Source organism: Roseiconus nitratireducens, from assembly GCF_008629675.1.
Lineage (GTDB): Bacteria > Planctomycetota > Planctomycetia > Pirellulales > Pirellulaceae > Stieleria > Stieleria nitratireducens.
On sequence record NZ_VWOX01000021.1, the window covers coordinates 1 to 108,622 of the forward strand.

General features: G+C 59.6%; 71 protein-coding genes. 41 read left to right on the forward strand and 30 right to left on the reverse strand.

Going from position 1 to position 108,622, the window contains the following annotated elements:
• The first annotated feature begins 172 nt into the window (after positions 1–172).
• The 4 genes from FYK55_RS24935 to FYK55_RS24950 all read left to right on the forward strand — a co-directional run bounded on the left by FYK55_RS24935 (position 173) and on the right by FYK55_RS24950 (position 5,352).
• On the forward strand, positions 173–505 hold the full coding sequence (locus FYK55_RS24935; RefSeq protein WP_150079355.1) for a hypothetical protein: 333 nt from the start codon (positions 173–175) through the stop codon (positions 503–505).
• Positions 506–1,158: 653 nt separating this feature from the next.
• Positions 1,159–2,241 (forward strand): 2,3-diaminopropionate biosynthesis protein SbnA, encoded by a 1,083-nt coding sequence (gene sbnA, locus FYK55_RS24940; RefSeq protein ID WP_150079356.1) that lies wholly within the window; start codon positions 1,159–1,161, stop codon positions 2,239–2,241.
• On the forward strand, positions 2,238–3,890 hold the full coding sequence (locus tag FYK55_RS24945; protein ID WP_150079357.1) for an FAD/NAD(P)-binding protein: 1,653 nt from the start codon (positions 2,238–2,240) through the stop codon (positions 3,888–3,890). The genes sbnA and FYK55_RS24945 overlap by 4 nt, the downstream gene beginning before the upstream one ends.
• Positions 3,891–3,984: 94 nt before the next feature.
• The gene (locus tag FYK55_RS24950) at positions 3,985–5,352 is read left to right on the forward strand and encodes a Y4yA family PLP-dependent enzyme (RefSeq protein ID WP_150079358.1); all 1,368 of its coding nucleotides are present in this window, start codon (positions 3,985–3,987) and stop codon (positions 5,350–5,352) included.
• A gap of 123 nt (positions 5,353–5,475) precedes the next feature.
• Here the strand turns inward: FYK55_RS24950 and FYK55_RS24955 are convergent, their stop codons facing one another.
• The 3 genes from FYK55_RS24955 to FYK55_RS24965 form a co-directional block, all read right to left on the reverse strand.
• Positions 5,476–5,838: a hypothetical protein gene (locus FYK55_RS24955; RefSeq protein WP_150079359.1), complete on the reverse strand. Its 363-nt coding sequence runs from the start codon at positions 5,836–5,838 to the stop codon at positions 5,476–5,478.
• Positions 5,839–5,960: 122 nt separating this feature from the next.
• On the reverse strand, positions 5,961–6,740 hold the full coding sequence (locus FYK55_RS24960) for a hypothetical protein (RefSeq protein ID WP_150079360.1): 780 nt from the start codon (positions 6,738–6,740) through the stop codon (positions 5,961–5,963).
• A 253-nt stretch (positions 6,741–6,993) separates the two neighbouring features.
• Positions 6,994–7,626 carry a vWA domain-containing protein gene (locus FYK55_RS24965; protein ID WP_150079361.1) on the reverse strand — a complete coding sequence of 211 codons (633 nt, stop codon included), beginning with the start codon at positions 7,624–7,626 and terminating at the stop codon, positions 6,994–6,996.
• Between the two features lie 369 nt (positions 7,627–7,995).
• Here FYK55_RS24965 and FYK55_RS24970 point away from each other — a divergent pair, with 369 nt between their 5' ends.
• Positions 7,996–9,309, forward strand: coding sequence for a Gfo/Idh/MocA family protein (locus FYK55_RS24970; RefSeq protein ID WP_150079362.1), 1,314 nt, complete (start codon positions 7,996–7,998; stop codon positions 9,307–9,309).
• A 6-nt stretch (positions 9,310–9,315) separates the two neighbouring features.
• Here FYK55_RS24970 and FYK55_RS24975 read toward each other — a convergent pair whose 3' ends face one another.
• Positions 9,316–9,768 (reverse strand): hypothetical protein, encoded by a 453-nt coding sequence (locus FYK55_RS24975; RefSeq protein ID WP_150079363.1) that lies wholly within the window; start codon positions 9,766–9,768, stop codon positions 9,316–9,318.
• Between the two features lie 93 nt (positions 9,769–9,861).
• On the opposite strand from FYK55_RS24975, the gene FYK55_RS24980 reads away from it, so the two are divergent.
• Positions 9,862–11,640 carry a CehA/McbA family metallohydrolase gene (locus FYK55_RS24980; RefSeq protein WP_161604735.1) on the forward strand — a complete coding sequence of 593 codons (1,779 nt, stop codon included), beginning with the start codon at positions 9,862–9,864 and terminating at the stop codon, positions 11,638–11,640.
• Positions 11,641–11,929: 289 nt separating this feature from the next.
• Here FYK55_RS24980 and FYK55_RS24985 read toward each other — a convergent pair whose 3' ends face one another.
• On the reverse strand, positions 11,930–14,275 hold the full coding sequence (locus FYK55_RS24985) for a serine/threonine-protein kinase (RefSeq protein ID WP_150079365.1): 2,346 nt from the start codon (positions 14,273–14,275) through the stop codon (positions 11,930–11,932).
• Positions 14,275–14,940, reverse strand: a complete 666-nt coding sequence (locus FYK55_RS24990) for a sigma-70 family RNA polymerase sigma factor (RefSeq protein ID WP_235908962.1) — start codon at positions 14,938–14,940, stop codon at positions 14,275–14,277. The genes FYK55_RS24985 and FYK55_RS24990 overlap by 1 nt, the downstream gene beginning before the upstream one ends.
• Positions 14,941–15,451: 511 nt before the next feature.
• Between FYK55_RS24990 and FYK55_RS24995 the strand changes: the two genes are divergently transcribed.
• From FYK55_RS24995 to FYK55_RS25015, 5 genes are all read left to right on the forward strand, one after another.
• Positions 15,452–17,053, forward strand: coding sequence for an arylsulfatase (locus FYK55_RS24995; protein ID WP_150079366.1), 1,602 nt, complete (start codon positions 15,452–15,454; stop codon positions 17,051–17,053).
• A gap of 219 nt (positions 17,054–17,272) precedes the next feature.
• Entirely contained in the window at positions 17,273–18,661 is a 1,389-nt protein-coding gene (locus FYK55_RS25000) for an HD-GYP domain-containing protein (protein ID WP_161604736.1), read from the forward strand.
• Positions 18,662–18,905: 244 nt separating this feature from the next.
• Positions 18,906–19,661, forward strand: coding sequence for an RNA polymerase sigma factor (locus FYK55_RS25005; RefSeq protein ID WP_150079368.1), 756 nt, complete (start codon positions 18,906–18,908; stop codon positions 19,659–19,661).
• Between the two features lie 166 nt (positions 19,662–19,827).
• Entirely contained in the window at positions 19,828–22,812 is a 2,985-nt protein-coding gene (locus FYK55_RS25010) for a protein kinase domain-containing protein (protein ID WP_150079369.1), read from the forward strand.
• Between the two features lie 41 nt (positions 22,813–22,853).
• Positions 22,854–23,594, forward strand: a complete 741-nt coding sequence (locus tag FYK55_RS25015) for an ankyrin repeat domain-containing protein (protein ID WP_150079370.1) — start codon at positions 22,854–22,856, stop codon at positions 23,592–23,594.
• An 81-nt stretch (positions 23,595–23,675) separates the two neighbouring features.
• On the opposite strand, the gene FYK55_RS25020 is transcribed toward FYK55_RS25015, so the two are convergent.
• Positions 23,676–25,454, reverse strand: coding sequence for a sulfatase-like hydrolase/transferase (locus tag FYK55_RS25020; RefSeq protein ID WP_150079371.1), 1,779 nt, complete (start codon positions 25,452–25,454; stop codon positions 23,676–23,678).
• Positions 25,455–25,709: 255 nt separating this feature from the next.
• Here FYK55_RS25020 and FYK55_RS25025 point away from each other — a divergent pair, with 255 nt between their 5' ends.
• The 4 genes from FYK55_RS25025 to FYK55_RS25040 all read left to right on the forward strand — a co-directional run bounded on the left by FYK55_RS25025 (position 25,710) and on the right by FYK55_RS25040 (position 31,476).
• A complete protein-coding gene (locus tag FYK55_RS25025) occupies positions 25,710–28,331 on the forward strand; it encodes a glycoside hydrolase family 3 C-terminal domain-containing protein (RefSeq protein WP_150079372.1) in 2,622 nt (873 codons plus the stop codon).
• A gap of 163 nt (positions 28,332–28,494) precedes the next feature.
• Complete coding sequence (locus FYK55_RS25030) at positions 28,495–29,508, forward strand: zinc-binding metallopeptidase family protein (protein ID WP_150079373.1); 1,014 nt, start codon at positions 28,495–28,497, stop codon at positions 29,506–29,508.
• A 563-nt stretch (positions 29,509–30,071) separates the two neighbouring features.
• Positions 30,072–31,142: a glycosyltransferase family 4 protein gene (locus FYK55_RS25035; RefSeq protein ID WP_150079374.1), complete on the forward strand. Its 1,071-nt coding sequence runs from the start codon at positions 30,072–30,074 to the stop codon at positions 31,140–31,142.
• Between the two features lie 154 nt (positions 31,143–31,296).
• Positions 31,297–31,476: a hypothetical protein gene (locus tag FYK55_RS25040; RefSeq protein ID WP_150079375.1), complete on the forward strand. Its 180-nt coding sequence runs from the start codon at positions 31,297–31,299 to the stop codon at positions 31,474–31,476.
• A 127-nt stretch (positions 31,477–31,603) separates the two neighbouring features.
• Here FYK55_RS25040 and FYK55_RS25045 read toward each other — a convergent pair whose 3' ends face one another.
• A complete protein-coding gene (locus FYK55_RS25045; RefSeq protein ID WP_150079376.1) occupies positions 31,604–32,623 on the reverse strand; it encodes an SDR family NAD(P)-dependent oxidoreductase in 1,020 nt (339 codons plus the stop codon).
• Between the two features lie 287 nt (positions 32,624–32,910).
• Between FYK55_RS25045 and FYK55_RS25050 the strand changes: the two genes are divergently transcribed.
• Both FYK55_RS25050 and FYK55_RS25055 read left to right on the forward strand, forming a co-directional pair.
• The gene (locus FYK55_RS25050) at positions 32,911–33,582 is read left to right on the forward strand and encodes a DUF1990 family protein (protein WP_150079377.1); all 672 of its coding nucleotides are present in this window, start codon (positions 32,911–32,913) and stop codon (positions 33,580–33,582) included.
• 296 nt (positions 33,583–33,878) lie between these two features.
• Positions 33,879–37,148: a hypothetical protein gene (locus FYK55_RS25055; RefSeq protein ID WP_150079378.1), complete on the forward strand. Its 3,270-nt coding sequence runs from the start codon at positions 33,879–33,881 to the stop codon at positions 37,146–37,148.
• A gap of 10 nt (positions 37,149–37,158) precedes the next feature.
• Here the strand turns inward: FYK55_RS25055 and FYK55_RS25060 are convergent, their stop codons facing one another.
• The 7 genes from FYK55_RS25060 to FYK55_RS25090 form a co-directional block, all read right to left on the reverse strand.
• Positions 37,159–37,443, reverse strand: coding sequence for a hypothetical protein (locus FYK55_RS25060; RefSeq protein WP_150079379.1), 285 nt, complete (start codon positions 37,441–37,443; stop codon positions 37,159–37,161).
• A 135-nt stretch (positions 37,444–37,578) separates the two neighbouring features.
• On the reverse strand, positions 37,579–38,988 hold the full coding sequence (locus tag FYK55_RS25065; RefSeq protein WP_150079380.1) for a sulfatase family protein: 1,410 nt from the start codon (positions 38,986–38,988) through the stop codon (positions 37,579–37,581).
• A 15-nt stretch (positions 38,989–39,003) separates the two neighbouring features.
• Positions 39,004–40,239, reverse strand: a complete 1,236-nt coding sequence (locus tag FYK55_RS25070; RefSeq protein WP_150079381.1) for a sialate O-acetylesterase — start codon at positions 40,237–40,239, stop codon at positions 39,004–39,006.
• On the reverse strand, positions 40,239–41,714 hold the full coding sequence (locus tag FYK55_RS25075; RefSeq protein WP_150079382.1) for a DUF7133 domain-containing protein: 1,476 nt from the start codon (positions 41,712–41,714) through the stop codon (positions 40,239–40,241). The genes FYK55_RS25070 and FYK55_RS25075 overlap by 1 nt, the downstream gene beginning before the upstream one ends.
• Positions 41,715–41,782: 68 nt before the next feature.
• Positions 41,783–44,575, reverse strand: a complete 2,793-nt coding sequence (locus FYK55_RS25080) for a c-type cytochrome (RefSeq protein ID WP_150079383.1) — start codon at positions 44,573–44,575, stop codon at positions 41,783–41,785.
• Between the two features lie 727 nt (positions 44,576–45,302).
• The gene (locus tag FYK55_RS25085; RefSeq protein ID WP_150079384.1) at positions 45,303–46,784 is read right to left on the reverse strand and encodes a DUF1501 domain-containing protein; all 1,482 of its coding nucleotides are present in this window, start codon (positions 46,782–46,784) and stop codon (positions 45,303–45,305) included.
• A 9-nt stretch (positions 46,785–46,793) separates the two neighbouring features.
• Complete coding sequence (locus FYK55_RS25090; protein ID WP_235908963.1) at positions 46,794–49,658, reverse strand: DUF1553 domain-containing protein; 2,865 nt, start codon at positions 49,656–49,658, stop codon at positions 46,794–46,796.
• Positions 49,659–50,235: 577 nt separating this feature from the next.
• Between FYK55_RS25090 and FYK55_RS25095 the strand changes: the two genes are divergently transcribed.
• From FYK55_RS25095 to FYK55_RS25105, 3 genes are all read left to right on the forward strand, one after another.
• A complete protein-coding gene (locus FYK55_RS25095) occupies positions 50,236–51,771 on the forward strand; it encodes a DUF1549 domain-containing protein (protein ID WP_235908964.1) in 1,536 nt (511 codons plus the stop codon).
• A 125-nt stretch (positions 51,772–51,896) separates the two neighbouring features.
• Positions 51,897–53,222 carry a DUF1501 domain-containing protein gene (locus tag FYK55_RS25100; RefSeq protein WP_150079387.1) on the forward strand — a complete coding sequence of 442 codons (1,326 nt, stop codon included), beginning with the start codon at positions 51,897–51,899 and terminating at the stop codon, positions 53,220–53,222.
• Positions 53,219–54,295, forward strand: a complete 1,077-nt coding sequence (locus FYK55_RS25105) for a WD40 repeat domain-containing protein (RefSeq protein ID WP_150079388.1) — start codon at positions 53,219–53,221, stop codon at positions 54,293–54,295. The genes FYK55_RS25100 and FYK55_RS25105 overlap by 4 nt, the downstream gene beginning before the upstream one ends.
• A 41-nt stretch (positions 54,296–54,336) precedes the next feature.
• On the opposite strand, the gene FYK55_RS25110 is transcribed toward FYK55_RS25105, so the two are convergent.
• Positions 54,337–56,019 (reverse strand): Na/Pi cotransporter family protein, encoded by a 1,683-nt coding sequence (locus FYK55_RS25110; protein ID WP_150079389.1) that lies wholly within the window; start codon positions 56,017–56,019, stop codon positions 54,337–54,339.
• Positions 56,020–56,141: 122 nt separating this feature from the next.
• On the opposite strand from FYK55_RS25110, the gene FYK55_RS25115 reads away from it, so the two are divergent.
• On the forward strand, positions 56,142–56,456 hold the full coding sequence (locus tag FYK55_RS25115; RefSeq protein WP_150079390.1) for a hypothetical protein: 315 nt from the start codon (positions 56,142–56,144) through the stop codon (positions 56,454–56,456).
• A 92-nt stretch (positions 56,457–56,548) separates the two neighbouring features.
• Positions 56,549–58,156, forward strand: coding sequence for a glycoside hydrolase family 30 protein (locus FYK55_RS25120; RefSeq protein ID WP_150079391.1), 1,608 nt, complete (start codon positions 56,549–56,551; stop codon positions 58,154–58,156).
• Positions 58,157–58,344: 188 nt separating this feature from the next.
• Here FYK55_RS25120 and FYK55_RS25125 read toward each other — a convergent pair whose 3' ends face one another.
• The 4 genes from FYK55_RS25125 to FYK55_RS25140 form a co-directional block, all read right to left on the reverse strand.
• The gene (locus FYK55_RS25125) at positions 58,345–59,898 is read right to left on the reverse strand and encodes a sulfatase family protein (RefSeq protein ID WP_150079392.1); all 1,554 of its coding nucleotides are present in this window, start codon (positions 59,896–59,898) and stop codon (positions 58,345–58,347) included.
• 195 nt (positions 59,899–60,093) lie between these two features.
• The gene (locus tag FYK55_RS25130; protein WP_150079393.1) at positions 60,094–60,699 is read right to left on the reverse strand and encodes a tetratricopeptide repeat protein; all 606 of its coding nucleotides are present in this window, start codon (positions 60,697–60,699) and stop codon (positions 60,094–60,096) included.
• An 80-nt stretch (positions 60,700–60,779) separates the two neighbouring features.
• On the reverse strand, positions 60,780–61,304 hold the full coding sequence (locus FYK55_RS25135) for a hypothetical protein (protein WP_150079394.1): 525 nt from the start codon (positions 61,302–61,304) through the stop codon (positions 60,780–60,782).
• Positions 61,305–61,988: 684 nt separating this feature from the next.
• Positions 61,989–63,242 (reverse strand): serine hydrolase domain-containing protein, encoded by a 1,254-nt coding sequence (locus FYK55_RS25140; protein WP_161604738.1) that lies wholly within the window; start codon positions 63,240–63,242, stop codon positions 61,989–61,991.
• A gap of 560 nt (positions 63,243–63,802) precedes the next feature.
• On the opposite strand from FYK55_RS25140, the gene FYK55_RS25145 reads away from it, so the two are divergent.
• Positions 63,803–65,386, forward strand: a complete 1,584-nt coding sequence (locus tag FYK55_RS25145) for an autotransporter domain-containing protein (RefSeq protein WP_150079396.1) — start codon at positions 63,803–63,805, stop codon at positions 65,384–65,386.
• A gap of 6 nt (positions 65,387–65,392) precedes the next feature.
• Here the strand turns inward: FYK55_RS25145 and FYK55_RS25150 are convergent, their stop codons facing one another.
• The gene (locus FYK55_RS25150; RefSeq protein WP_150079397.1) at positions 65,393–66,628 is read right to left on the reverse strand and encodes a tetratricopeptide repeat protein; all 1,236 of its coding nucleotides are present in this window, start codon (positions 66,626–66,628) and stop codon (positions 65,393–65,395) included.
• A complete protein-coding gene (locus tag FYK55_RS25155; protein WP_150079398.1) occupies positions 66,625–68,427 on the reverse strand; it encodes a CRTAC1 family protein in 1,803 nt (600 codons plus the stop codon). The genes FYK55_RS25150 and FYK55_RS25155 overlap by 4 nt, the downstream gene beginning before the upstream one ends.
• A gap of 427 nt (positions 68,428–68,854) precedes the next feature.
• On the opposite strand from FYK55_RS25155, the gene FYK55_RS25160 reads away from it, so the two are divergent.
• A complete protein-coding gene (locus FYK55_RS25160) occupies positions 68,855–69,778 on the forward strand; it encodes a fatty acid desaturase family protein (protein WP_150079399.1) in 924 nt (307 codons plus the stop codon).
• 49 nt (positions 69,779–69,827) lie between these two features.
• Here FYK55_RS25160 and FYK55_RS25165 read toward each other — a convergent pair whose 3' ends face one another.
• Complete coding sequence (locus FYK55_RS25165) at positions 69,828–70,337, reverse strand: hypothetical protein (RefSeq protein ID WP_150079400.1); 510 nt, start codon at positions 70,335–70,337, stop codon at positions 69,828–69,830.
• Between the two features lie 153 nt (positions 70,338–70,490).
• The gene (locus FYK55_RS25170; RefSeq protein WP_150079401.1) at positions 70,491–71,990 is read right to left on the reverse strand and encodes a hypothetical protein; all 1,500 of its coding nucleotides are present in this window, start codon (positions 71,988–71,990) and stop codon (positions 70,491–70,493) included.
• Between the two features lie 738 nt (positions 71,991–72,728).
• Between FYK55_RS25170 and FYK55_RS25175 the strand changes: the two genes are divergently transcribed.
• The 4 genes from FYK55_RS25175 (at position 72,729) to FYK55_RS25190 (ending at position 77,947) form a co-directional block, all read left to right on the forward strand.
• The gene (locus FYK55_RS25175) at positions 72,729–73,823 is read left to right on the forward strand and encodes a baeRF10 domain-containing protein (RefSeq protein ID WP_150079402.1); all 1,095 of its coding nucleotides are present in this window, start codon (positions 72,729–72,731) and stop codon (positions 73,821–73,823) included.
• Between the two features lie 77 nt (positions 73,824–73,900).
• Positions 73,901–75,664, forward strand: a complete 1,764-nt coding sequence (locus tag FYK55_RS25180; RefSeq protein ID WP_235908965.1) for a mechanosensitive ion channel domain-containing protein — start codon at positions 73,901–73,903, stop codon at positions 75,662–75,664.
• 134 nt (positions 75,665–75,798) lie between these two features.
• Complete coding sequence (locus tag FYK55_RS25185; protein ID WP_150079403.1) at positions 75,799–76,587, forward strand: hypothetical protein; 789 nt, start codon at positions 75,799–75,801, stop codon at positions 76,585–76,587.
• A gap of 442 nt (positions 76,588–77,029) precedes the next feature.
• A complete protein-coding gene (locus tag FYK55_RS25190) occupies positions 77,030–77,947 on the forward strand; it encodes an SgcJ/EcaC family oxidoreductase (RefSeq protein WP_150079404.1) in 918 nt (305 codons plus the stop codon).
• A gap of 35 nt (positions 77,948–77,982) precedes the next feature.
• Here FYK55_RS25190 and FYK55_RS29845 read toward each other — a convergent pair whose 3' ends face one another.
• Positions 77,983–78,516, reverse strand: coding sequence for a hypothetical protein (locus FYK55_RS29845; protein WP_235908966.1), 534 nt, complete (start codon positions 78,514–78,516; stop codon positions 77,983–77,985).
• A gap of 214 nt (positions 78,517–78,730) precedes the next feature.
• Here FYK55_RS29845 and FYK55_RS29850 point away from each other — a divergent pair, with 214 nt between their 5' ends.
• The 9 genes from FYK55_RS29850 (at position 78,731) to FYK55_RS25245 (ending at position 93,259) form a co-directional block, all read left to right on the forward strand.
• Positions 78,731–79,717 (forward strand): hypothetical protein, encoded by a 987-nt coding sequence (locus tag FYK55_RS29850; RefSeq protein WP_235908967.1) that lies wholly within the window; start codon positions 78,731–78,733, stop codon positions 79,715–79,717.
• 171 nt (positions 79,718–79,888) lie between these two features.
• The gene (locus FYK55_RS25200) at positions 79,889–81,259 is read left to right on the forward strand and encodes a hypothetical protein (RefSeq protein WP_150079406.1); all 1,371 of its coding nucleotides are present in this window, start codon (positions 79,889–79,891) and stop codon (positions 81,257–81,259) included.
• Positions 81,260–81,385: 126 nt separating this feature from the next.
• Positions 81,386–82,963: a hypothetical protein gene (locus FYK55_RS25205; protein WP_150079407.1), complete on the forward strand. Its 1,578-nt coding sequence runs from the start codon at positions 81,386–81,388 to the stop codon at positions 82,961–82,963.
• A 43-nt stretch (positions 82,964–83,006) separates the two neighbouring features.
• Positions 83,007–84,002, forward strand: coding sequence for a hypothetical protein (locus FYK55_RS25210; protein WP_150079408.1), 996 nt, complete (start codon positions 83,007–83,009; stop codon positions 84,000–84,002).
• Positions 84,003–84,082: 80 nt separating this feature from the next.
• Positions 84,083–84,985, forward strand: coding sequence for a hypothetical protein (locus FYK55_RS25215; protein WP_201743803.1), 903 nt, complete (start codon positions 84,083–84,085; stop codon positions 84,983–84,985).
• Positions 84,986–85,016: 31 nt separating this feature from the next.
• Positions 85,017–86,867: a hypothetical protein gene (locus tag FYK55_RS25220; RefSeq protein WP_235908968.1), complete on the forward strand. Its 1,851-nt coding sequence runs from the start codon at positions 85,017–85,019 to the stop codon at positions 86,865–86,867.
• A 448-nt stretch (positions 86,868–87,315) separates the two neighbouring features.
• The gene (locus tag FYK55_RS25225; RefSeq protein ID WP_161604739.1) at positions 87,316–88,266 is read left to right on the forward strand and encodes a YybH family protein; all 951 of its coding nucleotides are present in this window, start codon (positions 87,316–87,318) and stop codon (positions 88,264–88,266) included.
• Positions 88,267–88,372: 106 nt separating this feature from the next.
• On the forward strand, positions 88,373–90,286 hold the full coding sequence (locus FYK55_RS25240; protein WP_201743804.1) for a protocadherin: 1,914 nt from the start codon (positions 88,373–88,375) through the stop codon (positions 90,284–90,286).
• Between the two features lie 450 nt (positions 90,287–90,736).
• A complete protein-coding gene (locus FYK55_RS25245) occupies positions 90,737–93,259 on the forward strand; it encodes an arylsulfatase (protein ID WP_150079411.1) in 2,523 nt (840 codons plus the stop codon).
• 144 nt (positions 93,260–93,403) lie between these two features.
• Here FYK55_RS25245 and FYK55_RS25250 read toward each other — a convergent pair whose 3' ends face one another.
• Positions 93,404–94,030, reverse strand: a complete 627-nt coding sequence (locus FYK55_RS25250; RefSeq protein WP_150079412.1) for an SOUL family heme-binding protein — start codon at positions 94,028–94,030, stop codon at positions 93,404–93,406.
• Between the two features lie 190 nt (positions 94,031–94,220).
• Between FYK55_RS25250 and FYK55_RS25255 the strand changes: the two genes are divergently transcribed.
• Positions 94,221–95,045: a hypothetical protein gene (locus FYK55_RS25255; RefSeq protein ID WP_150079413.1), complete on the forward strand. Its 825-nt coding sequence runs from the start codon at positions 94,221–94,223 to the stop codon at positions 95,043–95,045.
• A 143-nt stretch (positions 95,046–95,188) separates the two neighbouring features.
• Here FYK55_RS25255 and FYK55_RS25260 read toward each other — a convergent pair whose 3' ends face one another.
• Positions 95,189–97,156 carry a sulfatase gene (locus FYK55_RS25260; protein ID WP_235908969.1) on the reverse strand — a complete coding sequence of 656 codons (1,968 nt, stop codon included), beginning with the start codon at positions 97,154–97,156 and terminating at the stop codon, positions 95,189–95,191.
• A gap of 105 nt (positions 97,157–97,261) precedes the next feature.
• Positions 97,262–97,768 (reverse strand): hypothetical protein, encoded by a 507-nt coding sequence (locus FYK55_RS25265; RefSeq protein WP_150079415.1) that lies wholly within the window; start codon positions 97,766–97,768, stop codon positions 97,262–97,264.
• 574 nt (positions 97,769–98,342) lie between these two features.
• Between FYK55_RS25265 and FYK55_RS25270 the strand changes: the two genes are divergently transcribed.
• Complete coding sequence (locus FYK55_RS25270) at positions 98,343–101,117, forward strand: DUF1592 domain-containing protein (RefSeq protein ID WP_235908970.1); 2,775 nt, start codon at positions 98,343–98,345, stop codon at positions 101,115–101,117.
• Positions 101,118–101,180: 63 nt separating this feature from the next.
• Entirely contained in the window at positions 101,181–102,584 is a 1,404-nt protein-coding gene (locus FYK55_RS25275; RefSeq protein ID WP_150079416.1) for a DUF1552 domain-containing protein, read from the forward strand.
• Positions 102,585–102,900: 316 nt separating this feature from the next.
• Here FYK55_RS25275 and FYK55_RS25280 read toward each other — a convergent pair whose 3' ends face one another.
• The gene (locus FYK55_RS25280) at positions 102,901–103,707 is read right to left on the reverse strand and encodes an SDR family NAD(P)-dependent oxidoreductase (protein ID WP_150079417.1); all 807 of its coding nucleotides are present in this window, start codon (positions 103,705–103,707) and stop codon (positions 102,901–102,903) included.
• 307 nt (positions 103,708–104,014) lie between these two features.
• Positions 104,015–106,390: a family 16 glycoside hydrolase gene (locus FYK55_RS25285; protein WP_161604741.1), complete on the reverse strand. Its 2,376-nt coding sequence runs from the start codon at positions 106,388–106,390 to the stop codon at positions 104,015–104,017.
• Positions 106,391–106,791: 401 nt separating this feature from the next.
• Here FYK55_RS25285 and FYK55_RS25290 point away from each other — a divergent pair, with 401 nt between their 5' ends.
• The gene (locus FYK55_RS25290) at positions 106,792–108,429 is read left to right on the forward strand and encodes a hypothetical protein (protein ID WP_150079419.1); all 1,638 of its coding nucleotides are present in this window, start codon (positions 106,792–106,794) and stop codon (positions 108,427–108,429) included.
• The last annotated feature ends 193 nt before the right edge of the window (positions 108,430–108,622 follow it).

Here is a 108,622-nt window from a genome sequence, read left to right on the forward strand (position 1 = left end):
TTAGGCGTTGTGTCGAATGAGACCGAAACAACGAGTGACGCGATGATTCCGACAGAGCACAAGGTCAAGATTCCCGCATCGCTTTCCAGCGTGCCCAAGAACCTGTCGTTTGAATCGTAGATGCAGCGAACCATGTGGTTCGTGACACCGCTTTCTAAGGAATGCTTCCGCCATGTCCGATGCTTCTGTTTCCAAGTCAACGGATTCCGTTTCACGTGTGGAGTCAAATGAGCGGGGCGTAGGTGCCGCGAAGTATCTTGTCGCGTTTATTTTCGCGATCAACGTTTGCTTTGGCGTCTACATGGCCACGCAGTTTTTTGCTCCGAAAGCCTACGGCAATGGACTTCACGCCATTTATTCGGCGGTCGTTCTTGCGACAAACATACTGCTTGGTCTCTCGACACACCGACTTTGGACCGGATTGACGAGGCAGGGTGTTGGGTGGTTCTTCGCCGCTCTTGCGGTTTCGTTTATCGGCAACACCGTCACCCAATTACTTTTCTAAACGAAGCAGCTAGCAACGGGCGCAAGCCGATTCGAGGACTTTGAAGGGATTGATCCCTCGTAGTCCCGGCAATGCCTTCCTACGCGTGCGTCTTGCCCCTCATCGTGCTGCAAGTCACGTCATTCTGATTGAAGGTCGCGCTGACCAGCCGATCCGCCTGACAGTCCATCATTCTTCACTGTCGCCTTGTGCTCCGCAATCGCAGCGAAATTGATCGCAGCTTTCACGGAGTGAAAGGCGACTATCTTTTCGGGCCCCCAGTCCGGGAGTCCCTCCGCGCTCTTTGGCTGGACGCTTCTTTCCGGTTTCCTGGTCCGTCGTTTGCATCTCGGCCAGAATCCGCTTTGGCCGGAAGTTGGCCATCCCAGCGAACGCGCAGCGGCCATGATCTGGTCGTCGCATGCGTTGGACGAAATGGATTGAACGCCGGGATGCTGTCTGAAGAGCGGTCTTTTCGGTGAGTTTCCGATCCGTTGCTCAGTTCCACGCCCATCGCCCGTCTGTTTGGGCACGCGGGTTGCCTGACAACGCGACACTGCCGCCGGTGATGCATGTGGCCCACCTTGCAGAGAGCAGTGCCGACCACGTCGGGTTCATTTGCGACGTCGTTCCGACTTCTTCGGAGCGGCATCCCTGTTGCGAACTTCAACCGAATGTTACTGAATACGACAGCCTTGGATTGTCATGCTGCGGTCGGTGCGACCGCTTTGCCCGCCGGCCGCGATCGAGTCTGTGATGGCATTCTGGACGCGGTGGGCTCCACGCCGCTGGTTCGACTGAGCCGGTTTTTGGACCGCGCAGATATCGAGTTGAACGTCAAGGTTGAAGCGTTGAATCCCGGCGGGAGCGCGAAAGACCGTCCCGCAAAGTTGATGCTGCAGCAAGCGATCACCGATGGTATTATCGACGCACGCACGACGGTGGTTGAATCGTCGTCCGGCAACATGGGGATCGGGCTTGCCCAAGCCTGCGCCTACCACGGTTTGCGTTTCATCTGTGTCGTCGACCCCCGCGCCCAACCGGAGAACCTCGCGATTATCCGGGCGCTCGGTGGCGAGATCGATGTCGTCCGACGGCCGAGCGGAGGGACCTTTCTGACGGCAAGGCTCCAGAGAGTTCGGCACCTCAGTCGCACGCTTCCCAACGCATTCTGGCCGAATCAGTACGCAAGCGGCAGCAATCCGTTGGCGCATTACCGGGGAACGATCGCGGAAATCGATGGGGCGCTCGACGGGCAATTTGACGTGCTGTTCGTCGCCACCAGCAGTACCGGAACCGCACGAGGCTGTCGTGATTACCTGCGTGATCGCGGCAGAGATGTCGAGGTGGTGGCCGTTGATTCGGTAAACAGCATTCTCTTTGACGGATCGCCGGGCCCGCGAATGATCCCCGGACTGGGCGCGGGTGAGGAGCCGCCACTCGCGTGTGGACAGTCTTTCGATCGGGTCATGAAGGTGACCGATTTGCAATGCGTCATCGGGTGCCGACTGGCGGCCCGTCGAGAAGCAATGTTGGTCGGCGGGTCCGCGGGCGGAGTCTTGGCGTCAATCCTGAAACTGCGGAAAGAACTTGCGGGAAAACGATGCGTGGCAATCCTGCACGATTCGGGGACTCGATACTTGCAGACAATCTTCGATGATGCCTGGGTGGAATTGACACTCGGTGTTTCCAGAAAGCAACTGCACGGGCTGGTTGAGGACGCAGAATCTTTCTGCATTGATGAGGTCCTGCCATGAGTGTGGCACCCAATCTCGGCGCGAACTTCTTGGACGCTCCGGCAGTGTTACCTCGTCGATCGTTGCGGCTTGCGATCATCGGATGTGGCCCCCGCGGACTTCACTGTCTTGAATCACTCTCTCGGCGATTGAGTCCAGGCGATCTGGCAAGGCTGCAGATCACCATCTTCGAACCGACGGCTTTTCCGGGTGCCGGTGCGGTCTACGCCCCGGATCAACCCGAGGCGTTGAAGATGAACTTTTCCGCGGGGAACATTGATGCTTGGGGGCGAACTCGCGGTACCGGGCTTCCTGACTCTGAAAGGCCTTCATTGATTGAGTGGTTGAAAGTTCATTTTCCGCGTCATTCCGATCCCGACGCCTACGTTCCTCGGGCAATTGTCGGGCAATACCTCCACGACGCCTATCAGCGTGTCCGCCGACAACTTCAATCGATGGCGATCGTGCGGCACCACCGGGAGAAAGTTGATCAGATCCGAAACGTCGGCGGGGTTTGGGAAGTCAAGACGGCCGCTTCCTGGCGTGCTTTCGACGAGGTCGTCGTCGCCACCGGACACGAAGGCTTGCGGCCAAGTTGCCGGCTGTCGCCCACCCAAGGCGACGGCAAAACCAATCGCCGTGGACGATTCGTTTATCCGGTCGAAAGCAATTTGTGTCGCGATCAGATCGTCCCCGGCGGCACGGTGGTCATTCGCGGATTCGGACTGACCGCGATCGATGCGATCCTGAGTCTGACCGAAGGCCGCGGCGGACGGTTCGCAGGCCAAGGCTTGCTGCCGAATTATTTTCCAAGCCAGCTGGAGCCTCGATGCATCCGAGTGCACAGCCGATCGGGACGTCCGATGCTGGCGAAGCCCACACGCAAGGTCGCCGCGGTTGATGAGACCTTTTATCGACGTTATCAAGCAGAATTCTCAAATCTGCTTGATCAGCGAGGCAGGATCCACTTTCACCGGCAGATTTGGCCAATCATTGTGAATGCCGCCGCCGGGATGCTGGTGCACCGCGGGATCCCTCGAACGGTCAGAGAGGTCGATCAATGGTACCGGGGCTGGTCACGCTACCGAATGGATTCCGCCACAGCCCGACGGCACCTGTTTCAATCGGTGTGCGTTGCACACGGAACGCGACCGATTGATGAAGCGTACGCGTTGGGTGAGGCATGGCGACGCCTGTACCCGCAGATGGTGGAGGTCGTCAGTTTTGGCGGCCTCGGTGTCGGGCAGTTCCGGTCCTTTCAGCGTGTTTCGATGGAAATGGAGAAGATTGCATTCGGCCCACCCGCTGAGAGCGTCGCCAAGTTGGTCCGGCTGATGAAACTGCGAATTGTTCAACGCGCAGAAGAAGCCCAACTCGATGATGCAGGCGAGTACGTCGACGCAGTCCTGGCGGGGCCAACGGAAGCCGGCATCTCCGGTCCGATCCGATCGCTGATGGATCAGGGCTATGTGTGTCAGGATGCGGAAACCGGCGGCGTGCGGGTCGAACGCGACGGTTCACCGCTCGATGCCCCCCGGGGCCTCGCCGTCTTCGGACGCGCGACCGAGGGGTGGATCGTGGGTAACGACACGCTGTCGCGTACACTGCACGACCAAATCGAAAACTGGGCCCAAACCGTTTTATCCAGATTGCATGCCGACATCGTTTAGACCCGCCACGCAGCCACGGAAATCGTTTCCATCCCCAACGTTCGAGCATTTTTGCCAGGGCACACCGCCGTTGCGCGGCCGAATGGCTGGATGGATGAAATCCGCCCTCGCGGATCTCGATCTGACCGCCACCTTCGACGAATATGGTTCCCCGGTGAATCTGATTTCGCCGGACGCCATGAACCCGAACGTTGAAGAGCTTCGCGCGATCGCCCGGACGCGTGAGGTCGACCTTCAGATTTTTTTCGCTCGGAAAGCCAACAAATGCTTGGCTTTTGTCGATGCCGCCAACCGGCTCGGAATCGGTGTCGATACGGCGAGCGAAATCGAAGTTCAACAAACGCTGGACCGTGGAACCCCGGCGACCCATTGCATCTGTACGGCGGCCGTGAAGTCTAAGTCTTTGGTCGGTCGCTGCGTCGACGAATCGATCTGCCTTGCGATCGATAATCATGACGAATTGGAGCGAGTTCGGTCGGTCGCGGCGGAAATGGGGAAGCAGGCAATCGTTGCCTTGAGGCTGAGCGGCTTCAAACATGCAGATCAAACGCTGTATTCACGTTTTGGCTTTGATTGCGAACGAGATGTCGCCGTCATCCAGGCGTTGGATCCGAGTTGGGCGCACGTCGCGGGCATCCACTTTCATTTGGACGGGTACGATCCCCATCAGCGGGTCAGCGCCATCGACTCGAGTCTGGATTGGATCGAAAAACTGCGTCAGGCGGGACATTTGCCGGCATTTATCGACATGGGCGGCGGATTGCCGGTCTGCTATCTGGAAAGTGAGAATCAATGGACGGAGTTTTGGAAGGCTCATGCGGAGAGCCTCCTTCATCATCGAGGCGAAATCACCTTTCAGCGGCACAAGCTTGGTCGGCAAGTCGTCGACGGCCGGGTGGTTGGCTCGCCAGCTTCTTACCCCTATTTTCAGTCCCAGACACGGTCGTCTTGGCTGGCCACGGTACTTGACGCACCCATCGGCGGTTCAACGGTCGCCCAGCGATTGAATCGGGAACGTCTTCAACTGCGTTGCGAGCCGGGTCGGAGCTTGCTGGACGGTTGTGGGATGACGATCGCTCGCGTCGAGTATCGGAAACGTGATACACAGGGCCGCTGGTTGATCGGGCTTTCAATGAACCGGACCCAATGCCGGACGACCAGCGATGACTTCTTGGTCGACCCGATTCTGGTTCCGGCATCAGCTGAGCAATTCGAGTCGATCGAAGGCTATTTGGTGGGTGCTTACTGCATGGAGTCCGAGTTGTTGTCCTGGCGGAGGTTTCGGTTCCCTTGTGGCGTTCGGGTCGGCGATGCGGTGGTGTTTCCCAACACCGCCGGATATTTGATGCACTTTCTGGAAAGCCGCTCCCACCAGTTTCCGCTGGCATCGAATCTGGTCATGCCGACTGACCCTGCGGACTGCTTGCGTCGGGACGACATTGATCAGGCAATCGTTATCTAATTCACATGAAAGCGAGATTTAAGTTAGCGGGGGCAGGCGGCGTGTCCGTTTAACGCCGTCCTGTCTTTTGATTCAATCAGGTTTAGGCGTGGCGACGGGCAACCGAGGTGCGGTCAAGCAGCTTCAACCGGTGCGGGTGATGTCTGCGATGTATTGGTCGATGACATCCTGCGCTTCTTCCAAAGAGACCGAGTGGGCTTCGCTGTACTCTTTGGCAGCGTTCGCTTTGTCGTTCGATTCCGCAAGACGTTGCCATCGTTCCTTTTGTCGCGGGACGTAGGTGATCCCGCTGTGGTCGAGGAGCAGATTGAGCTTGTCTTCGATTCGACGCAAGCGTTCGCCGGCGGCCGCGTTCGATGCGGAACGTCGGGACGCGATGGTCGTTCCGCTCGCCAGAACGACGATCAAAACCCCGATGACCAAATAATCCATGAATTCGAGCACCGCAAGCAGCATTGCCAACTCCAGGCGTCGATCGAGACGCATCGAACAGGGAGGAAGAACGTCACAAACTGGACGAAGCGGGTTGATGGTAGCGACGCGGATCGGAGCGTGGCAATGGTGCCGCAAGCCCGGGTTGGCGAGAATCTGGATTGGACGCTTCGCGGCTAGGACTGTTCCGTTTTGGCGACGGACCAGATGCCGCGTTTGAGCTGCTCGATCAGAGGCTTCTCGTCGATCACGGTGTGATCACCAAGAGCAAAGTCGTAGACGGCGAGCGAGGCCTTTTGCAGCTTTTCGATTCGGACGACGCGGTCACCGTCGACGCCAATCAGCAGGTAGAAACTGCCCGGTTGGAACGGCGGTGTGACGCGAATCTTCTTGTCTTCGCCGCGTTGCAATCGAAGTTGCGGCCCGACCTGGTAGTTGTCCGAAAATGGTTCGGGCAGATCTGGCACAGCATGGTCGCTGGCGGTGGCCGCCGTTTCCGGTGACGATTCTTCGCCGGCGTCCAGGCGTCGGCGACCTTCCATCGTGATTTCATGTTCCAGCGCGGTAAGCAGATCGCGGAAGGCTTTGGTCGCCGGACCGACCAGTGTCTGCATCCGGGTCTGGGCGTTACGCACTTCATTGAGTTTCGCAGCGGGAACCGCTTGGCGGCCCTGCTTGGCTCCCGAAATGATTGACGAAACGGTCGAATTCCAGCGGCTGACGATGGAGCTGAAACTGGTTTCCAATTGCCGAATCCGTTCCAACGCTGCTCCCGGCCGCCCCAGTTCAAACTCCTTCTGAGCATCTGCGATTGACGACGGAAAAGATTGCACGCCCGGAAGGCCGTCGACGACGACATCGTTGGGAAGTCCCCGCACGGCGCCGCCGGTCAAGCTGGCGGTCCGCTGCACGGCGCCGATCAGGTTGGAGAAATGAGCAGTTTCCAGTTGGATCATTCTTTTCTCACCGGGGAATGGTGATGGCGTCCGTGCCGGTTTGATGCAGCGCACGAGCTGAAGCCATATCGTAAACGGAAACCATCTCCATGTCCGGTGTCGGGCCTTCACCCTCCCGCTTGGAGTTCGTGCAGCTGTATTTCACCCTTCTTTCCAAGCGAGGGAGAATCTTCTCACCTATCGCTGAAGCGGATTGCTGTCGCCGCTTCGCGACAGGAGTCAAGCAAGGCCATCCGCTTTTGGCCGTTGGTGATCATTTCATCTGGCGTCGTTCTTCGTCCGTGAAGGCGTTGTCGACGTTGAGCCCTTCAAGAGCCTGGCCTCGCATCCGTTTGACCTTGGCGCCGGTCGCCACCATCGCATGCAGGACTCGTTGGCCATCGAAGTTCGCCGTCCCGGAGGCGTGGATGCCGACTCCACCCGCCTCGGCGAAGGCGTCTTGATTCGCTCCCAGGAAGGTGAAGTGCCAACTGTAGATGTCCTGCTGGTGCTCAATCATCTTTTTGATTTGCTGCTTGCTGAATTCGTGGCTTGAATTTTCAAGTCCGTCGGTCATGACGACGAAGATGACCAGGCCGGGACGATCGGCCTCCTGCATCTTGGCGAGCCTTTCACCGGTTTCATTGATAGCCCGACCGACGGCGTCCAGCAGCGCGGTGCAGCCTCGCGGATGCAATTCGTAAGGGGGGACGTCCCCGATGGGAACGCCGCTGTGAACGAATTCGTAGTCCGTGTCGAACTGAACCAGCGTCAACACCGCCCTTCCTGGTTCCGCGGCTTGGCTGGCGATGAAGGAGTTGATCCCGCCTTCGGCATCCTTTTTCATGGATGCCATCGAACCGCTGCGGTCAATGACCAGGGTAATGTCCGTAAAGTCAGTTTGCATGACAGAGCTCCCGTGGAGAACCTTCGGCAAGACGAAGGCACCGACCTCGTCGGACAGGCTCTTCGGACAGCGGCGCCGGTTATCGAAGGTTCCGATACATTGGTGACTGAGAAAAGGAGAGAAAAAGCAACAGCCAGAATACCGCTGCTCCCCTCTCAGAGGCAAATCAGGATCGACGGGTTCGCAACGTTGCTTCACGGATGCGGCTCCGGGGATCAGCACCGCCCGGCCCGGGTGTGAGCCGGCGAATCGGAGCGGTGCGGGATTCGCCGAACGGCTGACGGAGAGGAAGCGACACCTTGGGAGACCAGTTAGGATGGTTGCAGCATTTCGGGGTCGTTTCATGCTCGTTTCTTGCAGGTGAAAACCGTGAAGCCAATTGAAGAGAACGCCCGTTCCGATGATTCGCGACGAGAGTTTTTGAAGACATCGGGAGCGATCATTGGAGCCGGATCGGCGGCGTCGACCGTCACCTTTGCACCACCCGTGCACGCGGCGGGCGACGAGACGATTCGGCTGGGGCTGGTCGGTTGCGGTGGTCGCGGTACCGGCGCCGTACGTCAGGCGTTGACCGCTGATGCTAACACCCGATTGACGGCGGTTGCCGACGCGTTTGCCGATCCCATGTCGGTTTGCCTGCAATCGCTGGCGCGGCAAGAGGACGTCTCAAAGCAGTTGTCGGTTGACGTCGATCATCGCTTCGAGGGTTTTGAGGGTTACCGACGGCTGTTGGATTCGGACGTCGATGTCGTACTTCTGTGCACGCCACCGCATTTCCGGCCGATGCACCTGCGCGCCGCCCTGGAGGCCGGCAAACATGTCTTTGCCGAGAAACCGGTTGCGGTCGACGTGCCCGGAATTCGATCGGTGCTGGAGTCGACTGAGATCGCGAAGGAAAAGGGGCTCGCCATCGTCTCCGGACTCAATTCACGTTACTCGTTTCGGATGCAGGAGCTGATGGACCGAATCCATAACGGAGCGATCGGAAAGATCCAGACGTTGCACGCGGTGCGCTATGCCGGCGGAGTCTGGGTGCGACCGCGCGAGCCGAAGATGACGGAGATGCAATACCAGATGCGGAACTGGTATTACTTCACATGGCTTTCCGGCGATTTCAATGTCGAGCAGTTCGTTCATCAATATGACCAGGTTTCCTGGGCCTTGCAGGGACAGACGCCCCAGCGTTGCTATTCAACCGGTGGCCGCCAGGCCCGGACCGGCGAACAGTACGGTCACATCTACGATCATTTCAGCAGCGTGTTTGAGTTCGGTGACGACGTCCGGGCGTTCATGACGACCCGTCACCAGCGGGGCTGCAGCAACGAAAGCCACCTGGCGGTGGTCGGCACCAAGGGATCGGCCACGCTGTCGCGCAAAGGCTTCGGAATCACCGGCGAGAATCCTTGGTCGCCGGAGGCTGATGATGAAACCGACAGCCATCAGTTGGAGCATGACGCCTTCTTTGCGGCGCTTCGCCAGGGACGCATCATCAACAACGGCGGCTACATGGCGTCGAGCACGATGTTGGGCTTGCTGGCACGGATGACCGCCTACACGGGACAGACGCTCACTTGGGATCAAGCCATGGGATCGGTGCTGGATTTGTCGCCCGAATCATACGACTGGGATGCGGCACCGCCTCCGGCGGAGGTCGCGGTCCCCGGTGTCACTCCATTTGTTTGATAAGCGTCAGAGGCGTTCCGGCCCGGACGCCGCCATGGCTCCTGTCCCGAACGCCACCGACGTCGCCGGACGTGCTTGCCAAGCGGAAGCCGCATCAACCACAAGGTCGACGTTCGCTGCGTTCTCCGGATAGCGCGTAACGATGCAATTCCACGCTCTGGTGAGCGTTTCTTGGGGACGCAAGCCTGCCGCGGACGAAGCTCTCATCCCCTGTTTCTTGCCATTCATTCCCGCCTTTTTTGTATCTGAACCATGTTGCGCTTCTTGTTGTTGACTGCCGTGTTCTTCACGCTTCTCGTCCCAAATTTGGCTCGCGCTGACAGCAGTGAAACGGTCGTTGACTCGAGACAGCACCACCTTCGCAGCGGCGCGTCCAGGGAGTGGAGCCGGTTTCCGGTGCAGAATGAAGGCTCGCAACAAAAGTGGACCTTTCCAGCCAGAAAGAATCAGAGCGCTCACACCCTGGTGATCCGCCAGGCGGATGTGCGTTTGGATTGGAGGGTGATCTTGAATGGAAATGAGATCGGAAGCTTACAGCGTGATGAAAATGACATGCTGTCCCACTGGGAGATTCCCCAAGGAACACTGATCGACGGTGACAACGAGCTGAGCATTGAAAGTCGCGAAAACGGATCGGATGACATCACGGTCGGCCCGGTCCGAATCATTCACGCCGCACCGGATGAGTGGCTGAATCAAGGGACAATCGAAATTGATGTGACGGATTCCGAAGAAGGCGGGCCGTTGCCATGCCGTTTGACCATCGTTGACTCCGACGGCTGCCTGGTCCCCGTGGGCACGGAACGCCGCCCCCAGATCGCGGTTCGCACCGGTGTCGTGTATACGTCCGACGGAAAGGCAACTTTGAAGTTGCCGCCGGGACGTTACAAGGTGTTCGCCGGAAGAGGATTCGAGTACAGCCGCGCGGAGGCGTCCGTCGCATTGGCGTCAACCGATCGGGTGGATCAACCGTTGCGTCTTCGACGTGAGGTCGATACCGCCGGTTGGGTTGCATGTGACACGCACATTCACACCGTCACCCATTCCGGCCACGGCGACGCCACGATCGACGAACGGATGATCACGATCGCCGGTGAAGGAATCGAGCTCGCTGTCGCCACCGACCACAACATGCAGATTGACTATCGGCCAGTCGCCCGTCGCTTGGGTGTCGATTCGTATTTCACGCCGGTGATTGGCAATGAGGTGACCACCAGTTTCGGACACTTCAACGCGTTTCCGTTCGCGGTCGACGCGCCCGAACCCGATCACTTTGAAAACGACTGGAACGTGTTGGTTCCGGCCATCCTGGCGACGCCTGACGTGCGCGTGGTGATTCTGAATCACGCCCGCGATGTTCATCGCGGGTACCGACCGTTTGGACCGGAGAACTTCAACGAAGCGACGGGGGAGAACCTGGACGGACGCGTCTATCGTTTTAATGCCATGGAAACCCTGAATTCCGGAGCCCAGCAGACGGATCCTCTGGAACTGTTCCATGATTGGATGACACTGGTCAACCATGGGCAGCAGATCACGCCGGTCGGCAGCAGTGATTCGCATGATGTGAATCGTTACATCGTGGGTCAGGGGCGAACCTATGTTCGAGGTGACGATTCGAACCCGGGAGCCGTGGATATTTTACAAGCCTCTCAGAGCATTCGCGAAGGCAGGGTCTCGGTGAGCGCTGGCTTGTTCGTCGAAGCGACGGTGGGTGGAACGGCCGGTCCGGGGGAAACCGTGACCGTCAAGTCACCGCAGTTCGCCGTGCACTACCGCGTGGATTGCCCAAGCTGGGTCACGCCGCAGCGGATTCAATTGTTCGCCAACGGCGTGTTGTTGCGTGAAGAATCCCTGGACAGTTCCGAACAGAGATCCGGCACCTGGAGCATTCCGCGGCCCCGTCACGACGTCTTCTTGACGGTGCTCGCGACGGGTCCCGGAACACGTCATCCGTCCTGGCCGATGGCTCAGCCTTATCAGCCCGATTCGTCGGATTGGACGCCGACAAATTTGGGATTCACCGGACCGATTCGAATGGACGTTGACGGCGATGGTGTGTTCAGCAGCGCCCTCGATCTCGCTCGATCCCTCGTCAGCAAGGCGAACGGTGACTTTGCAAAACTGGTGGAATCGCTGGGGGATTATGACGAAGCCGTTTCGATTCAGGCCGCGGGGCTTTGGCAGGCGAATCAAGGCTCCCTGCTTGACGATTCCGTCCAGCGGACGCTCAACGATGGCGCACCGCAAACGCAATCCGGATTCTTTGAATTCCTTTCGGCTTGGAGAGCCTCACAACGCGCCCGCATCGAACAACCTTCCCGGAATTGAGTCCAGCGATCGTGGTGGGGCCACGCGGGAGGCGGACGCCTACAGTCGACGCAACGTTCCACCACAAATGTTCCAGTTCGATCTCTCCTCAGCGGATGTCCGGTCGTTGAGGGCGTCGGGCGATGCACGAGGTAGCGCCATCAATCCAAGATGGCGGAACGACCCTCCGCGGAGGATCGACGGTCACAGCTGCGAGTCGATCGAACCACTCATGCGTGGCGTGGGCGCCTCACGGGTCTTCCGAGCCGGCGTGAGGAGAGCGTCTTTCCCACCAATCCGAAGTGCGCGTTCAGGGGCGGGGTTCGAACGGTTCTCCAACAAGCTCGTTCCACTTCTGACGCTGCTCGGGCGTCAGGATTTTCAGAATTTCGCCCACGGTGTGGAGGGTGGCTTCGCGTAGCCTGTCATCGAATGCATTACGTGGGGGCGGACCGGGCCCCAGCCACCTGCCCGGCGGGCCACCGCGATCAAAGCGTTCGGGCGGGGGGCCGTCCAGTCCGAAACCGAACCTTCCGGGACGGGGCGGACCATCGGGACCGCGAGGCCTGCGAGGTTGACGGCCATCGTCCGGGCCACGCCGGTCGTCAGGACCTCCGCGGTTTGGCCGCGTTGCTTCGATGATGCGACTGATGGCGTCGCGTTGCTCGCGGGTCAGCCCCAAGGCCGCGACCGTTTCCGACGTCTTGAACGTGAACGGCAATCGTCGTTGGCGGGCGATTTGACGCAACCGAGTCAATTGCGTTGGATTTAACTGCTCGGTGATCAAGGCGTCGAATGCGCGCAGCAGGCTCGTCATCTCACCGTTCTCGTCCCCCAAACCACCGACGTACTGATTGGCCATCGCCCGCCGTCGGCTTTGGAAATCGTCGATCGCGTCCGTGATCTGGTCGGCCGATGCGTCTTCGATCGAAAGTTCTTGACGCACGGCCGGGTCCGACAATTGCAACAGCTGCGAAACGTTGTCCAGGACTCGCAATTCATCGACCAACTTTGCGACCCTGTCGGATGTGACCGCCAATTCGCTCGCCAGGTCAGGATCGTCGGCACGTTGGTCCAAAAAATCGCGATAGAACTCGAGCGATGTTTCCAGGAAGCTGCGGCGGAGGTCCTGAAGATCCGGGTGGTAGGCCAATTCGCTTTCGCTCAATTGGCTGAACGTGTCGACTGCCGAGCGGGCCTGCCGAAAACTCTGTTCGGCCAGCAAGCGTTGCTCCCTTTCACGCGTCAAAGCGCTTTCGGTTGCCCGCTGTTCTCGCCAGATGATCAACGTCGTCACCGACAGCGCCAGCGTCGATAGCAGCAGGATCCCGCTGGCGACGGCAACCAATCCGGTGTTGCGCCGACGCCATTTTGCCAACCGTTCCCACAGGGTTGCCGGCTTCGCTTTGATCGGTCGGTCGTCCAGCCAGCTCTGCAGATCCTCCGCCAGCTCGCCGGCGGTGGAGTAACGATCGGTTGGGGCTTTTGCAATGGCCTTGCGAATGATCGTGTCCAGCTCGATCGGCACCAAGGGGTCGACGGATCTGGGTGATGGTGGTTCTTCCTCAACCACCTGATTGAGCATTTCGCGATAGTTGTCTCCCTGGATTGCCGGTCGCAACGTCAGCAATTCGTACAGCGTCACGCCGAGCGAATAAATGTCCGTTCGGTGGTCCAATGCCGTGCGGTTGCCGGCGGCCTGTTCGGGACTCATGTACCGTAGCGTCCCCATCGGATCGCCGCTCCGCGTCAGCGGCGAATCGTTGGCTTGGATCTGAGCGAGTCCGAAGTCGGTGACCCAAATCTTTCCGGCCGAGTCCAAGAGCAAATTGCCCGGTTTGATATCCCGGTGAACGACCCCATATCGGTGGGCGTGGTCGATCGCCCACGCCGCTTGCAGGGCCATCCGCACCATCGATTGAAAGTACCGCAATCGGTCCGAATCGGCCGACGAACGGATCGTGGTTTCAACGTTTGCGGTGTTGTCTAGCGTTGGATGGCGCACCGCAGGTGCGGGGTCGAGCTTGCTGGCGGGATCGACGCTGCTGACGGGATCGACCGTGCGCACGACTGCCGACGGAATCCGGTCGGTCCGTTCCGAGATGCATTTGTCAATCAGATCCGCAAGCGTCTGGCCCTCGATCAACTGCATGGCATAGTAGTGCACACCACGGTCGCTTCCGACGGCGTACACCGGCACAATGTTGGTGTGGTGGAGGGCCGCGGCGGCAAAGGCTTCGTTGCGAAACCGCTGCAATCGGACTTCGTCCAGACCGCTGGCAAACGGCAACACCTTGAGGGCAACGCGTCGGCCAAGCGACATTTGAATCGCTTCGTAAACCACGCCCATTCCGCCGCGTCCCAATTCGCCAATGATTTGGAAATCGCCGACCGGTTTGGCCGTGAAATCCGAGTCGGTGGAAACTGCGGAAGGCCCGGTCGGTTCGCCGGCGCGGTGGACCATTGCCAGCCCTTGCAACGCGGGACGCAAGGACGCAGCGATGTCCGCGTGTTCGGCCAAATAGGTTTCCACCGGCGGGGCACCGCCGGCATCGAGCAGCTGCATGTACCGCTTGGTCGCATCGATGACGCGTTGGTCGTCCGGCTCCGATTCGGCCGCTCTCGGGAACGCACCGGTCGCTTGTTCGTCGGACATCACCTTTCGTCCATTTGCGATTTCAGTTTTGCCAGGGCGCGCACCCACAACTTTTCCACGCTATGGACGCTGCGTTGCATCGTTTGGGCCACCTCGGCGAAAGGCAGCCCTTCCACATGTCGCAGCACGATGACCTGGCGATAATCGTCCGTTAAGGTCTCCAACGCCTCGGCCAAGCGAAGAAAGGCCTCGTTGCGAGCAAAGTGTTGGCTGGGCGAAGTCACATCGCCGACGATTCGTGATTGCAAGAAGCCGGACGCGCTGGCCAAGCTCTGGTTCAAGTGCTGTTCCAAGCGGGGATCACGTTTCTGCGTGCCAAGGTACTTGCGGACGTGCATCGCCAGCGTGTTGGTCAGGATCCCACGCAACCAACTTGCGAATTCCTCGGCGGTCTCACCGCGAAACTCTGCAATGTTCGCATGGGCCGCCAGGCATGCCTCCTGCGCCAAATCCGACGGATCGGCTTTGCCTCGCAGGTGATGATGGAGCCCTGAGCGTGCCAGGAAGACCAGGTATTTTCGGTAGCATGACAGCAGCTCGCCGAGTGCGTCTCCGTCTCCACCGCGGGCCGCTGTGATCAAGCGTTCGGTTGGCGACGGGGCTTCATCGGCGCTGTGCGGCACGGAACTGCTTGGTGCGGAACTGTGGGGCAAGGATTCGTTCAACGGATGATTGGTCAAAGGCGAGAGCGATTCGGTGAAGCAACAGATGCAGGTGATGCAGCATCGTCCCCTTCAAGTTTATCGATTTGTCATCGCTGGACTTTGGGACATTCTCGCAAAACTTGCTTCCGATGGATGTTGCGCTTGGGGTGGCACTGGCAAGCGAGTGGCAATTCTCAACACCCCGAAGCCGGCCTAACCAGACGTCCGGAACCCACGCTTTGGCTAATTCAGCTGAATATCGCCACTCTGTCGCGGAAAGCCCCTGAGTCGAGGTAGCCACCGTCGCCAGACGGTCGCGATGCGATTTCTTGCACGCTCTGGCGAGCGTGACCACTCGTTCTTGTGGACGGGGAGATCAAGGTCGGGCTCGGGACGGCTGAAACCGGCTGACGCGAGGCGTGTTGAACGACGCGGCGCGTTGAAATCGGATGCCGTGCGATCTCTAATGGTTCGCGGTATGACTCATCAGGAGTCGTCCGCTTTTCAGCCAGACTTTCCCCAGGTTCTTCAGATGCCCATCAGCTTGCTCACCGGTTCACGACCCATTTTTATTGCGGGATTGGCTTTGGCCGTGGCGTTGGCCGGCGTGGCATCCGCGCCGGCTGCCGATCGACCGAACATCGTTTTGATCATGGCGGACGACCTGGGCTTTGCGGATCTGGGGTGCTACGGCTCAGAGATCGAAACACCCAATCTGGACGCGCTGGCCGCGCGGGGCCAGAGGTTCACACAGTTTTACAACACCGCCAAGTGTCATTCTTCGCGGGTTTCACTGTTGACCGGCCTGTATTGCGATCAGGCGGGTGGTGAGAAGCTCAGTCGCGGCGCAACCATCGCGGAGGTGCTCGGGGACGCCGGATACTTCACGGCGATGGCGGGCAAGTGGCATTTGAATCAGCAGCCGACGGATTTTGGGTTCCAACGCTATTGGGGGCACCTCTCTGGAGCCACCAACTTCTTTACCGGCGACAACACCTTTCGGTTGAACGGCCAGCCGTGGGAGGTTCCGGAGACCTTGAACGGACGTCCGTTCTACACGACGCACGCGATCACGGACTTTGCTCTGGAGTTTCTGGACGAAGCCACTCGCCGCGATCAACCCTTCTTGCTTTACACCGCTTTCAATGCACCGCACTATCCCTTGCAGGCGCCGGAGAAGGAAGTGCGGAAGTACGACGGCCGTTACGATGCCGGATGGGATGAGCTCCGTCGCCAACGTCATGCGCGACAACTGGAGACCGGGTTGTTGCCAGCGAAATGGAAGCTCAGCCCACGGCCGGATCACATCCCAGCTTGGGAAAGTCTGTCCGCAGAGGAACGCCAATGGGAGTCCGATCGGATGGAAGTCTTTGCGGCGATGGTCGACGTTCTGGACCAGAATATCGGCCGAATGGTTGAGGCTCTCAAGAGCAAGGACGTCTACGAAAACACGCTGATCTTGTTTTGTTCGGACAACGGAGCCTGTCCCTTCGAACGCACCCGGGGACGGTACCTAAAACCTTGGGATCCGAAATCGTATTGGACCTACGACGCCAGCTGGGCTCATGTCGGAAACACGCCGTTTCGTCTGTACAAGCAAAACCAGCACGAGGGTGGAATCTCGTCTCCCCTGATTGTGCATTGGCCGCAAGGGCTTGGCGCCAAAGCCGGATCCTTGACGGACCAACCCGCCCACCTGATTGACCTGATGGCGACGTTCATCGACGTGGGCAACGCGCAGTATCCGGAGCAGATTGGCGATCGAAAGATCGATCCGCTGCAGGGAAAATCATTGCTTCCCATCTTCCAGGGCCAGCAACGGGAACCACATGATTCACTGTATTTCCATTTCGGCACCGACCGCGCGTTGCGACAGGGAGACTGGAAATTGGTCTCCGCGAAACTGGGGCGATGGGAACTGTATGACTTGGAACAGGACCGCACCGAATTGAATGACCTTGCCGCGACGCATCCGGAGCGAGTCGAATCGATGGCCAAGGATTGGTTCGATTGGGCCAAGAACGTCGACCGTCTGAAAGGACGCGCCCTGGCGCCGGTCGGAGAGAAAGTAAAGTCTCTCAGCTTTCGCAAGGATACCAGCTCCGGATCGGCATCCGGTGGCAAGTCAAACTAATTGGGACCGGGAAAGAACAAGCGGTGGAAAGTGTGCGGGCATGGCTTTGTGAGCTAGGCTCGTACGGGGCATTCCAATCCACTTCCAACGCCGCTGAACGCCCTGTGAATGTTGGGGTCAGGACGCTCGCAACGGTTGTGCCGTTTGACCCAAAGCGGTCCCGCGGTCCAGAGCCGGATGCGGCTGTGCGTCGGAACTTCTCTTGACCCGCCCCAGCGAGTGAACGTTCCAACTTCTTATTGCGACCGCGACGCCCAGTCGGAGATCGGTCCGTTCGCCGCGACCGTGGCGCTTGCCGATGTGATCGCGGCGCTGTCGTACGCATTGGATATTACCGAGGGCCAGCCCGAAGGCCACTCGACCAAAAGTTGCTTGATCGCGATGCGGATCGCCCAGGAGATTGGATTATCGGCAAGTGATCGTTCGGCGTTGTTCTATGGCACGCTGCTGAAAGACGCCGGCTGCAGCAGCAACGCGGCCAAAGTTTGTTCGCTGTTTGACGCGGACGATCACAAGATCAAGCAATCGTTCAAACTGCAAGACTTGACGCGCAAGGCGGACGCGTTCGGGTACCTGGTGCGAAACGTTGCGACGGACCGTTCACCGGTGATTCGCGTTGCCAAGCTGGCCGCTCTGATCGCCCAGCCCGGCGCCGGAAAAGACATGATCCAGACGCGATGTTCGCGGGGGGCAGAGATCGCGACCAAGCTGGGGTTCACCCAGGCCACCGCGGAAGCCGTGCGTGCGTTGGATGAGCATTTTGACGGCAGCGGAGAGCCTTCGAACCTCCGGGGTGACCAAATCCCATTGCTCGGACGCATCGTTTGCCTGGCTCAGACCGTTGAAGTTTATTTCACGACCTTCGGACGGGTGGCGGCTCTGGATGTGGCGCAGCAACGCTCCGGTACGTGGTTTGACCCCGAACTGGTTCAGGCACTTTGGTCGTTTCAATCGGATCAGGATTTCTGGAGCCAGTTGGATCGAAGCGATGCCCGTTCCGCCATCGCGGCGTTTGAACCGACCGAACAGCGGATGTATGTCGATGAAGATCGCTTGGATGCGATCGCGGAAGGTTTTGCCGATGTGATCGATGCGAAGAGTCCCTGGACTTGCCGACATTCGTTTGGAGTCGCCGAAGCGACCGTGGGAATTCTGAAGCAGTTTGGCTACAGCGACGAACACGCTCGGTTTTGGCGCCGCGCCGCGCTGCTTCACGACATTGGAAAACTCGGTGTCTCCAATCGAATTCTGGACAAACCCGGCAAGTTGAGCGAGGCGGAGTTCAGCCAGATGCGGCGGCATGTGGATCACACCCGTCGAATCCTTCGAATCGTCCCCTGTTTCCGCAACTTTGCGGACGTGGCCGCCGCTCATCATGAAAAGCTTGACGGTAGCGGATACAGTCTGGGTCTTTCCGACGCTCAACTGTCACGTGAAGCCAAAGCCATGTGTGTCGCGGACATTTTCGACGCGTTGGCGGCGAAACGGCCTTATCGCCAACGCCAGATGGGACTGGACGAAGTCTTCGAGATCATGGGCAAAGAGGCCGGGCCCAAGATTTGTCCGATTGCCTATGAAGCCTTGCGTTTGCACGTCGACATGGTGTGAACCGGTTCGACCGCTCCGCCCGATCTTCGGCTGCCAGAGTCGCCAACGGGCCGGAACGGCGCCAATGGCTCGCGGGCAGTCTCGACCGCACCAGCGGTTGGTTGCGTGGCGGACAAGTCGGGTGTCGGATGGAACTGCGTCTGGGCCAAATCTGATAGAACGAAGAAGGTGCCCGACCGATTCGAACGGGAATTGGCGCGTGGTGGCGCCGCGCGGAAACTTGTTGAGGTCAACATCCGGCCTGATGTCCGAGAAACAGCCAGAGCGATCGGCGCCCGACGCCACGTCGGCGGGCGGCGGATTTGAAACAACGCACTGGAGCGCGGTGTTGCTTGCGGCGAAGGAATCCTCGGCGGAATCCCGGCAGGCTTTGGCGGAGCTTTGCCAGGCCTATTGGCTTCCCCTGTATGCCTACGTCCGCTGCCGCGTCGGGGATGCGCACCGTGCCGAAGACCTGGTGCAGACATTCTTCGCGCAACTGTTGGAAAAAGATTTCCTGCGTTCGGTTGATCCGGACAAGGGGCGGTTCCGTGCGTTTCTGTTGACGGCAATGAAGCGTTCGATGGCCAACCAGTGGGACCGGCAGACAGCGCTCAAGCGTGGCGGCGGAACCAGTCCACTGTCGTTGGATTTCGAAGTTGCCGATCGGCACTATCGCGCCACACGGGATCGTTCGCTCCGCCCCGACCACTTGTATCTGCAAAACTGGGTTCGGACGCTGTTGGAACGCGTGTTCGAGCGACTGGGGACGGAGTACGAAGCCGCCGGGAAAGGAGAGCAGTTTCGATGCTTGAAGCCGTTCATTGTTGGCGACGATGATCGTTGGAGTCGGACCGAGGTTGCCGAGCAATTGCAGTGCAGCGGCGGAGCGGTTCGTGTGGCGGTTCATCGTCTGCGCCGCAGGTACCGGCAGGTACTGCGTGAAGAAGTTGCCCAAACAGTTCAGTCCCCTGAAGACGTCGAGGATGAAATACGCAGCCTGTTTCAGGCGTTCGCCTGAGTCAAACACCGGGCGTTTTGGACCAAAATCCAAGTCCGAATCGCGGTCGAATCGTGTGCTTTGCGTCGACCGAATCAGGCCAGACCACTTTTTTTTCGGAATCGGTGTAACGAATTCGCGTTCCTGCTTAACTCAGGGGTGAACACCCATCTGAGAGGAAAAGCCCGTGGAATCGCCCAACAAACGCTGTCGACGCTGCGGAACTCCGTTGCCGTTCCAGGCCGATGACAGTTGTCAAAAGTGCTTGCTGGAAGTGGGGCTGGCCAGCGGAACTGATTTCAGTATCGGTTCCTTGGCGGAAACGCTGCCGGGAAATGAAGAGCATCCGTCGGCGGGTGATTCCGGATCCGAATCAGCGGTCCGGGCGACGCGGCGTCCCGTCGGCATGCGTGCTTACCGCGATCTGCAGGCGGTGCACGATTGGTCCGGTGGGACGATCTATCGGGCTTTTCACTCGGGGCTGGAACGGGTTGTCTTGCTGAGAGTGTTGGATGCATCGGCCGACGCGGAGACACGGCAGAACTTTCTGCGTCGGGCCCAAACGCTTTCACAACTGAATCACCCCCACACCGCGACCATTCTGGAAGCGGGGATGGATCAGGGCGCCGCCTATGTGGCCGAGGAATGGGTAGATGGGCAACCGGTTTCAGGATTCGGACCCCGGAATCTAAAAGAGCGTTCGCGAGAGGGGTTCTTTCCCAACGAGCGTTTGATTCGGACCCTGCGCGACGCCGCAAGCGGGCTGCAGGCAATGCATCAGATCGGTTTGGCCCACCACCGCATTGCGCCCGATGCGATCGTGGTGGATCGCTCGGGCGTCGTGAAGCTGGTCGGGCTGGAACGAGCCGCCGAGGCGAGTGACGATCGCTTCGCCGCACCACCGGCCGAGGGCGGTCGGGTTGACCAGGGCGACGAGGTTGATTCCGACAACGCGATTCACCAGGACCTGTTTCGTCTGGGAGCCACTTTCTGTTTCATGACGACAGGCAGGCTTCCGGCGGAGTTGGATGCGAAACTGGACCATGCCAGACTCAGTCGACAGATCAAACTCACAAACCCGGGCCTGCGGAAAGACCTTTGCGGGGTCATCGCGGGATGTGTGGCGCGTGAGTCCTCGCATCACGGGTCTCAAGCATCGGACGGCGACCCGAACCCTTACCGGCAAGACCGTGACGGCCAGTCGCCGGTCTACCGGAGCGTTGATGCGGTCGTGCACGACCTGGAAGACCTTTCGCATTTCAGCGTCCAGCGCTGTTCGTCGCGGTTGCGATTCTTTTCCGGTTACCTGGAGGCGTTCTTGCTGGTGCTGGTGATCGCATTGATCCAGGCGATCGTTCGTCGGCAACAGGCGGGAGGTGCCGCCGACACGTCTGAAGTGTTGGTGTCACTGATCTTTGTCCTGCCCTTCTGCTACTGGATGCTGTTCGAAACGGTCGTGGGCTGGACGCCAATTCGACGCGTTTTCGGGATGCGGCTGTTGAGCCATTCCGGCGAGCCGGCAGCCTGGTGGAGACGTTTCGGACGCGCGTTTCAGAAGCTGGTGCTGGTGGCGTTGACCATCGTGGTGCCCGCCATGCTGCCGCCGCTGATCGCCATGACCGGACACGGCGGGGTCTACATGTTGCTGATCACGCCCATCCTGACACTGATTCTGCCGCCGATGGTTTTGTACCTGCCTACGTATTGGACTCCGTCCCGCTGGACATCCTACGATCTGACTGCGGGCGTAACTTGGGGGGAAACGGTCAAGCTTCCGGCAGACGTTCCCCGCGAGGCGTTCGCGGCCACCGGGGCGCAGCGACAAGCATCACCGGTGGCACGCATCGACCAGTACGATCTGTTTGAGCCGCTGGGAACGGGCGGAATGGGCCAGGTCTTTCGCGGGCACGACCGCATCCTCCATCGCGACGTGGCGATCAAGTTGCTTTCCGAGTCTTTGGGATCCCATCCGTTGCTCTTGGAACGCTTTGAACGCGAAGCACGGTTGGCGGCGAAGGTCAGTCACCCGGGAGTGGCGAAGGTCTTCGGAAACGGCGTGACCGATCACAGCCCGTACATCGCCATGGAATACGTGCGTGGGAAAAACTTGCAGCAGGTGATCAAGCAACAGGGAAGTTTGCCCGTCAAAACCGCGTGGGACTACGTGCGGCAGGCCGCCGAAGGACTTCGTGCGGCGCATCACAGCGGTGTCGTTCACCGGGACGTCAAACCGGCCAATCTGATGGTTACCGATGACGGAAAGCTGAAAGTCACCGATTTCGGCGTTTCACGTCCGGTCGATCTGGATAGCGAAGTGACGCAAGCGGGGACGATCGTCGGGACGCCCGCCTACATGGCTCCGGAACAAGCGATGGGCAAGCAAGTGGACAGTCGATCCGATATCTACGCCCTGGGCATGACCTTCTATCACATGCTGTCGGGCCAAGCACCTTTCAAGGCCTCCAATGCGGTGGAGATGCTTGCACTGCAGATGTCCGAAAGCCCTTCTTCCTTGTTCGGTCAGGTGGAAGATCTAACGATCGATCAGGCGAGCGTCCTAGAGAAGATGATCGAAAAGGACCCTGGGAACCGATACGCGTCGTACGATGCATTGATTCGAGACTTGGTTCGATACGCGCCGGATGCAGATCAGCCCACCAGTCCGCTGAAACGGATCGCCGCGGAAACTTGCAACTGGGCGGCGGGATACCTGGCGTTTACGTGCGTGATCTTCAGTGTCTTTCTGCTGGGTCAACGGTTCGGTGCATCCTCACGCAACGGAACGCTGGTGGTGGGAGGCACGATTCTCCTCCTCTACTTGGCTTTTGTCGGAAGCTACGTTGTCGGGATCGCTCGCAGCGGCACGACTCCCGGCAAGCGACTGTTGGGGTTGCGGGTGAGGGTCGGCAAACGTCGCAACGTCGGCTACGGGCGGTCTTTGATTCGCTTCGCGGTGGCCTATCCGGTCATGTCACTTTATGCGCCACGGATTCTGTACTATGTCATTGCGCAGGTGCCGGGAACGACCTGGGACCGATTTCTGCTTGCCGGGGTTTTGGTCTTGCAGGGGCTGGTCACTGTCGCTTCATTGGGACTGATGTGGATGCGTCCGGACGGCCGGGCCGTGCACGATTGGGTGGCTGGGACCCGTGTGGTGGCGGATACTCCTTGATTTTCTATTCCCGTTTTCGAAGGTCGGGCGAGGGCCTGACGATGCGTCGCGTTTCCTTTGGCATCAAACATCTTTTGGTCATCACGGCTGTCACCGCACTCGCTCTTGCGGGCTATCGGCTTGCGACGGGACCCTCGCTGGACCAGCGGATGGTCGGTGCCGCCACGAAGGGACACGGCCATCGGTTCGCGTGGCTGGTCTGGTTGGGCGCGGACGTTGACCGGGGCGCCGGAGAAAGCGGTTACGGCCATACACCGCTGCTGGACGCCGCCTACCAGGGAAACCTCAACGCCGTCCAACTGTATGTGGAACACGGTGCCTACGTCGACTATCAGGAGAAGGATGGATTCACCGCGATCACCTATGCGGCCAGAGAGTCACATTGGGACATCGTGTCGTTTCTGGCGCGTCACCATGCCAATTTCCGGTTGCCAGATGGGTACGGCCTGACAGCGGTGGATTATGCCGTCCGGCAGGGACGCGATGAGATGGTCGCGTTGTTTCACAGCAAGCCGACACCGCTGTCACGATGGCGGGTTTCGCAACGTGATTGGCCGCTTCACGTTGATGACGGTCAACCGCTGAATCGGCGTTACTACCTCTGGCACACGTGGCGCATCACGGGGCAAGAAAGCTGCGTGTTGAGTCTGCCGGCATTGGTCGACGCGGATGGTGCGGAGAAAACGCTCAAAAGCGGACCGATCGATTTTCAGTTCATCGACCACGGAAACCGAGTGAGGGTGGTTTTCGCCGATGGTCGGATTGAAACCTTCGCACTGTGATCTGACCAGAAAGTGTCGTCCGGGAATGCAGTCCGTCGGTGGCTGCTCATCCTCGAACTTGGCGAATCAGTCAACCGGTCCTCATTCCGACGGCTCGGGAATCGTGGCTTTCGCCGATCGGTCATCCACACGGAAATAGCCCAGCGGGGATTCTCCGGCGTCCGTGATCAGCCAGACGGCCCCGGGGCGAGTCTGCTGGCGCTGTCGGCCGCCGGCGGGTATGTCCGCGTAGTACTTCGGCTGGCCCTCGCGATCAACCCAAAAGAGCTTTGCCTGGGAGCCGGATTCGTTCAAAAAGTACACGTCAAACGGGCTTCCGTCCGGTCGGGATGCGGGGGCTGCCGCGGAGTCGGAAGAGGATCCCGCAAGCGGGTGCCAAGGAAGGCTGGTCAGTGAAGCGACGCTGGGTTTCGGTTTCTTGGCAAACGTCTTGGGGCCTTGCGCTCGAAGCGAATCCAGGATCGACTGATGTTCCGGATCGCCGGCCAGATTGTTCCACTCATAGGGATCCGCGTCGATGTCGTACAGTTCTTCGTCGCCGTTGGCATAGTGGACCAGACGCCAACGCTTTGCGCTCAATCCGTAACTACCGGGATCGTGAAGGCAGGTGACCGAGACGTGTGGCCAATCGCCGTCGGGGTTTTTCAGCAGCGGAACCAGACTCGGTCCGTCATGAGTCGATTCCGCGGGAAGGCCGCACAGGTCCAGCAGCGTTGGGAACAGGCTAACCAAATTGACGGGTTGGTTGCATCGCGCCGGCGTTGTCCCTTGCGGTAGCCCTTGGGCCCCGGAGGGGACGCGGATCATCAACGGGATGCGCGTGCAAAGCCGCCATCCGGTGTACTTCTGCCAGTGCTGCTTTTCCCCCAAGTGCCAGCCGTGATCGCTCCACAGCACGACGATCGTGTTGTCGGCGTGCGGGCTTGCCGCGAGCGCATCGAGGACCCGTCCAAGCATTGCATCGGCGTAGTGGATTGAAGCCAGGTAGCCTTGAATGCCATTCTTCCATTGGCCTTGGTTGCGGATGTGTTCGAAGTAACGGTTTGGTCCACGCGACTTTCCCTCCGCCGGCAGATCCTCCAAGTCATCCGCTTGGTATCCGGGAGGCAGCTGAATTGATTCCAACGGGAACGGTTCGAAATACTGCTTCGGCACGAACCAGGGTTCATGCGGTCGGTAGATCCCGCAAGCAAGAAAAAAAGGTTGGTCGTGTTCCTTGCCGAGCTGTTTCGAAATCCATTCGGTGACCAGGTAGTCACCTCCGTACTCGGCGTCCGTCTGATCCAGTGGTCCCCAGTCCGTTTCGACATACTGCCAGGGGCCCCCACGCGGCAGGCTTAGCGGACGCTCGGCGGCGTCCGGGTTGGCGGTTCGAGGAAACGGGTTCTCGGTTTCCGCTTTCGGGAAGTACTCGTCCCAGGAGGGCGCGTCGATGAAGTAGTGCAGCATCTTTCCCGACCCGGCGGAGTAATAACCATGACCGGAAAAGACTTTGGGGATGATGTCTGCATCGGGCAAGACTTCACGCATTTGCTGACGATTGTCATACAGCCCGCTGCGATTGGGCGAACGACCGGTGAAAATAGCTGTCCGGGACGGATTGCAGGCCGGGGCAGCGCAATGGGCGTTGGTGAACAACACGGACGAATCGGCCAGCCGATCCAGATGGGGCGTGATCGTTTGGGGGTGGCCGCCCAGGGAACCGATCCAGTCATTCAAGTCATCCATGGCGATGAACAACACGTTGGGTCGGTCCGATTCGGACGGACGCTCGGTTGCCGCCGCGTGCCGGCCGCGGAGACCAATCGGCGAGATGACGATTAGCAGGGCGATTGGCAAGACGCGGCGCGAAGGACTCATGGCGTTCTCTCCTGGACGGGCTGACGGCAGGCGGTCCTCATTGTCTGCCGATCCCCGCAAGGAATCTTGTTCGATGACCGAAATCCGACCGCAATTTGCGCACATTTTTTCCCATCGCGGAGATTCCGTGGACGGTCGGCCGTGGAGGAGGGGCATCCCGGCGGCGATCCGATCGCGATCCCTGAGATCCGTTAAGATCAAAAACGCTGTCGCGACGACGATTTTGATGTTCTCGGTTTCTCTAGGTCCAACGCCATGTATCTCCGCTCGTGGGTCCTCCTGTTCGTGCTCTTTGCTCCGGCGGCCGACGGCGATGAGCCCGATCCTTTGTCGGTGCCACTGGCGGCGGAGGATCCTGTTTATTTGAAAGTCGACGCCGCTCTGGAAGATCGCGTAGCCGATCTGATGGGGCGCATGACGTTGGAGGAGAAAGCGATCGCGTTGAACCACAACGGACCGGATTTAGAGCGGTTCGGATTGCGCAGCGACAAATGGAACCAGTGTCTCAACGGCGTCCAGTGGGATCGCCCCACCACGTTGTTTCCCAGTTGCATTGCGATGGCGGCAACCTGGGACCCCGAGCTGGTGCAGCGAGACATCGCGCGAGTGCTCTCCGATGAAGCACGTGCAATCTACAACGGTTGGCGCCAGAATCCTGATGTCCAATCCCAACACAAAGGGCTGATCTACCGCGATCCGGTGATCAACATTGGTCGAAATCCGTACTGGGGACGCAATCATGAAGCCTGGGGAGAAGATCCTTGCCTGACTGGGCGCATGGGCGTGGCCTACGTGCGAGGAATCCAAGGTGACGACCCGAAGTACTTGAAGCTTGCGGCAACGCTCAAGCACTATGCCGTCAACAATGTGGAGTCGGAGCGTTTTCAACTGGACGCGAAAGTGTCTCCGCGAATGCTCCACGAGTATTGGCTGCCGCACTTTCGCTCGGGGGTGGTCGAGGGCAAAGCTTGCTCTTTGATGGCCAGCTACAACGCAATCAACGGCACCCCGAACAATATCAATCACTGGTTGTTGACCGAAGTCCTGAAGGAGCGCTGGGGCCACGATGGATTTGTCGTCTCGGACCTGGGCGGCGTTCGCACCATGGTCGAAGGTCATGAGCAGAACCGGATGACCTATGTCGATGCCGTCGCCGCATCGCTGATGGCCGGATGCGATTTTTCCGATCGCGAGTTCCAGGAGAACATTCCCCGCGCGGTACGCGAGGGAAAACTGACGGAGCAGCGACTGAACGACGCGTTGGCTCGCGTGCTGAGAGTACGGTTTCGGCTTGGCGAATTTGATCCGGCCCAGGCCGTTCCCTACAGTCGAATCTCACCGGACGTGATTGCCAGTGATGCTCATCGCGCTGTGGCGTTGCGGACCGCACAGGAGTCCATCGTCCTGTTGCAGAATCGTGGAGCGTTGCTGCCGCTCCAATCACGGAATCTGCGACGCGTGGCCGTCATCGGGCCTCTCGCCGACCGCGTCGTATTGAACAATTACAACGGACGGCACGTGAACCTGGTAACGCCATTGCAGGGCATCTCCAATCATCTGGGCGGAGGCGTTGAGGTCCTGCATGCCCCGGGCGGTGGTGTGTTCGGCCGGGGCGATCAGGTGACCACTCGTGTTGATCGCGAGACCGGATTCAGTGACGGTGAGAGCGTGAAGTTCGAATCCGGATCGATCGGCGAATTCATCGAGTTTCCGCTGCGGGTCGATCAGGCCGGAGAGTACGATCTGACGTTGCATTTCAAATCCTTTCCAAGTCGCGGGCGTTTTCAGGCCAGTCTGGATGGGAAGGACGTCGGCGAAGCAATCGAGATGTACGGGGCCAATCCGGACTACGATCGGACGACAACCATCGAACGCCTGTCGTTGGAGTCGGGGCCGCACCGGTTGCGGTTCACCGTCGCCGGTCAGTCCGATGCCAGCCAAGGTTTTACCGGCCATTTCGATCGGGTCGATCTGGCGGGCCGGTCTCCGCTGTCGATCGAGCTAGAGAAGACGGATTATCTGACCGGGCGATCGGAAAGCTTCGAAGACCCGATCAAGCGTGCCGTCGACATCGCCGGCGAGGCCGATGTGGCAATCGTCTTTGTCGGCACCGATCAATCGATCGAGCAGGAGGGTCGGGACCGAAGGTCGTTGGGACTGCCAGGGGATCAACTGGAGCTGGTTCAATCGGTCGTTTCGGCGAACCCGCGGACCGTGGTCGTTCTGAAGAGCGCGGGGCCACTGACGGTGCCGTGGATCAGCCAAAACGTTCCCGCCGTCCTGCAGGCCTGGTGGGGTGGCGAGGAAGGCGGCACCGCGATTGCTGACGTGTTGTTCGGCGACATCAATCCCGCCGGCCGGCTGCCGCATACCGTTTATGCTTCCGAAGATCAGGTGCCCCCAGGAGACGACTATGACATCGATTGCGGATACACCTACATGTACGTCAAAGGTGAACCACTTTTCGCGTTCGGTCATGGACTCAGCTATACCACGTTCGGCTATGAGAACCTTACTGCTCCCGACGACGTCTTGCCGCCCGACGGGCGGGTTCAAGCGAAAATCGATGTCACGAACACGGGCCAGATGGCCGGGGACGAGGTCGTGCAGCTGTACGTTCGCAAGCTCGATTCCCAGGTCACACGACCCCGTTTGCAGTTGCGGGACTTTCGCCGAATCACATTGAAACCGTCCGAAACGCGTACGATTGCGTTCGAGCTCCCGGTCCGCGAACTGGCTTACTTTGACGTTTCTCAATCGGAGTTTGTGGTGGAACCGGGTGCTTATGAGTTGATGGTGGGATGTTCCTCGTCAGACATCCGGGCGCGTTGCGGGATTCAGGTTGCCGAGTCGGCGGGACGCCCTGCGAATCAATGATGTCGATCCCGGCATTGAGAGCGGCCGGGGCCCGGAAGAGGGGCCCGGATCGTTTGCCTCATTGACTCAGGCGGTCGATGGATCAAGCTTCTGCAAGTCGTGGGCTTCCGGAATGGTCCACCGACCGAAGACAAGAACGGACCGGCTCGGGTGATGGCCAACGATGCGAAACTTTGATTGCCGCTGCGGCGCGGCATTGTTTTTTCACAGTGAACAATGCGTCCGCTGCAAATCCGCGACCGCGATGTGCGCGAACTGCCGCCAGGTTGCTGCGGTCGACGATCTCAACGACGGAACCGTTCAGTGCAGCAATTGCGGCACTCACATGCGGTTCTGTGGAAACCGCGTCCAAAACGCGATCTGCAACGGCGGTGTCCGGGCCGAGTCCGCGGATGCGTTGTGTCGCTACTGCAGCTTGAATCAGATCGTTCCGGACCTTTCGATGCCGGGAAACCGGGAGAAATGGCTTTCGATCGAGCGGGCAAAACATCGCGTTCTGTACGATGTCGATCGCATCGGCTTTCCAATCATCACGGATGCTGGGGACGGAAGGGCCATTCTGAGATTTGAATTCAAATCGTCCACAGCGGAGCCGGTGACCACCGGACATACGAGCGGCCTGATCACAATGAATATCGCCGAGGCGGACAGTGTGCAGCGTGAACAGACGCGGGTCCAGTTCGGAGAACCGCAACGCACCCTGGTCGGCCACTTTCGGCATGAACTGGGGCACTATTTCTGGGACGTCTGTGTCAATCCGAGCCGACTGGATGAATACCGGCAGCTGTTCGGTGACGAACGAAATCCCGACTACGTGACCGCGCAGCAGCAATACTATTCCGGTGGGCCGCCCGACGACTGGTGGACGACCTATGTCAGCGAGTATGCGACGATGCACTCCTGGGAAGATTTTGCCGAAACGTTCAACGCTTACCTGGACATGATTGCGATCGTTGGGACCTCGGCCCACTTCCATCGTCTACGCGTGGACGCGGACGTGGATGGAGGGGATTTCCAACAGCTGTTGACTGCCTACCAGGACATCGGGATCGTCGCCAACGAATTGAATCGGGACATGGGGATGCTGGACCTGGTGCCCGAAGTGTTCACACCTCCCGTGGTGCAGAAAATGCGATTCGTTCATTCGCTCCGCGTGCAGCCGTGCCCGCAGCCGTAGCTGCAGTCCAGCTGCCAAGGTCGGCCTCTACCGCATCCGGAGGGTGCGGTCGGGCAAGGGTGTGATCGATCAGCAGCCGACCGTTGCGGCCGGTGGCACAGGATCGGCCAGCAACGCCCGGGTTCCGAATCGGGGCCTGCACTTTGTTTCGTGAGCCGGACGGCGCCACTTTGCGCGAGCCGCGTGGCGGCCGACGCGGGGCTCTCCGCATCCACCGGCGGCTAGATGACATCGCCACTTTGGGTGAGCCGCGTGGCGCTAGCCGGCGCTTGCCGCGGGTTTTCTCCCCTCAACCGGCGGCGAGCGCCTTGCCGCTCATTGAACTGCTACTCACGGTGTTGTCGATTCAAAGTGGCGCTGGACTTTGAAGTAGCCACACTCGCCAGAGCGTGGAATCTCCAACCCTGTCACTCTCCGACGACCGGACGTTGGGGCAGAGCCTGGCAAGTTTGGCAACGACGGAGCTCTTTGGCACACCCATTGCTTAGGAGACGGCCTGGACGGAGCGGGCCGACACGAAGGAACGTTTCAACATAGGATTTTCGCGTTGAGAGTTAGATTGGATGAAGATTGGGATCATCGGGCATTTGAAGTTTCCGATCGCAAAACCGCATGCCGGTGGATTGGAGGCGTTCACAGATGCCTACGTGCGGGCACTGATCCAACGCGGGCATGACGTGACCCTGTTCGCCTCCGCGGATTCCGATCGCGAGCTTCCTCTGGAACCGATCGTTGATCGCGGGACGGTGGTCGATTGCGTTCGGCGGGTCGGTCGAATCGACCATGCCTGGATCGACAGCGTCGAAGATGAAGCGTATGAAAACCTGATGGTGAAGCTGGCCGATTCAGACTTTGATGTCATCCATAATCATTCGTTGAGTCCGATCCCGCTGCGGTTTGCCGCATTGCTTCCCATGGAGATGGTCACCACGATTCAGACGTCGGTGCTGCCACGAATGTCGGAGGAACTTCTGCAGCGGGGCAGTCGCAGTTGTGGGCACTTCGTCAACATCTCCCAGTCGAATGAGAAATCGTGGCAGGCGTTCATTGAAGATCAATCGGTAATCTTTAACGGCATCGATACAGAATTCTGGCGGTATCAACCTGGGCCCCGCTCGCGCCGCGCCGTCTGGCTTGGTCGCATCACTCCGAAGAAGGGGACCCACCTTGCGATCGCGGCCGCGCACCGTGCGGGGCTGCCGATTGATGTTGTTGGGCCGGTCGTTGACTCGGACTACTTTGCCGAGCATGTGTGGCCGCAGCTTGGTAGGCAGGATTCCTATTTGGGGCATCGCGTTCAAGAAGACCTTTGCGAGATCATTGGACTGGCTTCGGTTGCGCTGGTGACCCCTTGTTGCGACGAACCTGTCGGGATGGCTGTTGCCGAAGCATTGTCTTGCGGGACGCCGGTGGCGGGATTTGCACGCGGGGCACTTCCGGAAATTCTCGTGCCTTCCGTGGGCCAGTTAGCCTACCCGGGCGACGTGGAAGGGTTGGCGAAGGCGACGTTGGACTGTTTGAACCTGAATCGTGAGGCATGCAGCCGGCTGGCACGACAGCGATTCGGATTCGACCGAATGGTCAAGCAATACGAATCCGTCTATCAGTCGACGAAAATCGGAGTGGCGGCGTGAGGTGGATATCCGGCGTCAAAAAAAATGGCAACGCGGGTGCTGACGCCGATTGATCTCCCGGTCATCATGGAGAGAGGAGATTCGTGGCGATCCGTTGGCGATCTTTGCGATGCCTTCCAACGGTGGTTTTTTTCGCAACCCAATGATCGAATCGATGAAGCAATTCTGTAAGGCCTTCGTTGGCCAAAAACTTGTCTGGGGCGTCCTGTTGATTTGCTTGGCGGCGGGATGCAGCCAGAAAGAAACCATCTTGGACGTCGAAACACCCGACGGCGGAGTCGAAGTTCAGCAGGATAAGGAAACTGGCGAAGTGTCCGTGGAAGTAGAGGACTGACGACGGGGTGTTGCTCGGTACCCGACTGGGCAGCGCGCGTCTGCATGGCGGATGCTCGGCAGAGTGCCTTGGGCTGAATTTCTCTCGCCGTCGGGGACGGTGGCTGCATTTCACGTACGATGCCGTCCTAGAGTTGGTTGTTGGCGACGGCGGCTTGCTGAGTCAACGTGGTCAACACGGAGGGCGACCAGGCGGATTCGCTCTCATATCCTTTAGCTGCTCTACGGCCGATGCCTCCCATCTTGGGAAGGACGGTTTCGGCGAGCGCCAAGATTTCCTGTGTGACTTCCGGAAATAGATTCTGCAAGAGAATGGAGACGTTCAGTGGGCTGCGTATAAAGACCTCGCCTCGCCCCTGCTGACAAGCGTCCAAGATTTGTTCGGCGGCCATCCCCGCGTCCATCGAGAGCACCGGCAGTGAGTCCCCGATGCTGAACCAGGCGTATTCATCGCGGTGCTGGCCCTTAAAAGTCGCGTTGCGGGGACTGCCAGTCCGCATCAGCCCGGGGCAAGCGGTGGTGACGAAAATGTTCTCGTGCTTTAATTCCGCGCGCAGCCCATTGGACAGACCGACCATGGCAAACTTGCTGACAGCATATGGCAGCATGTGTGGCACGGCACGCTTTCCTCCCAAGGAGGCCACGTTGACAATCCGCCCCCATCGAGCGGCTCGCATATGCGGTAGCACTTCCAAGCTGGTATGCAGGACGGACCAGCAGTTGGTACGCATGGAGTCTTCAAAGTCCTCGAACGTCATCGCATCGATGGGCCCGACGGTGATGATCCCGGCCACGTTGATCAAAACGTCCACCGATCCGAATTGGCTGGTCACCTGTTCGACGAAGCCAGCGACTTCATCCCGGACTCGAACATCGCAGGGCAATGCGAGCACCTCTGCTCCACGCTGCTCCAATTCCCTCGCCGCCACCGCAAGATCCTCTTGGCTGCGGGCAGTGATGGCCAATCGAGCACCATGGTCGGCCAATTGACGGGCAATCACCAGCCCCAGTCCGCGTGAGGCGCCGGTAATGATCACCCGTTTGCCTCGCCAATCAAATTCGCGATTGCGTCGGATGATGGTCCGTGTCAGCTGAAGACCGGTGTATGCGGCTGCCATGCCCAGGGCGGCTTTTGCGAAGCGGTTCATCGTCGGCTCAATCAGGGTAGGGGGCGTTCGGAGATTCAAGCGAGGGGCGGACGCGAGCGGTCGATTGTTTTGAGCAGAATGACCGCACCATGCATCCCTTTCGTTTGCTACTGTTGGGGTTTTGGGGAGGGTTGCAAATCACGGGCCGGTTTGACGCTCCGGTGGACAGGGACAGCCGCCCAGCACCGCAACACTTCGCGTGAGCCGCGGGTTTCTTCGCATCAACCGGCGGCTAGCGCCTTGCCGCTCATTGCACTGTCAACATACGGTGCTTTTGATTGAAGGTGATGCTGCCCAGTTGGTTCAACGTTGCGTCGCCCTTTCAGTTCAGCGCGGTGGAACGCGTCTTTTCAACTTGGTGCAGTCGATTGTTCAGCCTGTTTCGACCCGATGACGCCGCGGTTCGAGTTTTCCTGCGGGAGCAGGCGCAGCTCGAATTCAACTATCCAGACGTGGGGGCGAGCCGGGGGCAGTTTCCGCTCCGTTATGACCACGATCATTTCGAAGTCGTTCTCGGACGCGGACGCGACGTATTCGACGCCGCTCGGATTGCGATCGAGAACTGGCAACACTTCAATGTCGGTTGGGCCGAAGCCATCCCCCTGTCGACACCGATCACCGCAGCGGACAACGTTGCGATTCGCGCGCGTCTGGGCGGCATCTGGGGACTGGCGGCGGGTCGGGTCATCGAAGTCATTGATGATCTCTCGCCCGACGGCGAGCGGTTCGGTTTCTCTTTCGGGACCCTGCCGGGGCATCCCGAGCAGGGTGAGGAGCGATTTGAAATCTGCTTGATGCCGGACGGACGGGTCCGGTATCGGGTGGCCGCATTCTTCCGTTCCAATCATTGGGCGATCGGGATCGCTTGGCCTTATCTGCGTCAGCGATTCAATCGATTTCGCAGGGAGACCGCGAAAGTGTTGGAGGGAATCGTTCAGGATGCGGCAACGGAGTCGTGAGAATCGTGCTGATAGCTTCAGGAATCCGATCCCGGGCGAAACGCACAGTTTGGGAACGCGCGGTGGGGTGATTTGTCACAACTCCGGCCGCCGGACTTTTTCGATCGTGTCGTCAGGGGCCAATTTCGGGATTCCAAAGATTTTCAGGGATTCGCCGCATCTGGTTTCTCGTCGCAGGCTCTTGCTTGCCGTACGCTGAACTCAATCCGGAACCCGCTTCCCCTCTTCGCGGAGACGGGCGTTCGCCGGGCCGATTCGGAACATCCGTCTCGCTACCGACTCAGGAGTCGCTGATCATGTTGCTGCCGTTTTCCAGCTCCGCCGGACGAGGTTTTTGTCTGCTACTCGCGATCACAATCAGTGATTGCTTGGCGGGAGATGAGTGGCAGGTCGAATCGACGACTCACGCTAATCTGGGAGAGGGCAGTCGGTCCCAAGTGTATGAGGGAACGGTTGCATTGCCCGCCGGAGGACTGTGGCGAGCGCTTGCTCAGGAGTCCGAGGTTGAGATCCGCGAGCTCTATCTGACGCCGACGCAACCCGCCCGGTTGATGCAGTTGGGAGACCGGATGTACGCGGCACTGGAAGATCGGCAACTTCGATACGGCCAATGGGATATTCGCTATGGGTTTGAAGCCTGCCGGCAGTTTGCACAGGAGCACCAGGGCGTCGGTCCGAAGTCGATCGAGGAGTTGGCCAAGGATAAACGGTGGGAATATCTCTCGACGAATTGGGCCAACAAACGTCGTCAAATCAATGAGTTCGATGATCTAGTCGGTGAGACGGATCTGGAAGGGCCAACCGTGCACTTGATTCCTTCGGTGAAGTTCGAGTTTGCGCCACCCGAAACACAACCGAACGGTCGTCAGGAAGCCCAGACGCCGAGGGAAGAAGAGCGGTGGTTCGTTCCCGAAGCAGACCGAGCCGTGTTGGCGATCGAGTTGCGGCCCTTCGTCGATGACGGAAAACACTGGGTGCTCTACACCGATGGTGACTGTCAGCGCGTCCAGATTGATCCGGATCTTGTTGACTCGCAACAGGTTCGGATCCGCCCCGTGATCAACCGCGAACAACTAACGGTTGATTCGGATCAGCCGAAATGGGACTATCGGATCGTCTTGGTGACCACTGACGACGTGGGCGCTCCCTTGCGGCTGAAGGTGTTCAACCAAGTGCTTGGCAAGAATGCGACCATCCGCTGGGACGTGGGGGATCGTTCCGAATCAAAGTCAACCAATCTCCGGAATGCGCTTTCCGATTCTCGGAAGTTTGCTTGGCAGCCCTATTTGCTGGCCGGAAGCGGCGGCGTGCTCGATGTCTGGATGCAAAACGGGCAGCAACAGATTGATGAGGTGCCGCAAAGGAGTTCATCGACGTTTTCGATTCTGGGCGGCCGGGCTGCCATCGAGGAGACTCTGCAGTTGCAAAACCTGATTGTGGGCAGTTCCGAGGATGCGGAGAGTGTCGATGTCGATTCGTTGCCCAGCGTCGAGGTGAAATCGCATCCGTTCGAACAAATGCTTGACGGCCATCCGGGTGGCGACTTGGAGATGGCTAAGTACGTTCCACCGGATCGCTTCTTTGTTTACGTCGGGAAACCAGAAACGCTTCCGGCCCTGTTGGATAGTGGGGCGCCCTTCATTGCCAGCATGGGAACGGCGCTGACCAAGAATTGTTTGCAATACAACCTGGAAGCTCGGTACTTGGCACGACTGGGAATGAGTCGGGATTGGTTAGACGCCGTTCTGGCATCCGGAATGACCAGCGAGATGGCGCTGTTCACCCCCGATCTGTTCTTCATCGATGGAACCGACCTCACGGTGGTCGCCAAGTTGGCGCAGCCACAACTCCTGCAGCGCATGCTGACCCTCTTGGGAGCCTCTCAATTGCAGTCGGATTCGATTGTCGAGCTCCCGACCGTCGACGGTCAACCCGCTTACCTCGCGTTGCGAGATGATCTGCTGTTCGCCAGTACCAATCGAGACGAACTGCAGCGGTCTCTTCACCTTCGAGAGCAGAACGGTGAAGGCAGCTTGGGCGCAAGCACCGAGTTTCGATACATGTTGACCAAGCTGGATGTCACCGATTCAACGCGATTGTATGCCTACCTTTCCGATCCGTTCGTTCGCAGGCTTGTCGGACCCAGGGTCAAAATCGGGCAGCGTCGTCGTGTGATCGCCAAGGCAAAAATGGAAACCCTGGCGGCAGAAGCATTGCACGCCCGTTTGGACGGATACGGAATGCCGGAGTCGCTGTCGGCGCTGAAAAACAACGATCAACTCCCTCAAAACTGGTCGAATGATGATTTGTCGCTCGAAGCCACCGGAATCGTCCGCAGCGAGCACTATGACACGCTCCGCCGCATGCGGACGCTTCCGGAAGTCCCGCTGAAGAACGTCACTCCGCAAGAAGCTGAGGCCTATCGGCGGTACGTGGATAACTACTCCAGTTATTGGCGACGTTTTTTCGATCCGATCGGCATTCGCTTGGACGAGGTTGGTCGCAATCAACTGGAGCTGTCAACTTTCATTTTGCCGCTGGTCGACAATTCGATTTACAACGGATTGCGAATGGTTTTGTCGGACCAGGAGAACGGAGAACCGTTGTCGGTCCCGATTGTCCAGCCGACGCCGGTGCTGCAGTTCTCGGGCAATTTGCGAGAGCAAGCGTGGCAACAGATTGCCGGGAACTTTTCGGAGTTCTTTACACGCTATTCCGGGGCCAGTTCCGCGATGCTGGACGATTTCGGACCTAGCGTCCACGTGGCGATCTTTGATGCCGATCCGATCATTGCGATGGGGAGCGGTGACGTCTTCGGGGCATTTGGGGGAAATGTGCTTCGCGGAGGCGGTAGCGAGATGTTGATGGTGCCCGTCGCCCTTTCGGTATTGACGCGCCCCTGCAGCATCATGGTGGAAACAAAGTCGCCCCAACGGACCGCTCAGTATCTCCGTCAAGCTGCGCTGACCGGCATTGGAGCCGAACGCCGTGACCGTGATCTGAATGTTTCCTTTTACCAGGTTGACGACCGTGATGAATGGGTTTGGACTTTGGATGTATTCGGCGTCGTGAAGTTGAGATACGGATTGGAGGTCGTTGGAAACTATCTGGTGATCCGCAACATCCCCTGGTCCAGTGACGACCGTGTGGTCAGCGTGGCTCCGGCGGAGCTGAATGGCGCAGTGCTGCAAGCAAACCCTGCGGCATGCAAGCTGCAACTTCCCGGGCTGTTCGCCGCCGCATCGGACGCGAATCGGCAGGCCGTGATGTCGGGTCTGGGACGCCTTTACCCCTTCATGCTCAGTGGCGCCGGCAGCGTCGAACAGGCGTCCGCCGAGCACCAGCGAATGTTCGGGTTTTACCCGCGGCAGTTTGCCGACGATCGCTGGGAATGGAAAGACTTTCGAATGGTGAGCGCCAAGTACGGTGAACCGTTGCGACAGCGTCAGCCCGCGTTCGACCCCGAACAGCCTTTCGGAATGATGAATCGCATCGATTCGATCGAGCTGAACATGCAGTTTGAAGAGGACGGGCTGCGAAGCACGGTTCGGTGGCGACTCCGATAGCAGCGAAGTTTCATTCAGGAACGGTGTCCATCTCCGCCGCCTGGGGTGGCGGTGGCGCATCCGGCTTGGGTTTCAGGTTGCCCGTCATTGCCATGTAGCCGACCAGGCCGATCCCAATCAGCAGCATCACGACGTACATGCCAATCTCGAAACGCCGGTTGGATTCGGCGATGACGGCAGCCGGAACAAAAGTCGTCTGGCAGGAGGAGCAGCTGACCGGTTGAGACGATTCCTCTTCCTCAACGGCGACTTCCGTCTTGCATTGGGGGCACTTGGCCTTCACAACCGAACTCATCGATCGACCTCGGGGCATTGGGAGGGAGAAACAAGCCACGAGGTCAGTTTAGCGGTCCGAGTCAACGTCGGTGGCGGCCACGCGGCTCACGGCTTGCGCGATAGCCGTATTTGCCAGCGTCTGGACGCCACACGTTCATTCCTTGTCAGGCCCAGGTGCTTCCGTCGTTCTCAGCTCGGAAAAGACACCGCCGCTCGGGGATTCTGGCAACGTCGCTTGCCAGCTTTCGATTTCCGATTGCAGACGACGAGTCACGTCGGGGTGCATCTTGCTGAGATCCTTTTGTTCCAGAGGATCATCCGCCAGGTTGTACAGTTCGCGGTAGTCTCCCGCCCGATTGGTCAGCATTTTCCACTGGCCGTGCACGATGGCGTAGGAAGCCCAGTGGTAGGGCTTGGCCCTGGGGATCGGCCACGCCGATTGCATTCTCCAGAAAAGCGGTTTCTCACGAGTGCTAGTTTGGGTGCCCGTCAGGGCCTTGACCTGGCTGATGCCGTCGGGCTGATAATCCAGCGGCAGCTCGGCGCCGGCAAGTTCACAGAACGTCGGCAACAGATCGACCGCCGAAATCATCGAGGTTCGGTCCACCTTGCCCGCTGCGATTTTTCCGGGCCAGCGGGCAATGAAGGGAACGCCGATTCCGCCTTCAAAAAGGGCGGCCTTGTAGCCTTTCCTTCCGCCGGTTGTGCCCTTCGATGCGGCGATTCCGAAACCGGCGCCGGTCGCCGTGTCATACATCAGTTCCAATTCGGTGGGACGCGCCGCTCGGGCCGGACCGTTGTCGGAGCTGAAGATCACCAGCGTGTCGTCAGCGAGCCGAAGCCGATCCAGTGTCTTCAGCAACTCTCCGATGCGATCGTCCGCGTGCGAGAGCACCGACGCGTAGATGTTGTCCCGTTCCGGCAAGTCCTGAAAACGCCAGCGATACTTTGGCACAACGTGAAACGGGGTGTGCGGTTCGTGCATCCAGACGTTGATAAAGAACGGCTTGTCGTGGCGATGGCATTCTTCGATGAAAGCGATTGCGTTTTCGGCATCGGCGTGGACCGGCATCTGTTCGCCCGCACAGTTGAATGCGTCGTATCGGTCGTAACCGTATTCACTTGGCAACGGAGAGTCCGGGATCATGTCATTGGACAAGTGCCATTTGCCGAAGTGTGCCGTCGCGTAGCCGACTTGCTGTAAAAATCGGGGTAGCAACGGTGCCTGGGGGCTCAACCAGTCCGGCATGCCCCGTTTGGCGTTGCTGGGAACCCAGGCGAAATGGCCGTCGATGTTGTACCGGGCGGGAAAGTGTCCGGTCATGATGGCCGTCCGACTTGGCGAGCAGACGCCGCTGGCGACCGTGAACCGATAAAAGTCCGTCCCCTCTTTGGCCAAGCGGTCGATGTTGGGTGTTTTGACGTAGGGGTGACCATGGCAGCCGAGGTCGCCCCAGCCCCAATCATCTGCCAGGATCAACAGGATGTTCGGTCGCTCGGCGGCCTGGACGGGAACTGCCGCAGCCAAGACGAGAAGCAACCCTAGCAGTTTCTGTCGGATCATTATTCTGTGTCGGTGTCATGGAAGCAGTGTCGCCATCGCATCCGCAAATCCTTTGCCGATTTGTGCCAGGATGCCGGCGGAGCCCATGTAATGAAAATCAAAGTTTGACGTGCTGTCCTGCAAGATTTCAAGCTCTCGATCGTTGAACGTTTTGGCGTACAGCGCGTCAATCTGTTGCTGTCCTTGTTCGCGGCTGATCTTGCCAGATTTGATCGCTTCCTGAAGTTCTTTCACCTCGGGCTGAATTTCTTTCTCGCGGTCTCGCAGCCGGGCGACTTTCTGGTCCCAGTAGTTCTCCGTCAAAACCGTTGCCACGGATCCTTCAAATTCTGGCAGGGAAGCGGGGAAAGCCATGGCATCGCGAAAGTTTTGGTGAACGCCTTTGTAGCGTTGCTGATCGGGCCCGTATTGGTCCGTCGGTCCCCCGACCCCCATCACGCCGATCACGAAAGGTAGCCGGGGGACATCGAGATCTTTTCGAACGTCGCGGATCAATTGAGCCAGAAGTTCTCCATACGCGTCGTAGCCGCCCGGTTGATCACGATTGGGGTAGACGCCGCGATCGACCATGTCGTTCCAACCCTGGAACCACACAAAGCCGGACAGTTCGTAGCCGCTCGCAGAATCGTAATCCGGATACACGCTTGGAATGTCGTCCAAAACCGATCGGATGTGGTCCATCATCATTCGGTAGTAGTGCCCGGTGGCCTGTGCCTTCTCGGTTTTGAGCTGATCCAGGTCCTTGTTCTGTTTTTGAAACGTTTCAAGTTGCGATTCCGTGAACGTGTACGGTCCGGCGCCGGGTGGACGGAAATCGGTGTGAAGGCTTTTGCCGCCCCAAGCGGTTTTGATGATCAGGATCGGTTCGTTCAGATGCTGTTGCATGTAGATGCCAAAGGTGAACTCCGGGCCAATTTTCGGGCCCTTGGCCTGCGCTCCGAAACCCGCGGTCAACCGGCCCGACTGAACCTGGTCTGACGAACCGATCGATGAAATCCAGACCCGTTCGCAGACAATCGGTTCTCCATTGGGGCCGACCATGTCTTTCAGCAGCGGCGCCGCTTTCGGATTCAGCCTCATCGCTTCAAACGTTTCGACCTGCGCGTGACCCTGCATGTTGGATTGGCCGGCCAGGATGAAAACCTTGAGCGGGCCGTTGGGTTCGGCGTCCGCTCGCCCGCCAAAGCCGATCGCAAACAACAGCGTCAATGCAATCGGCAGGATTCGTTTTTGTCGGTGGTCGCTTTTCATCAGGGGATCTCATTCAGAGTGTAGTAAGCCTTCGCATGAACCAATGGCGATCCATCGGCCGATCGGATCGCCGACAGGTCAAAGTCGTGGACGTGACCTTGCATCAGCCCGTCGATCTGCAGTTGCACCGTCAAGCCGTCGTCGGAGACGCTGGCGGATTGGACTTCCGGTGTGGTTTGATCCACTTCGGGGCTTCCGTAGCCCTGCTGGTACACATGGGTGTACGTTTGCAAGATGTAGGAATCCGGGTTCACCGCCGACATTTGATCGACGGGTTTGGTGAAGGTGATTGCGAAGCCGTTGGGTCGCGCGCTGATCCGTTCGATTTCGAAAGGAAGCTTGCCGGTCCATTCCAAACGTTGCAGTGCGTAGGGTTTGGGACCTCGGACCGGCCATCCGCGGTTGGTGCCACCGACAATCAGATTTCCGTTGGGCGTGAACTGGCAGGCGAGCAACCCGGTCGCCAGTCCCTCGCGGAACGGGTAGCAAGCGCCCTGCCAGACTCCGTTGACTTTTTCGGTGGTGGCCCGCATCAAGATGCTCAGGCTGAAGTCGCCGATGAAGATCTGGTTTTCGAACGGCCCGAATTTGCCTCCGGTGCGATCCACCATGAAGCCGGAAATCGAACGTCCCATCTTGATGTAGGGAAAGACCACGGCGTAGGGGACCAACTCTTTCATCCGCCGGCTTTCGACCAACAGACGCGATCGCGTGTTCGGTTCCACCGCCGGTTTCTGCAGCCCCTGACGTTGGACCCGAGGCTGGTCGTACCACTTCAAGCTTGCCGGATGGCCCATGAATCCGCCCGGTTGCAGGACCTTCAATGAACAGGATCCGTTCCACGGTCCCTGGCTTTCCGCATAAAACATCACTCCGTGTTCATTCGGGCCGATGCCGCCGGGACTGCGAATCCCGCTGCAAATCGGAATGGTTTCGCCCTCGGGTGTCACCTTCACGCACCAACCGCGAAACGGAACATCCGACTGGTAGGATTTGGAAAGGCACAGAGCAACCCAGATGTTGTTGTCGTCGTCCAGCTTGGAACCGAAGGAAAACTCGTGGTAGTTTCGAAAGCCCCAGACGTCGCTGAGCGTCTCGAACGTATCGGCTCGTTCATCCCCGTCGGTGTCGGTGATTCGTGTGACCTCGGTTTGCTGGGTGACGTAGAACGATCCGTTCCGGAATGACAGGCCAAAGACTTCGTCCAAGCCGCTTGCGTACGTTTTGAATTGCGGCACCGGATGTTCGTCGAACACCCCATCGGTCAGCAAAATGTTGCCGCGCCGCGTGCCGATGGCTAGCCGGTTGTCCGGCAAGACGTCAAAGCTGCATGCCTCCAGCGGCAAATCCGTCGGCAGCGGAATGTCGATGATGCGATAGTACTTGGCCTCTTCCTCGGCAGTGTTCCAGTACTCGCCCAACGTTTCGGCATCGACGACCGTCGCTGCCAACAGCAGCGGGACCAAGAACGCCATTGGTTTCAGCATCCGGCCAAGTGCAGGCAGCGACGCTGGTTTTCTCCGGACGCCACGCCCGGAAAGCTTCAGGGTAACCATGCGTACTCCAGGACAATTCGTTCAGGACGGGATGCTTTCAGATCGATGGGGACACGGATCGTCTGACGACTTTCCTCCATTACGATGGATCCGGTGTGCGGGGGGAGCAATTGAACCTGCAAGGAGTTGCCGATTCGGTAGTTCCCTTTCCCAAGTTGATCGACGGGTTGTTCAGGCGCGATGCGAAAGATCATGCCGTCGCGACCGGAATCTGAACGCAAAGTGATCGTCCGGCGAAAGATGGGGACGGAAGAGTTGGCCGCAACGTCGTCCACGCACTGGTCTTCGATCAACACGTCTTCGAACGCGTATTGAAAGGTGGGGCGACGCTTCCTATCCAGGGTGTATCCGCGGAACCGATGTTTTGGGGGACGCCCGTCATCCGCGATCCACGGATTCCCCGCATCGTCGATTTCCGGTCCCGGATGAAAGTTGTACCGGTCATCGCCCAGCGGCCGGACGGTTCCATGTCCCTGGCTGCGGAACACACCCGCCGGGTCGACAAACTTTCCTCGCCACATCGACGCCAGCCGCATCTGTTCGGCGTCGAAGGCAACATTGATTTGTCGCGGGTATCCGACACCGATTCCCCGTTTGCCGATCCCGGGATACTTTCGCCGCAGCATGACGGCTTCATCGGTGGCCAACAGTTCCATGGGCTCCACTACCAAGCCGCGGGGCGTTCGGGCCTGACGTCCGTCTTTCATCCATTCCCAAATGGCCGCGATCTGCCGATCCGCATCGCCATCCAGGATGGCCGGGCGTACCGACCGGCCAGACGGCCAGAACGAAGGCATGACGGTGCCCGGGTTTTGTTGTTTGGGGTCACGCAGAAAACGATCGAACCAATCAGGCTTCAGCCGCTCGTGCATCACGGTCAGGTCCAGGGCCGACATCGTCATTCCGGGCTTCAACTGAAACGTGTGGCAAGCGATGCAGTTCAATCCGTCATGGCTGACCAATTGGAAACCGGCATCTCGCAACGCCTTTTGTTGTTCCGGATCGTCGGCTTGCGTTCGCTCATCCGCGGGCCCCCGGTCATTGCTCTGAAACAGTTCGACCAGGTGCTCGGCATTCTCGGTACCGTACCGCGGCATGCGTGTTTGAACGTAGGGGCGAACCGAGCGACCATGGACCAAGATTTCACGCATCCATTTTCGCCGCAGCTTTCCGCCGACACCGGTCAACGTCGGAGGGAACCGTCCCTGCGGACCCAGGTTGGGGTTGGCCGTCTGGAAATAGTCGGCTCGTTCATCGGGGACGCCGCCCAGAGCATCACGCTGGTGACAGGCGGTGCAGCGAAAGGCTTCCAGGGAGATTTGAATCTGCGTTTCTGTGGGAAGGTTCTGCCCGCCGCCGAACCGGTCCATGGCTCGGCGGATCGCATCCACTTCAGAAGGGTGAAGCGTGTACGTTGGCCACGGGCCGGGAGAATTCGACAAACAGCCCCGGTTCGGCCTCAATGCGGACAGCGGCGGCGTGTCGCTTTTTGCCACCGACGATTCCCGTGGCGATACCTCCTGGTGACACGCGACGCAATTGAATCGTTGGAATTGTTGTTCCCCGCTTGTTGCCAGTTGCGGATCCGGTTGGAAATCGAAGGTCGGGCGTCGGCCCCGCCACGAAAGCAGGTAATGGGCAAGATCGACCGCTTCCCAATGCGTGAGTTTCAGATCGGGCATGCGGCCGGACGGGCGGAACGCGAGCGGGTCCTCCAGGAATTCCACCAAACCGGCCAACGAGTATTGCAATGGCCCCAGCGAAACCGAGGATTCCGTCAGCAGCGGCTGTTCATCCGAATCACGTGGCGCGTGGCACGCCACGCATCCAACCGAATGAAACAGTCGTTTTCCGCGTTCGGCTGCTGCTTCATCGACGTCGGATTCGGTCACCGGTCGTTGAAACTTCGACACCAGGAAATGCGTGATCTGGAGTGCAATCTGGTCCTGCTCCGGAGTTGACTTCCCGGCCAACAGATTCGGCATCCTGGTGCCTGGCTTTTCACGTGCCGGATCGCTGATGAAACGCCGCAGGTGGCTCGGATCCAGGATCGGGGAGAGTCGAGACAGTCGCGGCGCCGCGTCCGCGGGCGTTTGGTTGGATACCAGGTCGTTGTCGTGACAGTTCCCGCATTGGTAGCGATCGATCAGCACCAGCCCACGCAGTTCCGGCGTCAAGTCTTTGCGTTTCGCGTCGCCCGCTTCGGTCGGGCTTTCCGCTGAATCACGCAATTGCATCAGGTAGCCGATGAGATCCAAAAACTGTTGCCGGTTTTTGAGTTGGTCCGCCAGTTTGTCCGGCATCAAAGACTTTGGGGCCGTGACCATCTGGTCGATCTGATCACGATCAAAGCTACGTCGCCTCTGGTCATCCGAGTTTTCACGCAGGATGACTTGTTGATCGGTTGCCGAGAGCAGTCGGCCACTGAAAACCTTTCCGTCCTGGGTCAGGATTTGAGTCGCTTCGTATCCTTGGCTGATCAGCTTGGAAGGATTTAAGACGGCTTCCACCAAGTGCTCGTCGGACCGGTCCTTGCTCATGGCCGTCAGATCGGGTCCGATCCGGTTGTCTCCCGGGCCGTGGCATTTGACGCACCCCAGCGACTCCTGCGGGTACAGAATGGCACCTCGAATGGGATCCCCTTGTTGGCGCGCGTCGCGGGCAAGCTGCTCGACCGATTCGGAGTTCAATTGGTCGGAGAGTTGCGCCCACGCCGGTTGTGATGGAAGCGTCCAGCCGAGGAACAGCGTGAGGAGGATGAGTTCGGTGTGCTTGTGCATTGGGGGTGGGGTGGACCGGTCTCAGCGTGCATTGTTGGGCGACGGGGGGACCAACTTTCGTGCCCATTCTAGACGCTTGGCGAAGCCTCGTTTGGAGTCCGCGATGCCAGGTGCTGACGCCGCAGGCGGGAGCCCCGCAACCAGCGAGTTTGTCGTTCCCTCGTTCCCAGGCTCCCGTTTGGGAATGCACTGTCTTCGCGGCTCCGCCGCGCGTGATCTCGTCCGAGTGCCGATCGGGAAAGCGGAAGTGCGTCGTGCCAAGTGTTGACGCGGCAGGCGGGAGCCTGCCCAGCAGTGGGTTGCGAGGCGGAGCCCCGCAACCAGCGTGTTTGTCCTTCCCTCGTTCCCAGGCTCCCGCCTGGGAACGCACTGTCTTCGCGGCTCCGCCGCGCGTGATCGTGTCCGGGGGGCGGTCGGGAAAGCGGAAGTGCGTCGTACCAAGTGTTGACGCGGCAGGCGGGAGCCTGCCCAGCAGTGGGTTGCGATGCGGAGCCCCGCAACCAGCGAGTTTGTCCTTCCCTCGTTCCCAGGCTCCCGCCTGGGAACGCACTGTCTTCGCGGCTCCGCCGCGCGTGATCTCGTCCGAGTGCCGATCGGCAAAGCGGAAGTGCGTCATGTCGGAGACGCTTGCCGGGAGATCATGGCAGCCGTGGCATCTGCAGCGCGACCGCTACTTGAAACCCCGGGCCGCCGCGATCGGGCGGCAAGTTCGCGGCTGATCGCGACACTATGCCAGAATGTCCCGGATGACGCTGGCCGGTTTGACGCCGGTCAGTTTTTGGTTCAGCCCTTGGAAGGGGACGCTGAACTTTTCGTGGTTGATGCCCAGCAAGTGAAGCAGAGTGGCGTGGAAGTCGCGGAGCTGAACCGGGTTGATGGCGGGCGAGTAACCGACGGCGTCCGTTTCACCGTAGGACATTCCCGGTCGAGTCCCACCGCCCGCCATCCACAGGGTGAATGCTTCGGGGTTGTGGTCGCGGCCGACAAACGTCATCTCGGTCCCGCCACGGTTCTCGCGCATCGGGGTGCGGCCGAATTCGCCACCCCAGATCACCAGCGTGTCTTTGAGCATGTCCCGCTGTTTCAGATCGGTCAGCAACGCGGCGATCGGTTGATCGATCTGGTTGCATTTCCCTTTAAACCCTTCGTTGAGAGCTTCGTCTTTGGCGGCGCCGTGTGAATCCCAGCCCCAATCGAACAGCTGGATGAACCGCACGTCGCGTTCGGCCAGCCGGCGCGCGAGCAGGCAATTGTTGGCAAAGGATTCTTTGCCCGGTTCGGTGCCGTACAGCTCGTGGATGTGCGCCGGTTCATCGGCAATGTCCATCACTTCGGGAACGGCCGTCTGCATCCGAAAGGCCATTTCATACTGCGCGATCCGGGTCAGCGTCTCCGGGTCACCGAACTCTTCGTTCGCCTGACGATTGAGCCGGTTGAGCGTGTCCAACATGGCCCTTCGCTCATCTCGAGAGACCCCGTTCGGATCGGTGATGTTCAACACCGGGTCTCCCTTGGACCGACATTGAACGCCCTGGTAAACCGACGGAAGGAATCCGGCGCTCCAAAGCGCCTTGCCGGCGCGTGGCTGCCGACCCCCGGAAAGCAAGACCATGAATCCCGGCAGGTCTTCGTTCTCCGATCCCAACCCCCAGGTGACCCACGACCCGATCGACGGGTATCCCATGCGCGCCTGGCCACTGTGCACCATCAACTGGGCCGGGCCGTGATTGAACTGATCCGTCTGCATCGTTTTGATGAAGCAAATGTCGTCGACGTGCTTCGCCAAATGGGGCAGGCGGTCGGAGACCCAGGCGCCACTTTCTCCGTGTTGCTCGAACGGGTATTGGGGCCCCAACATTTTGGGCGTGCCCTGGATGAACGCGAACCGCTTGCCTTCCAGGAATTCCTGGGGACAGTCCCGCCCGTCCAGGCGTTTTAGATCTGGTTTGAAATCGAACAGCTCCAGCTGACTGGGCGCGCCGACCATGTGCAGGTAAATCACCCGCTTTGCTTTGGCGGGCAATGGAGGTGCGATCGGGCTGAGCGGGTTGGCCGCGTCGTGAACCGGAAGTTTGCTTTCCGAAGCCGACGCGGTGCTTTGTAGCGCCAACCAGAGCGCGCCCAATCCGGTAGTGCATTCACGCAGAAAGTGGCGCCGCGTGGTATCGCGCAGATCCGTGTAACCAAGTTCTTGGCGGAGGGTGGTCATGGTTTCGTGCTATTTGGTCAGGACTTCGTCAAGGTTCAAAAGGACGCCGGCGACGGAGGTCAATCCGTGCAGGGCATCGTCGCCACCGACGGTTTTTTGCAAAGCCAGCAGTTCGTCGATTTCGGCGTCGTCAGGTTCGCGGCAAGTGACCAGCCGAAAACCGAATGCGATCTGTTCTCGCGGCTGGTCGGAAGCGTTCTTCATCCGGGTCGCCAGGCCCGCGGCGCACTCTTGGAAGGTTTCGTCGTTGAGTGTCATCAGGGCTTGAAGCGGCGTGTTGGAACGCAGTCGGCGGGGCGTGCAGAATTCCCGCGAAGGGGCATCGAACGCGGCGAACATCGGATACGGAATGCTGCGTTTGGTGTACGTGTAAATCGAACGTCGGTAGCGATCGGCGTCCCCGTCATCGGGCGTCGTCCAGCGGTCACCACCTTGGAACGGGTTCCAGACGCCATCGGGCAGCGGCGGATGAACCGGAGGTCCGAACCGTTTGTCACTGAGCAATCCCGCCAGCGCCAGGGCCTGGTCACGGATGATCTCGGCGGGAAGCCGTTGCCGCGGCCCGCGCGCGAGCAGCCGGTTCTGCGGGTCGGACTCCAGCAGTTCCGGACGCACCTTGGAACTTTGTCGGTAGGTTTTCGAAAGCACGATGTCTCGCAGCAGATTCTTCACACTCCAGTCGTATTCGTTCTGAAACTGCACCGCCAAGTAGTCCAACAATTTGGGGTGTGACGGCGGATCGCCCGAGGATCCAAAGTCCTCCTCCGTGGCAACCAATCCGACGCCGAACAAACGTGCCCAGAACCGGTTCACCGCGACTCGGGCGGTGAGCGGGTTTTCCGGGCTGACGATCCAGCGGGCCATCGCCAACCGGTCCGGTGTCGATTCGGTATCCAGCGGCGGAAGTGATTTGGGGGTTGCCGCGGTCACCGATTGCTCTTTGGTCAAAAACAGACCGCGGGCGAAAACGTGCGTCGGCCGAGAAAGATGCTCGGGAAGTTCACGTAACACGGGGACCGATGTCGAAGGAATCTTGTCACGCTGTTGCTGCAGGGCGGCCAGCCGGTTTCGTTGTTTGGACAGTTCTTCGTCACTGAGCAGGTCCGTGAAACGTTGGTCGTCGGACACCGCCAGATGGCCGCGTTTGGCGATCAACGCGAAAGCGGCAAGGATGAATCGGCGATGCTTCAACGTCACCCGCAAACGAGCTCCCTCGGGAACGGCGACTGGCTGTTGAGGAATCAGGGCCGCTTGTCGAGGGTAGTGGATCCGGGTGTACGCGGCGAAGCCGTTGGATGATTTTTCATTCAGGCTCAGCTGCGGGTCATAAAACGGATTCGGTTCGTCGATCGCCAGGTGCGACAGCTCGATCGGTTGCGGTTGATCTTCCCCGGGCACCAGCAATTCGGCTTCGACGTGCGAGAGCACAAATCCCCACTCGGAATCCGCGACGGCGGATGCCGGATCCAAGGGCATCGCGGTGAACCGGATTGCGGTCAGCTGTTCCACCCCGTCCGGCAGCGGAGCTTCCAAGGTGAAGTCGGCGTTTCGGCTGACCGTGCCGACGGTGTGATATTCGTCATGGTCGCCCTGACGCTCGACCTCGACTTGGGTCGCATTGCTGGAAGAAGCCTGCAAGTCGACCAGCGGTTGCCACAGGGAGTCATCGTCCAGCAATTGATATTCGCGTTGCCAGATCTGATCGCGAAGGGAGGCGATTTGGTGATCAAGCTCGGCTGCTTCGGGGTATTCTGCCGGATCGATCGGGGCCTGGATGGCGGGCCAATCTTCATCCAGGTCCGAATCCGCCGTGTTGTTGAAGAACGCTGAGAATTGGTAGTACTCTTCGTGACGGAACGGATCGTACGGATGGCTGTGGCACTGAACACACCCGAACGTCACTCCCATCCAGGTTTGCCAGGTTGTGTTCACGCGGTCGAGCACGGCGGCGACGCGAAACTCTTCGTCGTCGGTGCCCCCTTCTTCGTTCGATTGCGTCAAGCGATGCGCGGCGGTGGCAATCCGGTCTTCCACCGACGGATCCGGTAGCAGGTCTCCGGCGATTTGCTTGATCGTGAATTGGTCATACGGGAGGTCGCGGTTGATTGCGTCGATCACCCAGTCGCGGTACTTCCAAATGTTGCGACGGGCGTCCATCCCCAGTCCCTTCGAGTCCGCGTAGCGAACCTGGTCCAGCCAGATGCTGGCCCAACGTTCGCCATATTCATCGGAGCCCAGCAGCCGATCGACGACGCGCTCGTAAGCGGCATTGCCGGACACGTCGACATCGTTCAGAAAGGCGTTTCGGTCTTCAAGCGTCGGAGGCAGTCCGGTGAGGTCCAACGTGACCCGGCGCAGCCATCGCTCGGGCGTCGCGTTCGGAGAGGGATCGATGCCTTCGGATTCCAATCGCTTCAAGACGAAGTTGTCCATCGGCCGCAACGGCCAATCGGCATCCGACACTGTCGGGATCGGCTGCGGTTGGGGCTGCTCGTAAGCCCAATGCTGTTCCCACTTGGCACCCTGTCGGATCCATTGCGTCAATCGTTCGATTTCCAAGGTCGACAGCGCCGGCCCATGTTCGGGTGGCGGCATGCGGATATCCTCATCTTCCGACGTCACCCGCTCGATCAGACTGGACGCTTCCGGATCGCCCGGTTCCACGATCCAGCCGTCGGGCGGAAGGACTTGATCGCGATAGGCGAAGGAAATGTCGCCGGCCTGCTTCACGCCGCCGTGACAAGCGGTGCAATGGGCCGTGAAGATCGGGCGGATGTGCTCGTTGAAGTCAATCTCGCCGGAATCTGCGACCTCCTCTTCGCCGGGGCTGCGTGCATCCTCGGAACGGGCCAAGGATGAGATGAGAGCAGCCATCAGGATCGCAAGTGGGGCCGTTAATAACGCCGCACGCGGAGGCGCGACGTTCAGGAGTTTTCTGGCAGTCATCAAGAGACGCGTTTTAGGGAGATCGGTAAAGGCGGACATGCGTGGTCGCATCAATCGCGAGGGCAATGTTGCTACCGTCGCCAGACGGTAGCCGAGCTTCAATTTCCACTACCTCATAAGGCCCCGTTCCGTGATCCCTCCCTGCGTTGCAGCAGGTCGCAGGCGGCCGGTCACCGACCGCTGGGCGATTCCGTGGCGAACGGGGGCTGCGGAGGGGTGCCGATCCGCAGAGGGAGGCGGGGCAACGGAGATTTGATTGGAATCTACGTTGGGGCCCTTAGCTTAGTTTACCGGTTTTCGATCGCCGATGGCTGTTTTCTGGTTCCTCCCCCAAGCTCGAACCCGGGCGAAAGTGGAGAAAACGGAATGCAATATACAGCAGGATGATCGGCTATACTGGGCTCCCCCGCCCGCCTCGAACCCGCCTGTTTTTTCGCCCCCCCCCCAGCCTCCGCGCCCGCCATCGATGCGTTTGTGCAGTTTCATTCTCGTTTTGCTCGGTTGCGTGCCCCGCGGCATTGCCGGTGATCCGACGACTCAAATCAATTCGCAGCTCTCCGCCGCCTGGCAGGAGCGGAAGGTGCAGCCCGCCGAACGTTGCGACGATCGAACGTTTGTCCGCCGGGTGTATTTGGATTTGGCCGGTCGCATCCCGACACGCGAAGAATCCCGGACGTTTCTCGCGGACCCTCGCGACGATCGTCGTCAGACCCTGGTCGAGCGTCTGCTCGGCAGCGAAGACCACGCGCAACACTTTGCGGACCTGTTTGATGTAATTCTGATGGGGCGAGCCGATGAGGGGACCTACCAACGGCGTGCCCGTCACGGCTGGCGTGCGTTCCTGGAAACGGCTTTTCGCGAGAACCGCCCCTGGGACGAAGTCGCTCGCCAGATCCTGATCGCTCGGCCATCGGACAAGGAGCACGACGGCGCCGTGTGGTTCCTGTACGAACGCGAGGACAATTACCAGGCGATTGCCGAGGCGGTAGCGCCAGCCTTTTTCGGGATCCGAATCGAGTGTGCCCAATGCCACGATCACATGATGGCCGATGAGATCGAGCAGGCGCACTATTGGGGCCTGGTCGCATTTTTCAACCGCGGGAAAAACGAAGACACGCCCAACGGCCCCCGTGTCGCCGAGTCCGCCGTGGGAGGGTTTTCGGAGTTCGCCAATCTGGAAGGTTCCAGTACCCCCAACTTCCTGACGTTTCTGGATGCGGGGACGGTCGCAGAAGAGCGTCCGGCCAAAGAGGTCAAGCGATCCGATGAGGATCGCTTGTACGTGTCCGCGGAGGTTCCGGGGGATCCCCGCGAGCCGATTTTCTCGCGGCGTCAAAAGTTTGTCACGCAAGTCCTGGACGGGCACCCGCTGCTGGCTCGTGCCATGGTCAATCGCGTGTGGGCGATCTTGATGGCCCGGGGAATCGTCCATCCGCACGACGAAATCGACAGCATGCACCCGCCCAGTCACCCCGATTTGCTGGATTGGCTCTCCGACGATTTCGCGGCCAGCGGTTTTGACGTGCGTCGTCTGGTCCGAAGCATCGTTCTCTCCGACGCGTATCAGTTGAGTGCGAGGCGGCCCACGCAGGCGACCCCGCCGGACTCGTTCGCCTGGTACCTGGAACGACCGTTGACGGCTGAACAACTTGCCCGTTCGATTCAGTTGGTGTTGCGAGGCTCGTTTCAGAATGACGCTTCGGTCGTCGAAGACCTGCGTCAGCAAATCCTGGAGGTGCTGCCCGACACGGTCGAAGTGCCCATCGGCGACGCGTTGTTTTTTTCCAACCATGCCAACCTGGACGCATTCATTCGAGCCAGCGACGGCGATGACCAATTGATCGCGGGTGTGCTGGCGTGTGAAACCGCCGACGAGCGTGCCGAGCGATTGATCGAGACGGCTTTTGGACGGTCGCCCACCGAATCGGAAACCTCCGCAATCACGGCTTACTTGGATCAGAGATCTGAACGTCCGGAGGAGGCGGTGGCTCAAATCGTTTGGTCCCTGATCACCAGCGCCGAGTTCCGATTCAACCATTGAATGGATCCGGAACCCGACGAGCCTCTCGTCGAACGTCGCAGGGACGTCTCGTCGTTAGCCAAGTTTCAATCCAATTAATTCCTTGTGTGACGAATGACCGCTTCCGTTTTCGCACCACGCCAAGCATGAATTCACCTCGCCAACGACTGTCTTGCGGCAGTGATGAGCATCGCGTCCATCGCCGACTGTTCCTGCAGGGGACGATGGCGGCGGGCGCCGCATCGGTCGCCAGCTTCAACGGTTTGTTTTCAATTCCGGCGTTGGCCGAGGAAACGAAGCGGCGCGGTAAGAAATGCATCCTGCTGTGGCTGTGCGGTGCCCCCAGCCAGTTTGACACCTGGGATCCAAAACCGGGAACGGCAACCGGCGGCCCGTTCGGCGCCATCGCGACCAATCTGCCGGGGATTCAGATCAGTTCGTTGATGCCCCGGTGCGCGACCCTGATGGACAAGCTGGCGGTCATCCGCAGCATGAGCACCAAGCCCAACGAGCACTTCCAAGGAATCGATGCGCTGACCCGAGGTGATCAGCCGCGGCCACCCTTCACGCGACCGATCCTGGGGTCCGTGGTGGCGCAGCAGCTTGGTCAACTGGACAGCCCGGTACCTCAATTCGTGTTGTTGGATCCTTGTCCGGAAGGAAACGAATTCAAGGCGTTCAAGGCCGGCAATTGGGCGGGCTGGTTGGGGGCCGAGTACGGACCGGTGCGAGCCGGGGGAGATTATGGCATCCCGAACATCCAGCAATTGGACACGATCAGCGACGGAGATCACGCCGACCGCGAGGCCTTGCGGAAGTTTTTTAGCAAGAAGTATGAGAACGATTACCGCAGCACCGCAGCCGCCTCGCACAACGCCGCCTTCGATCGGGTGCAAGGATTGATGAGCTGCGCGCCGCTATTCGATCTGGATTCCCTGCCCGAAGCCGATCGGGAAAGGTACGGTCGGGGCGCTTTTGCACAGCACGCCTTGCAGGCCCGGCACCTGATTGAAAACGGATCGACTTTCGTCATGGTGGCCAACGGGATGCCTTGGGATAACCACGTCTATCAGCACGAGATGCATCAAATGCTGGTTCCCGAGTTGGACAATGTGATGTTCCAGCTGGTCAATGATTTAGATCAACGCGGAATGCTGGACGACACGTTGGTGATCGCCATGGGAGAATTCGGTCGGACCCCGTGGTTGAATGACGCCCGTGGTCGCGATCACTATCCCACCGCTTGGAGTTTGGCGATGGCCGGAGCGGGGATCAGAGGCGGGGTGGTCCACGGAGCCACGGACGCTTTGGGCGTTGAGGTTATCGAGGGCAAGGTAGACAACCGAAACCTGTTCGCAACGATTTTCCAAACACTCGGGATCGATCCCCACGAAGAATACGAACTGCCGGGATTGCCCACGTTTCATCGCGTCGAAGATGCGGCCGAACCGATCAGGGAGGTGCTGGCGTGAATGAAGTTAAGTTGCAGAAGGTCGACGACCATCGGCTCCCGACGGCGATTCTGGGTGGATCGCTCGCGCCCGATGCGCGATCGGTTGTTGCCGCCTGCATGGACGGGATCTACACGGTGGATCTGGATTCGGGCGATTACGATCAACGATACGCGCACGACAGTTACGCCAGCTCGGCGCACTGGCTGGCCGACGACGTGATCCTGTCAGGGGGCTACGACGGACGGTTGGAATGGTTTGATTTGAAGAACGGGAAGAGCCTTCGTCAAAATCAATTGCACGCATTCTGGTCCTGGGAAACCGCCATCGATCCCAAGGCGAAGCACTTCGCTTCGGTGACGGGCCAGTACCTGGCTGGCGGTTACAAGTACGAACCGCAAGGGGAACGAGAGCCGTCGATCTGTGTCGGCTCCGTCGAGACCGGCGAAGTGTTCCACCGTCTCCCCCACATCCCCTCGGTTCAGGCGGTGGCGTTCAGCCCCGACGGCCAATTTGTCGCCGCTGGGAACTTGATGGGCGAGGTCCGCGTGTTCGAAGTGTCCAGCGGCAAGCTGGCGGCCACGGTGAAAACACCGGATTTCACCAGCTGGGGCATCATCAAAAGCCATTGCTATCTGGGTGGCATCTTTGCGATGCGGTTCACGCCGGCGGGCGACGAACTGCTGTTGGCCGGGATGGGGGAAATGCGGGATCCGATGGCGGGCAACGGCAAGCAGCTTTGGCAAAAATGGAAGTGGGACCAGGGCGAACCGCGGCTGGTGGACCAAATCCACGACGGGGAACACGGCGAAGGGTTGATGGAAGCCTTGGCGATTCATCCCTCGGGCGACTTTTTCGCGATGGGCGGTCGGCTGCGCGGTGGTGATTGGAATGTGGCGTTGTTCGCGCTTGATGACGGCAGGCGACTGACCACACTCAAAACCGGGTACCGCGTCACCACGATGCACTTCACGCCCGACGGCAGTCGGTTGATCGTCCTGGGGACGCAGGGTCAGCCCAAACCCGAAGCCGACGGGATGATTGCTCCTTTCGGACGCGCCGAACGCTACGTACTCAGCGGGGCGGACGGTTGATCGGAAGGCCGCTCTGGAGTTCCATCCAGGGGGACGGTCGATTATTTTTCCCCGGAGACGGCTTCGGCGATGTGGTAGGAATGGTCCAGGACACGCGCGTAGGCGTTGAGTGACGCGAGATAAGCCACGCTGACCTGAGGGGGGATGTTTCCTGCGGAAAGATCGTCCAGATGCTTGCGGCGTTGTTGCTTCAGTTCTTTTCGCACCCGGTCCGACCTGACGCTGGTCTGTGTCAGGACACTGCGGTTGTCTTGGGTCAGTGCCTGGTTGACCTTTCCCAAATACTCTGCGATTTGCCCGTTCAGGCGAGCCAGATCCTTGCGTTGTTCGGGCGTGAAACGATGACCGTCGCGACGGAGTTTGCGGTCAAATTTGTCCAAATTGGCAATGTAGTCGCTAATGGACTCGTATTCGTCTGCCATTCGAAGCTGTCGACGTGCTTCGTCGGCAACCGCGTGGGGAACGTTTCCGGACAGGAGGTCGGTCACGAACTCTGCGACTTCATCCTGCATCGAATCCAGCACCTGCTCGCGCCGCTTCAATCGGTCGGCCAAGGAACGGTCGGGGTCATCCTGCTGTAGCAGTTCGTTTAACCACTGCAGCATCTTCGCGCAGCTGTCGCCCATCTTTTCCAACTCCTTGCGGGACTGTTCGATGGCCAACGCGGGGGTTTCGACCATGCGGATGTCCAGGTCGGTCAGTCGCGGCTTCTCCTTAAAGTCTTTGGCCGGCACGACCCGGTTCAGCAGACGCACGAACCAGGGCAACAGGGGGAGGAACATCAAGGTGTTTGCCACGTTGAAGATGGTGTGCGTGGCGGCGATCGCTCTTGTGGTGTTGGGGTAAGTGGCCACGTCGTCAACGACGACCGCAGTGGAGATGTCTCCTCCGACGATCCAGCGGATCAAGTCGATGTACCAGGCGAAGATGAGCGTGATCCAGAAGACGCCGACCAGATTGAAAATCACGTGAAAATAGGCGGCGCGGCGTGCATTGGTGGTCGCACCCAACGACGCCAGAAATGCGGTGATGGTCGTTCCGATATTTTCCCCCAGCACCAGCGCGGCAGCGGTCTCGTAGGGGATCACACCCTGGAACGCCAATGAAATGGTCACTCCCAGGGTCGCCGATGACGACTGAACCAGAGTCGTCATCACGCAGCCCACCAGGGCGCACTTCAGCACTCCCCAATAGGAATCAGCCCGAAATACTTGAAACCAGGCTTCAAAGTCGGGCGTGTCTTTGATGATCGCACAGGCTTCCTTCATCAGTTCCAAGCCGAAGAAGATCATGCCAATGCCCATCGCTGACATCGCCCAATATCGCCAACGGTCACCCTTGGAAAACAGATAAACCATGGCGGCCGCGCCCAGCAGCGGCAGCCCAAACTTCCCGATTTTCAATACCAGGATCCATCCGGTGATCGTCGTCCCGATATTGGCACCCATGATGATGCCGATTGCCTGAGAAAGCTGCATCACACCACTGTTGACGAATCCGACCACCATCACCGTCGTGATCGAGCTGGACTGGACAACACATGTCACAACCACGCCGCAAATGGTGGCGAGAAGACGGTTGTGCGTGACCGCACCGATGATGCGTCGCAGGCTGCTTCCGGCAACCGCTTGCATCCCCTCGGACATGTTCTTCATGCCAAGCAGAAAGATTCCCAATCCGCCGACCAATTCACAGGTCAGCTGTGCGAGCGCGGAAGAGTCCAAGGGATCGCCGTCGTGGAGGCAGGCTTCACATTCGTGAAGAATTGGTTAAGAATTGCGGCATTCTACGGAGCTGGCATGTCAACGCAATGCCCGCAAGCTGGGGTCACACGCCGGAGGCGAAGATGTCGTTGATCGGATGGTCTGCTGGAGATTGGGCAATCTACCGCAAACCCAAGCGAAGCACCGCACCGGGGCCGCGAGCTCGAAATGTGATGCCGGCCACCGGAGGCGAGTCTTACAGTTACACCGTCGACAAGTATTGGGTGGTCAGAGACGTGTTGGAGGGGCAGCGTCTGCGGTTGCAAACGCGACGCGGGAAGCGACACGAAGTCTCGGTCGACGACCCGGCTCTACGCAAACCGCATTTTTGGGAATGCTGGCTGTGGCGGCACCGATTTCTCGCCGTTGAGAATTCAATCCAATCGGCGGAAGATTGACGGATTCTGATATCGAACGTTCCTGCGGCGTCACTCGTGTCAATCTAAAATACGCCAGATCCGGTTGCACGGTATCACCAGGAGGCGAATGCATGGTTACCAACAACCGACGCTGCCAGTGGCTTCTGCTCTCGCTCGCTTTTGCGGTCGTTGCCGATGTCAGCGCCCGGGCGCAATTCGACCTGACGATTGACTATTCGGACCAGCACCAGCAGATCGATCACTTCGGTGCGTCGGATGCCTGGTCGATCAACCCGGCGGTCGATCATTGGACCCGGCAGTCCGACGATGCCGCCGTCGAACGTCTCGCCGACTGGCTGTTCTCCCAAGACAGCGGCATTGGCCTTTCCGCGTGGCGTTTCAACATTGGCGCCGGCAGCGCGGGGCAGGGCGCGGCGAGCAACATTCCCGATCCATTGCGGCGAGCGGAATTGTTGATTCCCGCGGCCGGGTCGCCGGTGGACCGCACCAAACAACGCGGGCAGATTCGTTTTCTGCAAGCGGCTCACGCTCGCGGCGTTCACGACTTCGTGGCTTTTGCCAACAGTCCGCCGGTGTGGGCGACGAAGAACGGGTTGAGTCATCCAGGTGACGGTTCGGGGGGCGGTTCAAGCAATCTGGATCCGAACCGACGTGGCGATTTCGCAAGCTTCCTGGTCAACGTCGTGAAGTACTTGCGCGGTCCCGCGGTCGGAGTTCCGATCAACCACATCAGCCCGATTAACGAGCCCACGTGGGAGTGGCAGGGTCAAACTCAGGAGGGCTGCCCCTACAACGTTCAAGACATCAAGGCAGTGTACCGGCAACTTCAGCAAGCGTTGGTCCGCGAGCGTTTGGAGAAACAGGTTCACGTCGACGGTCCGGAGTCCGTTGAGTACACCGCCGTGCTGTCCGACCGATTCAAGCGACGATTCGATGGCGAACTGTATTCAGCGGGAATGAATGGACGCGGCTTGGGACGGTATCGGAATTACATCGATGAGTTCCTGGGCGACCCCGACATGCGAGACATCCTGGGGAACAAGCTGTCGCTTCATGGTTACTTTTCGGAGGCTTCGTCCGAACGGCTGGGAGAATTGCGCGACCTGGTCTGGGAAAACATCCGGCAAGTCTCTCCGAATGCCAAGGTGTGGATGAGCGAGGTTTCGATTCTCGGCGATCCCGGAGATGTTCGCGATTTTGAGGGACCTGGATTCGACGCCGATGACATGGAGGTCGCCCTGCACATTGCCACGATCGTCCATCGCGACCTCGTCCGTCTGAACGTTTCGGCGTGGCATTGGTGGTTGGCGTTGACGCCCTACGACTACAAGGACGGACTGGTCAAAATCGACGCGTCCTTGGATGCCGGAACCATGCGGCCGACGAAAGTCTTGTGGGCCTTGGGCAACTACAGCCGGTATGTCCGACCGGGTTATCGTCGCATCGGCAGCGGGGCCGATGACCTGAACGGTCTGATGGCCTCCGCGTTCAAGAGCCCGGATGGGTTGCGAATCGTGGTGGTGATGATCAATGCTTCGGACAAGGATCTTGCGGTGTCGCTGGGCTTTGAAAACCTGCCCCCGGGAACCAAGCTGTCCACGTCGGACGCCTACCTGACAAACGGCGACCATGACCTTTCGAGCATCAAGTGCGAAGATCCGTGTTCGATTCCGGCACGCAGCGTCGTGACATGGGTCGGAGATTTGGACGCATCGTAGTGCCAGCTGCGGGTGTTCTCGCCTCAACCGGCGGCTAGCGTCTTGCCGCCCATTGCACTGTAAATCACGGTGTAGCCACCGTCGCCAGACGGTGGAAACGCTGGAACAATTGATGCTCCGCCTCCCTTGCTCGCCCAACAAGCCGTAGCACCAGTGGGGCGGGTGACTCTTGCGACACCCAGGCGACGTCAACGGTTGCTTTTGATCTGCCGGATGCGTTCGCGCATCCGCTCGGCCACGTCGGGATGTTCCCGAATCACGTTGGTGGATTGGCCGGGATCTTCTAACAGATTGTAAAGCTGCTGCCGCGGAGCGCCGGGCTTCAGTTTGCCGTTGGCGATATCGCTGTTGGTTTGGCCGGTGAAACGCGTCGCGGCCGGACCACCAAACCCGTGATCACCCACTTTCGGCGACGCGAAACCGCCTCCGCCCTGGCCGGTGATCAGCATCCAGTCGCCGGAACGTAGCGAAAGGTTGGAGGGACGCGCCGGGGCGATCAGTAATTCCTCACGGACCGACGTGTCGGGAGCTCCCGTCAACGCCGGTTCCAAATTGATGCTGTCGGGGCCTTCGTCAGGACCTAACTTCTGTCCGGCGATCGCGGCGACGGTTGCCAAAAGATCGACGTTACTGATCAAGGCTCCGGATTCGCTGCCGGCGGGAATGTGCCCGGGCCAGCGTGCGATGAACGGAACACGATGGCCTCCTTCCCAAGCGTCAAACTTGAAACCAAGCAATTGGCCGTTCGGCCGGTGTCCCCGCCGGTACGCTTCCTGGCCTCCGCGGTTGAGCATCCCGCCATTGTCACTGGTGAACACCAACAAGGTGTCGTCGGCAACGCCGGCGTCATCGAGCGTCTGAGTGACTTCGCCGACGATCCAGTCCAACTCGTGAATGAAGTCACCATACGGACCGGCATCGCTGGTCCCCTGAAAGCGTTTCGCAGGCGTGAACGGATGGTGAATGTTGGTGGTTGCGAAGTACAAAAAGAAGGGAGCGTCCTGGCCGGCGCGATCCCGGATCCACTCGGTCGCCTTCGCCGTCAACGTCGTTCCCACGGCTTCGTCGTCGTAGAGCTCATGGGCTGCGGTCGCGCCGCCAATCGCCGACACGCCGAACTTCTCATCGAACGCTCGGGTCTTCGCCGTCTTGCCGTAAACGAATGGATCGTCCGCCTGCCATCCGACCACGCGGTCGTTCTGAACGTAGACGAACGGCGGATGACTGTTGACGGTCGGCATGCCGAAGTAGTAGTCGAACCCCAATTGCAAGGGTCCCGGAACCAGCGGTGCGTTCCAGTCGGTCGGTGATTGATTTCCCCATCCCAAATGCCATTTGCCAATGCAGGCGGTCGCGTACCCGGCACGTTTGGCGACATCGGCAATCGTGGTGCGGTCGACATCGACCACGAGTGGCGACTTCAGAAAAACCGGCCCCCACAAATCGTCTTTCCGCACCGGATACCGGCCGGTGACGAGAGCGTAGCGTGACGGCGTGCAGACCGCCGATGCCGAATGGGCGTCGGTGAATCGTCGGCCTTGCTTTGCCAGTTGGTCAATGTTCGGCGTCCGAACGTGGGAGGTTCCGTAGCACCCAACGTCTCCGTAGCCGACATCGTCGGCAAAGATGATCACCAGGTTGGGCAAATCTGCCGCGGCGACAGGTTGGAAGGCGGAGGTGCCGATCAGCGCGGCCAATGCGATGATCGCCAAAACCGAATTGGATCTCAGGTGGAACAACATGCGTGCATCGAGCGAGCGGGACAGGATCGGGCCCAGGTCACCGAACCGGTTGCGATGGCAACCGGTTTCCGGTGGGCTTCCGACGGAAGGCGGATACCCAGTTGCCACAATCCTAACGTGCGGGGGCGGGAATCGCCGCCGTGGCATGGGAAAATGCTGCCACGGAGCGAATTCCAACCGGTTCGAGCAGCCGGACTACGCCGCCAGATCGGGCGCCGCAGGCCGCGCTCGACGTCCCGCGGATTCAGGCCCGGGAGGAGACACCGGTTTGACGGCAAACGGAAAAACTCCTGGTGCAAACGGCAACGGCACGCTTGCATGCGGCGGATCAATTCGATTGAGTTTCCAATCGAGTCGACGCCACCAGGGGAGTCCCGATACCCAGTTCGCAACGGCAAGACGCAGCGCTACGGCGGGGCCATCGCTGGGGTCATGGAGCCCTTGCAGGATCTCCATCGCGCCGCTCGGAGCACCCGACAGCAAAATTGCCGTTGCGTAGTTGATCTGCAGTACGTCGTCGACGTCAGAACGCATCATGACCGATCCGGGGCTCAGGCAAAGCCGGCTGAAGATGGTGACGGCTTCCTCGAACCGCCCCAGACGCAGCGCGCACACCCCCAGGGTGTGTTGCCGAAGCGGTGTGCGTGCCAGGGTCCGCAGCACGTCGATTGCTTGCTGGTACTCGGACGCTCGGAGATGGTTCACCACCGAAGTTGGGATTTCTGTTGATAGCGGCAGCGCCGGATGGGGCGTGGAATCGTCTTGCTCCGGGGCAGGACGCTGTGCGTGGGAAGAAGGCATGGATTCACTCGTCCATAGGATGGGTTTTCGATTGCAGTTGCAGGGCAGGCGCAAAAAGGGTTTTGCGCAACCGATGCTGGTTAAATCTGCAATCGAATCCCCGATTGGACGAGCGACGTCATTGCGGAGGAGGGTCGTGATCCCCGAGCCAACGGGCGACAGCCCGATGGGGCAGGGCGGGGTGGCGGTGCCAAGCGGCCGGTCAGCGAGCCGACGTTCCAATCGTCCGTCTCCAGCCGATCGGATGCATCGCCGGCGGCCGGCAGCGGCACACCAAAAAAATCACAGGTCGCGGCTTGGACACTCGATTGGTGGGTGTCGGCCAGCGTTTGTGCATCGGTTTGCAGCAGCGCCGCCGGCCGCTGGAGCACGAGCGAGCAGGTGACGACGACAACGCCGGCGAGCCAGAAAGCTCGTGAAGCAAAGCCGAGGGGACGCCGATGAGGGAACAAGGCAGGGGCACCGCAAGAGGACGACCGAAAGTCACCTTCCATTTTCACCTCCCGCAGTGCGACGGCAAGTCCGGTCACCAGCCAGCCGCCGCCGTCGTCGCGATGGGGACAGAGCACATCGACGTGGGGACCGTCGCGATGGGGACAGAGCACGACGGCGATCGGAGCACGACGACGGGGACAGAGCACGTCGACGGAGATTGCGACGGGGACAGAGCACGTTGGGCGAGGAGCATATCGACGGGGGACAGAGCACGTTGCGAGGGGACAGACGACGACCGACGGGGACAGAGCACGTTGAGGGGTTGCGACCGGGGACAGAGCACCGGGCGACCAAAGGGCAGGGCCGCAAGAGCCTGGGGGCGACACGGAGGTTGGCCCCCCAGAGGTTTTCTCTACGGCTCGATCGATCCGTGATTGCGACGGGGACAGAGCACGTTGGGCGAGGAGCATATCGACGGGGGACAGAGCACGTTGCGAGGGGACAGACGACGACCGACGGGGACAGAGCACGTTGTGCCGCGATGCGACCACCACCAAGCGATTGCGATGGTTTCGGACAAACGGTCGGGCCGTTGGCCCTTGGGTTTGGTTCTGGTCCGTTTTCCCGGCCCGATGGGCCGGGCTGGGCAAACACCGGGGCGTTGCCCCGTTTTGGGCCCGCAGCAGCGAGCATCACCGCGATGGGGACAGAGCACGTTTGAGATGGGGACAGAGCACGTCGACGGGGACAGAGCACGTTGAGGGGTTGCGACCGGGGACAGAGCACCGGGCGACCAAAGGGCAGGGCCGCAAGAGCCTGGGGGCGACACGGAGGTTGGCCCCCCGAGGTTTTCTCTACGGCTCGATCGATTTGTTGATGAACCGGGCCACCTCGTCACAGGCCTTCCTCGCCGGGTCGTTGAACACGTTCGTGGCGACCAGGACACAGGCGTTCTTGCCAGGAATCGCCAGCGCGTAGCAGTACCAGGTCGTGTTGCTGCCGTTGTGAAAGAAAGCTCGTCCGTTGTATTCCGGTTTGTCAAACACCATCCAACCGCCAGCGTAAGCCTGTTCTGAGTCGCTACCGGAAGGTGGGGTCAGCAGTTGCTTCCAAACCTTGCCGGAAATGCCGAGCTTTCGGTTGCCGTCTTTGCTCGCGAAGGCCATCACGAACTTCGACCAATCTCTCAAGTTCATATGGACTCGTCCGGCCGGCCCCAGGCAACGTGAATTGTCGATTTGCCGGGGCGTGAACCCCGGCTTGGTCGGCTTGCCGAACACGGAGGCCATCGCCGCCAGCAATCCGACTTCGGGCGTGTGTCCCCAAGGTCGATCTGGCAGCGAGACCACGTCGTCGGCGGTGCCGTCCGGTCGCCCGACCGGACCAAAGCCTGCGCTCTCCATGCCCAGCGGCCGAAACACGCGTTCCGCGACCAACTGTTCCCAGGGTTTGCCTTCCAGGTGCTCGGCGACGTGGCCCAGGACAATGTAGCCGACGTTGGAATAGACGAATTGCGGGGCCCGCGGTCGTGTCTTTCTGCATAACGCGTGCAGCAGCGCTCCTCGGGCTGCCACGGCGGAATCCGGATTGGACTGGTCGAATGATTGGTAGATCCAAAAATTCGCGATTGCTCCGCTGCGATGTTGCAAAAGCTGCTCCATCGTCACGGACCCCCAATCCGAATCCTTCACCAGCGGCGTGTCTTCAAAGACTTCTCCCAGTGTCGTGTCCAACCGCAGCTTGTCTTCCGTGCAAAGCTGGCCAATGATCGCCGCGGTCATCGCCTTGGTGCAGGATCCCAGGTGAACCTTGTCGTCGGCTTCGGCCAAATCCTCCGTCTCCCACTTTCGCGTGCCGGCGGCCGCCACGATCGCAGGGCGTTCATCGTTGAAGAAGCGTCCCGCCCAAAGTGCCGGCAGGCGAGAGGACTCGCACGTGGTGGCCAAGAGATCCTTCAGTTGCTCGGGGGTCAGGTCCGCGTCCAAGTTCGAGAGCTCGCTGGTCGACGATTGGGCCTTCAAAACGGCGGTGGTTGCCGGATGGAACGCGGCCATCAAGAAGAAGACGGTCACGATCCGAAGCGTCACGCCGAATTTGTTGGTTTTCACCGACAGCGACCAACAGCTCGATCGATTCCCCGGCCGGGTGATCGCGCCGATCGGCCTTCGTATCATGCCAGGGAAAACCGCGTCGGAGTGCACCATCTTTACTGCCACCGTTGTCGCTCTCGGTCTTTCACTTTGCAGTCATGTCTGCAGAAGTACGAGTTTACCTTCCCCCGCGACTTTGATCCTGAAAACCGGTTGAATCACGGATCAAAGCAGCGACGGTCGGCGGTGCCGCCATCTTCCCAGTGTTTTCAGCAGGCGCAGACGAACCCGCGAACCGGCACCGTCCCTGACGGAGTCGTCTGTCCAACGTCGGCTCGGTGGCAACGCATCTCCCGACGGTTTTGCTTTCAAAAGACGCGGGAATCGGGCGAGCCCGCTTCCGTTTGTTGGCCAGCGGGTGAACGCGCGTTCCGGTTGTGCCGGCGGACGCAAGAAAACTCTCACCGGGCGCTTCCGGCACCCGATGCGAACTTCGGTAGTGGCGGTATCACGCCATCACGCTGGCGGTACGCCAGCTTCGGTTGGACGGTCGGTCTATCAAGGACGAGGAATTGTCGATGAGTCATCCGCGTTTACTACGCGTGTTTCTGCTGGGATTGATTGGTACTTGCGCCGGCAGCCTGTCCGCCCAAACCTATAGCTCGACCGACACCCCGATCGGGATTCCGCCGTCGGGTACAAGGGGAACGACCATTTCGTCCATCAACGTTCCCGATTCGATCATGATCGATGATCTGGATGTGAACGTGGATTACAACCACACGTTTCAGGGCGACTTGTCGGGCACGGTGACTTCACCGGGAGGTACCAACGTGTCGTTGTTCTCCAGGGTCGGCTCAGGATTGAACGCCCAAAACGGTGGTTACCGATTTGACGACGACTCCGCCAACACCTTTCCAGGCACGCTTGCCCCCGGCACCTACCAACCCAATCAGCCGCTGTCGGCTTTCAACGGCGAGAACGCGCAAGGCGTTTGGACACTGACCATCGATGATCAGGTTGGTGGTGACAGCGGGACGCTCAATCTTTGGCAGCTGTTGTTCACCGCCGCCGGCAACGACACTTCCGAAGCGGACATCCTGGCCAGTGGAGCGATGATCGAACTGCAAGCCACCAGTCATTTTCTGGGTCTGTTGTCGGATCGTCTCCGCGGAGGCGTGGGGATGGCAGCGCGTCGCTTCGCTCCACGATCGACGGCCGCATCGGCATCAAGTTCGGCGGGCCAGATCCGTCTTGTTTCGACGGCTCCGTCATCGTCTGGCGGTCATTGCCAATCGGCCGCGTGCAGGACGACCGCGACGCGCTACGTGTTTGTCAATCCGTTGCGGCGGGATGCCAGGAAAACACGTGCCTGGGTGACGGGCTACGGAGCCAAGGGCAATCTGGATCAGGATTTCCGCTTTGACTTCTCCGGCGTCGCGTTCGGGGCCGAGCGACAAGTCGACTGCAGCACGATCATTGGTCTCGCCGGCAACTACTACGACAGCGACGGATCGATGGGAACCGCCGGAGTGGAGCTGGATGCGTTGGGGATCGCCTTGTACGGCTCACGCCAGATTCGGACCAACGGGTATTTGACCGGGATCATCGGATACAGCAGTGGAGACTACAGCACGTTGCGACCCGCCATGACCGGTAGTGCCGTCGGGAAAACCGACAGCGACACCTTTTTGAGTCTGTTCGAGCTGGGCAAGAATGTTCGCCACGGCAACCTGATCATTCAGCCTCACGCGGCGTTTCAGTACATCGGCATTTCCGCCGACGGTTACAGCGAAACCGGTGGAGGGCTTTCGAATCTTCAGATCGCGGATGATCACGTCAACTCGGCCCGCGGAATTCTGGGGCTGAACTTCTTCGGCACCATTCCCACGTATTGCAGCGGGACCCTGTCACCGTTCTATCGGATTGCCTACGCCCACGAGTTCGCGGACGACAATCAAGTCATCAGCGGCGGCTTCGCCGGTGGGGCCGGGCCGTTGGTCTTCCAGGGACCGGAGCTTGGCCGAGATTTTCTCAACTCGGGAGTCGGCATCAGCTACGTGACCCCGTCGGGGCTGACCCTGTTCGCGGACTACGATGCTCAGTATTCGTCGGAGTACGAGCAGCACACCGGGCAGGGCGGATTGTCGTTCGCCTGGTGATCGGCGTCATCGCGTCTGCGTTGCCGGATCGGTCGGGTGTCGGGCCAGAACTTCAGCCAGCTTGCGGCGGGCTTTGCGATGGTCCGGCAGCCTGGCGATGATCGACTGGTAGATCTCGATTGCCTGCGTCTCCTGTCCGGTCGCCGCGGCGAACTCGGCCAGGTTCAGCAGCGTGGGAGTGTGATCCGGTGAAAACGCCGCGGCTTGTTTCCAATGTTTGACGGCTTCGGCGTGGTCACCGAGTTTGCTGAGCGCACTTCCAAGATTGCAGTGAGTTTGCGCCAACGCTTCCGGGGTCGCCTGGAAATGAAGCGCCTGGCGATAGGAGTCGACCGCCACTTGATATTGTCCCGCCTTGAAGTTCTGGTCCGCGATGAACTGGAACCTTCGATAGCTTTTCAGCGATGATTCGACTTCCCAGAGCAACGCATCCGAGGGCAGGTAGGGTTGGCGGTTCGCGGTGCTGGATTGCAGCAGGGCGATGGCCAACGCTTCGCGACCCAGCTTGTGGTACACGGTCCCCAATAAGTACTGAATGCTGCTGACTTCGGGTTCCAAACGGTTGGCTTGCTGCAAATGGTTGACCGCGGAGTCCAGCTGGTCTTGCTGTTCGGCGATTCGTCCGAGCGAATAGTGGGCGAATGCTTGGTCGGGATCGATTTCAAGCACTTGTTGGAATCGGTTTTCGGCAAGCGTCCATCGCCCCTGGGACAGAGCGGTCTCACCCAACCAGCACAGAGCGGTGATTTCGGGTTGGCGATCCGCACCGCCACGGGTACGGATTAACTCCAGAGCCTGCGAGAATCGTTGCGTCGCCTGGTCAGGATCTCCGGCCAATCTCGCCAGATGACCGAGCAAAAAGGGCCATCGATAATCTTCGGGAGATGCTTCCGCTGCCGCTTTGTAGCAGTTCTTCGCCGCCCAATGTACTTCCAGGCATTGGTACATCATCCCCAGCTTGCCATACAGCTTTCCCGCGTCATCGATCGTTGCCCTCTCGAATCGGGCTTCAAGCTCTGCGATTTGTTCGACGATCGGTGGTTCGACGTTTGTCGTGTCGACAATCGGCAGCGAGAAAGAGCCGATGGTTCGTGATGTGCTTCCGTCGCCTTGGCTGTTTTCCAACGTGGCCGTCGCCGATTTGGCGTTCGGTTCGGTGGCGTCGCGCTGGCAACCGAAGATTGTCATCGCGATCGCCAGACCAGTCCATTGCAACCATCGTCGTGAAAGCGTTCGGGTCATGATGGATCGATTTCGCCGGAGCCCTGTTTCAAGGTCGTGTATCGACCCGGAGATGGTGGTGCGAAACGTTCGGCCGTCCCATCAGGCCACGTCACGTGCACGCTGTGGATGTTTTGGTCTCGCGGGACGCCGATCAAGACGCGGGCATCGTGGGACGAGCAGTAACTGCCGTCGCGACGCACGCGGCGGTGAATCACGCGACCATTCTCAAGCTGCAGTCGGACGACCGCGCCGAGCTGGCAACGCGATCCGGACGCGTCGACCAGGTTCAGCCCGAGCCACGGGTTGGTGTGGCCGACCTGGTTGCGATACAAACGAGCCCGTCCTTCATTGTTCACAACGACAAAGTCGGTGTCGCCGTCGTTGTCAATGTCGCCCAGCGCCAGCCCCCGGCTCATTTCGGCCAATCGAAATGCCGGATCAACCTGGTCGCTGATTTCGGCGAACGTGCCGCCCTGGTTTCGGAACAACTGATTGGGCTGGCCGCGGGGGAAGCGGTCGTTTCCTGAGATCGCCAAATTCTCTCGCTTGACCGTGCCGTTGACGACCAGCACGTCCAACCAGCCGTCGTTGTCATAGTCGATCCACCCGGCGCCGAATCCCGTCATCGCCTGGCTGTTGGATCCGAGGTTCGCGGTGTTCGTGCGATCGGAGAACCCGCCGCGTCCGTCATTCAAATACAGGGTGTTGGTTTCGTTGGTCAGGTGTGCCATGAACAGGTCTTCATCGCCGTCCCCGTCGCAGTCGGCTGCATCGACTCCCATTCCGGCTTCGGCTGCCCCGATTCCGTTGTAGGCGCATCCCGAGAGGAGTGCGGAATCTTCGAACGAGCCGTTGCACCGATTCATCCACAGCCGATTGGGCATCCCGTCGTTGGTCACGTAGATGTCTGGCCACTGATCGCCGTTAAAGTCCGCGCACACCACACCCAGACCGGGGCCGTCGTGCGACGCAATCCCGGCCTCCGCGGAGACATCGATGAAGTGACCGTGGCCGTCGTTGCGAAACAGCTTGTCCGGCTCTCCCTGGTAACTGTTGGGGCCACAGTAATCGCGCGTGCCGTTGGCGCCGAAGCACGGTTTGTCGGTCGCAAACGAGTAGTTCACGTAGTTGCAAACGTACAAATCAAACCAGCCGTCGCGGTCGAAATCCAGGAAGGCGGCGCTGCTGCTCCATCGTTCCGATTCGGCGCCGGACTGCTTGGTGACGTCGGTGAAAGTTCCGTCGCCGTTATTTCGCCAGAGTTGGTTGGGGCCAAAGTTGGTCACGTACAGGTCGACATCCCCGTCGTTGTCATAGTCCCCACAGGCAACGCCTTGGCCATACCCGGTGGCGTCGGCGAGCCCGCTCGATTGCGTGACGTCGGTGAACTTCAGATCCCCGTCGGAGCTGCCCTGGGGAGAGTCGTTGCGAAACAGTCGATCACTGGGCACCGGCGATTGCGGGACCGGAGGACGGCTTTGCGAATCCCACTGGTGTCCCTGCACGAGGTAGATGTCCAAATCTCCGTCACCGTCGAAATCAAACAGCGCCGCGCCGCTTCCCACGATTTCATAGAAACGGTACTCGAGGGAACGCCCCGAAACGTGCTGGAAATTCAACCCGCTCTTGCGGCCCACCTCGTCAAACAGCTGGTGCGTTGACGGTGCCGTTTCAGCCACATGCCGGGAGCTCGCAACCCGCGTCAATTGACCCTCAGACACGTCGGCTGCGGTGCGTTCCGGTTGGCAGCCGACCGACAACGACAACAGCACGCCGACGGCCAGCAACAGCGGCAACGGCGAATTCGATCCAGGCATGGCGGGCAGGCAAATCTTGTTGGAGAACCGAATCGCCGTGCCACTTTGCTGTCTGCATCAGCGATCCAGGCCCGCCTATAAGACTGATTGCTTGCAGATCGCAAGAGCGGATCCGGGCGCGCCGCCGCCGCGGGGAACGCTGTTCAAGCAATGCGATGGATGCTGTTGGTGCCTGGGCCCTCTGGGGGCGATGGGTAATCTGCGGAAAGCTTCTGGCTCACGACGTTGCCCCTTCCGTCCGCGCAGGCAGGCGCAATGGCTCGGTACACGCAACGGACGGCCGTTTGGCAACCGCATCTGCATCGAATTCAATCGGGGGGCAGAATCGAAACGCAAGAAGTGCTAAAAACCGCGGCAGATTCGGTTGCCGGCGAACCACCCGATTCTGTAAGCACCAGGAGATTCGCTTTCACGGACAAGATTCACGATGCCGATTCGCCATCCTGCCGACTACCGATCCGTGCTCTGGGTTGCCATCGCAATCGTTCTGGTTGTGATTCAGTACTGCCGACCTGACTGGATCTGGTTTCTTTGTCCCGTCAGCTGTTACATGGCAATCGCCTGCGGGACGATCGCGCATAATCATGCGCACCGGGCAACCTTCAGCAACCAACGGTGGAACAACGTGTTCGGCCACGTGTTGACGATCTTTTACGGCTACCCGACCTTGATGTGGGTGCCGACTCACAACCTGAATCATCACCGGTACGTCAACCGACCGGGCGATGCGACGGCAACGTGGCGTTACACGAACAAGCACTCGTTGTGGGTTGCCCTGACCTATCCGTTCGTGTCCGGTTATTTCCAAAGCGGACCGATTCGAGACTACATCGAACGGGTCAAGCATCGCAAACCGAAGCTGTACACCCGCATTCGGTTCCAATACGCGTTCTGGATTGGAACCTTCGCGGCGTTGGGAATCCTGGCGGGCGCGATCTACCACCGTCAGCAAGCGGGGTTGGGACTTTACGTCTGGTTCTTCTCATTGATTGTGCCGGCGATCTGTTCGTCGACGACCATCATGTTTTTCAACTTCATCCAGCACGTGCACACCGATGCCTGGTCGGAACACGATCACTCGCGGAACTTTACCGGCAAGTGGTTCAATTTCTTGTTCTTCAACAACGGATACCACACGGTCCACCACAACCATCCCGGTTTGCATTGGAGCAAGTTGCTGCAGGCCCACGCGAAGATCGACAGTTCGATCGACCCGAGGTTGAAAGAACAGAATCTGGTTTGGTTCTTGTTCCGCCAGTACGTGCTGTCCGCCTTTGTGAGCAGTATGGGGACCAAGCAAATTGGCTCCGTTCCCAGCACGCCGCCGGAATCGTCAAAGCTTGTCCCCTAGCGGCCGGGCAAGAACCTCATCGCCGGGTCGCGATTACGTCGTCTGCGGATCACTGGCTCTGCTGGGGTGGAGTGATTGTCAACCGATTGATTCGGCGCAACACGCCTTTTGCGACGACAACGCCGATCGTCAGCGCGATCACCAGGATTCCGGAGACGGTGAGGGATGCGTACCACTCCGACGGTCGATTCGTTGTTCTGATCGAAGTGAAGAGGAACATCGCGACGGTCAGCCAGCCCAACAGAATTGCGCCGGCGGCAGCGAACCTTCGAGGAAAGGTGAAGCCCAGGACCAGTCCCGTCAGCAGGCTGAAGCCGCCCGCCCAAATCGGCATGCCGATCACGATCAGGCCGTCGAACTCCCCGGTCATTCCGAACCACCGGTTCAGCGGCGGTATCAAGACGGCGATTGCCAGGACTTCCCCCACAAGCACGGCGGTGCCGCCGTTGATCAGGAGTGCCGAGAGGACCGTGCCGAAGCGTCCCAGCCGCTTTTCCGCCGGATCAAGTTCGGAGAGCTCTGCCGGCGGTCGGTACGGTGATTCTCGCGGCGTCGTCATCGTTTCGGTGCGAAACGGTTGGTGCTGACAGCTTGGGGACGGTCGAACGCTTTCAAGCCCCGTTTGAAAACTCACAAAACCGGGTAGCTGCCGTCGCGTTCGCGTCGGAAAACCACGCTCTGGCGAGCGTAGCCACTCATTTTCAGACGAAACTTAGAACAACCATTGCAGCTGAGTATGGAATCCCGGGCCCTGGTTATCCAGCAGCAGTGGGGAATTGTACTCGGTGTCTCGATACGCGAATTCGAAAGCGATCCGGAACGTCTGGTTCACGTCCCACAACAGGTTCGCATAGTAGGTCTGGTTCTTCGATCGAGCAGCCGCGGCGGCGCTGACCGGCAGGTCTTCGTCGCGGGGATCGTCGATGCCGTACCCGATGTGAGTGTGAAGCCGCGGGCACAGGTAGGCGTAGGTTTCAATGAACCCGCCGGTCGAATGGACTCCCTCGAGCGTTTCGCTGTTGATGTTCTGCAGGATCCCGCCGTTGTAAGTTCCGAGCGCGTTGCCGGTGAACACCTCTCCCAGCACGCCAAACGTGTCGTTCATGGCCCAGCGGAAATCGATGGCCCCGCCCCAGACGTCGGCGAACACAGGCGGGTTGGGCACCGGTGTGGACCGCAGCTCGCCGACCACGCCCGAGAGACCTGCTTCGAAGGGGCGAAGGTTCTGAGGTCCGGCGCGGTCGCCGAGCCCCAGGGCAATCCGACCTTCCACATTGGGCCAGCCGTTGTCCTCCAGCAAGCGGAATGTCGGATCGATGGTCGCGTTGATGGGCTCGCTGAGCGCCATCTGAAGGGTCCACTGCACATCGCTGGCGGGATTGAAGTAGCGTTCCGCACGCAGTTGTCCGCGGAAGCTGTTGCCGGCGTTGCCCGATGCACCGAGCGCCGAGAACGGAAGGACCGTGGGGATGCCGGGGGCAAACACATCGAATTGAAGGCCGGCCGAAAATCGCCAGCGATCGTTCTTTAGTTCGCCGTACGCTTGCAGCGGCAGGAAGCCATACGCGTCTTGAATCACGCTGTCGTTGAAGAACATGGCAATCATCTGGCCACCGGATTGGAAACCGCCAAATTGCGGTCCGGCGAACGCCGCTCCGATCGTACTTTGTCGCGCTTGGAAGCTGACCGTGCTTTCTTCGTAGCCGCCGGCTGAGGCGGGGGCCAAAAAGAACGGAACGCTCTCGGTGACCGGGCGCGGGTTGCTGAACAGCATGTCCAGTTTCAACGCCCCGAAAACGTTGATATTGAAATACGGGTTCAGCGTGGTGACTCGAGGGCACTCCACGCAGGGCGCGGGGCAGATCGGCGGCACGCAGTGGTGGCACAGGCATCCGCACAACGAACCTTTGGAGCCGCAATTGGACAGAAGGCACCCGTCACACACGCCCGCCGCGCCGTCACAGCCGCCGTCGGCACAACAGCCATCGGCACAGCCGCCGTCAGCGCAACCCACGTCGCAGCCGGAGTCGCAAGCCGGGATTTGAAGCGACGCCAGCGTCAGGGGAGCGGTTTCGCGGACCGTGCGTTCCGCTTCCCGTTGACGGAGGTACTGGAGTTCCTGCCGGATCTCCGTCAACTCACCACTCGGAACGGTGACGAAGACGTCGGAGTCATCCGCGATCGCCCGCGGCGTGATGACTGCGGTGAGCATCAGGATCGCGACAGACGCAACGCAGCGTCGTTGACAAGAAAAACGGCTTGCGAGAAACACGATTCGGCTCCCTGTAAGGTTTTGGACGCAATCCCGTTTTTATCGTCGTGCGCCCCTTTCGTCAGAACTGCGTCGAAAGCTATCTGCGGACCATACGGCACAATGGGAACAATCGATCCCACACCCCCGCGGTGGTGAGTGATCTGCGAAAAAGTCCGGTTGTAGCGGCCGCCAAACTGCGCTGGCCGCCAAACAACGCTCAATCGACAAAGTTTCCCATCGGCTCCGGCTCGGGTGTTGTTCGACGATCCGCGACGCGTTCGGGTGGAAGAGAGAGCCGAAACGATCGGCGACGTGGGCCGACACGCGGTGCTCGCTCCGATCAGCGAGTTGCCTTCGCCGGCAGACCGAACCGGCTTCAGGTTCGAACGGTGGATGTCCTGACCCAGCCGGAATCCCTGCACGCTACCGACGTGACGTCACTGATCCCGTGGTCCGAGACCCGGAATGCGTCACCGAAAGGGTCCTCGTCAACAGCTCCCTGATTCCTTGTGGTCGCTCGCGAGGTTGCTGCCACCGCCCGAAAACGGAGCAAAGTGGCACTCCGATTGCTACGAGGAACTCAGCACGACCGAGATCAACCGTTGATCTGATATCGACCATCCGTTGGGCAGACACCGTCGTCATGGCCGCCGCACTGGCCGCCCGGCGGCCGCCGAAGAACTTACTTGGGAACTCATGCTGCAGAACATTGATTTACGTGAACTCGCCGAGATTCGTGGCAACAGTCGCGACGTCGTCTCGGCATACTTTCGTGGGAGTGATGGGCTGTCGTGCTTGTCGGGTCGAGAACAGCACATCCGAGATTTGCTGGCGGACGACGCTTTGGAACTGGAGAACTTCGAGGCATCCCTGGCGAACATTCAAGCGCTGATCGAAGAGGAGTCGCTTGAATCCTACGCCGGCGTGTGCATGTTCAGCAGCGAAATCTTGGGATTCACACGGGGCTACCCGATTTCGATGGAGGTCCCGAATCGGTTGGTGGTCGGCCCGGCGCCCCACATCCGTCCGCTGGCGGAACTTCAGGACGAATACGAAACCTTTTTAATCGTCGCTGCCGACAATGATCGCACGCGATTGTTGGTGGTGACCAACGAAATTGCCGAGGTGGAATCGACGGTCAAGGGCGGCGTGAAGAATCACGTTCGCAAAGGTGGCTGGTCGCAACAACGCTACGAGCGACGACGCGACGAGCAGCTGGGGCACTATGGAGACGAAGTCTCGGAGAAGATAACGACACTGGTTGGCGAACACGACATCCACCGGATTGTGATGGTCGGGTCACAGGAAACGATGCGTGCGATTGAGGAACATCTTCCCCAGCAGATCGCCGACAAGGTGGTGGGTCACGAGCCGTTCGATTTGCATCAGAGCGACGACGAGATGGTGCAGCTTGCTTATCGGAGTTACTTCGAAGATGAGCGTGATGGCGAACAAGACCTCTGGCAGCAGATCAAGAACCAAACGCTGGGTGAGGGGCGTGGGTGCACCGGCCCGGAAGAGACGCTGGAAGCCGCAAAAATCGGACGCGTCGAAGAAGCCATCGCGTTTCGGGAAGCCCGTTTGAAGGCGACTGCCTGCAAGGATTGTGAAGACGTGGCCTCGGGAGAACTGCAAACCTGCCCGGCGTGCCACTCCCACAACGTCTTCCCCATCGATTACTTAGACGCTCTTGCTAGGAAGCTTGAACTGACCAGCGCCTCGATCAATTTCGTCGATGAAATCAAAGCCCTGACGAAGGTCGGGCACGTGGGCGCCCTGCTTCGCTATTGACGCCACTGTGATCCATGCTGAATCCAAGAATATTCACTCTTTGTCTGCTGGTTGGTTTGTGCTTCCCGTCGATCGGCATGGGCCAAAGTCTGCCGGGATCGTCGAAATCCTCGTCGGTTGACGGTCAGCGGCCCACGTCCACGCAGATCGGCTTCTTTGAGTTGTTGGAGTCGGGCAGCGACGCGTTGTTGAAGCTTTTCGAACGTGGCCAGCAAGCTCCCACCGTGGAAGATCCCAAGTGGAATTCGCTTGAAAGTCCACGTCACACGACAATGACCTTCCTGGAAGCGATGCATCATGTCGCCTTGGGGCGTGACGGCGCGTTAGATCGAGCCACCAAAACGTTCGGCGACGTCGACCCGGAGGACGCTCGTCAAACCGCGGAAGACCTATTGCACGTTTTTGATCGGCTTCCCGAGATGTCGTCCGGTTCGATCCCGGGACCCGACATCGTGAATCAGACGGGGATCCGTCGATTAGAGCTGTTCCCCCGGGGAATCCAGCACGACTGGATTTACCGAGCGTTGGATGGATCGCCCGAAGGCTCCATCACGCTCGTGAGTGCGGAAGATGGGGCTTGGTATTTTGACCGGAGCACCTTGGAGGGGGCTTCGGAGTTGTTGGCCAGCGTCAAAAAGATCCCGCCTCGCGAACGGATCGCCCGGCGCGGGAATCTGCTCAAAACCGTCTTGGAGCCGACGCTAGAGCAGACAACCGCCGGGGACTGGGCGTTTTTCGTGGGCGTCTCCCTGGCCGGGCTGGCGATCGCGTGGGGCGTTGCCTGGATTCTTCATCGCTTCAAATCATGGCGACACGACAACGGTTGGTTGATGCCGTTGCTGAACGGAGCGGTCGTTTCCGCATGGATTTTGATCGTCACCATTGCGATCGCCATCGGATCGGCGCGGCTGCATTTCCATCCGACGCTGGCCGACATGCGAAATGCCTTGATCCAAGCCGCCGTCGTCCTGGCCGCGATTTGCCTGGCGGTCTCGTTGATCGAGATGGCATGTCTGGGATTCCGTCGCACGTTCTATTCGGACGATGATCCGTACGCGCGGATGATGTCGGTCATGGTGCGACGAGCGGTTCGAATCATTTCAGGAGTGGTCATTGCCATCTTCTTGATTCAGAACGTCTTTCATTGGAACGTCACGGCACTGCTTGGCGGTTTTGCAATCATCGCCCTTGCCTTGTCACTTGCCGCGCAGGATGCGGTGAAAAACCTGTTCGGGGCATTTACCGTCTTTTCGACGCGGCCATTCATGACGGGGGACTGGGTCCGATTCGACGGCGAACTGGGGACGATCGACGACGTTGGCTTGCAGGCAACGAAGATTCGGCTGTTGTCCGGCGAGCTGTACAGTGTGCCCAACATGAAGTTTATTGACTCGCCGGTGGAGAACCTGTCGGAACGGAACTACCTGCGGCGCGTGATGGACGTGGCGATTACCTATGACACGCCGGTGGAGAAAGTCCGCGAGGGCATCGAGATCATTGGGGAAATCCTGTCTAGCGAGGAAGTGACGCGGGACGGAGAAGGAGACCTGGAGGGGCATCCACCCCGAGTCTGGTTCGACAAGTTCGGATCCCACTACCTGAACTTGCGGGCCGATTATTGGTACATGATGGAAACCGATCACGGCGACATCCAAAGGGATACTGAACGAGGCTGGTTCAGCTACCTCGATCACGCAACACGCGTCAACCAAATGGTGTTGGAGCGATTCAATGACGCGGGAATCGACTTTGCATTTCCGACACAAACCCTGTACTTGGCGAACGATCCTGACAGAAAGCTGAAGGTCGAGCGGGCCGAGCGGCAGGAGCCGGTGTCGTGAGGGATCCGATGCAGGAAGCTGCTTCCGAAAGCATCACCGGGCTGCCGAAGCGTGTAATCTTGAAGGCCTCCAAGACAGTGTCCTGTCTTCACTGAATGCAGCCTTCACTCAATGCACCAGCGGTTGTCGCGATCATGAATTCGAAGCCCCTCGGAGTTTATTCGCTGGCCGTTGCACTGGTTGTTCTTGCGGCTTCCACGGGGCGAGCCGCTGACCTGACGATGCGTTTTGTCTGGGAGGGGCGACCGCCGGAGCTGGAACCCATCGAGAATCCGTTTGCGCATGATTGCCGTGAAGTGGACTTGAATGAAGGCCGGCAGTTCGTCGATGCGAAATCGAAGGGAGTCCGTGACGTTGTTGCTTACGTGTCGCCCAGTCGCCGGGAGCGAGAACAATGGAAACGTCCGCCGCGGAATCGGGAGGTCGAGATCGGCGTCAAGGATTGTCGCATTCAACCGCACATTGTTGTGGCTCAGGCAGGCGACCGGCTCATCGTTCGGGAGCAGGACGACGCCGTCTTTCACAACCTGACGTTTGCCTGGTTCGCGAATCAGCCGTTCTCAGGGGTTGTCCCGCCGAAGAGCAGTTACACGCTGCGGTTGCGATCGGCGGAACCCGCCCCGATACCGGTTCGCTGCAACATTCATCCCTGGGAACGGGCCTATGTATTGGTGTTGGAGCATGAATTCGTCGGTGTCTCCGACAAGGACGGTCATCTGGCCATCCGCGGGCTACCGAAGGGACCGGTAACGATCAGGGTCTGGCATGAACACGGCACCCTCGGTTCGGTTCGCATCGGCGGCGAACGGCGGCCGCTGGCCAAAGGCCGACTGCATCTCGATCTGAACGACCCTGTGACGGATCTTGGCGAGGTCGTGATCGACGCCGCCAGCTTCGAGAACCGTGATCGGGCAGCGGACTGATTGGGCAGCGGACTGATTGGGCAGCGGACTGTTGGTGCTGCCGGATTGCTGCGAACCCGACGGTGGAGCAGCGAATCACGGAGCTTGAGCGCGCGGCAACGCACGGAGGACGCGTGTCTGCCGGCGGGAACACGGCCGCCTGTCGCGAACGGGGCGTCGATCGCCGGCCGTTGACAATCCCTGAAAAGAATTGCCGGAATGCCACTCAGCTCCGGGGCCGGGCTTACACTGGATTTTTCCCATCGTCCGTTCGCGTGACGATCTGGCCGACGGATCAAGCGACGGCAGGATGGGATTCGGGTTGCCTGTCCCCGTTCCGATTCAGGACCTCCAGTTCTTGGCAACCATGATTTCGATCACGAGGTCGTCCACCTTGGTCCGTTTCTCACCGTGATGTGAATTTCATGAACTGCTAGTGCTTCAATACCGAGGAGATTCTCCGATGCGATTCATTGCCAGATCGATTTTGTCGCTGACCCTGCTTGCGACGCTGGGACTTCCCGCACGCTCAGACGAGACCGCGGTGAAGAGAATGATCGATGAATACGCCCAGGCGTTCAATTCACATCAGATCGAGGACGTGATGAGTTTTTGGACAGAGTCGGGGGTGCACATCGATCGTGAGACCGGTGAGCGGACCGAAGGGCGTGAGTCCATTCGGAGCGATATCGCAGCAGCCTTCGAGCAACGACCCGACACGCGGATCTTTGGCCGGATCACACGGTTACGATTGATCAAGCCCGATGTCGCCAGCGTCGAGGGTGAGGTCACGGTGAGTTCGGCCGACGACCCCACCAGCGTGAATGAGTTTTCCGCCATCCTGGTCAATCAGAACGACAAGTGGATGATTGAAGAGATCGAGGAAACGCCCGTCGCGCCACCGGCATCGTCCTACGACGCCCTTCAGCCGTTGGCATGGCTGGTGGGAACCTGGGTCGACGACGGTGAAGACGCCCGCGTCGAAACCGTGTATCGCTGGACGCCGAATCAGGCATTCCTGTTGCGTTCGTTTGCAGTTCAAGTCCCCGATGGGGTGACCTCGCAGGGGACGCAGATCATCGGTTGGGATCCACGAAGCGCCGAAATTCGGTCCTGGACGTTCAATTCCGACGGATCTTTCGGGGATGGCGTCTGGACCCAAAGCGGCAGCGAATGGTTGATCAAGTCCAGCCAAACGTTGGCCGACGGTCGAGCGGCCTCCGGAACGTTTGTTCTCTCTCGGGTCAATGACGATGAGATGACACTCAAGTTGATCGGGCACGACATTGAAGGCGATCCGCAACCGGCGTCGCCGACCGTCCGTGTGGTCCGTGTTCCCGGCGCGGACAAGGCACCGGCCGAGTCCACGGAAACCGAGTAGGCAGTTGGAGGAATTTGAACGATGAATACGAAACTTCAATCGATCGTGATCGCCCTGGTCGCCTTGCTGCTGATCGCGGTACCGCTGATCGATGGCGGCGACGCTTTGGCAGGGAGCGGGTTCAAAGGAAAGTCAGGTGGCCGCGGCGGAGCCGGCCGTCCCAGTGCGAGCCGTCCCAGTGCGAGCCGGGCCAAGCCCGCCCCGCGCCCCAGCACGCCAAAGCTGGGAGGCAGTCGACCGTCCAGCCGACCCGCGAGCCGGCCTGGAAGCCGCCCCTCGGTCAGCAAACCCGCCGTCAGCAAGCCGGCGATGAACCGTCCAACGGCGCGCCCCTCGGCAAGCCGTCCTGCCGCGTCGCGTCCACAAACCAATCGTCCCGGCGGCGGCATCAAGCCCTCGACGCGACCTTCCGCCAAACCATCGACTCGGCCTGGCAGCCGGCCGGCACCCTCCCGGCCCGGCGTTTCCAAGCCCAGCATTTCGAAGCCCAATCTTCCGAAGCCCAACGTCAACCGCCCCAACACCTCGCGGCCCGGAATCAGCAAGCCGACGCCCAATCGCCCCAGCATCCCCGACCTCGGCGGTTCGGGTCTGAACAAGCCCGGTCGACCCGGCAATTCCAATCGGCCCGAGATCAACCTTCCCAACCGACCCGGTACGAATCGACCCGGTACGAATCGACCCGGTACGAATCGACCCGGCGGGAACCTCCCGAACCGCCCGGGCAGCAATCGTCCTGGCGGCGGCGCGGCCGGTCCGGGTGACCTGAGCGATTTCTTGGGCATGGACAAGCCGCTGCGCCCCAGCGGACCCGGCCCAAATCGTCCCGGAGTCGCGGGCCGGCCGGGCGCCGGTGATCGCCCCGGAATCAACAAGCGACCCAACTTTGGCGACATCAATGTGGGTGACGTCAACATCGGCAACAACACGGTGATCAACAACCGGCCTTCGTGGGCCAACATTGATCGCAACCAGATCAATAACTTGAACAACCGTTGGCAGAACCAAATCGGTGACATGTACAACTGGGGCAACCGGCACCCCGATCGCATGGATTATTGGCATGGTTGGGGAGATGGCGTTCGTCGCCACTGGGACCAAGGTTACCGCGACTATTTCAGTCCGAACTGGTGGAGCCGACATTCGCATGGTTTCAGCGGTTGGCACTACAGCGTTCAGTTCCGTGACCACTCCCCGAACTACTGGTGGACCATCCCGACATTTGCCGCCTGCACCAGTTTCTTCAACTGGGGAGCATCGAATGTGTGGGCGCAGCCGGTCTACTACGACTACGGTCAGGGCGGGAACGTCGTCTACGAGAACAACGTTGTGTACATCAACGGCGAGCAGGTCGCATCGGCGGACGAATACGCACAAAGTGCGGCGATCCTGGCCACTGTTCCGCCACCGGCCAGCGAAGAGGAAGCGGAACAAGTTGAATGGATGCCGTTGGGCACCTTTGCGGTGGCCAGGGATCCGCAGGACGTCGACCCGAACACGGTCTTGCAGTTGGCCGTCAGCAAGCAGGGTATCATCAGCGGGACGCTGTACAACACCAAGACCGACCAGGCTTACACCGTTCAGGGGCAGGTCGACCAGGAAACCCAGCGGGTCGCATTCCGGCTTGGCGAAAGTGAAGACATCGTCATCGAGACGGGACTTTACAACCTCACCCAGGATGACGCTCCGGTGTTGGTTCACTTCGGAACGGATCGTGTCGAGAATTGGCTGCTGGTGCGACTGGAGAATCCAGAACCCGAGTCAAACTAAAGCATTCCAGTTCGCCACGACGGCACGGGCAGCGGAAACATGCCGACGGCTCTTCCGATCGACTTGCGTTTCTATTCAGGTCCGCAAGATCGGGACGGTCGTTGTTCATCCTTTCCGGTAAGTTGGCTGCCCGCCGAAGTGAACACTTCTTGACGCCATCACGAGCAGAACATGAGCGATCGATCGTCGACCCCGCGGGCATCCGGACGCCGCGCGGGATGGTTGCGTCGCTTGGGCATCGCTTTTGTTGTGCTCGCCTTGCTGGTGATCATTGCGCCGGCCGTGATTGCGCGAACAGGCCTGCGCGACCGACTGATCAACACCATCATGGCGGCTCCCAGCCTCACCGCTTCGACCGGCGCGGCGTCGCTCGGATGGATCTCCCCCGTGTCGATCGACGACCTGAAGATCGAAGGAAAGCAGCACCGTTTCCGTATCGAGGTCGACAGCGTCACGACGGACCGGCCCTGGCCGCAGCTGTTTGCTTCGTCGCCGGACTTGGGGACGATTTCCGTTGAAAAACCGCGTCTGTGGTGCAAGCTTCCCCTGGGGGAGAAGGGGACGGTTTCACCGCTCCTCTCACCCATCTTCACCGCGGCGATCCACGACGCTTCGATGTCCGTCGAAAGCGATCTGTCCGATCAGCCGCTGATCGATTTTGACGGCGTTGATTTGACCGCGCACGTGCGAGATTCGGATCAGGGAAGGTGGTTGTCGGTGGAGCCCTTCGAGATCTATCAGAGAGAAGTCTTAACGCCCGAGCATTGCGACCAGTTGTTGGGGCTGATCAGTCCTTCGCTGGGGGATGCCGCGGAAGTGGAAGGAGAATTCTCTCTCTCGATGTCCAACTTGCGATTGCCCATTGGGCTTTCGGAGCGGGAGGCGATGGAGCAACTTGAAGCTCAGGGCGAGCTGGCTCTGCATCGGGTTGCCATCCAAACGGGGAATCCGATGCTGAAGATGTTGGCCAAGCTGGTCGCCGACATCCACCAAACGCAGCCGCCGTCGCAGACACGGGTCGTCAAGGATGCGTTGATCAAGTTCCAGGCACGCGACGGACGTTTGTATCACGAAGGCCTCCGGTTCGGATTCCCCGACATCGATCCGGGACTGGAGGTTTTGGCCCGAGGATCGGTCGGACTCGATCAGTCGCTGGACACGGTCTTGGAAATCCCGCGGCTTGATCCGGCAAAACAGCAACAAAAAGGTCCGGTTCGATGCCAAGTGACCGGCACCGTCGGCAATCCGCAGTTCTCGGTACAAGACGCATCGCTCGTGGTGCGTTTGCCCAACCGAGCTGAACCGCTGATCGATGTCGACGGGGTGGACTTTACGGCGCACGTCGAAGATTCACCGAGCGGACGTGTGATTTCATTTGATCCAATGGAATTGCTGGACCGAGACAAGATCGATCGGAATCTGGCGAGCACGCTGCTGCAATTCGTCGATCCTGGATTGGGGTACTCTCCCAAGGTGGATGGCGAAGTTTCTCTTTCGCTGGATCAACTCCGTCTTCCGATCGGGGCTGTTGACGATGATTGACTCCAATCACTTCGGCTTGACGGCAAGCTGACGATCCACGAGGCGATAAGTGATGCCGACACGCCCATTCGACAAGCGATCGTCAAGCTGCTAGCGGATCTTTGCAACAAGCAGCCGACCCGGACGGTGCGAATCGCCCACGATGCTGAAATCGAATTTCAATTGATCGATGGTCGATTTCACTTCGAGGGGGTCCGCGCCGGATTTCCCGATCTGGACCCGCGGTTGGAAATGATCTCCCGAGGATCGGTCGGTTTGGATCAGACCCTGGACATCGATTTGGAAATCCCGCGGCTTGATGCGACCAAGCACAAAGAGCGTGGACCGGTCCGGTGTCACCTAACGGGAACGGTCAGCAATCCACAATTGTCCGCAAAGGACGCTTCGCTAGTCGTCCGTCTGCCCGATCGCAGCGAGCCGTTGGTTGACATCGACGGCGTGGACTTGGTGCTGCGAGTCGACAAGCAGGAAGGGCGTCCGGTGATTGCCGTGGATCCCGTCCAACTGCTCACGCGAGAAAAGATCAGCCGACAGCTTGGCACCGGCCTCTTGCACCTGGTCGATCCGGAACTGCAATACTCGCCCGACCTGGTCGGTGAGCTGTCCTTGTCGGTCGACACCATGCGGATCCCGGTTGGTGGGCCAGACGCGCAGTGGCTGGCGGACCTTGAGGTTCGTGGCCAGATGACGATTCATCAGCTCTCAAGTCTGACCCAATCCCCGCTTCGCGTCGCCTTGGCAAAACTGCTCGCGGATCTGTATTCCATTCGGCCCGGAGAATCGGTGCGGGTCGTCCATGACGCGGAGATCGATTTTGGTCTTTACCAAAGCAGGTTTCACTTCCAGGGATTGCAATTCGGTTTTCCGGACATCGATCCCAAGTTGCAGGTCCATGTCGACGGCTCGATCGGTTTGGACCAGACGCTGGATCTGCATCTGCAGTTGCCCCGCTTGGACGCCACGAAGCGGCAGCAGAAAGGATTGGTTGAATGTCACATCACGGGCACGGTGGCTCACCCGGAACTTGCGGTCACGGATGCTTCGCTGGTCGTTCGGCTGCCCGAGCATGAGCAACCCCTGCTGGATGTCGACGGAGTCGATTTGAAGATGGAAATTCGGTATCAAGACGACGTCCCCGTTTTGGAGCTCGCTCCGGTGAATCTATTTGATCATCGCCGCCTGGAATCCCAGCGAGGCGAAGAGTGGTTGCGACTGCTAGTTCCTGCCTTGGCCGATGTGGCGGACGTCGAAGGGGAGTTCTCGTTGTCGATCGACTCCATGCATGTTCCGCTATCCGGATCCAAGCAACAACTGCTTCGCAGCACCGAATTGAATGGCCAATTACAATTGCACGAAGTGACCACAACGGTTGGCACTCCGCTGTTGACCGCGATGGTCAAAGTCCTGGCGGATCAGTACGGCAAATCTCCCTCGCAAACGGTTCGTGTCGCGAAAGATTGCGAAGTTCATTTTCAGCTTCGCGAGGGACGGCTGTTCCAGGAGGGGCTGCGGATCGGGTTGCCAGAGTTTTCACCGGATCTGGTCTGCCGTGTCGGTGGATCCGTGGGGGTCGACCGTTCGCTTGATCTCGTGCTGCAAGTGCCCGCGGCATTGGCGGGGACGGCAACCGGACAATCTGGCGACGTCCGATTCACCGTGACGGGAACGTTAGACAACCCCACGGTCGCCCAGGCGGACAAATAGACCGTGTTCGCCCCCATCGAATTTGTCGAAAACGAGAGCCCTGATGATCCATTCGCCCCGAACGATCTGCCTGCTGCGGCTGGCATTGATTCTTTGCATCGGCGCGTCCGCGGCTGAATCGTTCGGCCAAGCTGAGCCCGCGGCCCATCCGGACGAGATCAAAGCGGTGTTTCGCATCTCCAGGTCGTTTCTGGCGGAGGTGGCAGATCGCCCGATCGTTGCCGAGATCCCGTTGTGCGCCACGGTGCTCAATTTTCGCTGCAGCGGTGTGATCCACGGCGAAGGTCGACTGGCCATCGATTTGCAGCGTAGCGGTCAACACGCCGTGTTCGAGGTCACCAGCGAAGGTCGCGGACGGGCCCGCGTTCGCGGCCGGCGGGGGCCGATCGTTGCTCACGGGGCCGCGTGGGGGCCCTTTACCTCCCAGACGCTTGTGCGGTTTGACGGTCGACGGTTTTCAGAGATCTCGACGATCCCCCAGGTCACCGTGTGTGCGAGCGTCCAGCGGGTGACGGGGCACCGTGATCGCCCGCTCGGTCGGTTGATCGGATCGGGCATCATGCCAATGACGGACCACCTGATTCCCAAGGCCGTCGCGGAGGCCACTCCGATCGCCAACGGCTATCTGAAGGAGTTCGTGGAAGAAACCGCGGACAAGATCATTCTGCGGCTGAATCAAAAGACGCCGATCGAAGAATCCGTCAACCGGCTGTTTCCCAAGACAACAGACTGGGTATTCCAGATGTCGTCGGACGAACAATTCTTGCAAGCGGCATACGGGCCTCCGGGCGTGACGGTTCCCGCACTGCCGGAAGTGCCGGCAATGGTGGGCGACGTGCGACTTGAAGCGTGGTTGCGATCGACCAACGAGGAAGCCAAGCTGTTGGCCAAATTCGGCAACGGGCCGTTGGCGCGTCAGTTGGTTCAACGACAGCTCGAAACGCGTCTGCCCGAATTGGCAGCGTTGGCAGAGGAGCGAAGTGTGCAAGCGGTCGGCTCTTGGGTCGTCATCCAGATCGGCGCTCCCGACAACAACTGACGCCACCGGATCGCGTTGGAGTCATTGCAGTGGCGGCTCCCGACGCGTTTTAAGGCTGGTCACCCCACCCCCAAACCAACATGCGACGTCGCGTTCCACCGCGAATGTCCGGGCCGATCGTGAACGAATCGCATTACAGCCGACTTCCGCTCTTCTGTCTGAGACTGGGGGCATTTCTTTGCTTCGCCGGCTGGACCTGGGTGCACTATTACTGGGAAGGCCCTTACGGCGTGCTGCTCTGGCAGGATTCCACCTTCGAGCTGGCAACCCGCTTGGGCCTCAGTTGGGACGAATTTGTCGGGTCGGGTGCTGACGACGGCTTCGTCCAGAAATGGATTGCCAGGATCTGGTGGTTGTATCTGGTGTGTACGGTGTTGACCGTGACCGTTCGCGAGAGATCCTGGATTCAAATGTCCGCCTTGGTCGCCGGCAGCGGGCTACTCGTGTTGCTCAGCTACGCCAGCTTCGTCGCTTCGCAGCGGCAACTTCCGATGTTCGTTGAACACGGTGGCCAAATGCTGATCCCGATCCTGCTGGTCATGGCACTCGGACTTGGACCCGGCCACCGGGTCACGGTGACGACCGCCATCGTCGCGGTGATCATGACGTTCGCCGGACATGGGAGTTACGCGATCGGACTGTGGCCGACGCCCGGAAACTTTTACGCCATGACGACGGTGATCTTGGGGGTGGATTACGAAACGGCCCAAGCCCTGTTGCGAACCGCCGGCGTTCTAGATTTTTTGGTCTGCGTCGGGATTTGCATTCCGCTGGTGCGTCGCGGGAGTGCTTTGTACGCGGCCGGGTGGGGATTCTTGACGGCCATCGCACGACCCGTCGCCGGCATGTCGTGGGGGCTGAACTACTGGGGGGGCGACCAGTACTTGCACGAGGCCGTGTTGCGGGCACCACACTTCCTGATTCCCATGTTTCTGTTTTTAATCTGGCGGCGTCCACGACCGTCCGAAGCTCAAATAAACTAGCTCGATTCAAATCGATCGATTAGGCACCTCCATGAATCTGCACCGAACCAAATCAATCGCATGCTGCTGCTTTGCGTTGCTGTTTTTCGGCCACACGGCGCTGGCGCAACAGAATTCGCAACGCCGACCGGGCCGGGCGATCCTGGAAATCCCCGAGGTCCCGCGCAGCGAGGTCATCTGCTTTGCCCTGTACACGGTTCACGACAACACGCTCAAGTTGACCGCCCAACTTTATCCGCTTCAGTCGGGCGAACCCACGGCGGTTCGACTGGAAATCCAGAAAGACGGCCAGTGGGTCGAAGTTGCCCGCACGGACGTCATCGAACGCGGCTGGACGGCACCGTTTCGGGTCGAGGACTGGGACGACACGCAAGCTTACCCTTATCGCGTCCGGCATGGATCCGAAGCGGTCTACGAGGGCCTGATCCGCAAGAACCCGGTCGACAAAGATGAGATCGTCGTCGCTGGTTTTACCGGGAATTCAATCCAGCCCGCCCACGGCGGAGACATTTCGCGGCAAGACCTGATCGACAACGTTCAGAAGGTCGACGCCGACCTGTTGTTCTTCTCTGGTGATCAGGTCTACGATCACAACCGGCACTACGCGGCCTGGCTGAAGTTCGGGCGTGATTTTGGTGAGATCATCAAGGACCGACCCTCCGTCAGCCTGCCCGATGACCATGACGTTGGCCAACCGAATCTGTGGGGCGAAAGCGGAAAGATTTCCACGCTCAGTGGCAATGCCGACGGCGGTTATCGTCAGCCGGGAATCTATGTCCAGGAGGTTGAACGAGCTCAGACCAGCCACCTTCCCGATCCCGTGGACCCGCGGAAGATCGGACAGGGCATCGGTGTCTATTTCACCAATTTGAATTGGGGCGACATCGATTTTGCCATCCTGGAAGACCGCAAGTTCAAGACCGGTCCGGCCGGCCGAGTGCCGAAACAGGGGCCACGCCCCGACCACATTCGCAACCCGGATTATGATCCCGCCAGCGTCGATGTCGAAGGTGCCGTTCTGCTCGGCCAGCGGCAATTGGATTTTCTGGACGCCTGGGCCAGGGACTGGCACGACGCGCAGATGAAAGTCGCTCTGTCGCAAACGATCTTTTGTGGCGGGGCTCACATTCACGGGGGCGCCAACGGTCGATTGCATGCGGACATGGATTCCAATGGTTGGCCGCAAAGTGGACGTAACCGGGCATTGGAATCGCTCCGCAAAGGATTTGCATTTCACTACGCCGGGGATCAGCACTTGGCGACGATTTTTCATCACGGCATCGATGAACACCGCGACGCCATCTGGTCGTTCTGCGTTCCCTCCATCGCCAACCTGTACCTTCGCTGGTGGGAACCGCTGCAGCCGGGGCAGAACCGGGAACCGGGGAGCCCCGAGTACACCGGCGACCATCTTGACGGCTTCGACAACAAGGTCACCAACTACGCGGCGGCCAACCCCGACAAGAAACCCGCCGGCAACCTGCTGAACACCCGCGCGGCCGGTTTTGGGATTGTGCGGCTGAATAAAAAGACGCGGCAGATCACCATGGAATGCTGGCCACGGAACGTGGACGTGACCGATCCGTCGGCCCATCAGTATCCCGGTTGGCCGCTGACCATTTCGCAGTTCGACAACTACAACCCGCCGTCCTGGGGAAAGCTGGGCGAATTGACCTTTGACGTCGATTCACCGGTCGTCCAATTGGTCGATGCCGAAAGCGGTGAAATCCTTTACACCGTCCGCGTCAACGGAAAATCGTTTGTTCCCGGAGCGCCCGAAGGCCAGAGCTTCGATATCAAAGCCGGCCAGGACGCACCCGAGAAGACGGTCGTCCAAGGTGCTCAAGTCGGCGGGGAAGCGACGGCGGTGCAATTGAAGTGACCTGTCCAGCGAGCCGCGGACGCTCTCGCGTCCGTGATCGCGGAAAGCGGTTGCCTGCGAAATCCGGTGGCTCTCGCGCCGCCGATTTTTCCGATGTGCGAATTTCGCTCGGTCCATCTGTGTGCCGATAAGCCCAATGTGCTGATTTGGTGCGCTCGGTAGCGCGGCGAGGGCGAGTTTGCCACGTCGATGACCGGGCGAAGATGAAGTTTTCATTGGAAGAACCGCGCCCTAATCTGGATTCCCCAGGGCGAAGTCACTTGCCAAAGTAAATGACAAGTGGATTGCCCGGAGCGTGGTACGACGAATGCACCTTGCCGCGGGGCGTCACCTCGCCGTTCGAGGGATAGCGACCGCTTGGTTTCCTCATCTGCGGTCGGGGCGCGAGCACGGCTGCGGACGGGCCCCATCCCATTCCCGACGCGGCAAGTCTACTTCGGGGAATCGAATGATGAGACAATCCAGATTGCTGGTGATTCTGTTGTTCCTGTTGGCCCCGTGGCAGTGTCAGGGGGCGGAAGTGACCGACAATGAGAGACAGGGTCCGCAACCGCCCGAGGCGAGTGAGTCGCCGGATCTAGCAGCGATCCGAGAGCAATCCGGGGCCTTTGTGAAAGCCTTCAACGAAGGCGATGCCGCCAGGATTGCCGAGCTGTGGACCGAAGATGGCGAGTACCTGGATGGCTCCGGACAGCGATACGTGGGCCGCGAGGAAATCCGAAAGGCCTACGCCGAGTTCTTCAAAGAGAACCCGGAACACCGAATCAATGTTCGAATCGAAAGTCTACGGCAGGTCGGTCCCAACGTGGCCATTGAAGACGGCATCGCTGGAGTGGATTCCCTTCCACTCGGAGTCGGCATGAGCCGTTACACGGCGGTCCACGGGAAATCGGATGGCAAGTGGCTGATGACATCGGTCCGCGACAGCCCGGTTGAAGTTTCTGAAGCGCAACGCAACGCCGCCGACTTGGCTTGGCTGATTGGCAATTGGGTTGCGGAAGAACAAGGCGTGCGAATCGAGTCCGCTTGTCGCTGGGTTGCCGGGGATCACTTTATCAAACGGGATTACACCACGACGCTGGTCGACGGCACTCAGACTTCGGGAGTTCAATTGATCGGATGGAATTCGTTGAATGAGTACGTTCAATCTTGGGATTTCAGTCCCGACGGTGGGCATGCCGTTGGCGTTTGGCGGCCCGTCGAAGGCGGGTGGATGGCGGAGGTGCACGGAATGACGGGTGATGGCATCACCACCGACGCCGTCAATACGCTGCGCCGGCTGGACGACAACGCCTACGCTTGGCAGTCGACGCAACGGTTTTTGGGAGACACGCCACTACCCGACACGAATGAAGTTGTGATCAAACGCCAGCCGGGAAAGGATTTGAAAGACCAGTGAGCACAGACCAGTAAGCACAGACCAGTAAGCACAGGCCAGTAAGCACACGGATGACCCAGCATCCCTCCAAAACATTCGAACCAATCTGTCTTGGGAGCCTTCGCTCATGAGTCCTCGATCCAACCTGATCGTCCCGATCGTTCTGTTGATGGTCTGTTTGCCGATTGCCGATCTCTCGGCACGTGGTTTCGGCGGCGGCCGTGGCGGTGGTGGCGGAGGCCACAGTTTTGGCGGAGGCGGCGGAGGCCACAGTTTTGGTGGTGGAGGCGGGGGCCGCAGCTTCGGTGGCGGAGGTGGAGGCGGAGGTCACAGTTTCGGAGGCGGGGGCGGTGGAGGTTTCAGCGGCGGGCTTGGCGGTTCTGGCCGGAGTAGTGGTGGTCGCGGCGGGTCCGGCGGCGGATTCGGCGGCGGATTCGGCGGTGGAGGCATGCAGGGCAGTCAAGGATCCGCTGGCTTTGGCCGAAGCTCGGGAGGGTTCTCGGGGGGAAGCGGCGGATTCAGCCGTGGCGGATCATTTCAAGCCGGCGGCACGCAGTCGGGACGCGGCGGCAATTCGCGCGGGATGAACGGATTCGGACAGTCGGACTTTGGAGCGTCGTCGCGGGGCAACTCGGGGTTCGGTGCGTCCGGAGGCTCCGACGCCGGCATGCGTCGATCGGGAAGCCGGACCGACGGGGGAAGGCGCGGAGATTTCGACGCCACGGGGATGCAAGCTGGCAACCGGGGCGGGGCCGGAAGGTCGGGCGACCGATTCTCAACCCCCAGCCAGAACCAATTGAACAGCTTCCTGGGATTGCCCTCCGACAGCGGGCTGCAGGGTTTGGGCGCCGGCAATCGTACCGCGGCCACTCGATCACCGGAGCGGGGCAGCAACCTGGATATTAACTACGGAACCAAGCAGGGAGACCGGGGAGGGCAGGCCGCGGGCATTGCCGTCACCGGACCTCAAGGAAATACCGCTGGGCGTGCCGTCGGTGTTGGCGCGGAGGGCGGTGCCGCAACCGCGAGCGGAGTTCGAGGTGCGGAAGGCAACGCCGCCGGTCGTGCCACGGCCGTCGGTCCCGAAGGAGGTGTCGCATCGGTGGGTGGAATTCGCGGTTCCGAAGGTGGCGCGGCGGCGCGCGGAGCGGCCGTTGGTCCCGACGGAGGCGTGGCCGCGGCTCGCGGAGCGCGCGGTTCGGAGGGAGGCGTCGCCGCCAGGGGTGCGGCGGTCGGACCCGATGGCCGTGCCGTGGCCGCCGGTGGAGTGCGCGGTCCGGGCGGTTATGGTGCCGGACGCGCCGTGGCGGTGGGACCGCAAGGCGTCGCCGCCGGATTCACCCGGGTCTCCCCCTCGGCCAGATACACGACCGCCGTCTCCGTGCGAAACGGCTACAGCCACTGGGATCTGTATGGACGCGGTTGGTACAACCGCTATCCCGGGGCATGGTACGCCGCCGGCTGGGTTGCTGGTTCCGCGTGGACCGCTTGCAGCTGGAATTCCGCCGCGGCGTATTTTGGATATGGGAACGTCACGCCGATCTACTACGACTACGGCCAGACCGTCGTTTACCAAGGTGACAACGTCTACATCAACGGACAAGACGTCGGGACCTCCGATCAGTATTACGACCAGGCGACTGAGTTGGCCGAAGCCGGGGCTGAGTCAAAACCGGATTCGGACACGCAATGGTTGCCATTGGGCGTCTTCGCGCTCACCCAGTCCGGCAAGCAGCAATCGAACGTCACCCTCCAACTTGCGGTCAACAAAGAAGGGGTCATTCGCGGAAACTACACCGATACCGCGACCGACAAGAACCAAGTGATTCAAGGATCGGTCGACAAGAAAACACAGCGAGTCGCTTTTACGGTCGGCGACAACACGAACGACGTCGTGGAAACCGGTTTGTACAACCTGACCAAAGATGAAGCACCCTGTCTGATTCACTTCGGCAACGAGAAGACCGAACAATGGCTGCTCGTGAGGCTCGAGCAGAACGATCCATCGGGTTCGGGCAGTGACGCGGGGTCGAGCCAGTAGAGCTGGCCGCGCAGCGCCACGTTGCGTCAGCCGCGTGGCACTAGCCGCGGGTTATCTCGCCTCAACCGGCGGCTAGCGCCTTGCCGCTCATTGCATTGGAAATCACGGTTTTTGATGGGAAGGCAGCGACGGGATTTGCGAGATTTCAGACAGGGCCTAGCCGGACAGCGCCACTTTGCGTGAGCCGCGTGGCGCTAGCCGCGGGTTTTCTCCCGCCAACCGGCGGCTAGCGCCTTGCCGCTCATTGCACTGGAAATCACGGGGCTGAAAGTGGCGCCGTCCAGCTAGCCGTTGCAACTCCGCACACTCCGGACCGTATTTCCGAGACCCACGTGAGCGACAGTCTGAAGACTTTCGCTCGTTGCAGGCAGATGTCGGTGACACAAATGACATGCGATCGATCGTTCCTTTCCACTTCCAGTCACTCGTTCCGTTTGGAGCCCCCGCACCATGTATCGAATCCTCCGCAGTATTCTCTTCTCGGCGGTCCTCGCAACGACCGTGGCTTGGTCGTCGGTCGAAACCAAGTTGCAAGCCCAGCAAGTCACCGGCGACCCCGGTTCGCCCAGCGCCACGACGACCATCGACGGCAAACAGTTGCCTCCGCCGGATCCGGCGTTTGGCGGAGTCATCAAACAGAGTGCGTTGGACTCCAAAACCTGGTGGCCGCCCCGAGTGGTCCCGCCAAAGCAGGCCCCCAACGTTTTGTTGATCATCACCGATGACGCCGGATTCGGAGTGCCAAGCACATTCGGCGGCGTGATTCCCACGCCGGCGATGGATCGCGTCGCAAAGATGGGTCTCCGCTACAACAACATTCACTCAACCGCTCTTTGCTCGCCCACGCGCGCGGCGCTGATCACCGGACGCAATCACCATTCGGCGGGATTTGGTGTGATCTCGGAACAGGCGACCGGGTTTCCCGGCTACGACAGCATCATCAGAAAAGACAAGGCAACCATCGGCAGGATTCTGCTGGACAACGGCTACGCAACGGCCTGGTTCGGCAAAGACCATAACACGCCAGCTTTCGCGGCCAGCCAGGTGGGGCCGTTCGATCAATGGCCGATCGGAATGGGGTTCGAGTATTTCTACGGGTTCGTTGGTGGCGACGCCAATCAGTGGGAACCCAATCTGTTTCGCAACACCACCCAGATTTATCCGTTCGAAGGTAAGCCGGACTGGAATCTGGTGACCGGCATGGCGGATGATGCGATCGAGTATTTGCATCGCATCGATCAGATCGATCCTGCCAAACCGTTCTTCATCAAGTACGCCCCCGGCGCGACGCATGCTCCCCATCATCCGACGCAGCAGTGGGTCGAAAAGATTCGCCAGATGCACCTGTTCGATGACGGCTGGAACAAGCTGCGGGAAACCATCTTTGAAAACCAGAAACGCTTAGGGGTGATTCCGGCTGACACCCAGCTGGAACCGTGGCCGTCCGAAGTGATCAAGGACTGGGACAGCTGTACTCCCGAAGAGAAGAAGCTTTTTATCCGGCAGGTCGAGATCTTCGCCGCCTACGCCGCCTACAGCGACCACGAGATTGGTCGCGTGATTCAAGCGGTGGAGGACATTGGAAAGCTGGATGACACACTGATCTTCTATATCAACGGCGACAACGGTACCAGCGCCGAAGGCGGTCCCCTTGGCACTCCGAACGAAGTCGCTTTCTTCAACGGGATCAACATGATGCCGGTCGAAGAGCAGATGAAGTGGTACGACGTTTGGGGGACCGAGCAGACCTACAATCACATGTCGGCCGGATGGTCGTGGGCATTCGACACCCCGTTCACATGGTTCAAACAGAACGCATCGAAACTGGGTGGGATTCGCCAATCCATGTGCGTCGCCTGGCCCAACGGGATCAAGGACCAAGGCGGCCTGCGTGAGCAGTTCTGCCACATCATCGACATCGTGCCGACCATCCTGGAGGTGGCCGACATTCCCGCACCCGAATACGTCGACGGGATCAAACAGTCACCGATCGAAGGGACCAGTCTGGCCTACACGTTCGACGCCAAGAATGCGGATGCGCCTTCGGAGCACCAGACCCAATACTTCGAAATGTTTGGGCAGTGGGCTCTTTACCACCAAGGCTGGCTATTGAGCACCAAAGTCAACCGGGCACCCTGGGTTGCCTACGGGGCCGCCAACCCAGATCCGCTGAACAATCAAGTCTTGGAACTGTACGACTTGACGAAAGACTTCAGTCAATCGCAGGATCTGGCAGAACAGTATCCGGAAAAGGTCCAACAACTCAAAAAACTGTTCATCGCCGAAGCCGAGAAATACCAGGTCTTTCCGATGGACGCTTCGGTGGCGGCTCGCATCATCGCACCGCGGCCGAATATCACGGCCGGCCGAACCGAGTTCGTCTACACGATGCCGATGACCGGATTGCCGCAAGGCGATTCGCCGCTGCTACTGAATACGTCCTACAAGATTTCCGCCGAGATCGAAATACCCGACGCCGGCGCCGAAGGCATGATGCTGACTTCCGGAGGCCGGTTTGGCGGATACGGTTTCTACCTGTTGGAGAGCAAGCCGGTGTTCGTTTGGAACTTGCTGGATCTGAAACGGGTCAAGTGGGCGGCCTCCCAGCCACTCTCTCCCGGAAAACACCGTGTCGAGTTTGACTTCAAGTACGACGGTCTTGGAGTGGGGACGCTGGCCTACAACAGCATGAGTGGTCTGGGCCGTGGCGGCACGGGAACTTTATTGGTCGACGGCAAAGTGGTTCAAACCCAGAAGCTGGACAAGACGTTGCCCGTGATACTGCAATGGGATGAAAGCTTCGACATCGGCTCGGACACGTTGACGGGAGTCAACGACGCGGACTACAAGCCACCATTCGTCTTCACCGGAAAGTTGAACAAGCTGGCCATTTCGGTCGATCGCCCAGAGCTCTCACCGGCGGACATCGCGAAGCTTCAGGCCGCTCAACGGAATAATGCCTCAAGCGAGTGAGGCCGGCGCCAAAGCAAAAGCCCGCAAAAGGACAGGAACGAACGCCAGATCTGGTTCCAAGGCTCCTGCCTTGGAACCGGCTGTCTTGCCGGCTCGGCCGAGTGATTCAGTACCACATCGTGCCAGAGCGAGATTAAACAGGAATCACTGATCCTCGCTTTCCGACGGCTCACCCCGAGCCTTCAGCCTGATCAGAACTTCGTTGCGTCGCAGGGCGGCCGGCTTGAAGGGCGGGTCGTAGCCTGCCGTTTCCGCGGTTGCTTCGCCCTCCAATCCGCGCGACTGCATCCACTCGCGGAGCTTCGTCTCTTGCTCCTCGGCGAGCTTGGAATCGAGCTGGCCGGAGAAGCGAATCACGGCAAAGCGGCCACCCTTTCGCGTGCGGATCTCTACGTTCGTCCCGGACGGATCGGGCGCGCCCGATTCCGCCACGTCTTTTGGCATCACGAAGCCCATGGAAGCCGCGGATGGATCACCGGCCGGTTCCATGAACACGGGGGTCGTCATCTCGATCTTCTGATTCGCCTGATTCTCGCCACTGATGTAGCCGAACAAACGCATGAAACTGCCGTCACGTCCCTCGGCGTCCGGCTTGGCGTTCGTCGCGGCGAGCGTCAGGTCCGGGTATTCACGGATCTCAAAGCTGCCATCCGCTTCGATCACTTCGTATTCGGCTGTCTCGTAGCCCGTCCGCTCCGCCAGCGTCCAGGCGGTCAAGCCGACCAGAATCATTCCCACGGAGGCGACCAGGCAGATCGTTCGCATGTTCATCGGTCCGGGATCCTTGTACGAGAAAAACCGCTACGCTCAAGTCTGTCGAATGGTAGCGCCTCGGCTAGCTTGCCGTTGCGGGGGCAAAAAAAATCGACGAAATCAATGATTCTGCCGTCATCCACGTCGGTCGGGCACGCCAGCATAGGCGTGATGGATGTGCAGCGAAAACCAAGCAAGTCTCACCACCATGGAACTCGACAAAAGTGATCTCGCCGAACTGGCGTCGCTCGGAAAACACCGCGCGGGCCCGCGTGCGCTGGCGACGGTGCTGGGAAGCGTCTTGGGAGGCTTGGCGCCGTTCCTTTTGGCAATCGTTTTCAGCCGCAGGTCTTTCGGCGAGCAGATCGAATTTTATGGATCGACGTGGTTTGAGGGGCTGATCGGGTTGCTTGGCGAGTTTGTCGTGCCGGTTCTCGTGAGCGGTCTGGCGGGCGCGGCCGTTGGGTATTGCCTGGGGTGTGCTTGCTCGTCAGATATCGCGTTCGGACGGAGGGTCGTCGCCGGAGGTGTGGCCGCGGGATTCGTCGTGGCCATTCTGATTGCGGTCGTCGTCTATTGGTCGGAACTCTTTCGTTCCATCTCACCGGCGGACACCGATTCAGCCGAAGTGCTTGATGATGTGCTGTGGTTGGTCATCGGTCCGGGGTTTCACGGTGCCTGGATTGGGGCGGTCATCTGTGGAGCGGTCTGGGCAACATTTTCCCGTCGAAAGGTCGGGCCTCTCCGAGGCGCGATCGGCTCGGCCATCGTCGCGGGACTTCTTTCGACGATGGTCATGTTGTTGATCGAACAACTCACGTCACCTCCGGGCAACTACCAGGGCGGTGCGGGGTTTGGTCCGCAAGTGGGACATTTCCTGACCTTCTTCTTGGCTCACCTGTTTGTCGTGCTGCCACTGACCATGATCGTCGGCGCCATCCTGGGCTGGCGCTGGCACCGCCCGCTGCCCAGATCCGTGACTGACATCGGCAGACTGGACGACCAGCCGATCGCCAAAGCCGCGGAAGAATGATCCCTGTCGGTCGCCGCCGGCGGCCTGGTCAAACACCATCGAAGGAAGCCGGTTCGGCGCGGCGCTCACTCACCTCAAGCCGCTGGACCGATTCGAGCTGCGACCCTTTCGAACGCAGCAGTCGTCCGAAGCCGTGAATCGGCTCAGAAGTTCCATTGATGGATGATCAGATTGTCATCGTTTATCAGGACGACTTCGAGAAGTTCGATGACGCCGTTGCCCCGCGACGGATCGATTCGGATGGAATGAACTTCGGTTGTCGGGGAAAAATCGATTCGATAGTCATGCACCTGGCCGTCATGCATGACTTCAAAGGGTTGGCTTCTGGAAGCGGAAAAGGGTTGACGTCCATCCCGCCAAAAGAACTGACCTCGCCCGGAAGAGTTGGACTTCATGCGGAGTCGCAGCTTCAGCTTGCTGGCGGGGATAGGTTGATCCAATGGGTAACTTAAATATGGGTCCCCGCCGGTGCTCGCAACTCGCAACACGCCCTTGGGGTGGGAAAGTTTGCAGGTGCCACCGGGTTGCCATCCCGCGACCGGTTGGCCTGCTGGCCTGCGTTTTCGTGGTTCGGGTTTCTTTGTGCCGCCTTTCAATTCGGCCTTGCCTTCCCGCGTGATGTCGTAGCGGGTCGGTTCAAAGCTTGGGTTCGGACGGGGACGGACGGCGCTCGTGTCCAACAGATGTTGTTCGATCAAAGCGTCCAGATGCCGGACGCGTTCTGGGAACTTCTCCGCCAGGTTGTCCTGCTCACCGAGGTCCTCGCGAAGATTGAACAGCTTGTAGCGATGAGATTCGTTTTTGCCACCGTGAAAGATCCGAATCAATTTCCAGTCGCCCTGGTGAACGCTGGCCGATGGGGGCAGCCAATCCGGGATGGCCGGCGAATGAGGGAAATACGTGAAGATGGCTTCACGATCGAGTTTGCCTCCCTTCAGTGCCGGGACCAGGCTGATGCCGTCAAATTGTTGGCCGGGCTGCGGATCAATGTTCAATAAATCCAACAGTGTCGGATAATAGTCGCTGCTTTGAATGGTCTGGTCACTCGTCGAACCAGCCTCGATCACTCCGGGTTGGACAACGATCGCGGGGCCGCGGATGCCACCTTCGTACATCGTCGCTTTGCCTCCGCGAAGTGGGGCGTTGCTGGTAGGGGTCGTTCCGTCGACTTCGTTGTACATGTTGCCACCGTTGTCCGATGCGAACACGATGATGGTGTTATCGGCGATCCCCAATCGGTCCAGTGCGTCAAGCAAAGTTCCCACCGCATCATCCATGCTTTCGATCATTGCCGCGTAGGTGGGGCTCCGTTGCGGGCCGTCCGGGTCGACGGCGTGGCGATACTTTTCGATCAGTGTTTGTTTGGCGTCAAACGGAGCATGGACGCTGAACATCCAGTAGTTCAAGAAGAACGGCCGGTCGGCGTTTTGATCCATGAACGCTTCGGCTTCCTTTGCCATGCGATCTTCGATGTGTTGATCCGGGGTATCCGGGTCGGGATCAAAGTCGTCGTAATTCCAAGGCGCCACGTAGCCGCCCGCCGGACCCGGACCGGCGAAATGGGGGACGTCGACATCGAAGCCGTGTTGCAGCGGCGAGTAAGGCTCCGGTCCCAGGTGCCATTTCCCGAAATGCCCGGTGGCGTAGCCGTTGTCGCGAAACATTTCGGCCAACGTGTAGTAGTCCGTCTTCAACCGTGTGACCGATTCGACAACCGTTGCCATCTGGTGAGGTGGGCCGGACGATTTCGCCGCCGGTTCCAGGACCACTTTGGGCAGATGGCAGGTCGGCGAGGTGATGCCGTGTCGAGCCGGACTGGTGCCGGTCAGGATACTCGCGCGCGTCGGAGAACAGAGGGGGCTGGATGAATACGCGCGGGAGAAAGTCATCCCCCGCTTTGCAAGCCGCTGGATGTTGGGGGTGCGATAGAACTTGGTCGTGCCGAACAGCGTTGTGTCGCTCCAGCCAAGGTCATCCGCCAGGATCATCACGACATTGGGTTTCGCGTCGGCTACCGTTGCCGGATGAGCCTGCCCCGCGATCCCGAGGGCCACGAGAGCGATGATGGTTGATGCGGTTGAAGCAGCTGGGATGGATGGAAGTCGAAGCATCGGGAAGCGCGTTTGGAAGAGGTCGGATTCAAAGTCCATGTGTCAAGATTGTGGTCGCTCGACGATACAGAATTGCAGGATCGATCGGGTTGGTTGCTTGAGGCATCAATCCAATAGAAAGGTGACGAATGCCGAATCGCCGGCGGTGCGACGGCCCGCAATCAGGATGCCAGACATCGCATCGCCATCGCCAATCCGGTAGATCTGCAGTGCTTCGATGGTTGGAGCGTCGAATGCCTGCTTCAAGGCTGCTTTGGCTTTCTGTGGGTCGTCATGACCGTCCAACATGGTCGACGCACTGCGGCGTGCCGGGGGATCTTCCAGTGCCGACAGTTCGTCAATGATGGAACCAGGGGCATCGGGGCGCGCGAAGACCAACTGCCAGGTTTGCAGCCAACGCTCGGGTCCAAATCTCTCCCAGGTGTTGCCGCAGAAAAATTGGTACCAGTGCCGGGCTCTTTGTTCGAGTGAATCTTGGCCCGATTCAGCGGACGAAAGTGACTCGGAAAACACCGCGGTGCCGAACGCCGCTTGGTTGGGTCCACCAAATGCTTGTTCCAATTCCTGGACCCATTCGGGACGCTCGCCGGCAGATGATTGATTCGCGTTCATAGGGCTATGGTATCGACATAAGTGCAAACAACTCGGAAACAACCTTCACCCTCCCGCAACAAGTGGAAGGGTGAATTAAGTAGCTCGACAGCACCACTTCCAATCAAAAAGCAACGTGATTTGCAGTGCGATGAGCGGCAAGGCGCTAGCCGCCGGTTGAGGCGAGAAAATCCGCGCCTAGCGCCACGCGGCTCAAACAAAGTGGCGCTGTCCAGCTAACGACCCTTGTCGCTACCCATGTTCATCGCGAGTGTTCGCGCGGTTGCTCAGCCGGGATTCGTCAACGGTGGAAGCATGATAGCGTTTTGAGCGACAGGCCCGTCGCTTTCTCCATCCCCCTGGTTTGCCGCTGAGACCGGATTCTGAGCCGTTGCAAGGGGCGGGTCGAAAAGTGTTGGATTCGGCTCAGCGAAATCGGCACATCTTGCTATGATGGTTGGGTCCAGACGGTGATCGACGCGACATTGCATCCCTCCCCCCCACGCGTTCGCGATCGTTTAGCTTCATCGTGAGCTGGCCGTTTGGATCCCGCCCGCATGCAGATTGACCTACACCAATTGGTCTCGCCCGCCCAATGCATTCCATTTCGCAAACAGCGTGTCGACTGTTGCTGCTTTCCTGCGCGGTCGTTTTCGTCGCTCCGTCGATGCGAGCGGAGAAACCCCACGAAGAGGCCCCGTCGGAAGCGGTCGCAGCCGGTCAACCGACCGGGGTTGCCGATCGGCAGCCCAGTCTGGCGGAGTTGAAACGAATCGGCAAAAAGCAATCGCGTTTTCGGAATTCCGTCGCCGCCGGTGCTTCGCTTAGCAGCAGCACTGCGGAATCGGAAACGCGTCACGCCGACTTGGCACAGTTCGAATCGACGATCGGGCCGCTTCTGGAACAGCACTGCATCGATTGTCACGGTCCCGATACGACCGAGGGCAATCTGCGAATCGACACGCTCGATCCTGATTTGTCGCAAGGCGGGGATACGGATTGGTGGACCGAAGTGTTTGCCGTGGTGACCAACGGCGAGATGCCGCCACCTGACGCGGGGGAATTGGATGACGGCCAGCGACGGCAGCTTGTGGACTGGCTGTCGACAGAACTGCACACCGCCTCGATCGTGCGCCGAAGGTCCGGTGGTCATTCGGCGTTCCGTCGAATGACTCGGTACGAATATGGATACGCCTTGCAGGACTTGCTGGGATTGCCATGGGACTTCGCAAAAGACCTCCCCCCGGAGGCTCAATCGGAGGAAGGCTTCGAGAACAGCTCGGATCTGTTGAGCCTTTCCGTCTCGCAATTCGAAACCTACCACCGCATCGCTCGAACGGCTCTGGATCGTGCGACGGTCCAGGGCGATCAACCACCGACCTTGTACTGGGGAATCTCCATGGCGAAGGCCGCTCAGGGAGAGTGGTCCCAGCAAGACGAACAGATCGAATCGCTGAAGAAGGAACTGAAGGACGAACCGGATGAATTGGAGGCAAAGCTGGAGCAACTCCAACAGCAGTTTCGGCAGCCGCCAGGAGGGGCTTACTACAAGGATTTGTCCAATGGCAGGTTGGCGGAAGCTCGGTGGAATTACCACGGGGCCCGATACGCCTTTCCGCCACAGGATCAGCCCGCTGCATTCCCGGACGAGTTCGATTGCGTCGCGGTATTGCCCAGCGGGCGCGGTCCGCGGCTGATCTGTGAACTGGGGAATCAATTGCCGGACCAGGGCACGATGCGGGTGACGGTTCGAGCGTCGCGGGTGAACACGCAAGCCGATCGCTTTCCCAGTTTGCAATTGATGTTCGGATGGCAAGCCAGCAACGAGGGCCGGGCTTTGTTGCGTGTCAGCAGCGAAGATACGCCCGTCACTGCCACGCCGGAACGGCCGCAGATCATCCAATGGGACGTGCCGCTCGGTGAAATCTATCCCCGCAATTCGGTCAGGAAAACGTCCAAGATGGGCGCCATGCCCAGCCCCTCGGAATACATCCGATTGGTCAACAGTTCGGCGTCGCCGTCCCAGTTGCAAATCGATTACGTGCACGTCGCGGCACCGGTGTACGACCAATGGCCGCCGGAATCACATCGTCGGATCTTTGGGGAAGCGGATGAGGCGTCCGACGAGTTGACGCGTGCGAGGGAAGTCGTCGCCCATTTCATGAATCGGGCCTGGCGGCGACCGGTCAGCGATGCCGACATCGATCGCAAGCTGGATCTGTTCACGGAGATTCGTCCGCGATGCGATTCCTATGAGCAAGCGGTCGTCGAAGTCTTGGCGACCGTGCTTTCGTCGCCTCAGTTCTTGTGCGTCACGAACACGCCAGTCGCGGAGGCAAGCCATGACGACGAAACGGAACTGCTTGATTGTCACTCGCTGGCCAATCGTTTGTCGTTTTTTTTGTGGTGCAGCATTCCCGATCAAGAGCTGCTGAACCTGGCTGACGGCGGGCGGCTGGCCGACCGCGAGGTATTGGCGTCACAAGTCCAGCGAATGCTTGACGATCCACGCAGCGAACGTTTTGTCGAGCACTTCGTGTCGCAGTGGCTGAACCTGCAGTTGCTGGAGTTTCAAAACTTTAAACAGCACGTTCGTGGCTTCGATCCGTTGTTGAAAGAAGCCATGCAGCAGGAACCCGCGGCGCTGTTCAGCGAGATGCTTCGGGAAAACGCCAGTCTGCTGGATTTTATCCACGGTGACTATGCGATCGTCAACGAACGCTTGGCGGACCACTATGGATTGTCGGGTGTCCACGGAAACCATTTTCGCCGCGTTGCACTCGGTGACGGCTTCCGCCGCGGTGGCTTGCTGACGCAGGCCGGTTTGTTGGCGATGAATTCTGATTGGCCCGATTCTCATCCGCTCAAGCGAGCGATCTGGTTGCTCGAATGTCTTTTGGCTGACCCGCCGCCGCCACCGCCGCCCGCCGTGCCGCAAATCGATTTGGCCGATCCGGAAATTGCAAAGATGACGCTGAAGGAGCGCATCGAAGATCACCGAAATCACGCCGCCTGCATGTCCTGTCATGTCAAGATCGATCCCTGGGGCATCGCCTTCGAAAACTTTGACGCGTTGGGCCGGTGGCGTGATGAGATCAACGGCCAGCCGATCGACGCGAGCAGTGAACTGTTCAATCACCAAACGCTTGACGGCATGGACGGTTTGAAACGGTTCCTGCTGCAGCATCGCCAGGACCAATTTGTCCGAGCGGTCGTGTCCAAGCTGGCCACGTTCGCTCTCGGTCGACCATTGGCCTTTGCCGACCGGGCCGAGGTGGATGCGATCACCGCTCGGGTCCGCCAGCAAGACGATGGTCTGAGAACGGTCATCGAAGTGATCGTCCAAAGCGACCTGTTCCGAACCAGGTAACGGTCGCCTCCTCTCCCGTCATCCCCATCTGCCAGCATTCATCATTCACTGAGGAAGCAACCCATGGGATACAAGCTAGAAACGATCGACCGACGCTGCTTCTTGCGTGGCAGCGGGGTGGCATTGGCGTTGCCGGTGTTTGGATCGTTGGCCGGCGAGGTTGCGCACGGTGCCCCGTCGAAACCGAATCCGAAGCGTCTGGCCTGTTTTTACTTTCCCGATGGTGTGCCGATGCCGTTGCCGGAAGATCCGGCTCACCAGGATTGGTCTTGGTTTCCACACGGCGGTGGCGAACAGTTCACGTTCACCAAGTGCATGGAACCACTTGAATCGATCAAAAGTGAGTTGACGGTTCTGTCAGGGTTCTCGCATCCAAAGTCGCGAAACGTTCATGGCCACAACAATGCCGACCAGTTTTTGACCGCCGGAGCCACCGGCGGCGGCGACAAAGAATACGAAAACACGATCTCTCTGGATCAAGAATACGCGAGGCATGTCGGGGATCAGACACGTTTTGCGTCGCTGGTGATGTCGACCGACGGGGGAACCGGGACGGCTCGCGGAACCCACACGATTTCGTTCGATCGTCACGGGCGACCGATTCCCGCGGAACATCGGCCCAAGCGGATCTTTGACCAGCTGTTCGTCAAGAGCGACAACGATTCCGCCCGCCGGCTGGAGCTCAGTCGCAGCGCGCTGGACGAAATGCTGGAGGATGCCCGTCGGTTGCGACGTTCATTGTCGACAGCCGACCGACGCGTGCTGGACGAGTACCTGGACTCGGTCCGGCAAGCTGAGGTCAAAGTGGAAAAGGCAAAGCGTTGGTTGGGTGCGCCGTTGCCCAGTGTCGATCGCGATCAGTTGAATTTGGAACTGACCACCGACGAACCTCGCGAGTACCTGCAAACGATGTTCGAGCTGATCTACCTTGCTTTCAAGACCGATTCGACACGCGTTGCGACCTACCAGATCGGACGCGAGAACGGGGTCGGTCGCAGCGACCACCTGGCCCGCGCCGTCGGGTTCAATCTGGCCCATCAGTTGTCGCACGAAACCAAAAATCCTGACGGCTGGAAGAACTTTGGCACCTACTGTCGGTTTTTGAACGAGGAGTACGGGCGTTTCATCGGGAAACTGAAAGCGACGCCCGAGCCCGGCGGAACCGGCAGTCTGTTGGACAACACGCTGCTGCTGTTCGGATCAGCATCCAGTGCGTTTCATCTGTCACGCAACTATCCGTTGATCCTGGCGGGCGGAAAGAACCTGGGATTCCGTCACGGACGGTACGTCAATCACGCCGGAACCAACTTTCAAGGTGGGCCTTGGTTGGGTGACCGTGAGCCCTGGCAGGACGAAGCGAAAGGCGATGACTTGCCGCTGTCGAATCTGTACTTGACCATGCTGCAGCGTCTGGGCGTCCCAGCCGATTCCTTCGCTGACAGCACCGGAGTCGTCGAAGACGTTTGAGCTGGATGACGTGCCGGTAGTGCTGCGTCTATTGCGTCACGTTGACATTCGCTTTCCCTTCGGCATGAGTATCTGCACAACTGAAATCACTCGCGTGCATCCTTCATCCTCCCGCGAGGAGTTCCAAGGTTCCCGCCTAGGAACCCGCTGTACTCGCAGGCTCCGCCTGCCATCCCAGTGCCTGCTACGACACCCCAGAGCAATCTTGCTCTGGTTCCGAGGCTCCCGCATTGGAACCCACTGCAATCGCAGGCTCCGCCTGCCACATCAACGACCGAGCAGGCTTCCAGAGAGGACGCCGCCTCGATTCGGGAGGTCACCAATGCATGACGAAGCCGCCGTCGACGTTCACGGTCTGCCCCGTGACTTCTTTGGCACGCTCCGACGAAAGGAAGACAATCATCGCGGCGACGTCTTCGCTGGTTTGCCAGCGGCCAAGGGGGACCACGCTTTTGATCTTTTGTTCGGACCAATCTTCGTAGCTCAGCCGTTCCGACGGGGCGGTTCGCTCGTTCCATGCTTGCCAAACCGATCGATTCAGGGGCGTTTTGACCATGCCCGGGCACACCGTGTTGACTCGGATGTTGTGAGGGGCCAAATCCTTGGCCATGCACTGGGCAAAATTGATATTGGCGGCCTTGCTGGCGCTGTAGGGAGGGTCCGTCTGCGAGCCAATTTGGCCGGCAATCGACGCCAGAAAGACGAACGTTCCCGCGTCGTTGCGGATCATCGGTGGTGTCAGCGCGTGAGCAACGTTGACCATACCCATGATGTTGATTTCCAGCGTATGCCGCCAATCGGCGGGGCGTAAATTGGTGAACGGATATCCGAACGTTCCCGACCCCGTGGCAGCACAGTGGACGACGTGTTGGATGCTTTGACCCTGCCGCTCCATTTCCGAAACTGCCTGTTCGGTCTGGTCGCTGTCGGAAACATCGACGTGATTTGCCGTGACTTCAATTCCCTCTGCCCGAAGTTCATTGGCGGTTGCCTCTAAAGATGGAGCGATGTCCCACAGCGTGAGAGAGCACCCTTCCTGGGCGAACAGCTTTGCGGTCGCCAATCCAATGCCACTTGCCGCACCCGTGATCAGCGCCTGGTGTTGATTCAGTCCAAGATCCATGTCCCGTTCCGTTCGCTACTGGGCAGCAAAGCCGCCTTTGAGAGATGCCGCCGACTGTCCCGCTGGACAGGGTTTTCGGGGCGGAGTTTATCTGGGCAGCACTTAGCTGGGCAGCGCTGCTTTGCGTGAGTCGCGTGTCGCTAGCGATTTTTAGCATCGACCGGCGGCTATCCCTTGCCGATCATCGCACGGCAAATCCCGGTGTTCTTGATTGATAGCACACACGATCGCCAGAGTGTGGGATAGGCGACCTGGCACCGTCTGGCGACGGCAGTTAAATCGACGGTGTGATTTGTGTTTGTGAAGCTCATTCGATTCGGATGGTGGTGAACGAATACGGAGGCACGTCGAATCTGGCCGGTTTGCTGGGAAGCTGGTGTTCGATGATCGTTTCTTGCGGCGTGACTTGATTCGTTTGTTCGGCCGTGTTGTGGGCCTCAAATGAGGCACTCAGCGAAACAACATTCGCGGTGGAGTCCTTGACCGTCATGCCGTCGACTTGGATTGCGATGGGTTGGCTGCGGCCCAGCCGGTTGACGATTCGGACGATCACCGAATTACCATTCTTCGATCCGGTCGCCACCACGTCCATCGTCTCCGGGACTTCGCCTTTCCCTGTTCCGCTGACGTCCGTTTTCAAGACCCATGGTTGGTAAGCTCGGGCGATCATTTGCGTCACATATCCAGGCGGTTGCAACCAGACTTTGGAACCATTGAGAAACAACAGACCTTGATCCCATCCGTTGTCATTCTGGCCATCTGGTTGCAAGCAGTTCGCGGACAGCGCCATCGGAACTCGGCCGTCACGCATGATCCGTCCGATCATTTCCGCGTTCGCGAGTGCCCGACGTTGGCGGTGATTGTTCGCATTGAACTCAAAGACAACAACGCGATGTTTTGCCCCATCCGCCAGTTGTTCCAGCGCATCCACGTAGGTAAAGAACGCATTCATCGAGGGCGTCGGGTCGGGGCCGCCGGTCCAGACATGGGTATCAAACCAAACTTCGGTGTCAAGTTCCTTGGCCAATGCCAGGATTCTTTGATGTGTGGCAAGCGAAGTGATACCCGCCGGGGACCCGGAGAAATCAAACGGATCCGTGATAGGAGCGTCGAACTGGAAGTCGCCGACAATCAGAATCAGATTGGGATCGCGATTCCAAAGTGTTCTGGCGATGGGTTCAAAACGATCCCAATAAGCTTCGTTGACGGATTCCTCATTTCCCAGCTGGATGTGTCGCAGCCGGTAAGGATTTGCTCGCCCATCGGAGATTCGTTTGGCGCCCCAACGCGTATCCGCTCCTCCGCCCGCGTACTCCAGAAAATCAGCCATGTCCGCGGGTGTTTCATCGATGCTGAAGCAGGGGATGCCCAAAAAACCTGCTGCGTCACAGAGATCCAGGAAATCCAGAATGCCCCAACCGTTGGTCGACTCGTCGTACCAATGGCCATCATACGGTTCGCGTCGGTCGCGCGGACCGATCATGTTCTTCCAGCGATAATCCGGTGGATTGTCGACCATCGACCCGCCATAGCGAAGCGCCGTGACGCCCTGATCCAGCAATCCTTCGACAATGTCACGTCGCACCGGCAGATCCTTGAATCGTCCCCACGGTCCCGGTTGCAAAAATGCGTGACCGAGGTCCAGTTGTCCGGGCTGTTCAAGGCGAATCACTACTCGTCCGTCCAAGACTTCGTCGCTGGGTGTTAGTGCCAATTCGTAGCGTTCCCAGCCCTCGGGTGCGTCGACCGACAGTCGTTGCGTGGCGAGCCGGCGGGTGCCGTCAGAGTTTTCCAGAGACACCGAGACGGCGGTTGACGATTCGGAGCGAAGCCACACGTATCCCTGGTAGGGCTTTGCTTGCCGGAAAGTCATTCCCCAGCGATTCAAGCCTCGATTGGCAACTCCGATGGCGCCGCTTCCGTTCTCAAGAACGATCCGTTGACATTGCGAACCGACGAACGGCCGATCATGGACCAGCTCGTATCGCCCCACGGCGTCACCGTCGATGACTGCGTCCCACATGCCGCTGACCTCAGCGGCCGAATCGTTTTTGGTGAAGCCGGCCGACGCCTCCACTCCGCTTTTGATCAGTTCCAAGTTGCGGTACCGCGCGGGGCGTTGCCATTGACGCAGGCCGATCGTTCCGGGAGGCAGTGGCCTCTCGTCGCGGATCTCTACCAGACGCTTGTCATTCACATCAACGGAAAAGTGATCGCCCTCGATCACGACACGCAAACCAATCCACTCATCGGCTGGGACCGGGCAGGGGACGTAGGCCAGACGGCGAAAATCGTGATCGTGGCGGCCAACGATCAATCGGTTTGCCTGGCAATCCAATGAGACCTCGTAGCCCCGGAAATTATCGGCGCCCCGTTTCGCATCGCCGACTGCAAGGATCAGCCCACCATTCCCAGCGTCGTTGCCAGGGAGTTGCACGTCGACGCTGACCACGCCCCGGAGGGTCGCGGGACCTGTACGGACCAGCTTTGGGCCATCGCCGCCCCCGCCAGTCAAAACGCCTTCGGCAAAATTCCATTGCCCGCCGACAACCTGGTAACCTGCGACGGGGCTCTCTTTACTTGGCTCCTGAAAGCTTTCGCCGAAGATCATTTGGCTGTAGAGCGAACCGTAAATCTCGTGGTTCACATCTTCGATGCAGGCCCCGGTCAGGTACGGCGACACTTCGTGCTGTCGGCGCGATGCATCGACAGTGATTGAAACCCTTTGGCCAGGTGCGGCAGAACACGGTGCCAAGAAGAGGAGGGCACAGGCAGTTCGAACGAAGTTCATACGGGAAGCTTTCCGGCATGCTTGGAAATGACTGATGGTCGGCTTTCCGATTGTGTCGCGTACCGGCTTCGATTGCCATGAGATACGTCTGGTCTGGCACGAGAAATATTGTCTTCCCCCGGTGGCGGCAGTTCTTCACGAAGGTGGTGGCGCTCGCGACCACGCGGCCAAACGAGGGTTTTTCGCGTAGTCGCCGCGGGTGCGACCTAGATTGTTTGAGGATTTGATGGTGATGAATGGCCAGGATCAGCGTGGCAAACGCCTCCGATCGCTCGACTACCTAAGCGTCTGAAATGCTTAAATACCTGTTGATTCCGCTGGGCATCTTGTCCGGCATCCTGTTGGCTTTACCGCAGTTGGTCGTGGTCGGATACATTTTTCTGATTATTCCGGGGCTGATTCTGACGATCATCCCGACAATCTTCGTGTACCTCCTGGCGACGTTTTTGATTCGGTGCTTGTTGCCGCTGTCGCCCGGGATTGGCGCGACCTTGGTTGCGGCGGTTTTGGCGGTCGGGCTGGGGTTCGTTGCGATGCTTCCGGGAAGATTCGCGGCAAAAGATCAATTTCAACAGGCTGCACTTCCGGACATCGTTGCGACCGAAAGAATTCGACTGACCGGAAACGTGCTGGTCGATTTTCCGCCGAATCTAATGCGGTCGAAGCCGCCGATCGACTGTGATTTCATCTGCACGTCCTTGCTGGGTACACCCGGGATCGAAAGTGTTACCCGGGTTAGTCGCGGCGACTCCGTCACGTTTCGGAAAGGCTCGGAAGCGCCCGGGACGTTCGTTCTGCCCGATCAACCACAGAGAATCTTGAAGGTCCTGGATCAGCTCTCGAAGGATCGAGTCCACAGGAACTTCCAGGAAAGAAAGGAGCGTGACAGGAAACTGCAGGCCGCGCTCGCGTTGCAGATTGCTCACGGGGAACCCTTTCGACGCAGCGACCCGTTGGCGGACGATTCCATCGACTGGCGGGTCACCTTTGACAACCTTCGCGAGAAGGGCCAGCCTCGCGTCGAACGCCTTGAAATCCGAGATTCAACCGGCACGGTCCAGTTCCGCAAGTCCCTGGTGACGCATCGCGTGCCGGCACCCTTCTTTTACTTTGGATTCCAAATCGGAAGTGCCGCGAGCGGTTTTTCCAGTGCAAAGTTCGTGGTCGGCGGCTCCCGATACTCCAACCAGGAACGCTACTACCGGCTGGATCCCGCGGTGGAACTGGTGCGAGCCGTCGAGGTTTCGGAGCCCCAACCGGCTTCCGATTCGCTGGCGCAAATGGAGCAGGAATTGTCCGAAGTCCTTGACGATTCAAATGCGACGGAGTTACAGCTGCTGCTTGCACCGTTGTGGCTGCAACTGTTTCAATACGATGCGGGCGAAGAGCACCTCGATACGATCGCAAAGATCCTGCTGGATGAACGCATTCCGGATCCGCGGGAGCCACTGCAAAGTGCATTGCGGAGCCGCACGGATTTGACGCCGCTGCGAGCCGGCTTGGCAATACGCTTTTTGACTGCGACGGATCCAAAATCGCAAACGTGGTATGTCTCGAAACTGGTGGATCTTCCTGACGGAACTTTTGCACAGCCGACGGCTGATGAGATCGCGATCTGGGATCTTGCCCTCTCGAGTCATCAGGCCGCGCCCTTCGTTGAACGACTGGCGGACCAGGGGCAAGCGGCGGTACCGCAATTGCTGGCGATCCTCGACCAGTCCTTGGATCAGCGGTGGCACGATCGTTGGCACGTCTTGAAGGGACTTCGAAACGCATTCAAGCGTTTGGGTCCGGAAGGGGCGCAAGCTATTCCACGGGTCCAATCGCTCTTGGCGACGTCTAATTCGCCGCTGAGCAATTCCGCCAAAGATCGACGCGAGTGGACGGCAGCACTGACCGCCATGGACGTTGCCGCCGAGGACCTGCCGTAGGTCCCATCGATTCGATCGGCAATGCACCCGAGCATCATTCGAATCCCACTGATAGGGGTAGGGAAGCCCGGTTGAGCCGGGCTCCCCTCCCTCCGAACCGTGCGTGCGGTTCTCCCGCACACGGCTCTCCAGTTAGTAGGCCCCCGAGAGGGAAGAGGCGAAACGGACGTGGGCTTCGCGCAGACTGTAGAGC

Excerpts from the sequence above, each read along its gene's own strand:
- FYK55_RS25025 (WP_150079372.1), top strand. The coding sequence starts at position 25,710 with ATGTATCTCCGCTCGTGGGTCCTCCTGTTCGTGCTCTTTGCTCCGGCG.
- FYK55_RS25030 (WP_150079373.1), top strand. The coding sequence starts at position 28,495 with ATGCGAAACTTTGATTGCCGCTGCGGCGCGGCATTGTTTTTTCACAGT.
- FYK55_RS25020 (WP_150079371.1), bottom strand. The coding sequence starts at position 25,454 with ATGAGTCCTTCGCGCCGCGTCTTGCCAATCGCCCTGCTAATCGTCATC.
- FYK55_RS25120 (WP_150079391.1), top strand. The coding sequence starts at position 56,549 with ATGGTTACCAACAACCGACGCTGCCAGTGGCTTCTGCTCTCGCTCGCT.
- FYK55_RS25220 (WP_235908968.1), top strand. The coding sequence starts at position 85,017 with ATGAATCTGCACCGAACCAAATCAATCGCATGCTGCTGCTTTGCGTTG.
- FYK55_RS25180 (WP_235908965.1), top strand. The coding sequence starts at position 73,901 with ATGGGCCAAAGTCTGCCGGGATCGTCGAAATCCTCGTCGGTTGACGGT.
- FYK55_RS25270 (WP_235908970.1), top strand. The coding sequence starts at position 98,343 with ATGCATTCCATTTCGCAAACAGCGTGTCGACTGTTGCTGCTTTCCTGC.
- FYK55_RS25250 (WP_150079412.1), bottom strand. The coding sequence starts at position 94,030 with ATGAACATGCGAACGATCTGCCTGGTCGCCTCCGTGGGAATGATTCTG.
- FYK55_RS24985 (WP_150079365.1), bottom strand. The coding sequence starts at position 14,275 with ATGTCCGACGAACAAGCGACCGGTGCGTTCCCGAGAGCGGCCGAATCG.
- FYK55_RS25130 (WP_150079393.1), bottom strand. The coding sequence starts at position 60,699 with ATGCCTTCTTCCCACGCACAGCGTCCTGCCCCGGAGCAAGACGATTCC.
- FYK55_RS25125 (WP_150079392.1), bottom strand. The coding sequence starts at position 59,898 with ATGTTGTTCCACCTGAGATCCAATTCGGTTTTGGCGATCATCGCATTG.
- FYK55_RS25045 (WP_150079376.1), bottom strand. The coding sequence starts at position 32,623 with ATGAACCGCTTCGCAAAAGCCGCCCTGGGCATGGCAGCCGCATACACC.
- FYK55_RS29845 (WP_235908966.1), bottom strand. The coding sequence starts at position 78,516 with ATGCTGGGGCGATTGGGCGTCGGCTTGCTGATTCCGGGCCGCGAGGTG.
- FYK55_RS24955 (WP_150079359.1), bottom strand. The coding sequence starts at position 5,838 with ATGCGTCTCGATCGACGCCTGGAGTTGGCAATGCTGCTTGCGGTGCTC.
- FYK55_RS25290 (WP_150079419.1), top strand. The coding sequence starts at position 106,792 with ATGCTTAAATACCTGTTGATTCCGCTGGGCATCTTGTCCGGCATCCTG.
- FYK55_RS25075 (WP_150079382.1), bottom strand. The coding sequence starts at position 41,714 with ATGGCGTTCTTGGTCCCGCTGCTGTTGGCAGCGACGGTCGTCGATGCC.
- FYK55_RS25280 (WP_150079417.1), bottom strand. The coding sequence starts at position 103,707 with ATGGATCTTGGACTGAATCAACACCAGGCGCTGATCACGGGTGCGGCA.
- FYK55_RS25255 (WP_150079413.1), top strand. The coding sequence starts at position 94,221 with ATGGAACTCGACAAAAGTGATCTCGCCGAACTGGCGTCGCTCGGAAAA.
- FYK55_RS25085 (WP_150079384.1), bottom strand. The coding sequence starts at position 46,784 with ATGACCACCCTCCGCCAAGAACTTGGTTACACGGATCTGCGCGATACC.
- FYK55_RS25265 (WP_150079415.1), bottom strand. The coding sequence starts at position 97,768 with ATGAACGCGAATCAATCATCTGCCGGCGAGCGTCCCGAATGGGTCCAG.
- FYK55_RS25165 (WP_150079400.1), bottom strand. The coding sequence starts at position 70,337 with ATGACGACGCCGCGAGAATCACCGTACCGACCGCCGGCAGAGCTCTCC.
- FYK55_RS25215 (WP_201743803.1), top strand. The coding sequence starts at position 84,083 with ATGCGACGTCGCGTTCCACCGCGAATGTCCGGGCCGATCGTGAACGAA.
- FYK55_RS25185 (WP_150079403.1), top strand. The coding sequence starts at position 75,799 with ATGAATTCGAAGCCCCTCGGAGTTTATTCGCTGGCCGTTGCACTGGTT.
- FYK55_RS25055 (WP_150079378.1), top strand. The coding sequence starts at position 33,879 with ATGTTGCTGCCGTTTTCCAGCTCCGCCGGACGAGGTTTTTGTCTGCTA.
- FYK55_RS25115 (WP_150079390.1), top strand. The coding sequence starts at position 56,142 with ATGTCGTTGATCGGATGGTCTGCTGGAGATTGGGCAATCTACCGCAAA.
- FYK55_RS25155 (WP_150079398.1), bottom strand. The coding sequence starts at position 68,427 with ATGCCTGGATCGAATTCGCCGTTGCCGCTGTTGCTGGCCGTCGGCGTG.
- FYK55_RS29850 (WP_235908967.1), top strand. The coding sequence starts at position 78,731 with ATGGACAAGCCGCTGCGCCCCAGCGGACCCGGCCCAAATCGTCCCGGA.
- FYK55_RS25050 (WP_150079377.1), top strand. The coding sequence starts at position 32,911 with ATGCTGCCCAGTTGGTTCAACGTTGCGTCGCCCTTTCAGTTCAGCGCG.
- FYK55_RS25100 (WP_150079387.1), top strand. The coding sequence starts at position 51,897 with ATGAATTCACCTCGCCAACGACTGTCTTGCGGCAGTGATGAGCATCGC.
- FYK55_RS25160 (WP_150079399.1), top strand. The coding sequence starts at position 68,855 with ATGCCGATTCGCCATCCTGCCGACTACCGATCCGTGCTCTGGGTTGCC.
- FYK55_RS25005 (WP_150079368.1), top strand. The coding sequence starts at position 18,906 with ATGTCCGAGAAACAGCCAGAGCGATCGGCGCCCGACGCCACGTCGGCG.
- FYK55_RS24935 (WP_150079355.1), top strand. The coding sequence starts at position 173 with ATGTCCGATGCTTCTGTTTCCAAGTCAACGGATTCCGTTTCACGTGTG.
- FYK55_RS25275 (WP_150079416.1), top strand. The coding sequence starts at position 101,181 with ATGGGATACAAGCTAGAAACGATCGACCGACGCTGCTTCTTGCGTGGC.
- FYK55_RS24950 (WP_150079358.1), top strand. The coding sequence starts at position 3,985 with ATGAAATCCGCCCTCGCGGATCTCGATCTGACCGCCACCTTCGACGAA.
- FYK55_RS25200 (WP_150079406.1), top strand. The coding sequence starts at position 79,889 with ATGAGCGATCGATCGTCGACCCCGCGGGCATCCGGACGCCGCGCGGGA.
- FYK55_RS25245 (WP_150079411.1), top strand. The coding sequence starts at position 90,737 with ATGTATCGAATCCTCCGCAGTATTCTCTTCTCGGCGGTCCTCGCAACG.
- FYK55_RS25260 (WP_235908969.1), bottom strand. The coding sequence starts at position 97,156 with ATGCTTCGACTTCCATCCATCCCAGCTGCTTCAACCGCATCAACCATC.
- FYK55_RS25015 (WP_150079370.1), top strand. The coding sequence starts at position 22,854 with ATGCGTCGCGTTTCCTTTGGCATCAAACATCTTTTGGTCATCACGGCT.
- FYK55_RS25150 (WP_150079397.1), bottom strand. The coding sequence starts at position 66,628 with ATGACCCGAACGCTTTCACGACGATGGTTGCAATGGACTGGTCTGGCG.
- FYK55_RS25145 (WP_150079396.1), top strand. The coding sequence starts at position 63,803 with ATGAGTCATCCGCGTTTACTACGCGTGTTTCTGCTGGGATTGATTGGT.
- sbnA (WP_150079356.1), top strand. The coding sequence starts at position 1,159 with ATGTTACTGAATACGACAGCCTTGGATTGTCATGCTGCGGTCGGTGCG.
- FYK55_RS25090 (WP_235908963.1), bottom strand. The coding sequence starts at position 49,658 with ATGGCTGCTCTCATCTCATCCTTGGCCCGTTCCGAGGATGCACGCAGC.
- FYK55_RS25175 (WP_150079402.1), top strand. The coding sequence starts at position 72,729 with ATGCTGCAGAACATTGATTTACGTGAACTCGCCGAGATTCGTGGCAAC.
- FYK55_RS25035 (WP_150079374.1), top strand. The coding sequence starts at position 30,072 with ATGAAGATTGGGATCATCGGGCATTTGAAGTTTCCGATCGCAAAACCG.
- FYK55_RS24960 (WP_150079360.1), bottom strand. The coding sequence starts at position 6,740 with ATGATCCAACTGGAAACTGCTCATTTCTCCAACCTGATCGGCGCCGTG.
- FYK55_RS25065 (WP_150079380.1), bottom strand. The coding sequence starts at position 38,988 with ATGATCCGACAGAAACTGCTAGGGTTGCTTCTCGTCTTGGCTGCGGCA.
- FYK55_RS24945 (WP_150079357.1), top strand. The coding sequence starts at position 2,238 with ATGAGTGTGGCACCCAATCTCGGCGCGAACTTCTTGGACGCTCCGGCA.
- FYK55_RS25170 (WP_150079401.1), bottom strand. The coding sequence starts at position 71,990 with ATGCTCACCGCAGTCATCACGCCGCGGGCGATCGCGGATGACTCCGAC.
- FYK55_RS25240 (WP_201743804.1), top strand. The coding sequence starts at position 88,373 with ATGAGTCCTCGATCCAACCTGATCGTCCCGATCGTTCTGTTGATGGTC.
- FYK55_RS24980 (WP_161604735.1), top strand. The coding sequence starts at position 9,862 with ATGCTGTCCCACTGGGAGATTCCCCAAGGAACACTGATCGACGGTGAC.
- FYK55_RS25225 (WP_161604739.1), top strand. The coding sequence starts at position 87,316 with ATGATGAGACAATCCAGATTGCTGGTGATTCTGTTGTTCCTGTTGGCC.
- FYK55_RS25040 (WP_150079375.1), top strand. The coding sequence starts at position 31,297 with ATGAAGCAATTCTGTAAGGCCTTCGTTGGCCAAAAACTTGTCTGGGGC.
- FYK55_RS24995 (WP_150079366.1), top strand. The coding sequence starts at position 15,452 with ATGCCCATCAGCTTGCTCACCGGTTCACGACCCATTTTTATTGCGGGA.
- FYK55_RS24965 (WP_150079361.1), bottom strand. The coding sequence starts at position 7,626 with ATGCAAACTGACTTTACGGACATTACCCTGGTCATTGACCGCAGCGGT.
- FYK55_RS25070 (WP_150079381.1), bottom strand. The coding sequence starts at position 40,239 with ATGAAAAGCGACCACCGACAAAAACGAATCCTGCCGATTGCATTGACG.
- FYK55_RS25080 (WP_150079383.1), bottom strand. The coding sequence starts at position 44,575 with ATGCACAAGCACACCGAACTCATCCTCCTCACGCTGTTCCTCGGCTGG.
- FYK55_RS25060 (WP_150079379.1), bottom strand. The coding sequence starts at position 37,443 with ATGAGTTCGGTTGTGAAGGCCAAGTGCCCCCAATGCAAGACGGAAGTC.
- FYK55_RS25190 (WP_150079404.1), top strand. The coding sequence starts at position 77,030 with ATGCGATTCATTGCCAGATCGATTTTGTCGCTGACCCTGCTTGCGACG.
- FYK55_RS25210 (WP_150079408.1), top strand. The coding sequence starts at position 83,007 with ATGATCCATTCGCCCCGAACGATCTGCCTGCTGCGGCTGGCATTGATT.